General features: G+C 62.7%; 85 protein-coding genes. 30 read left to right on the top strand and 55 right to left on the bottom strand.

Annotated elements, in window-relative coordinates; all coding sequences use genetic code 11:
• Window positions 1-276: 276 nt before the first annotated feature.
• The gene (locus QMK17_RS22165; protein ID WP_283511463.1) at window positions 277-606 is read left to right on the top strand and encodes a hypothetical protein; all 330 of its coding nucleotides are present in this window, start codon (window positions 277-279) and stop codon (window positions 604-606) included.
• A gap of 61 nt (window positions 607-667) precedes the next feature.
• Here QMK17_RS22165 and QMK17_RS22160 read toward each other — a convergent pair whose 3' ends face one another.
• From QMK17_RS22160 to QMK17_RS22090, 15 genes are all read right to left on the bottom strand, one after another.
• Complete coding sequence (locus QMK17_RS22160) at window positions 668-1,357, bottom strand: response regulator transcription factor (RefSeq protein ID WP_283511462.1); 690 nt, start codon at window positions 1,355-1,357, stop codon at window positions 668-670.
• Window positions 1,358-1,370: 13 nt separating this feature from the next.
• Window positions 1,371-2,546 (bottom strand): sensor histidine kinase, encoded by a 1,176-nt coding sequence (locus QMK17_RS22155; RefSeq protein ID WP_283511461.1) that lies wholly within the window; start codon window positions 2,544-2,546, stop codon window positions 1,371-1,373.
• A gap of 119 nt (window positions 2,547-2,665) precedes the next feature.
• Window positions 2,666-3,421 carry a phosphoglyceromutase gene (locus QMK17_RS22150; protein WP_283511460.1) on the bottom strand — a complete coding sequence of 252 codons (756 nt, stop codon included), beginning with the start codon at window positions 3,419-3,421 and terminating at the stop codon, window positions 2,666-2,668.
• Window positions 3,422-3,466: 45 nt separating this feature from the next.
• Complete coding sequence (locus tag QMK17_RS22145) at window positions 3,467-4,591, bottom strand: low temperature requirement protein A (RefSeq protein WP_283511466.1); 1,125 nt, start codon at window positions 4,589-4,591, stop codon at window positions 3,467-3,469.
• A gap of 210 nt (window positions 4,592-4,801) precedes the next feature.
• Window positions 4,802-6,277: a carboxylesterase/lipase family protein gene (locus QMK17_RS22140; RefSeq protein ID WP_283511459.1), complete on the bottom strand. Its 1,476-nt coding sequence runs from the start codon at window positions 6,275-6,277 to the stop codon at window positions 4,802-4,804.
• Window positions 6,278-6,316: 39 nt separating this feature from the next.
• A complete protein-coding gene (locus QMK17_RS22135) occupies window positions 6,317-6,796 on the bottom strand; it encodes a hypothetical protein (protein WP_283511458.1) in 480 nt (159 codons plus the stop codon).
• A 264-nt stretch (window positions 6,797-7,060) separates the two neighbouring features.
• The gene (locus QMK17_RS22130; protein ID WP_283511457.1) at window positions 7,061-8,650 is read right to left on the bottom strand and encodes an AMP-binding protein; all 1,590 of its coding nucleotides are present in this window, start codon (window positions 8,648-8,650) and stop codon (window positions 7,061-7,063) included.
• 148 nt (window positions 8,651-8,798) lie between these two features.
• Window positions 8,799-10,061 carry an ABC transporter permease gene (locus QMK17_RS22125; RefSeq protein ID WP_283511456.1) on the bottom strand — a complete coding sequence of 421 codons (1,263 nt, stop codon included), beginning with the start codon at window positions 10,059-10,061 and terminating at the stop codon, window positions 8,799-8,801.
• Window positions 10,058-11,293, bottom strand: a complete 1,236-nt coding sequence (locus QMK17_RS22120) for an ABC transporter permease (RefSeq protein ID WP_283511455.1) — start codon at window positions 11,291-11,293, stop codon at window positions 10,058-10,060. The genes QMK17_RS22125 and QMK17_RS22120 overlap by 4 nt, the downstream gene beginning before the upstream one ends.
• Complete coding sequence (locus QMK17_RS22115; protein ID WP_283511454.1) at window positions 11,286-12,785, bottom strand: ABC transporter ATP-binding protein; 1,500 nt, start codon at window positions 12,783-12,785, stop codon at window positions 11,286-11,288. The genes QMK17_RS22120 and QMK17_RS22115 overlap by 8 nt, the downstream gene beginning before the upstream one ends.
• 39 nt (window positions 12,786-12,824) lie before the next feature.
• Entirely contained in the window at window positions 12,825-13,922 is a 1,098-nt protein-coding gene (locus tag QMK17_RS22110; protein WP_283511453.1) for a BMP family lipoprotein, read from the bottom strand.
• A 230-nt stretch (window positions 13,923-14,152) separates the two neighbouring features.
• Entirely contained in the window at window positions 14,153-14,635 is a 483-nt protein-coding gene (locus QMK17_RS22105) for a YbjN domain-containing protein (protein ID WP_283511452.1), read from the bottom strand.
• Window positions 14,632-15,960: a D-inositol-3-phosphate glycosyltransferase gene (gene mshA / locus QMK17_RS22100; RefSeq protein ID WP_283511451.1), complete on the bottom strand. Its 1,329-nt coding sequence runs from the start codon at window positions 15,958-15,960 to the stop codon at window positions 14,632-14,634. Before mshA ends, QMK17_RS22105 begins: the two co-directional genes overlap by 4 nt.
• Window positions 15,961-16,006: 46 nt before the next feature.
• Window positions 16,007-16,834, bottom strand: a complete 828-nt coding sequence (locus QMK17_RS22095) for an alpha/beta fold hydrolase (protein ID WP_283511465.1) — start codon at window positions 16,832-16,834, stop codon at window positions 16,007-16,009.
• 40 nt (window positions 16,835-16,874) lie between these two features.
• Window positions 16,875-18,200 carry an ROK family protein gene (locus QMK17_RS22090; RefSeq protein WP_442972814.1) on the bottom strand — a complete coding sequence of 442 codons (1,326 nt, stop codon included), beginning with the start codon at window positions 18,198-18,200 and terminating at the stop codon, window positions 16,875-16,877.
• A 266-nt stretch (window positions 18,201-18,466) separates the two neighbouring features.
• On the opposite strand from QMK17_RS22090, the gene QMK17_RS22085 reads away from it, so the two are divergent.
• Complete coding sequence (locus QMK17_RS22085) at window positions 18,467-19,222, top strand: SDR family NAD(P)-dependent oxidoreductase (RefSeq protein ID WP_283511449.1); 756 nt, start codon at window positions 18,467-18,469, stop codon at window positions 19,220-19,222.
• Between the two features lie 80 nt (window positions 19,223-19,302).
• Here the strand turns inward: QMK17_RS22085 and QMK17_RS22080 are convergent, their stop codons facing one another.
• From QMK17_RS22080 to QMK17_RS22070, 3 genes are all read right to left on the bottom strand, one after another.
• Window positions 19,303-20,589 carry a L,D-transpeptidase gene (locus QMK17_RS22080; protein ID WP_283511448.1) on the bottom strand — a complete coding sequence of 429 codons (1,287 nt, stop codon included), beginning with the start codon at window positions 20,587-20,589 and terminating at the stop codon, window positions 19,303-19,305.
• Window positions 20,590-20,710: 121 nt separating this feature from the next.
• Complete coding sequence (locus QMK17_RS22075; protein WP_283511447.1) at window positions 20,711-22,267, bottom strand: MBL fold metallo-hydrolase; 1,557 nt, start codon at window positions 22,265-22,267, stop codon at window positions 20,711-20,713.
• A gap of 58 nt (window positions 22,268-22,325) precedes the next feature.
• Window positions 22,326-23,342, bottom strand: a complete 1,017-nt coding sequence (locus QMK17_RS22070; protein WP_283511446.1) for a UDP-N-acetylmuramate dehydrogenase — start codon at window positions 23,340-23,342, stop codon at window positions 22,326-22,328.
• Window positions 23,343-23,414: 72 nt separating this feature from the next.
• Here QMK17_RS22070 and QMK17_RS22065 point away from each other — a divergent pair, with 72 nt between their 5' ends.
• The 3 genes from QMK17_RS22065 to QMK17_RS22055 all read left to right on the top strand — a co-directional run bounded on the left by QMK17_RS22065 (window position 23,415) and on the right by QMK17_RS22055 (window position 25,269).
• Window positions 23,415-23,918, top strand: a complete 504-nt coding sequence (locus QMK17_RS22065; protein ID WP_283511445.1) for a DUF2505 domain-containing protein — start codon at window positions 23,415-23,417, stop codon at window positions 23,916-23,918.
• Window positions 23,919-23,990: 72 nt separating this feature from the next.
• A complete protein-coding gene (locus QMK17_RS22060) occupies window positions 23,991-24,494 on the top strand; it encodes a DUF2505 domain-containing protein (protein WP_283511444.1) in 504 nt (167 codons plus the stop codon).
• On the top strand, window positions 24,478-25,269 hold the full coding sequence (locus QMK17_RS22055; protein ID WP_283511443.1) for a class I SAM-dependent methyltransferase: 792 nt from the start codon (window positions 24,478-24,480) through the stop codon (window positions 25,267-25,269). Before QMK17_RS22060 ends, QMK17_RS22055 begins: the two co-directional genes overlap by 17 nt.
• Here QMK17_RS22055 and QMK17_RS22050 read toward each other — a convergent pair.
• Window positions 25,216-26,106: an SDR family NAD(P)-dependent oxidoreductase gene (locus QMK17_RS22050; RefSeq protein ID WP_283511442.1), complete on the bottom strand. Its 891-nt coding sequence runs from the start codon at window positions 26,104-26,106 to the stop codon at window positions 25,216-25,218. The genes QMK17_RS22055 and QMK17_RS22050 overlap by 54 nt on opposite strands.
• A 127-nt stretch (window positions 26,107-26,233) precedes the next feature.
• Here QMK17_RS22050 and QMK17_RS22045 point away from each other — a divergent pair, with 127 nt between their 5' ends.
• Window positions 26,234-27,067 (top strand): helix-turn-helix transcriptional regulator, encoded by an 834-nt coding sequence (locus tag QMK17_RS22045; RefSeq protein WP_283511441.1) that lies wholly within the window; start codon window positions 26,234-26,236, stop codon window positions 27,065-27,067.
• Here QMK17_RS22045 and QMK17_RS22040 read toward each other — a convergent pair whose 3' ends face one another.
• Complete coding sequence (locus QMK17_RS22040; protein WP_283511440.1) at window positions 27,068-27,655, bottom strand: type IV toxin-antitoxin system AbiEi family antitoxin domain-containing protein; 588 nt, start codon at window positions 27,653-27,655, stop codon at window positions 27,068-27,070. It lies immediately after the preceding gene.
• A 111-nt stretch (window positions 27,656-27,766) separates the two neighbouring features.
• On the opposite strand from QMK17_RS22040, the gene QMK17_RS22035 reads away from it, so the two are divergent.
• Entirely contained in the window at window positions 27,767-28,501 is a 735-nt protein-coding gene (locus QMK17_RS22035; RefSeq protein ID WP_283511439.1) for an LmeA family phospholipid-binding protein, read from the top strand.
• Window positions 28,502-28,546: 45 nt separating this feature from the next.
• Here the strand turns inward: QMK17_RS22035 and deoC are convergent, their stop codons facing one another.
• Window positions 28,547-29,197, bottom strand: coding sequence for a deoxyribose-phosphate aldolase (gene deoC / locus QMK17_RS22030; RefSeq protein ID WP_283511438.1), 651 nt, complete (start codon window positions 29,195-29,197; stop codon window positions 28,547-28,549).
• Window positions 29,198-29,241: 44 nt separating this feature from the next.
• Here deoC and QMK17_RS22025 point away from each other — a divergent pair, with 44 nt between their 5' ends.
• Both QMK17_RS22025 and purU read left to right on the top strand, forming a co-directional pair.
• Window positions 29,242-30,081 carry a class I SAM-dependent methyltransferase gene (locus QMK17_RS22025; RefSeq protein ID WP_283511437.1) on the top strand — a complete coding sequence of 280 codons (840 nt, stop codon included), beginning with the start codon at window positions 29,242-29,244 and terminating at the stop codon, window positions 30,079-30,081.
• A gap of 12 nt (window positions 30,082-30,093) precedes the next feature.
• Window positions 30,094-30,981: a formyltetrahydrofolate deformylase gene (purU, locus tag QMK17_RS22020; RefSeq protein ID WP_283511436.1), complete on the top strand. Its 888-nt coding sequence runs from the start codon at window positions 30,094-30,096 to the stop codon at window positions 30,979-30,981.
• 93 nt (window positions 30,982-31,074) lie between these two features.
• Here purU and QMK17_RS22015 read toward each other — a convergent pair whose 3' ends face one another.
• From QMK17_RS22015 to QMK17_RS21990, 6 genes are all read right to left on the bottom strand, one after another.
• Entirely contained in the window at window positions 31,075-32,097 is a 1,023-nt protein-coding gene (locus QMK17_RS22015) for an alpha/beta fold hydrolase (protein ID WP_283511435.1), read from the bottom strand.
• Between the two features lie 20 nt (window positions 32,098-32,117).
• The gene (locus tag QMK17_RS22010; protein WP_283511434.1) at window positions 32,118-32,876 is read right to left on the bottom strand and encodes a MerR family transcriptional regulator; all 759 of its coding nucleotides are present in this window, start codon (window positions 32,874-32,876) and stop codon (window positions 32,118-32,120) included.
• A 48-nt stretch (window positions 32,877-32,924) separates the two neighbouring features.
• Window positions 32,925-33,227 carry a DUF2516 family protein gene (locus QMK17_RS22005; RefSeq protein WP_283511433.1) on the bottom strand — a complete coding sequence of 101 codons (303 nt, stop codon included), beginning with the start codon at window positions 33,225-33,227 and terminating at the stop codon, window positions 32,925-32,927.
• Between the two features lie 55 nt (window positions 33,228-33,282).
• The gene (locus QMK17_RS22000; protein WP_283511432.1) at window positions 33,283-34,071 is read right to left on the bottom strand and encodes a heparin-binding hemagglutinin; all 789 of its coding nucleotides are present in this window, start codon (window positions 34,069-34,071) and stop codon (window positions 33,283-33,285) included.
• Window positions 34,068-34,619: a helix-turn-helix domain-containing protein gene (locus QMK17_RS21995; protein ID WP_442972813.1), complete on the bottom strand. Its 552-nt coding sequence runs from the start codon at window positions 34,617-34,619 to the stop codon at window positions 34,068-34,070. The genes QMK17_RS22000 and QMK17_RS21995 overlap by 4 nt, the downstream gene beginning before the upstream one ends.
• A 156-nt stretch (window positions 34,620-34,775) precedes the next feature.
• Window positions 34,776-36,026, bottom strand: coding sequence for a DUF445 domain-containing protein (locus tag QMK17_RS21990; protein WP_283511430.1), 1,251 nt, complete (start codon window positions 36,024-36,026; stop codon window positions 34,776-34,778).
• A 184-nt stretch (window positions 36,027-36,210) separates the two neighbouring features.
• Between QMK17_RS21990 and QMK17_RS21985 the strand changes: the two genes are divergently transcribed.
• Window positions 36,211-36,930: a TetR/AcrR family transcriptional regulator gene (locus QMK17_RS21985; RefSeq protein ID WP_283511464.1), complete on the top strand. Its 720-nt coding sequence runs from the start codon at window positions 36,211-36,213 to the stop codon at window positions 36,928-36,930.
• Here QMK17_RS21985 and QMK17_RS21980 read toward each other — a convergent pair.
• On the bottom strand, window positions 36,927-37,100 hold the full coding sequence (locus QMK17_RS21980) for a hypothetical protein (RefSeq protein ID WP_283511429.1): 174 nt from the start codon (window positions 37,098-37,100) through the stop codon (window positions 36,927-36,929). The genes QMK17_RS21985 and QMK17_RS21980 overlap by 4 nt on opposite strands.
• 82 nt (window positions 37,101-37,182) lie before the next feature.
• Between QMK17_RS21980 and QMK17_RS21975 the strand changes: the two genes are divergently transcribed.
• From QMK17_RS21975 to QMK17_RS21965, 3 genes are all read left to right on the top strand, one after another.
• On the top strand, window positions 37,183-37,728 hold the full coding sequence (locus QMK17_RS21975) for a type 1 glutamine amidotransferase domain-containing protein (RefSeq protein ID WP_283511428.1): 546 nt from the start codon (window positions 37,183-37,185) through the stop codon (window positions 37,726-37,728).
• Window positions 37,729-37,752: 24 nt separating this feature from the next.
• A complete protein-coding gene (locus QMK17_RS21970; protein ID WP_283511427.1) occupies window positions 37,753-38,733 on the top strand; it encodes an iron-siderophore ABC transporter substrate-binding protein in 981 nt (326 codons plus the stop codon).
• A 183-nt stretch (window positions 38,734-38,916) separates the two neighbouring features.
• A complete protein-coding gene (locus tag QMK17_RS21965; RefSeq protein ID WP_283511426.1) occupies window positions 38,917-40,074 on the top strand; it encodes a lipase family protein in 1,158 nt (385 codons plus the stop codon).
• 73 nt (window positions 40,075-40,147) lie between these two features.
• Here QMK17_RS21965 and QMK17_RS21960 read toward each other — a convergent pair whose 3' ends face one another.
• Window positions 40,148-40,609 carry a PPOX class F420-dependent oxidoreductase gene (locus tag QMK17_RS21960; RefSeq protein ID WP_283511425.1) on the bottom strand — a complete coding sequence of 154 codons (462 nt, stop codon included), beginning with the start codon at window positions 40,607-40,609 and terminating at the stop codon, window positions 40,148-40,150.
• A gap of 48 nt (window positions 40,610-40,657) precedes the next feature.
• Between QMK17_RS21960 and QMK17_RS21955 the strand changes: the two genes are divergently transcribed.
• Window positions 40,658-41,527: a polyphosphate kinase 2 family protein gene (locus QMK17_RS21955; protein ID WP_283511424.1), complete on the top strand. Its 870-nt coding sequence runs from the start codon at window positions 40,658-40,660 to the stop codon at window positions 41,525-41,527.
• Between the two features lie 2 nt (window positions 41,528-41,529).
• Here QMK17_RS21955 and QMK17_RS21950 read toward each other — a convergent pair whose 3' ends face one another.
• The 7 genes from QMK17_RS21950 to QMK17_RS21920 all read right to left on the bottom strand — a co-directional run bounded on the left by QMK17_RS21950 (window position 41,530) and on the right by QMK17_RS21920 (window position 48,729).
• Entirely contained in the window at window positions 41,530-41,751 is a 222-nt protein-coding gene (locus QMK17_RS21950) for a hypothetical protein (protein WP_283511423.1), read from the bottom strand.
• 89 nt (window positions 41,752-41,840) lie between these two features.
• Complete coding sequence (locus QMK17_RS21945) at window positions 41,841-42,881, bottom strand: NAD(P)-dependent alcohol dehydrogenase (RefSeq protein ID WP_283511422.1); 1,041 nt, start codon at window positions 42,879-42,881, stop codon at window positions 41,841-41,843.
• Window positions 42,882-42,977: 96 nt separating this feature from the next.
• Window positions 42,978-43,253: a hypothetical protein gene (locus QMK17_RS21940; RefSeq protein WP_283511421.1), complete on the bottom strand. Its 276-nt coding sequence runs from the start codon at window positions 43,251-43,253 to the stop codon at window positions 42,978-42,980.
• Window positions 43,250-45,619: a 5-methyltetrahydropteroyltriglutamate--homocysteine S-methyltransferase gene (gene metE, locus QMK17_RS21935; protein ID WP_442972812.1), complete on the bottom strand. Its 2,370-nt coding sequence runs from the start codon at window positions 45,617-45,619 to the stop codon at window positions 43,250-43,252. The genes QMK17_RS21940 and metE overlap by 4 nt, the downstream gene beginning before the upstream one ends.
• A complete protein-coding gene (locus QMK17_RS21930; protein ID WP_283511419.1) occupies window positions 45,600-46,484 on the bottom strand; it encodes a 3-hydroxybutyryl-CoA dehydrogenase in 885 nt (294 codons plus the stop codon). The genes metE and QMK17_RS21930 overlap by 20 nt, the downstream gene beginning before the upstream one ends.
• Window positions 46,485-46,517: 33 nt before the next feature.
• On the bottom strand, window positions 46,518-47,807 hold the full coding sequence (gene aceA, locus QMK17_RS21925) for an isocitrate lyase (protein ID WP_283511418.1): 1,290 nt from the start codon (window positions 47,805-47,807) through the stop codon (window positions 46,518-46,520).
• Between the two features lie 487 nt (window positions 47,808-48,294).
• Complete coding sequence (locus QMK17_RS21920) at window positions 48,295-48,729, bottom strand: SPW repeat domain-containing protein (protein WP_283511417.1); 435 nt, start codon at window positions 48,727-48,729, stop codon at window positions 48,295-48,297.
• A gap of 194 nt (window positions 48,730-48,923) precedes the next feature.
• Between QMK17_RS21920 and ramB the strand changes: the two genes are divergently transcribed.
• The gene (ramB, locus tag QMK17_RS21915) at window positions 48,924-50,336 is read left to right on the top strand and encodes an acetate metabolism transcriptional regulator RamB (protein WP_283511416.1); all 1,413 of its coding nucleotides are present in this window, start codon (window positions 48,924-48,926) and stop codon (window positions 50,334-50,336) included.
• A 21-nt stretch (window positions 50,337-50,357) separates the two neighbouring features.
• Here ramB and QMK17_RS21910 read toward each other — a convergent pair whose 3' ends face one another.
• Window positions 50,358-51,347, bottom strand: coding sequence for an MBL fold metallo-hydrolase (locus QMK17_RS21910; protein WP_283511415.1), 990 nt, complete (start codon window positions 51,345-51,347; stop codon window positions 50,358-50,360).
• Between the two features lie 134 nt (window positions 51,348-51,481).
• Between QMK17_RS21910 and QMK17_RS21905 the strand changes: the two genes are divergently transcribed.
• From QMK17_RS21905 to QMK17_RS21890, 4 genes are read left to right on the top strand one after another with little or no spacing between them, the layout of a single operon-like run.
• Window positions 51,482-52,918, top strand: coding sequence for a gamma-aminobutyraldehyde dehydrogenase (locus QMK17_RS21905; protein ID WP_283511414.1), 1,437 nt, complete (start codon window positions 51,482-51,484; stop codon window positions 52,916-52,918).
• Between the two features lies 1 nt (window position 52,919).
• The gene (locus tag QMK17_RS21900; protein WP_283511413.1) at window positions 52,920-54,854 is read left to right on the top strand and encodes a primary-amine oxidase; all 1,935 of its coding nucleotides are present in this window, start codon (window positions 52,920-52,922) and stop codon (window positions 54,852-54,854) included.
• 12 nt (window positions 54,855-54,866) lie between these two features.
• Window positions 54,867-55,748, top strand: a complete 882-nt coding sequence (locus tag QMK17_RS21895) for a universal stress protein (protein WP_283511412.1) — start codon at window positions 54,867-54,869, stop codon at window positions 55,746-55,748.
• Window positions 55,745-57,262 (top strand): APC family permease, encoded by a 1,518-nt coding sequence (locus QMK17_RS21890; protein WP_283511411.1) that lies wholly within the window; start codon window positions 55,745-55,747, stop codon window positions 57,260-57,262. The genes QMK17_RS21895 and QMK17_RS21890 overlap by 4 nt, the downstream gene beginning before the upstream one ends.
• On the opposite strand, the gene QMK17_RS21885 is transcribed toward QMK17_RS21890, so the two are convergent.
• Window positions 57,249-57,845 (bottom strand): TetR/AcrR family transcriptional regulator C-terminal domain-containing protein, encoded by a 597-nt coding sequence (locus tag QMK17_RS21885; protein ID WP_283511410.1) that lies wholly within the window; start codon window positions 57,843-57,845, stop codon window positions 57,249-57,251. The two genes, QMK17_RS21890 and QMK17_RS21885, sit on opposite strands and share 14 nt — an antisense overlap.
• 99 nt (window positions 57,846-57,944) lie before the next feature.
• Here QMK17_RS21885 and QMK17_RS21880 point away from each other — a divergent pair, with 99 nt between their 5' ends.
• Together QMK17_RS21880 and QMK17_RS21875 are read left to right on the top strand one after the other, a co-directional pair.
• Window positions 57,945-58,958: a nitrilase-related carbon-nitrogen hydrolase gene (locus QMK17_RS21880; protein WP_283511409.1), complete on the top strand. Its 1,014-nt coding sequence runs from the start codon at window positions 57,945-57,947 to the stop codon at window positions 58,956-58,958.
• Window positions 58,955-59,977 carry an agmatine deiminase family protein gene (locus QMK17_RS21875; RefSeq protein WP_283511408.1) on the top strand — a complete coding sequence of 341 codons (1,023 nt, stop codon included), beginning with the start codon at window positions 58,955-58,957 and terminating at the stop codon, window positions 59,975-59,977. The genes QMK17_RS21880 and QMK17_RS21875 overlap by 4 nt, the downstream gene beginning before the upstream one ends.
• A gap of 33 nt (window positions 59,978-60,010) precedes the next feature.
• Here the strand turns inward: QMK17_RS21875 and QMK17_RS21870 are convergent, their stop codons facing one another.
• Genes QMK17_RS21870 through QMK17_RS21860 form a run of 3 tightly spaced genes read right to left on the bottom strand, consistent with a single transcriptional unit; the run spans window position 60,011 to window position 61,232 of the window.
• The gene (locus QMK17_RS21870; RefSeq protein ID WP_283511407.1) at window positions 60,011-60,493 is read right to left on the bottom strand and encodes a DUF2029 domain-containing protein; all 483 of its coding nucleotides are present in this window, start codon (window positions 60,491-60,493) and stop codon (window positions 60,011-60,013) included.
• Window positions 60,494-60,498: 5 nt separating this feature from the next.
• Window positions 60,499-61,017: a hypothetical protein gene (locus QMK17_RS21865; protein ID WP_283511406.1), complete on the bottom strand. Its 519-nt coding sequence runs from the start codon at window positions 61,015-61,017 to the stop codon at window positions 60,499-60,501.
• A 2-nt stretch (window positions 61,018-61,019) separates the two neighbouring features.
• A complete protein-coding gene (locus QMK17_RS21860; RefSeq protein WP_283511405.1) occupies window positions 61,020-61,232 on the bottom strand; it encodes a helix-turn-helix transcriptional regulator in 213 nt (70 codons plus the stop codon).
• 28 nt (window positions 61,233-61,260) lie between these two features.
• On the opposite strand from QMK17_RS21860, the gene QMK17_RS21855 reads away from it, so the two are divergent.
• Genes QMK17_RS21855 through QMK17_RS21845 form a run of 3 tightly spaced genes read left to right on the top strand, consistent with a single transcriptional unit; the run spans window position 61,261 to window position 62,957 of the window.
• The gene (locus tag QMK17_RS21855; RefSeq protein WP_283511404.1) at window positions 61,261-61,419 is read left to right on the top strand and encodes a hypothetical protein; all 159 of its coding nucleotides are present in this window, start codon (window positions 61,261-61,263) and stop codon (window positions 61,417-61,419) included.
• A 21-nt stretch (window positions 61,420-61,440) separates the two neighbouring features.
• The gene (locus QMK17_RS21850; RefSeq protein WP_283511403.1) at window positions 61,441-62,364 is read left to right on the top strand and encodes a serine/threonine dehydratase; all 924 of its coding nucleotides are present in this window, start codon (window positions 61,441-61,443) and stop codon (window positions 62,362-62,364) included.
• Between the two features lie 59 nt (window positions 62,365-62,423).
• Entirely contained in the window at window positions 62,424-62,957 is a 534-nt protein-coding gene (locus QMK17_RS21845; protein ID WP_283511402.1) for a carboxymuconolactone decarboxylase family protein, read from the top strand.
• A gap of 93 nt (window positions 62,958-63,050) precedes the next feature.
• On the opposite strand, the gene lpdA is transcribed toward QMK17_RS21845, so the two are convergent.
• Both lpdA and QMK17_RS21835 read right to left on the bottom strand, forming a co-directional pair.
• A complete protein-coding gene (gene lpdA / locus QMK17_RS21840; RefSeq protein ID WP_283511401.1) occupies window positions 63,051-64,454 on the bottom strand; it encodes a dihydrolipoyl dehydrogenase in 1,404 nt (467 codons plus the stop codon).
• A gap of 90 nt (window positions 64,455-64,544) precedes the next feature.
• The gene (locus QMK17_RS21835) at window positions 64,545-65,474 is read right to left on the bottom strand and encodes a dipeptidase (protein WP_283511400.1); all 930 of its coding nucleotides are present in this window, start codon (window positions 65,472-65,474) and stop codon (window positions 64,545-64,547) included.
• Between the two features lie 145 nt (window positions 65,475-65,619).
• Here QMK17_RS21835 and QMK17_RS21830 point away from each other — a divergent pair, with 145 nt between their 5' ends.
• Window positions 65,620-67,650: a prolyl oligopeptidase family serine peptidase gene (locus QMK17_RS21830; RefSeq protein ID WP_283511399.1), complete on the top strand. Its 2,031-nt coding sequence runs from the start codon at window positions 65,620-65,622 to the stop codon at window positions 67,648-67,650.
• Here the strand turns inward: QMK17_RS21830 and QMK17_RS21825 are convergent.
• Entirely contained in the window at window positions 67,640-68,476 is an 837-nt protein-coding gene (locus tag QMK17_RS21825) for an alpha/beta hydrolase family protein (protein WP_283511398.1), read from the bottom strand. The genes QMK17_RS21830 and QMK17_RS21825 overlap by 11 nt on opposite strands.
• Before the next feature lie 647 nt (window positions 68,477-69,123).
• Entirely contained in the window at window positions 69,124-70,035 is a 912-nt protein-coding gene (gene ppk2 / locus QMK17_RS21820) for a polyphosphate kinase 2 (protein WP_283511397.1), read from the bottom strand.
• A 157-nt stretch (window positions 70,036-70,192) separates the two neighbouring features.
• Here ppk2 and QMK17_RS21815 point away from each other — a divergent pair, with 157 nt between their 5' ends.
• A complete protein-coding gene (locus QMK17_RS21815) occupies window positions 70,193-70,393 on the top strand; it encodes a PspC domain-containing protein (RefSeq protein WP_283511396.1) in 201 nt (66 codons plus the stop codon).
• 118 nt (window positions 70,394-70,511) lie between these two features.
• Here QMK17_RS21815 and QMK17_RS21810 read toward each other — a convergent pair whose 3' ends face one another.
• On the bottom strand, window positions 70,512-71,906 hold the full coding sequence (locus QMK17_RS21810; protein WP_283511395.1) for a glucose-6-phosphate dehydrogenase: 1,395 nt from the start codon (window positions 71,904-71,906) through the stop codon (window positions 70,512-70,514).
• A gap of 49 nt (window positions 71,907-71,955) precedes the next feature.
• On the opposite strand from QMK17_RS21810, the gene QMK17_RS21805 reads away from it, so the two are divergent.
• The gene (locus QMK17_RS21805) at window positions 71,956-72,555 is read left to right on the top strand and encodes a hypothetical protein (protein ID WP_283511394.1); all 600 of its coding nucleotides are present in this window, start codon (window positions 71,956-71,958) and stop codon (window positions 72,553-72,555) included.
• Here QMK17_RS21805 and QMK17_RS21800 read toward each other — a convergent pair.
• On the bottom strand, window positions 72,552-73,124 hold the full coding sequence (locus QMK17_RS21800; RefSeq protein WP_283511393.1) for an isochorismatase family protein: 573 nt from the start codon (window positions 73,122-73,124) through the stop codon (window positions 72,552-72,554). The genes QMK17_RS21805 and QMK17_RS21800 overlap by 4 nt on opposite strands.
• On the opposite strand from QMK17_RS21800, the gene QMK17_RS21795 reads away from it, so the two are divergent.
• On the top strand, window positions 73,123-73,959 hold the full coding sequence (locus tag QMK17_RS21795; RefSeq protein WP_283511392.1) for an MOSC domain-containing protein: 837 nt from the start codon (window positions 73,123-73,125) through the stop codon (window positions 73,957-73,959). The two genes, QMK17_RS21800 and QMK17_RS21795, sit on opposite strands and share 2 nt — an antisense overlap.
• Before the next feature lie 10 nt (window positions 73,960-73,969).
• On the opposite strand, the gene QMK17_RS21790 is transcribed toward QMK17_RS21795, so the two are convergent.
• From QMK17_RS21790 to QMK17_RS21770, 5 genes are read right to left on the bottom strand one after another with little or no spacing between them, the layout of a single operon-like run.
• The gene (locus QMK17_RS21790) at window positions 73,970-74,575 is read right to left on the bottom strand and encodes a cytochrome b/b6 domain-containing protein (RefSeq protein ID WP_283511391.1); all 606 of its coding nucleotides are present in this window, start codon (window positions 74,573-74,575) and stop codon (window positions 73,970-73,972) included.
• Window positions 74,559-75,284, bottom strand: coding sequence for a molybdopterin-dependent oxidoreductase (locus QMK17_RS21785; RefSeq protein WP_283511390.1), 726 nt, complete (start codon window positions 75,282-75,284; stop codon window positions 74,559-74,561). The genes QMK17_RS21790 and QMK17_RS21785 overlap by 17 nt, the downstream gene beginning before the upstream one ends.
• A gap of 18 nt (window positions 75,285-75,302) precedes the next feature.
• Window positions 75,303-76,169 (bottom strand): asparaginase, encoded by an 867-nt coding sequence (locus QMK17_RS21780; protein WP_283511389.1) that lies wholly within the window; start codon window positions 76,167-76,169, stop codon window positions 75,303-75,305.
• A gap of 4 nt (window positions 76,170-76,173) precedes the next feature.
• Window positions 76,174-77,601, bottom strand: coding sequence for an amino acid permease (locus tag QMK17_RS21775; RefSeq protein WP_283511388.1), 1,428 nt, complete (start codon window positions 77,599-77,601; stop codon window positions 76,174-76,176).
• A 5-nt stretch (window positions 77,602-77,606) separates the two neighbouring features.
• On the bottom strand, window positions 77,607-79,046 hold the full coding sequence (locus tag QMK17_RS21770) for an aspartate ammonia-lyase (RefSeq protein ID WP_283511387.1): 1,440 nt from the start codon (window positions 79,044-79,046) through the stop codon (window positions 77,607-77,609).
• A gap of 132 nt (window positions 79,047-79,178) precedes the next feature.
• Here QMK17_RS21770 and QMK17_RS21765 point away from each other — a divergent pair, with 132 nt between their 5' ends.
• On the top strand, window positions 79,179-79,874 hold the full coding sequence (locus QMK17_RS21765) for a FadR/GntR family transcriptional regulator (RefSeq protein ID WP_283511386.1): 696 nt from the start codon (window positions 79,179-79,181) through the stop codon (window positions 79,872-79,874).
• Between the two features lie 75 nt (window positions 79,875-79,949).
• Here the strand turns inward: QMK17_RS21765 and ligD are convergent, their stop codons facing one another.
• Both ligD and groL read right to left on the bottom strand, forming a co-directional pair.
• Entirely contained in the window at window positions 79,950-80,897 is a 948-nt protein-coding gene (gene ligD / locus QMK17_RS21760; protein WP_283511385.1) for a non-homologous end-joining DNA ligase, read from the bottom strand.
• A gap of 134 nt (window positions 80,898-81,031) precedes the next feature.
• On the bottom strand, window positions 81,032-82,657 hold the full coding sequence (groL, locus tag QMK17_RS21755) for a chaperonin GroEL (RefSeq protein ID WP_283511384.1): 1,626 nt from the start codon (window positions 82,655-82,657) through the stop codon (window positions 81,032-81,034).
• A gap of 495 nt (window positions 82,658-83,152) precedes the next feature.
• On the opposite strand from groL, the gene QMK17_RS21750 reads away from it, so the two are divergent.
• On the top strand, window positions 83,153-84,643 hold the full coding sequence (locus QMK17_RS21750; protein ID WP_283511383.1) for an amino acid permease: 1,491 nt from the start codon (window positions 83,153-83,155) through the stop codon (window positions 84,641-84,643).
• 330 nt (window positions 84,644-84,973) lie between these two features.
• On the opposite strand, the gene QMK17_RS21745 is transcribed toward QMK17_RS21750, so the two are convergent.
• A partial coding sequence (locus QMK17_RS21745) for a serine/threonine-protein kinase (RefSeq protein WP_283511382.1) occupies window positions 84,974-85,689 on the bottom strand: 716 nt, incomplete at its 5' end.

Here is an 85,689-nt window from a genome sequence, read left to right as displayed (position 1 = left end):
TGATCGGCACGGGCCCTGCGGGCCCCCGGGCACCCGATGACAGGAAATACACCCCCCATCGGGCACCGAAACACCGCAGCCCTGCCGCAGGATCCATCACCGACAAAATAATTCAGCAACAGGCTCCAGGCGACGTATTTCCACTCACAACGGAATCAGGGCACCATCGCCGTCTGATCCTTTCCGGGTGAATTTCACCCGAAAAGCTCTTCTCCGGTTCACTTCGTTCCGACAATGTGATTGTCGGGAACTATCGAACCGAGAGGCTACTCAACAATGATGAAGAAGATGCTCGCAGCAACCGCCATTGCCTTGGGCGCGGCCGCGATGCTGGCGCCCACCGCGTCGGCCGACGAAATCGACAACAACTGGTACGACGCGACCGGGCAGTTCGTCGGCGTGCTCGAGCCAGGCGGAATTGATTCGGGCAGTGCGGCTCAGAGTGCGCTTCGATCGATCGTCGTCAGTCCGTGGGGAACGAGCAGGCTGATCGAGTGCCGCGGCGACGGCCACTACGTCGTGAAACAGTGCAGGCAGGAAGGTCATTGGCTCGTCGACGTTGCGAGCTCACCGTTCCGCGACACCTGGGTCTACAACCCGTTCTAATGACATGTGAGTGGAAATACGTCCCCTGCAACGTATTTCCACTCACGTGCGACGAAGTCGCCTAACCTTCGAGTTTGTATCCCAATCCGCGGACGGTCACGAGATGCTCCGGCTTGGCTGGATCGCTCTCGATCTTCGACCGCAACCGCTTCACGTGTACATCAAGGGTTTTCGTGTCGCCGACGTAGTCCGCGCCCCACACTCGATCGATCAACTGACCGCGCGTGAGCACTCGTCCCGAGTTGCGCAACAGGTATTCGAGTAGATCGAATTCCTTGAGCGGCAACGTGATCTGCTCGGCGTTGACCATCACGACGTGACGTTCGACGTCCATCCGCACCGGGCCCGCTTCCAGCACACCGGTATCGGCTGCGCCGTCGAGCTCGGCGTCGCTCCCCCGTCGCAGCACCGCGCGAATGCGCGCAATGAGCTCGCGTGCCGAGTACGGCTTGGTGACATAGTCGTCGGCGCCGAGTTCGAGCCCGACCACCTTGTCGATCTCACTGTCCCGTGCGGTCACCATGATAACCGGAACACCCGATCGTGCACGCAATTGCTTGCACACGTCGGTTCCGCTCATCCCGGGCAGCATCAGGTCGAGGAGAACGATATCTGCTCCAGCCCTGTCGAATTCTGCGAGCGCCGAAGGGCCGTCGCCCACGACGGTGGTGTCGAAGCCTTCTTTGCGCAGAAGAAAAGCCAGAGGATCGGCCAACGATTCTTCGTCCTCGACGATCAACACGTTGGTCACTGTAGTTTCCCGCTCACTGTAGTTCTCCTTCTGTCGACCCGAGGTCGTCTTCTTCGAAATAAGCAGGAATCTGCAGAGTGAAGGTGGATCCGGTGCCGAGCTTGCTCCACAACGAGATGCTGCCGTTGTGGTTGGCTGCGACGTGTTTGGCGATGGCAAGCCCAAGGCCTGTCCCGCCGGTCGCCCGCGACCGTGCTTTGTCGACGCGGAAGAAACGTTCGAAGACCCTCTCCTGGTCTTCCTTGGCGATACCGATGCCGCGATCGGTCACCGCGAATGCGACGCAGCTGCTGCGGAGCGCGCGCGAGACCGACACCGGCGAGCCGTCCGGTGAGTAGGCGATCGCATTCTGGATGAGGTTGGCGAGCGCAGTGACCAGGAGAGCCTGATCTCCGAGCACCTCCAGGCCGCTGGGGTGATCGGTCGTGACCGTGATGCCTGCGTTCTCGGCGGCCAGTTTCGATCGATCGAGTGCTTCGTTGACGACGGTGTCGACGTCGACGACCTCGAGATCAGGCAGCTTCTCGGCACCCTGCAGACGGGAGAGGGCGATCAATTCGGTCACCATGTTGCCCAGGCGTTTGGATTCGGCGACGACTTTGCCGCCGAAATGCCGGACCGAATCGGGATCGTCGGCAGATTCGAGAAGTGCCTCGGCGAGCAGGCTCATCGCGCCCACCGGAGTCTTGAGTTCGTGACTGACGTTGGCGACGAAGTCTCGACGGGTCGCTTCCATCCGCACCTGTTCGGAGTCGTCGTCGGCGAACAGCACGACGAACCGCTGGTCTTCCCTGCTGAGCAGTCGTGCAACGCATCGCACTGCCATACGGTCGCGGCTGGTAGTGGTACGCGGATCTTTGGAACTGATGTCGACTTCGACGGGGTGGCCGTCGGCAAGGACCTTCTGGGCAGCTTCCCACGCACGATCGTCGATGAGTCGATTACGCACCAGACCGAGCTCATCGGCGCGCGGATTCGACAGCACGACGTCGTGGAACCGATCGACGACGGCGATCCCGCTCTCCGACGCGAGAATGATCAGGTCCAGGACCTGCGACATCGTCAGACCGGACGACGCCGCAGTCCTCTCCGAATGCCGCGTCGCGAGGTAGGGAATCAAAACACCACCGACGAGGTAGCCGACGAAGGCCGCGGCGATAGCCAGCAGTACGGCCGATGCAACACTCACAGCGGAATCGTACGTTCGATGGACAGCTCACATACGCAGGGTGCAGGCATTTCCCTGGTCGTCATAGTCCTCGTTGGCAGTGTTCTTCGATCGTTCACCTGCTGTTCCGAACTGGCCGGTTACTTCGCGCCCTGGTTCGCAACCGCTGCCGCCCCTGCGGCCGCCGCTTCGGGGTCCAGGTATGTTCCGCCCGGGTTCGAAGGCACGAGCTTCCCGTCGCCTGCTGCGAAGTTGTATTGCAGCGGAATGCCCGTCGGGATGTTGAGTCCGGCGATGTCCGCGTCCGAGATTTCGTCGAGGTACTTGACCAGCGCCCGGAGCGAGTTGCCATGCGCCGCGACGAGGACGTTCTTGCCCTCCTTCAGCTCGGCGACGATGGTCTCCTCGAAGTACGGGATGAGCCGGTCGACGACGTCTTTGAGGCATTCCGTCAGCGGAACGCTCGGTAGGTCGGCGTAGCGCGGATCCGCATCCTGGCTGTATTCGCTGCCGGTGTCGATCGCGGGAGGCGGGGTGTCGTAGCTTCGACGCCACAGCATGAACTGCTCGTCGCCGTACTTGTCCTTGGTCTCGGCTTTGTTGAGCCCCTGCAGCGCGCCGTAGTGGCGCTCGTTGAGCCGCCAGTCGCGGACGACGGGGATCCAGTGCCGGTCGGCGGCGTCGAGCGCGATGTTCGCGGTGCTGATCGCGCGACGCAACAGCGACGTGTAGAGCACGTCGGGCAGCACACCGGCTTCTGCCAGCAGTTCGCCTGCGCGCGTGCCTTCGGCCTCGCCCTTCTCCGTCAGGCGGACATCCACCCAACCGGTGAACTGGTTCGATGCGTTCCATTCACTCTCGCCGTGGCGGAGCAAAATCAAGGTTCCGATACTCATGAGGAAAGTTTCTCACGTATCGGGAGCTTGTCGCGTCCGTGCCCGTCACTGCGTGGAAGTGGGTCTGCGCACCACGAGCACCGCGACGACGAGGATCATCACGACCGCCGTCAGAGTGATCGGGACCGGAATGACGGGGTCGAGCAGTACCAGTACAGCGCCGAGAGGCAGTGCGATGTTGACACTTCTGTCCGCGTACTGGCGAATTGCCACGAACCACACCCCGAGAACGAAGACTGCAATCGGGACGGTGACGGTGAACGACGCCGCGACGTCGCCGAGCGCACTGTGTTCGGTCAGCACATCGATCTCCACTTCGATGCCCGCCGAGAATGCACCGGCCGCCGCGAAGATGAAGTAGTGGATATAGCCGTACTTCAGCGCAGTTCCGAGGTCACTGATCGCCCGGTGATGTGGTGGCCAGAAGTAGATCCACCACAGGCTCGCAGTGACGACGAGCGTCAGGACCGAGATCGAGATCAGCGGTGCAAGTGCTGCGTCCTCGTTCAGCGCCTCGATGATGGCATTCGAGGACGCAAGCAGCGACTCGCCGAGAAGGATCAGGGTGAACAGTCCATAGCGTTCGGTGATGTGGTGTGGATGCCATGGCGTCGAGCCGTTTCTTTCCGCGATGAACGGAATCGACATCTCGACAACAGCGAGCACCAAGAACCCGATGCTCTGCAACGGGCCTTGGGGCAGCAGCAACCAGAGGAGCCACAGAATCTGAGCTCCCGAGATGCCCGCCGCGTAGGTGAGTGCAGTGCGCTTGTGCAGAGGCGAACTCGATGCGCGTATCCACTGCGCCACCATCGGAACCCGCATGACGACGTACCCGAACACCAGAATGGTGAAGTTCTTGTCGGTGAAGGCCGAATCGATGCCCGCGGCGAGCACCAGTACGCCTGCCATCTGGACGACCGTCAGTACCCGGTACAGCCAATCATCCGTGTCGAACGAGGTGGCGAACCACGTGAAGTTCATCCACGCCCACCAGATCGCAAAGAACACCATTGCAAAGCTGACGAGGCCGTCGGCGACGTGGTCCTCGGTCAACGAATGGTGCAGCTGCACGGCCGCGATGCTGACCGCGACGACGAAGACGAGGTCGAAGAACAGCTCCAGCGGACTCGCCGCGCGGTGCGGTTCCTCCGGGTCGCGCGGGCGCATCGAGAAGAGCCCGAACCTTTGAGTCGGTGAGGTCACGGTATGGACAATAACCGCGGTTCCGCCGGCCGCTCGCTGGGCAAGGCCGTAGACGTCGGTGGCGACCTATCGGGCGTGTCAAGTGCCCTATGCGCGTCTGGGGTTGAGAAAAGTGCCACTCGACGAAACGACGCAGCGATGTGCTGCTGGACGCTGCAGATCGCTGGCTCGAACTCAGCGCACCGTCGACCACAACTCCCGAGTCTCCGCACGCGGATCGTCAACGATCTCGGACTGCTCGCCGAACATTTTCACCACGCGAGTCTCACCGTACTGTCCCCATCCTGGGGAGCCTTCGGATACGAAGTCGACCCATGCCCGGTGCATCTCGTCAGCCAACTTCTGCGGGGGATTCGCCCCGGTGATCCGCGCGGACTCGGGTTTGTCGAGCACGTCGAAGACGAATGGAATCTCCAATGCGTGGCAGGCGCCGAGTCGGCCGTCGTACAAGGTCGATCTCCACGTGAATTCGTAGACGAACGCGCTCCCGTTCCGTGCCTCGACAAGCCGCACGGCGGGCAGCCGGAAGAACCAGTCGGTCATCACCGCAATCAGCACCTCGCCCGGCGAGGCGTCCGGGAGCTGCGCGGAGTACGCAACCAGAGCGGCCTCGGCATCGACGCCGAAGGCTCCCAGTACGAGCCGCACTCGATCCAGGTCGATGTAGTCGGTGACGCCTGCAGGGACGAGGAAGAACGCGAACTCTTCGCTCGTGGTGCCGATGAGAATGTCGACATCAGCGCCTGCCCCCGCCGCGATCCGCGTGTACGGCAAGTCCGGCACCACGTCGCCGTCGATGTACGGCTCGAAGGGCATCATGTTGAACGCGAGCTCGCCCCAGACGCCGGTCGGTGCCTCGACGGTGATTCGATCACCGAGGTCACGCTGGGCATCGACGAACGCACCGACCGGAACGCCGCCGAGACCGGCTACGTCGGCGCTCACTCCGAGCATCTCAGCCAGCGCTGCCGACACCTTCAAGGCCGTCGGCTCCGAAATCACATGGTGCCCAGCGCCGCTCTGAAGAATTGCCCGCTTGAACAGTCCCCGAGCCCGAGGCATCGACAACAGTGTCCCGACGCTCATGGCTCCTGCCGATTCCCCGGCAACGGTCACCTGGGCGGGGTCGCCGCCGAACGAGGCGATGTTGTCACGTACCCATTCGAGCGCCGCGACCTGATCGAGCAGCCCGCGGTTGGCCGGGGCACCGTCGATGCGCGCGAACCCGTCGGCGCCGAGGCGATAATTGACAGTGACGGAGACGACGCCGTCACGCGCGAATGCTGCACCGTCGTAGATGGGAACAGCGTTGCTGCCGTTGACGAATGCGCCGCCGTGGATCCACACGAACACCGGTAGACCTGCGCCCGCGGCGTCCGGGGTCCATACGTTGAGGTTCAAGCAATCCACGCCGGGCACCACAGGCTCGCTCAGGATGTCACTGGTCGGCGGTCGGTAGCCGATCTTGGGCGCCGTCGCACCGAGAGCGACTGCGTCTCGCACCCCCTCCCACGACGGTGGCGCTGTTGGCGGTGCGAACCTCAGCGCACCGAACGGCGCTTCCGCGTACGGAATTCCGAAAAATGAGGCGATGCCAGCGGTGCTGCGTCCACGCAACCGGCCCTGAGCAATGTCGAGCGTGATGTCCATACGTCCTTGATACCCGAATACGTGGGCATGGTGGCCCAACTACCGCCGAATCACACGGTAAGTCAGGAACCCGAAGACGACCACGGTCGCTGCGCCGCCCGCGGTCCACAGCATTCGCGAGGAGTCGATGCCGAGAAAGACAACGAACAACCCGAGTGCGATCACCACGAGTCCGGTCGAGACGAACTCGCGGTCGGCACGTCGAACCGAGTCCTCGTTGATCACCAGCTCACGCGGAATATCAAGCAACCGAACCGCTTCCGTCGACGGATCACACCTGCCGGACGCCGCCGAGTCCATGATTCCGGCCAGGACGAGTTTCCACATGTTCGGGTTCGCCGATCGCGCTTCTTTGTACGGATACGCGCGAATCCGTCGACCCGAACCGTCCTCGAAGTGGAGAACGCGACGCCTACGGCCTCGGCGCCCGACGCTGATGCGGACGAGATCATAAGTGTCCACCCAGTGACGACCCTGCTGTACCCAGCGCTCACCCGCGGACAACACGGGATGTGCCATCGAATCGCCCCAGGCGTCCAAGCACGAGCATCAATATTGTCGCCACCGCGAACAGACCCAACATCCGCAGATACGAACTGCCGGACCATTCGAGAACCTCGCTCTGACCATCCGGTGGTTCAGGCAACATCGTTTCGGTCATGGATCACCCCCCAGTGAATTTCCGGGAAATGATAGCGAAGAAGGCCACCTACTCGTTCGAGTAGGTGGCCTTCTGCAGCGTGTGTGTTACTTGGATGATTCCGTTTACTTGGAAGTTTCCGTTTACTTGGAAGATTCAGCGGCGCGCAGATCCTTGCGCAGGATCTTGCCTGCAGCGGACTTCGGGACCGTCTCGATGAATTCGACCTTGCGAACCTTCTTGTGCGGCGAGACGCGCTCGGCGACGAAGGCGATGACGCCCGCCTCGTCGAGCGTGGAATCGGCCTGCAGCACGACGAAGGCCTTCGGCACCTCTTCGCCCTCGTCGTCGATCACTCCGATGACCGCTGCGTCCGCGATCTCCGGGTGCGTCAGCAACAGAGCTTCGAGCTCCGCCGGAGGAACCTGGTAGCCCTTGTACTTGATCAGTTCCTTCAGGCGATCGACGATGTAGACGACGCCCTCGGCGTCGACGACGGCGATGTCACCGGTGTGTAGGAATCCGTCCTCGTCGAGGGTTTCGGCGGTCGCGGTTGGGTTGTTGAGGTAACCGGCCATCACGTTCGGGCCCTGGACCCACAGCTCACCCGGCTTCGACAGGCCCTCGGTCGGCAGCTCGATCTCTTCGAGGCTTTCCGGATCGACGAGCTTGTTGACGGTGTTCGCCAGCGGCAGGCCTACGGAGCTCAGCGGCATGTCGTCGCGGTCGAACGGGATTGCGTGGCTGACCGGGCTGAGCTCGCTCATGCCGTAACCCTGACGGATCCGCGTGTTGAGACGCTTCGCGACGGCCTTGCCGAGCTCCTCGTCGAGCGGAGCAGCACCGGAGAAGACGGTGTGGACGCTGGAGAGGTCGTACTGGTCGACCAGCGGGTGCTTGGCCAGCGCGACTGCCACCGGCGGTGCGATGAACAGATAGGTCAGCTTGTTGTCCGCGATGATCCGCAGGAACTCGGCCAGCTCGAACCGCGGCATCGTGACGAGCCGCGCACGCAGTTTGAGCGCAATGTTGAGGAGCACCGTCAGGCCGTAGATGTGGAAGAACGGCAGCAACGCAAGGATTGCGTCGTCGGTAGTGATACCGACGCGCGGTTCCATCTGCGCGACGTTCGCCACGAGATTTCGGTGCGTGAGGATGACGCCCTTGGGAACACCGGTGGTGCCCGACGAGAACGGCAGCACTGCGACGTGGGTGGACGGATCGAACGACACCTCGGGTGCCGGTGCGCCCTGAGTCAGCAGGTCGCGCAGGCTCGGGTGGCCCTCGGCGCCGTCAAGAACGATGACGTGATCGTCGGGGATTCCGACCTTCTCCGCAGCGGCCTTGGCCTGGGGGTACAGCGGCGAGACGGTGAAGAGGAACTTCGCGCCGGAGCCGGTGAGCTGCTTGGCGATGTCCTCGGCCGTGTAGAGCGCGTTGATCGTGGTGGCCGTGCCACCAGCGCGCAGAATGCCGTGCAGCACCGAAGCAAAGGCCGGGACGTTGGGCGAATGCACACCGACGACGTCTCCGAGCCCCAGACCACGAGCGGCGAGCGCGCCTGCGACTGCGTCGATCTGTCCGATGAGCGACTGATACGTGGTGACATCCCCGGAGGTGCCGTCTACCAGGGCGGGCTTGCCGAGGTCAGCCTCCGCGATGGACCCGAACAGATAGTCGTAGACACTCAGATTCGGAATCTCGACATCGGGAAAGGGGCTGTTGAAGCTCATGACACTCCTTCGAAAATACATCGGAAAGATGCCAAAACCTTACAGTGAAAGCCGTCACAACGGACATCAGCCCTACTGACGAGTCAGTTGGGGCACAGCCTGGCAGGCTCCCGGCTTCATGCCGGTGAAAGCTCCAGCGCCGCCGACATCACGATTTCACATACGGCTTTCCTGCTGCAGCAGGCCCACGCACGTGCCCGACCAACCCGGCGACGGCGAAGATCGTCACCACGTAGGGCAGCATCAGCATGAACTCGCTCGGCACGGGCGATCCGATGATGCCGAGGACGTTCTGCAAATTGGATGCGAAACCGAACAACAACGCTGCCATCGTCGCTTTCAGGGGATCCCACCGACCGAAGATGACGGCTGCCAACGCGATGTAACCTGCGCCTGCCGTCATTTCCTTCCCGAATGCTCCGACGGATCCGAGTGTGAAGTACGCACCTCCCAGGCCCGCGATGGCGCCGGCCAGACAGACGTTCCAGAACCGTGTGGCGGCGACATCGATGCCGACGGTGTCCGCGGCCTGCGGATGTTCGCCAACGGCTCGCAACCGCAGACCCCACTTCGTTCGGAAGAGCCCGAACCACACGAGTGCGACAACGACGTACATCAGATAGACGATGAACGTCTGGCGAAACAACACCGGCCCGACGACCGGTATCTGCGAGAGCAGCGGAATCTCGATGCGTGCGAATCGTGGCGGCGAGTTGAGTGTGTCGGTGTTCTTCGTCAGCACCACCGAGTAGAGGAAACTCGTCAGTCCGACCACCAGCACGTTCAGCACGACTCCGACGATGACCTGGTTGACGAAGTACTTGATCGAGAACATCGCCAGGAGCGATGACGTCAACGCTCCGGCGACGAGGGCCGCGAGCAACGCGATGTACGTCGACCCGGTCAGCGACGCGACGACCGCGCTGACGAACGCACCGGAGAGCAACTGCCCTTCGATCGCGATGTTGATGACGCCGACACGTTCGGAGATCACGCCTCCCATCGCACCGAAGATCAACGGCGTGCTGAGCGCGACGGCACCGATCAGCAGACCGGGAACCGGGACGGTCTCCCCCGCCGCCGCCCACGTCAGGAACCCGAGGACGAACAACACCGCGAACACAGCGAGGACCCACGCCGGAGTCCTTGCGCGGCGGAACACGTTCCATGCCGTGTAACCGGCGACAGCAGCGAGAACGACGAACACCACGATGCAGGTTCCCCGCGCAGGCACGCTGACCGCGGGAAGCTGGAAGAAGTCGTTCTCGCTCGCCAGCCCGAACGTCGTCGTGCCCACTCCTGCTCGAAAGACGAACAGCACAAGAGCAAGTAGCGTCGCGACACCAAGCACGCCCGGTATTTTCCAACTCTTGGCGGGTGTGCTGATCTCTTGCTCTTCCACGACGGTCACAGCGAGCCCACCTTCGCGGTATCGGCGCGGGCAGCGATCTCGGCATCGGGGGCCGGTAATCGAAAAACCGCTCGCACCAGCGGCGGTGCCGCGATGAACAACACGATCACCGACTGCACGACGAGCACGATGTCGATGGGCACCCCCTCCGCCGCCTGCATCGCGAAGCCGCCCGCTTTGAAGGCGCCGAACAAAATGCCCGCGAAGAACACTCCCCACGGCTTCGATCGTCCGAGCAATGCAACGGTGATGGCATCGAATCCGATGCCTGCGTCGATGTCGGCACCGAAACCAGTGGTCACTGTGCCGAGAACCTGTGCGACTCCGGCCAGTCCGACGAGCGCGCCCGAGAGAACCATCGCGTACAGGTACATCCGGTCGACGTTGATACCGGCGATCTTCGAGGCACGAGGGTTCTCACCGACGGCCCGGAATCGGAAGCCGAGCGAGGATCGCTCCAGCACCCACCACACTCCGATCGTCACGACGATCACCAGCACGAAGCCGAGATGAAGGGTGTACCGATCACCGAACAGCTTGGGGAACACCGCCGTCGATTCGATCGCCGCGGTCTTCGGGTTGTTGGACCCTGGCGCCTGCAGCGCTCCCGGTGTACGCAGCAGGTAGGCGACGAGGTAGAACGCGATGTAGTTGAGCATGATCGTGACGATCACCTCGTGTGCACCGGTTCGCGCCTTGAGCACTCCGGCGATACCGCCCCACACCGCTCCGCCGATGACACCCGCCGCGATCGCGAGGATCAGATGCAAGCCTGCCGGAAGCTGAAGGGAAAACCCGACCCAGCCTGCACACGCTGCGGCAATGAGCATTTGGCCGCGCCCACCGATGTTGAACATTCCGACCCGAAAAGCAAGCGCCACACCGAGACCGGCAACGATCAGCGGCGTCGCGAACGTCAGCGTCTCGGTGAGGGGCTTGATGCCGTTCTCGAAACCCGGTCGGCGGAAGTTGTAGACCGATCCCTGGAACAGTGACGAGTAGGCACCGGACACCGAGTTCCAGATCGCGGACAACATGTCGGTGGGCCTGGAGAAGAAATATCCGGCGCTCTCCTGGACGTCGTCGTTGGTGACGGCGATCAGTACGGCTCCGACGATCATCGCCAGCAGAACGGCGAGCACCGAAATGATCGCGCCCCCGGTGAAGATTTCTCGGAGCACCAGATGTGCCCGCGACGGCTGCTGATCCGACGCCTTGTCTGCGTCAGCCATTCTCTCCACCCATCATCAATCCGAGAACTTCGCGCGACGTATCGGCCGGAACGATGCCGACGATCGTTCCGCGGTACATGACGGCAATTCGGTCCGCGAGAGCCGCGACCTCGTCGAGCTCACTGGACACCACGATCACCGGGATGCCGGAGTCGCGGGTGGCCACGATGCGCTTGTGCACGAACTCGATCGAGCCGACGTCGATACCGCGCGTCGGTTGCGAAGCGACAAACAATCGCAGTTCGCGGCTCAATTCTCGTGCGAGAACTACTTTTTGTTGGTTACCGCCGGACAGTCTGCCGACCGCTGTGCCGATGCCGGGAGTTCGTACGTCGAATTCGGTGACCTTCTCGGCGGCGAACTCGTCGAGAAACTCTCGGCGAACAGCACCGCGCCTGACGAACGGCTCACCGCTCGAGCGGTCGAGCATCAGGTTCTCGGCAATGGTGAATTCACCGACGAGCCCGTCCACCGTCCTGTCCTCGGGAACGAACCCGACTCCGGCACCGAGCACTTCGTGGACGGGAAGACCGATCAGGGACTTACCGTTCAACGTTATCTCGCCGATGACGTGTTCCTGAACGCCGAGAAGGGCTTCAGCGAACTCCGTCTGCCCGTTGCCTTGAACGCCTGCGATCGCAAGGATCTCGCCGCCATGAACCTCGAAGCTGATGTCGTCGACCGTTTTTTGGCCGAGTCCGTCGAACACCGTCAGATTTTTGACGACGAGTGCCGCCTCCCCGGGTTTCGCGGGTTCCTTCGACACGGTCAACTGCACATCTCGGCCGACCATCAGCGCAGCGAGTTCGGTGTTCGACGCCGAGGGCTTCGCCTCACCGACGACCTTGCCGAGCCGGATCACCGTGATTCGGTCCGCGACCTCGCGCACTTCACGCAACTTGTGTGTGATGAACACAATTGTTGTTCCCGACTCCGCCAGTTCCCGCATGATCCGCATCAGGTCGTCGGTTTCCTGCGGAGTGAGAACGGCAGTCGGCTCGTCGAACACCAATACTTTGGCGTCGCGACTGAGCGCCTTGATGATCTCGACACGCTGTTGCACTCCGACGGGAAGGTCGTCGACCTTTGCGTCGGGGTCGAGGTCGAATCCGAAGCGCGCCGAAATCTCGCGCACCAGTGTGCGCGCCGCATTCAGATCGAGTCTTCCACCTGCCGAAGTGGTTTCGTTGCCGAGGATGATGTTCTCGGCAACGGTGAACACCGGAATCAGCATGAAGTGCTGGTGCACCATGCCGATTCCGGCGCTCATGGCCTCACCGGGCCCTGCGAAATTCTGGACGACATCATCGAGCAGAATCTCGCCTTCCTCGGCCCGGTAGAGCCCACTGAGAACGTTCATCAGCGTCGACTTACCCGCGCCGTTCTCACCGAGCAGAGCGTGAATCTCACCCGATTCCACGAACAGGTCGATGGAATCGTTGGCGACGAGTGATCCGAAACGCTTTGTGATGCCGCGTAGTTCAAGCTTCATGGCTCTCTTACTTCAGCGCTTTCTTACTGCAGCGCTGTTCTACTTGGGCGAGGACGGCGACTCGACGGTGATGGAGCCGCCGATGATGCCGGCCTTGATCGTGTCCAGCTCACCCTGCAGTGCCGCATCGACCTTGCCTTCGAAATCGTGGAAGGGCGCGATACCGACGCCGTCGTTGTCGAGCGTGCCGACGTACGCCGAGTTGTCGAACGCACCGTCGCCCGATGTCGCCACGACCTCGTCGACGCTGGTCTTGAGCCCCTTCGTCACCGAGGTGAGCAGCAGGTCACCGACGGAAGGATCGGACTCGAAGACATCCGCGTCGGCACCGATGAGCGCAATGGGCCGCGAGGAGTCGCGGATAGCCTGAGCCGCGCTCTGGTAGATCGGACCACCGACGGGAAACACCACGTCGGCGTTCTGATCGATGAGGCCCTGTGCGGTATTTTTGGCGACCTCGTTCGCAGCGAATCCGCCGGTGAACGAACCGTTCTGAGCGCCCACGTCCCAACCGATGACGCGGACAGCCTTGTTCTTCTGCTCGTTGAAGTAATTGACGCCGTCGGCGAATCCGTCCATGAAGATGGTCACGGTGGGCAGCTGGGAGCCGCCGAACGTGCCGACGACACCGGTCTTGGAGTAGCTCGCCGCGGCATAGCCCGCGAGGAATCCACCCTGAGCCGCGTCGTACGTGAGCGGCTTGACGTTGGGGAGGTCGATGCTGGAGTCGTCGATGATCGCGAAGTCGATGTCGGTGTTCGCCTCGGCTGCGGCCTTGGTTGCGTCGGCGAGATCGAATCCGACGGTCACGATGAGCGAGCATCCCTGGTCCACGAGGTTGGAGATGTTGGGGCTGTAGTCCGTCGGCGAGGCGGATTCGACGGTGATCGGTTCGACGCCGAGCGTGTCCGACGCTTCGGTGAGACCCTCGAATCCGAGTTGGTTGAACGACTTGTCGTCGAAGCCGCCCGAGTCGGAGACCATGCAGGGCTTGAAGTCGCCCGAGGCGCTGCCTCCAGAGCCGGAGCCGCTGTCGTCGGGCGCAGAGCCGCATCCCGCTACGAGCGCGAGCGCACCGAGCGACGCGACGCCGCCGATTGCAAGTCTCCGAGTGTGTTGACGGATAACGACGGTCAAGACTTCCTCCAATGGTTCGCCCGGACGGCTTGTCTTGTGAACACCCGTTCCGCGTGCGGCTTGTTTGTCTGAATCGGGACGCTACTCGCAGGGCGGGGTACTCGCATGATTTCAGGTCCGCGCCCACACCGACGAAATCCGCACCCCGCCCGATAATCCGCACCCGACGCTTCGGGTGTAGATCACTGAGAGAGGTGCGGATTGTCGAAGTGTTGCGGATTCGCGAAGTGCTACTGCTCCACCAGGTGCTCGAACGCCTTCAAATTCGCGAGCGATTCTCCACGCGAGACACGCCAGGCCCATTCGCGTTTGATGGACTCGGCAAAGCCGAGTTCGAGCAGCATGTTGAAGTCACCGTCGGCGGCTTCGAGCACCTGCCCGAGGATACGGTCGATCTCGTCACCCGTCACTGCGTGCAACGACAGGCCGCCGACGAGGTAGATGTCGCCGACCTTGTCGATTGTGTAGTGCACTCCGTACAGCCTGCGATTGCGCCGGAGGAGGTATCGGTAGACGCCCTCGAAGTTCTCGTCGGGCTTGCGGCACACGAACGCTTCGATTCGCACGCCGTGATTTCCCACGGTCAGCATCGTGCTGGTCTTCAGTTTTCGTTCGCCCGGCAACTCGACGACGAATGCGTTGTCACCTTTGCGCTGGTACTCGAGCTCGCGCTCGGCCAGTATCGAGTCGATGAGAGACACTGTCTCGCTCATGCTTTCACGGCTCCTGCCCGTCGTAGTTTCCACAGCCCGCGCGAGCGGCGCGGTGAAAACTCGCTCGGCGCCTCATGTCGGTCGAAGTGGAATTGCGCGGAGCGGTAGCTCTCGAGCAGCCCCTCCGCTGTGTGTTCCCAAGAAAAGTCCCCGGCATGAGTAGGTGCAGCAATTGCCATGCGCGCCAATGCTTCCCGATCGCGAATCATCGAACCGAGAGCGGTGGCCCATTCGTCGGCGCCGTGGCCCTGCACCAACACGCCCGTCTCGCCCGCTCGCACGGCAACACCGAGCCCGCCGACATCCGCTGCGATCACCGGCGTTCCGCTTGCCTGCGCCTCGATCGCCACGAGCCCGAACGACTCGTTGTAGCTCGGTACCGCAACGACGTCGGCGGCGCGATAGATCTGAACCAGCTTCGAAGACGGTTGCGGCGGAAGGAAAGTCACTCGCGCACTGATTCCGAGCTCCGACGCCAACTCGATCAGACTGTCGGGTCGATCGAGGCCGCTCCCCGACGGCCCGCCGACGACGAGCACCCTCAATGGAAGTCCAGGCTCACGGGTCAGCAATTCGGCGGCCGCACGGAGCAGCACATCGGGAGCCTTCAGTGGTTGGATACGCCCGACGAACGCGACGACGGTCTCGCGCGGGTCGATGCCGAACTCGGCGCGCGCCGCGAGCTTGTCGCCGGGACGGTACCGTCCCAGGTCTGCACCTGGGGCGACCACGTCGATGGACTCGGGTGATGCGTGGTAGATCTCGATGAGTTGTTTGGCTTCTTCGGAGGTGTTGGCGATCAGCCGGTCGGCTTCGGCGACCACTTGCTGCTCGCCGATCTGCCTGGCTGCCGGTTCGGGTGAGTCGCCAGCGGCGAGCGAGGCGTTCTTGACGGCCGCCAGCGTGTGCGCGGTGTGCACGAGAGGCACACCCCACCGATCACGCGCGAGCCAGCCGACTTGGCCGGACAGCCAGTAGTGGGAGTGGACGAGGTCGTAATAGCCCGCGTCGTGACGCGCTTCCTCGCGCAGCACGCCCGCGGCGAAGGCGCACAGTTGAGTGGGCAGATCTTGTTTGTCGAGACCCTCGAAAGGACCCGCGACGATGTTGCGTACCAGGACACCGGGCGCCGCCTCGGTCACCGGCTCGTCGGACGACGACGTCGCACGCGTGAAGATTTCTACCTGTACCCCACGTTTGGCCAGCTCCTTGGCACTGTGCAATACGTAGACGTTCATCCCGCCTGCATCGCCCATGCCGGGCTGGGCCAGAGGCGAGGTATGCAACGACAGCACTGCAACCCTGTTCAACTGGCGACCACTCACCGCTCCAGTTTGCACTCTCCCACCCTACGGAAGTTCGGGCAGGGGCTCATAGGCCCTTGGCGAAGGCCGTCACCTCCGCCGAAAACCGGTCGGGATCGGCGACGAAGGGACCATGGTCGACGCCGTCCCAGTACGACTCGGTGACGCGCGGAATCAGCGAGGCGGCGTGTCTCCCGGCCGAGACGTCGACGACGGTGTCCTCGGTTCCGTGCAGCACGAATACCGGGATGTCGAGGCCTGCGAGGAGTTCGTCGTGCGAGACGGTTCGATCGAAGAGTGCTGCGCGCACCCGGGGAGCAGTCGAGAGCGTGAGCCCGAACAGGGCCTGCGCCTGCGTCCCCTTGCCTTCCACCGGTCCGGTGAGCGCGTGGCCGAAGCTGCCGAGTGCCTTGATCGCGACGCGCGGTTCCTCGGCCATGGCACCGGGGATCGCAGCACGCATTGCAGTTCCGACGCGACCGCCTGCCTCTCCCCTGCCGATGCTGGTGATCGCGCCGACGAACACCGCTCCGGCGACGGCGCCGGTGCCGTGCGCGGCAAGGTAGTCACAGATGACAAGGCCGCCATAGGACCAGCCGAGCAGCAACGCTCCCGAGTCGATACCCTCGGCCTGCAGTACCGCGTGCAGGTCGCCCGCCCAATTCGCGGAATCGTCGTAGCCATCGACGGGGGCGTCCGAGTAGCCGTGGCCGCGCAGATCCACCGCGACCACCCGGAATCGCTCCGCCAAGTCCGCGAGCAAGGACTCACCCCAACATGCCGAGGATTGCGCCCACCCGTGCAGCAGCACGAGCGGCCTTCCCGACGGGTCGCCCGACACTCGGTAGACAATGTTCGTTGCGTCGATTCCTCGTGCTTGCCGCACCGGTCCCATGTCCGTCATTGTTCACATGATGCCTGCGCCTGGTGACCGGTCAGGCAGCAGCCCTACGCATCGACGCCAGCGGGTCCGCGTAGATCGAACTGAGCGATACTACTGCAGCAGCGAACACCTGGACCTTGTTTCCGAAGCCGGAGATGCCAATATCCTTGCGCGGCAACGTCGACGTCCGGCCAAATGCTTCCGATACGTGCGGAACTCCAGCGGGGTACGCCGTGAACGCCTGACCCCCGAGAACTACGCGGTCGGGGTTGAAGAGGTCGCGGAGCAGGCCGATGGTCCGGCCGAGCACCTGTGCGCGTTCGACGAGAATCTCTCGCGCAGTAGCAGATCCGTCGTGACCTGCTTGGTACAGCGCCGAAGTGGAACTGCCTGGCTCCAGCACCCCGCGCTCGACTGCTGCGGCGACAACCGCTCGGTCGCTCACGGTAGCTTCGAGGCATCCACGATTGCCGCATTCGCACCGAGCATTCGATCCAGTCGGTAGGTGCGCGATGGATCCGGGGCCGGTGGATGGAGTGTGGACGCGGCCGTCGATCGTCAGCGCGATTCCCGCTGTTTCTCTGGCATAGAAGTACAGACTGGTTCCCTCGGCGGAAGTTCCTGCGCGAGCAGGCGTCAGCAGCAATTCCGAACCTGCCATGGCCTCGACGTGCCCCGAGACCGATACCGGCAACCCGAGTCCGCCGCCGACGATGGGTCCTACCGCTGCGTTCTCCCAGCCGAGACGGGGGTGATCGACGATGCCCGTGGAGCCGTCGACACGGCCCCCGAGGGCAACGCCGACCCAGAGCGGCGTTCGTCGATGCCAGCGCGCTGCGAATGAACCTGCGCTGCGCGTGATCATTGCGAGTGCCTCCGGCGCAGGCCCACCCGGCGTCGGGATCTCGACGGCGCCCAGGATTCGGCCGCGAAGATCGCTCACGACAATTCCCGTGACGAGTGCACCGATGTGAATTCCGATGGTTGCGTACGGTTCGTGGTTGACTTCGAAGGGCACACGAGGACGCCCGATCGCGCCGGCGGCAGTGAGGTCGGCTCGTTCGCGAAGCAGACCTGCGCCCAGCAACGCCGAGACCTGACGGTTGACGGTGGCGATACTCAAACCCGTTGCACGAGCGGCAGTATCGCGAGAGATCGGACCTTCGACGGAGGCGACCCGCAGAACCGATGCCGCCGGAATTTCTGCGATACGGAGATCAGGGGCGACCACCTGCACACGGCTTCGCGGACTGAAACGGCCGTATGACGCGGAATGCGAACCACGAAGGTCGGTGATGGGTGAAGAAATAGGCAAAGTTGCAAGCGACACTGTGTTTGTCCTCAGCAGTAGACCCACCGATGTCGGCGGTCGATACATGGTTCGAAAAAGAGAAGATGCGTGTAAGAACGCGAGCACTCAACACCTGTCGAAAAGAAACTAGCGACAGGCTCCGAAACCGAGACAACACAGTTCACGAGGGAGCGGCAGCCGAGAACCCAGCGCAGCAGTCACATAGGTGACTCGCAATGCGGGAGTGTGGCTGGCGGACATGCACGCAAAATTAGCACTCCGGCCGGCATTCACCAATACGGGGCAGGCTCGACTGCTGTGACCTGCGGGGCCCTCGGGATAAGATTTGGCTCATGACATTGCCAGAACCAATCGACCCCGATGCCCGAATCGCCGTTGTCACCGGAGCCAGCTCGGGCATCGGTGAAGCCACCGCACGGCAGCTGGCGGAGCAGGGCTACCACGTCGTCGTCGGTGCTCGCCGAGTCGACAGACTGGAGAAGCTTGCATCCGAAATTGGCGGTACCGCACTGGAACTCGACGTCACTGACGAAGACTCTGTCGCCGCGTTCACCGCAGTGATCCCCCGCGCCCATATCCTGATCAACAACGCAGGAGGCGCCAAAGGTCTTGCTCCGGTCATCGACGCCGATCTCGACGACTGGCGCTGGATGTGGGAGACCAATGTCCTGGGAACACTGCGCGTCACCAAGGCATTGCTTCCCAAGCTGATCGAGTCCGGTGACGGGCTGGTGGTGACCATCACCTCCGTCGCGGCATTCGAGGCTTACGACAACGGGTCCGGGTACACCTCGGCAAAGCACGCGCAAGCGGTCCTGCATCGAACGCTTCGCGGCGAACTGCTCGGCCAGCCGGTGCGGCTCACCGAGGTCGCGCCAGGAGCGGTCGAGACCGAATTCTCGCTCGTACGCTTCGACGGCGACGCCTCCAAGGCCGATGCTGTCTACGAGGGCATCACACCGCTTGCGGCACAGGACATCGCCGAGGTCATCGGCTTCGTCGCCTCGAGGCCGTCCCACGTCAACCTGGACCAGATCATCATCAAGCCGCGTGACCAGGCGGGCCCTGGGCGCTTCGCCCGTTCCTGACAGCACTGCTGCACCGACAACGATGCCCGGTCGAGTGCGTAAAGCACTCGACCGGGCATCGTTGTCGATTGTGGGAGAAACTACCCTGCCGGAACCGCCGCAGGGGCCGTCGGTGCTGCAGTGGCCGTCGCTGCTGCAGGGGCCGTCGGAGCTGCAGCAGCCGCATTTGCGGGCAGCTCGGACATCGACTGCCATGTCGGCCAGTCGATCGCCCAGTCGTACAGATCTCCGTCCGCGGCGGACAAGTCGATCGACGTTCCTGTCACCTCCACCGGATCGCCGTACATCGCGATACCGAAGTACTGCTGAGCGTCTTCGGTGGAAAGGTTGATACAGCCGTTGGTGACGTTGGACGCCCCCTGCACACCCGTCGTCTGCGGGTTGGCGTGGATGAACTCACCGTTGTTGGAGATACGGACAGCCCATCGTTCGCGCACGTTCTCGTAGAACGGCGGGTTGGACATCAGGAAATCCTCGTGCTTCTCGGTCACCACGTGGATCCCCGAGCGAGTCACGTTGCGCGCTTCGTCGCCTTCGCCGTAGCTGACGGGGATGTCCATGACGGTCTGACCGTCGCGCACTACCTGCATGCGGTGACTCGTCGCCTCGGCCTTGACGATCTGGCTGCGGCCGATGGTGAAGTCGATGCTGACGTCGTCGGCGCCGTAATTGCCTTCGCCGTAGTCGATGCCATACAGGTTTGCCTGCACCGACACCGTCGTGCCCGGCACCCAGTAGTCGGTCGGACGCCAGTGCACGCGCGAACCGTTGTCGTCGGGGAACCAGGCCCATGCACCCGGAGTCGGCGGGTTGGTGGTCACCGTCAACGCCTTCTCGACCGCTGCCTTGTCCTCGATCGCCGAATCGAACTGCAGGATGATCGGCGCTGCAATACCGACCTCCTGGCCGTCGCCGATGTTGGTGCTGACCGACGTCTTGCTGTCGGGGGTGACCGTGGTGAAGTTGCCGTCGATGACGACGCTCTTACCGTCGCTGCCGACCGCGCTGCCCGCCCACGTGTAGGTCGCACCGTAGCCGAGCGGCTCGGTGACCGTGTACGACGTTTTGTCCGGCGCCAAGGCGCCCTGGACGACCTTGCCTTCCGCGTTGGTCAGCGTGACACCGTTCAGCGTTCCGTCGACCACCGACACCGAGATGGGAGCGACGGGACTGATGCCCTCGGCTCCCGGTGCCGGGTTCTGGGTCACTTCGGCGACGGGCGCGGCCTCCGTTGTCGGCGCGGCGCTGCCCGTTGCACCACCGTTGCTGCCGATGGTGCAACCCGCGACCAGCGCTGCCAGCGCCACGATCACTGTGACCAGCCACAACAATCGCGTCCGATTTGTCCGTTCTACCTGCTCATACACGTTTCCAACGTACCCGCGCCCAATCACCGAACCACTATCGGAAGCCGGGGTGCGCGCAGATTCACACCTAACACACAAGATCGGCCGAAGATTTCGCGCGCCACACGTCACACACTGCGAGCTAGGATTCCAGCTTCTTCGACCTGAGCTCGTGGCCCTTGGACGTCAGGCAGCGCCCGGTGTCGAGGTTCCAGTCCCAGCCGTGCAGGTTGCACGTGAGCTTGTTGCCCTCGACAATGCCGAACTTGGACAGGTCGGCCTTCAGGTGCGGGCAGCGACGCTGAATCTCGTAGCCGTCCTTGACGATGGTGGAGGTGTCGTCGTGCGCTTCGGCGAACCAGCCGTCGGCGTAGGTGATCCGCTCGTCGGTGAGGCACTTGAAGAAGGTGTACAAGAACTCGTTGTAGCCGCCGACTCGCCGAGCCCGGAATCGGGTGGACAGGAAGATCGAGTTGACCCAGTCCGGTTCCTGGTCGCGAACGGCCGTCCGCACGAGCTCCGGCGGGATGGTGAAGCTGTAGCGGAAACGCTCGTTCGCGATGGGCTCGCGCACGATCCGCTTCGGAAAATCGAGTACGACGATGTCCGCGCCGAGGTTCAGGGCGACTGGGTATCCGATTCCGTCACAGATCTGATCGGTCTGAATCATGATCGGCTCGAACAACTCTCGCAACGGCTCTAGCAGCGGCTCGCCCTCGGGCGATGCCCACGCCGCTTTCTCGGCCGCGATGACGCCCGCCTGGCGTTGCGCGAATTCCTCGATGTACGCGGCCTTGCCCGTCGTGAAGATCGCCTCGACCTGCTCGAGCGGCAGTGGATGCTCGTGCGAGAGCAGGTCACTGCCGTCGAACGTCGAGGTGGTGCCCGGCATCATCAGCAAGCCCTTGTCGTGGCCGTTGCGTCGCATCTGGTCGAGGAAGACCATCTGGTCGGGGAAGATGTTCGACGGATCCTCGTAAACGTCGTTGAGGAATCGAAGTTCGTCGTCGAGGAAACACGGCGGACCGGCCGACGGAATGACCCATGTCGCACCGATCTGCTCGATGTACTGGCGCGCACGGTCCATCTGGCGCTGACGCTTCTGCTCGCCGAATGCCTTCTTGGCTCGCTCGACCATGTCGTAGACCATCGGGTACCAAATGGCGCCGGAGTACTGCAACATGTGCACGTCGACGTGCCCGAACTGTTCGGTCAGCGGATCGAGGTCGACCGGCCGGGAGTCGTTCATGTTGAACGCGACGGTTTTGCCGTCCGAGACGACGAGGCCGGAGTCACCGATCGGGCCGTCGGCAGGTGCGCGCAACGCCATGATCATGATGTCGAGATCACCCTTCGGACCGGACACGCGGTGCTTGACCGAGTCCGTCGTCTCGAAGAACTTGTGAAAACCGAGCTTCTCCAGCTCGTTCTTGAGATCCGGCACCGGGTAATCCGGCAGCAGGACCGTCGTGTCCTTGTTGACGTGATCGGCGAGGTTCTTCGGATCGAAGTGATCCTTGTGCAGGTGCGATACGTAGAGGTAGTCGCAGTTGCCGAGAGTGTCCCAGTCGAGCTGGGTGTTGTCCGGGAACGGGAACCACGACGTGAAGTAGGCAGGATTGACCCACGGGTCACAGAGGATGCTGCCCGCATCGGTCTGTATGTGAAAGCCCGCATGCCCGACGCTTGTGACCTGCAACGAATTACTCCTTCTACCGAAAAAACTTAAGGTCGATGGTAGGCGCTCGCCCCGACCGCTAGCTCAGCGAGCAACCGACGAGATCGCACTCGGGAACCAACGTGATCCCGAATTCCGCTTTCACGCCATCCCTGATGTGCGAAGCCAATGCCATGACGTCGGCAGTTCTCGCCCCGCCGCGGTTGGTGATCGCGAGGACGTGCTTGGTCGACAACGACACCGTTCCGTTGCCGAACTCCGCTCCGTACCCGTGCGGGAAGCCTGCATTCTGAATCAGCCACGCAGCATGAACCTTGATGCCCGACGGATCCGGATATTGGGGAGCCCTCGACGCGCTGGCGGGAATCTCGGTCAGCACCGGATTGAGGAAGAACGATCCGACGCTCCACGTGTCGTGATCTGCGGCGTCGAGGACCATGCCTTTCTGTCCGCGCAGATCGAGCACCGCTTCCCGCACTTCGGCGGTCCGGACCGTATCGCCGATGGTGACGCCCAGTCTGTCGGCGAGGCCTGCGTAGCGCACGGGATCCGACGCGGTCGAACGGCGCAGCGACATCGTGGTGTCGAGGATGACGTAGCGCACCGAATGCTTGAATACCGACTGGCGATGCAATCCGAACCCGCATCGGTCCGGCGTCCACGTCGAGGTCTCGCCTGTCTCGCGGTCGTAGACGGTGAGCGTCTCCAGCACGTCCGAGGTGACCGTTCCGTAGGCGCCGACGTTCTGCACAGGCGTCGCGCCTGCGAGGCCGGGAATCCCCGACAGCGTCTCGAGTCCCGCGAGGCCTTCGTCGAGCGAAGCCGCAACCACCGAATCCCAGCGTTCACCTGCTGCGACCCACATCGAGTTGCCGTCGACTCGCATCCCGGCCGTCTCGACCTTCACGACCAGGCCATCGAAACCCTGGTCGCCGACGACGAGGTTGGATCCGCCGCCGACCAGCAACACGGGCGTTCCCGACGCATCGGCCCCCTGAACCAGCGAGACCAGCTCGTCTGACGTCGTCGCGACGGCGAACTCGCGGGCCGGGCCGCCGAGGCGCATGGTGGTGAGCTCGGAAATTGCGGTAGGCACGGGAGTCCAGGTTACCGGTCTTCACGAGCGGTCGGCAGCCGAGCCACAGGGACGGGCCGGTAGTCTCCCGCTATGCCTCGCCCAATCGCGCACAGCGCGCCCGTTCCCGCATCTGTCGACAAGGTGCACGCCGCGCTCGTCTCCGAGCAGTACTGGAATGACCGGATTGCCGAGATCGGCGGACCGGGCGCGGAACTGGTCAGCGTGACCGCGGTCAACGGAACCATCAGTGTGGTCATCACGCAGGCGATTCCCGAGGAAGAGCTGCCGGCGGCGGTTACCGCGTTCAAGAAGGGCGCATTGATCATCGAGCGAACCGAGTCTTGGGGCCCGCTCGGCGGAAACCGCGCTGAGGGCAAGTTCGGGGCGACGGTCGAGGGCGCTCCCGCTGTCATCTCCGGCACCACCCTGCTCGAGGGCAACGAGGCGACGGCGACGATGTCGCTCTCCGGTACAACCGAGGTGAAGATCCCCATCTTCGGCGGCAAGATCGAGGCACTGATCAGCGAGCAGGTGCTTTCGCTCATCGACAACGAGCACGATTTCACCGGCACCTGGATCCAGAAGAACCTCTGAGCCGTTTCCAGGCTTACTCACGAGTAGGGAGGGCTGGTCCGCCCTCCGGCTTTGCCGGTACCCTGGCCGACTATGGCTCGCCGCATGAACTACTCAGCCCGGTTCACCCACTCCACGGAGCAGGTCTACGCCGCGTTGTCCAACCGTGATCACTGGGAGGCTCGCATTGAGGAGATGAAGAAATACTCCGAGAACGAGCTGAAGAGCTTCGAGGTGGGTGACGCCGGGATCGACATCGTGATGCATCACATCATTCCAAGAACCGAGTTGCCCGACATCGCGCAGACGGTCATGAAGAAAGACATGGTCATCACCCGCAACGTGCACTTCGATCCTTATACCGAGACAACCACGGGCGGGTACGACGCATCGATTCCAGCAGGCCCGGGCAGCCTCAAAGGCACCACGTCGCTGTTCACGACCGAAACCGGGTCGACGCTGCGAACGTCCTCGGAGGCCAAGGTCTTCCTGCCGTTCATCGGCGGCAAACTCGAGCAACTGATGCTCGTCAACCTCATCGACCTGTGGCGCGGCGAGGGTGAAGTAACGGCAGACTGGCTTGCCGAGAACAACTGAGAACTCGCGTCCCGAGGGTGTAATCACCCGCGGCACCACCGGGATCAATCGGCTCCGGCGCAGCGATCGGTGGCTCACCCACAGCCCATTGGTACGCCGCGTCCTCACCGACGCACCCGATCCCCTCGTCGTCGACCTCGGTTATGGCGCGCGACCGGATACGACGCTGGAACTCGCCAGACGACTGCGGACCGTCCGACCGGATCTCCGCGTCACCGGCCTCGAGATCGATCCTGCGCGGGTGGTGCCCGCAACCGAGAACGTCACGTTCACACGCGGCGGTTTCGAGCTGGCAGGCCTGAAACCGAATCTCGTCCGAGCGTTCAACGTCCTGCGTCAGTACCCCGAAACCGCGGTTCCAGATGCCTGGTCCCGGATCCTGTCAGGCCTTCAACCCGGCGGTCTACTGGTCGACGGAACGTGCGACGAACTGGGCCGCCGATGCGCCTGGGTACTACTCGATCGTGCCGGCCCGATCTCCCTGACGCTGGCGTGGGATCCGTTCACTGTGGATACACCGTCGGACATCGCGGAGCGTCTGCCGAAGGCACTCATTCACCGCAACGTCGAGGGTGAGCCGATTCATGCGCTGCTGCAGGCAGCCGACCGAGCATGGTCGACGGCTGCGCCGTTTGCCCCGTTCGGACCGCGGGTGCGGTGGCGTTCTGCGCTGAAACAGTTGCGCAACAACGGAATCCCCGCGACTCTTCCGAGGCGACGTCTACGAGACAACGTCCTCACCGTACCGTGGGATCTCGTCCGCCCCAACGCCTGACACGATCCGGCTCACGGCTTCCCACAGCACCGCCGCCACATCGGTGTCCAAGCCCTTCTTCGACGGCGCCCGCACCACCGGGTTGCCCTTGATGCTGCCGAACCCGTCGGGGCCCACGTAGGCATTGCCTTCGACGTCCTGGGTTGCAGCGAACAGCGTCGGCAGAGCGCCGTGCTCGACGTCGTTGAGAAACCACGACAGCCGATTGATCATATTCGACGGCGAATGCGCCACCAACGACGTTGTCGCAATGCCGGGGTGCGCGAGCACCGAGCGCAACCCGGAGCCGTCCATACGGCGTTGGAGCTCGAGCGAAAATAGCACCATGTGCAGCTTGGAGTCTCGGTAAGCACCCAGCTTCGAGTACGTCCGCGTTTCCCAGTTGAGGTCGTCGAGCCTCACTTTTCCCATCCGGTGTAGCTGGCTCGTAACCCAGACGACGCGGTCGCGCACACGTGGAAGCAGGAGTTCGGTCAGCAGGAACGGACCGAAGGAGTTGGTCGCGGTCTGCAGATCCAAGCCGTCCCCGGTGCGCGTGAGCGGTATGTCCATGACGCCTGCGTTGTTGATCAACACATCGAGTGGGCCGGTCCAGGATTCGGCGAAAGCTCGAATGCTCGTCAGGTCGGAGACGTCCAGTTGCTTCATCGTCACGCTGCCCTCCATCTCCGACGCAGCCTTCTGCCCTGCATCGACGTTGCGTACCGCCAACACGACGTGCGCGCCTGCCCGGGCGAGTTCACGCGCGGTGATCAGGCCGATTCCTTTCGACGCGCCAGTGACGACGACCGTCTTTCCCGTCACATCCGGTACATCCCGCGCTGTCCATGTGGTCATTGGTTTCTCCTTCGTCGATGAGTCCACCGACCAGCCAACGCCGTGTCGGCAAGACGGACCAGGACACCTTCATCCACTGACCGGCGAGTCCTGGATAGCGCTCGGGCTCACGGGCAGAGTGGACGCCATGGATCGACACGACTTCGGAGACTTCGTCCGAGCCCGAAGAGAAGCGCTGCAGCCCGAGGATCTCGGACTGCGCCGAGGGTCTCGGCGGCGAACACATGGTTTGCGCCGCGAGGAAGTCGCTGATCTCGCCGATATGTCCGCCGACTACCTCGCGCGTCTCGAGCGTGGCGCTGGACCTCTAGCGTCGGAGCAGGTCGTCAAAGCCCTGGCTCGGGCACTTCGGCTGACCGTGGAGGAACGAGATCACCTGTTCGTTCTCGCCGGCCATCGAGTCCCTGCGCCGACCGAGACACCCGATCACGTCAGCCCGGGCATCATGCGGATCATCGACAGGCTGGTCGACACGCCCGCACAGGTAATGGGCGCACTCGGTGAAACTCTCGCCCAAAACCCGTGCGCTGTCGCACTTCTCGGCGACGAAACCCACTACGAGGGGCAGGACCGAAGCGCGATCTTTCGGTGGTTCACCGATCTCGAATCACGAAAGATCTACCCCGGCGAACATCACCATCACCACAGCCGTGTTCTCGTCTCTCAACTTCGAAGCGCGGCCGCACGGCAGGGAAAGGGTTCGCCGGCAGCGGGACTCGTCGAGCATCTGCACGGTGTAAGCCCCGAATTCGAGACAGTGTGGGATGCGGCCGAGATCGGCGTGCGCTTCACCGAGGAGAAACTGATTCTCCACCCCGAGGTGGGCGAAATGTCACTGTTCTGCCAGATGGTGGTCGATCCCGATCAGATGCAGACGCTTCTGGTGTTCACCGCGACACCCGGATCGGAAAGCGCCGAGAAGCTCCGTCTACTGACCGTCGTCGGAGTCTTCGAGATCTAGCTAGGTACAGGCCGAGAGCGCCAGTTCCACGCGTTCGGCGACCCGGTCCGGTCCGCTCGATGCCTCCGCGTACAACGCACCGGCCTCGACCCGCCCGATCGCGACGGCGTCGCCGACCACCTCGTCCAGGGTGATCTGGGAGATCCCGCCTGCCGCGAGGTCGAGGACGGTACGCACCGGAGTAGTTATCCGGAAGGTCCCCGTCGATTCGTAATCATGGGCCGAGAGCTGCAACCGATGGACTGCCAACCGAGTGTCGGTCAGCCGCAGGTTCGTGTACGCCGAGACGTGAACGAACTGCGGATGGAGATGCCCGAACCCATGGAGCTCGGCCGCGCTTTGGTGAGATATCACTGCATCTCCGCCGAACCACGCGCACCACATGGCGAATTGTTCGAGGTCACTGTGCGGCCAGTCGGCGAGGCGATAGAGATTGCGCTCGACTTTGCACCAGTCCCCCACTGCGGTGTTGATCTGAACGGACGAGGGCGCGAAGCCCAGGCCCGCGGCTTGTTCGGTGGTGAAGTATCCGTCCTGACTCGCCGCCAGACGACGGAGTTCGGTGGTGCTCGGCGGTGTCGTACTCATACACATCAGAATACGACAAGATGTGTTGCACATCACAAGATTCGAGGGGACTCGCCCAAAGGTGCCCGTATTCACAGAGCTCTTTCAGAATCATCGGGAAGACTGCAGCGAATGACACGTAGCAAAGCTCCCATGATCGCAGTGCTCGTTGTGCTCGTTCTCGTGGCCGCACTGCTGGGCGGGGAACTATTTCTCCGCCAGCAGATCAAATCGTGCCTCGCCGGCCAATTGGAAACGGAAATCGGCAGCCAGGTCGAGGTCGGCCTCGGGTGGAAGCCGATCCTGATCTCACTCGTCGACAAGAAGGTCTCGTCGGTCACCATCGACAGCGACGACGCACGGTTCGGGCCCGCCGAGGGCATGACGGTTCATGCCGAGGCAAACGATGTGAACCTCGAGCAGACCTCGGACAGCAACGGAACCATCGGCAGTTCGAACGCGGATATTTCGTGGTCCACCGACGGCATCGCATCGACGCTCCAGTCCCAGGGCATCGGGGCACTCGTCTCGGGTGTGACCGCGGATCAGAGTGCAGGAACGTTGTCGTTCGCTATAGGTGGTCTCGCTCAGCTGACCGTGAAGCCGACGGTTGCAGGCAGCCGCGTCGACGTGCAGACGGTCGATGCCTCGATCCTCGGTCTCGGCATTCCGACCGATCTGGTCGACAGCATCGTCGGGGTTCTCTCCGACAGCCTGCAGCAGTACCCGCTCGACATGACACCGACATCACTGACCGTCACCGACGCGGGCATTGCGCTGAACCTGCAGGGCGGGCAGTACGCGATCCCGGCGGCTCAGCAGGGACAGACAACGCAGACGCCCGAGGGTTGCGGGATACTCGCCTGATTCTCAGCAGACCCAGTGGCTGCGCCCTGGTGGTGCTGGAGGCCCTCAGAGACCCTCCAGCACCGCCCGCGTTCCCGACAGACCCAGTCGCGTCGCACCGGCGTCGACCATTGCGAGCGCAGCTTCTGTCGTCCGGATGCCGCCGCTGGCCTTGACCCCCAACCTGGCGCCGACGGTATCGGCCATCAACCGCACTGCCTCGACACTTGCGCCGCCCGACGGGTGGAAGCCGGTGGATGTCTTGACGAAATCAGCTCCGGCCTTCTCGGCCACCAGACACGTTTCGACGATCGCCTCGTCGGTCAGCGCTGCCGACTCGATGATCACCTTCAGCACTGCCGTCGGCCCGATTGCCTCGCGCACGGTGAGAATGTCGGACAGCACTGCGTTGTAGTCTCCTGCGACTGCGGCGCCGACGTCGATCACCATGTCTACCTCGTTCGCGCCTTGATCCACCGCGAGCCGGGCTTCGGCCCCTTTGACGAGTGAATGATGCTTGCCCGACGGGAATCCCGCGACAGCAGCGACGACGAGTCCCTCAGCCCTGACGGGGAGCATCGAGGGCGACACGCACACTGCGAGCACACCGAGAGCACGGCCTTCTTCGATGAGCGCGTTCACGTCGGCGGGGGTCGCTTCGGGCTTGAGCAACGTGTGATCGACCATTCGGGCCAGCGCGGCACGTGTGAGTGACATGAGTCCACCCAACCACAGCGCCGAGAAGCCTAAACTTTGTGGTTATGTCTGATTCACGCCTCGCGTCGACGTTCAACTCCACCAGCGAGTACTTCGATTTCGTGACTCCGCTCGTGTGGGGTCCTGCCGGTCAGTCGCTCGCTTTCGCGCTCGAACTCGCCGCAGGGGAATCGGTGCTCGACGTCTGCGCGGGGACCGGGGCGTCGGCGTTGCCCGCGGCCGCGGCCGTCGGGCCGTACGGTGTCGTCCATGCGATCGATCTGGCCGACGACCTGCTCGAGGTCGGACGGCTGAAGGCGACCGAGTCAGCGTTGCGGAACGTCGAATTCGTGTGCGCCGACGCCACCGAGTGGGAGTCGCCGAGCAGTGTCTCCGGTGGATACGACGCACTGTCCTGCTCGTACGGAATCTTCTTCCTCCCCGACATGGAGGTGTCGTTCTCCAGGCTCGTCGGACTGGTGCGCCCGGGCGGACGTGTAGGCGTGACGGTGTGGCGGAAGGGTGCGGTTGAAGCGTTCGGCGGCGCTTTCTTCGACGTCGTCGAGCGGCACGCTCCCGGCGATGCTCACACTGGGCTGCTGTCGCGGAAGAACTACGACTCCAATCCCATTCGACGCGTCGAGACGGAGGAGACTCTGCGCGCCTGGCTTGCCGACCAAGGGTTGAAGAACATCCAGGTGCGTGTGCTGTCCAATCAAGTCCCCGCCACGGAGGACTTCATCTGGAACTTCGTCCTCGGCAGCGGCTTTCGCGGAGCTCTGCAGAGCTTCGACGACAACACCTGCGCCGAGATTCGGCGCGAGTTCAGCGAACTGCTGACCAGTCGCGGCATCGATTCCGTCGACGCGACGACACTGGTGGCAACCGGCGTTCGGCCGTCCTGAGAGAATCACGGTATGAGTTCTGCTGGTGTCGCCGACGACCGTCGTTACGTTCTTTCCCTCGGATGCCCCGACCGCACGGGCATCGTCGCCAAGATCTCGACGTTCCTCGCCGACGTCGGTGGCTGGATAGTCGAAGCCGCGTATCACGCCGATCCCGACACCGGATGGTTCTTCACCCGCCAGGCCGTTCGTGCCTCGTCCGTGGGCATGAGCATCGAGGAACTACGGAGCCGGTTCGAGGCGATCGCCGCCGAGATCGGTCCGGAAACCGAATGGGCACTGCATGATTCGGGCGAGCGTAAGCGCGTCGTCGTACTCGTCAGCAAGGAAGCGCACTGCCTCCACGATCTGCTGGGGCGGGCAGCGGGCGGCGAGCTGCCTGCCGAGATCTCGGCGGTCATCGGCAATCACCGGTCACTCGAACCCATCGCCGCAGCCCACGGAATCAAATTTCATCACGTCGAATTCGCGAAGGATCCAGCCGAGCGTAAACCGGCATTCGACGAGGTGCGCTCGCTCGTCGATTCCTACGATCCGCACGCCGTCGTCCTAGCGCGCTTCATGCAGGTACTTCCGCAAGATCTCTGCGAGCACTGGGCCGGGCGTGCACTCAACATCCACCACAGCTTCCTGCCGTCGTTCGTGGGCGCGCGGCCGTACCACCAGGCCTTCGCCCGCGGCGTGAAGCTCATCGGCGCGACCTGCCACTACGTCACCGCCGAACTCGACGCCGGGCCGATCGTCGAGCAGGACGTCATCCGCGTCGATCATTCCGACGAGGTCACCGACATGGTTCGTCAGGGGCGCGACATCGAGAAGCTGGTACTTTCCCGCGGTCTGCGCTGGCACCTGGAGGATCGGGTGCTTGTACACGGCAAGAAGACCGTTGTGTTCAGCTGACCGCCGGGCCCCACGCCCCTCGCCCCGGCCCCGGCCCCGGCATGAATGGCGCATTCAAGCCGCCTAGCCTTTGCCATGGTCCATTCATGCCGATCAGAGCGACCGAAGCCGCACGACCTCTGCATTGAAATCGTCGATGGACTCGACCGAACTCATGTGCCCGATTCCGGGGAGTTCGATCAGCTTGCTCAGATGATCGTGAGCCTCCAGCGCGCGTGCCAGCTTGCGGGCGTGAACGGGAGGCGTCAGTCGATCGGCGGTCCCGACGAGCACGCTGGTGGGGACGCGCATGTTCTCCAAGGCCTCGTGGATGTCGAGGCTGGAGAGCGCCGCGCCCCAGATCCCACGGGTCCGAGGCTTGCATTCGAGGACGATCTTTTCGCAGAACGCGACCTCGGCCTGTGTCGATCCGGGAGCCATCGAGATGTACTTGATCGCGTGACGAGTCACCGTCGACGGCCGTAGCGGAACCGCCGAACCGAGTACCCGACGCCCGAGCGGGACCGGCAGTCGAGGGAAGTTCTGCGGCAGCGGAATCACGGTGGTCTCACGGACGAGCGAATCCGTCGCTGTACTCGCCAGCAGAACCGCGCTGACGAGCTTGTCGACCTGCTCGGGGTAACGGCCGGCCCACGCCATGATCGACATACCACCCATGCTGTGTCCGACGAGCACGGTCTTGTTGTCTTCGCTGACTGTGGCCGCGAGGATGTCGGCGAGGTCGTCGGCGAGCACGTCGGGACCCAGTGGCCGCGTTCCGACGTCGCTGCGGCCGTGGCCGCGCTGGTCGTAAACGATGACCTGATAGTTCTCCGCGAACGCGTTGATCTGCGGGATCCAGTAGTCCGCCGAACACGTCCAGCCGTGGCTGAAAACCATGGGTGGGGCGTCGGGGTCGCCGTAGACACGAACGTGCAGCTCCGCACCATCGTCGGTGACCACGGGAACAATTCTGTAATCGAATGGCGGCGCACCCAGGAGTGCATCGGGCCGGGCGTCCGTGGTCTTGGTGAACGAGCGAAGGCGACGCCGCCGAAGCACAGTTCCGATACCGGCAGCTGCTGCCAGCCCTCCGATACCGAGGATTGCGCCTTCGATTGTTCTCCGTGTGACCACGAATCTGTTCTCCTTCTGGTCTAGCTGGCCTGGTCGTTTGCCGATCCAGGGTGATGCCCGTATTGCGCGAGAATCTCTTCCATGGTCGACGTGATTCGCCTGTCCATTGCTTCCACCAGCAGTGCACTGACTGCTCGGTGAACCAGTGGTCGCAATCCGTTGACCAGTTCCGCGATCTCACCGACCGTCCGCGCATCGGTGTCGAATGGATCTTGGCCGTCGACGATGAATCTGTCTGTGACCAACGCAACAAATCGACGTGCCACATCGTCCAGATCTTGGCGAACACCCTCGGTCTGTTCGAGAATCTGGCTGAGCGAAATCCCCGCTGCTGACAGTAATCGTGCTGCGTCGAGGAGCACCGGGTTGTCGACTCGGTAGTCATCGCCGACCTTCGTCGTCACGCCGAGGTCTACACCACGTTGCAGGTCGGCTTCCGACAGATCGGCACCGAACATCGCTTCGAGTTCACTGCGATCGATCTGCTCGGACGTGCTCAGCTGCTGCGCGGCACCGTTGATGTCATCGGAGGTGAGCACGTCCTCGATGCGTAACCCGGACTGCGCTGCTGTGAGTAGTTCACTGATGGTGGCGAAGGTGTATCCCCGATCGAGCATCCGGGTTATCAACCCGAGCCGCGCGAGGTGTGCTTCGTTGTACCACCCAGTGCGTCCCTCCTTGCGCGGAGGAGGCAGTAGGCCTCGGTCCTGATAAACCCGGACGTTGCGCACACTGACACCTGCTCGGCGCGCCAAATCGTCCACGCGGAATTCGATCATCCCTGAACGATAAGCGGTTACGGCCCGAACATGCGGGCCGTAACGTTGTTACCAGCGAGGTCCGCGCTGGATTCCGTCGACCTTCGGACGGACATCGACGAGATACACACACACTCCGACTACACCGATGATCCACAGCATCATGATCTGTGGTCCGATCAACAGGGTCAGGGTCGCAACGCCGAGAATGCCGAGCCACCCGGGCTTGGTCAACTTTCCTGCTGCCGGGAACGCGTCCGAGCGTTGGCGAAGCGCGTGAAAGAGTGCGATTGCGGCCCCGACGAGCGAGATCAGCTGCAGGATCAGCAGTGCCATGGACTGGGCTGCGTATACGGACGACACGCCGCTCATACTACGCAAAACGCCCCCGCACCGCTCGGTGCGGGGGCGTTCCTTACATCAGATTTCAGCTGGTGGCCTTCTTGGCCGGAGCCTTCTTTGCCGGCGCAGCGGTCTTCGTTGCTGCCGTGGCAGGCGTAGCAGGCGTGGCCTTCTTGGCCGGTGCAGGCTTCTTGAGCGGCGAGTCGTTGTTGCTGCGGGTCTTGGCCTCGACCTTGCCCGCAACTCCGCTGACCTTCTGCGACGCGTCGACGGCCGCGCCCTTGGCGTCGTCGCCTGCTTCGTCGATCTCGTCGGCGAGGTCCTCGGCCGAGTCGCGGACCTTGTCGGAGGCGATACCTGCCAGAGCAGCGGCGCGTTCGCCGACCGCACGGGTCTGCGAGGCGACCGTGCCGAGAGCCGACTCGGTCAGGTCGACGACGTCGTTGGCTGCCGAGTTGGCGCGCTCCAGGCCTTCCTCGACTGCGGGGGTACGGCGGATGCGCTCGACGGTCTCTTCGCCACGCTCGGCGAGTGAGGTGTACAGATCCGATGCAACCTTGAGGTAAGCCTCGGCGACCTTGCGCAGCTCATCGGGAGTGAAACGCTCACGGAGATCGGCGATTTCGTCGGGCAGTTCCGCGGGGAGGCTGGACAACCGCTCGCGCAGCGATTCGACACCCTCGGTGACGTCCTCGGAGATATCGGCGATGCGGGCGCGGGCACCCTCGACGCGTTCGGTGACCTCACTGCCACGCGTCTCGGCGCGCGACCGAACCTGTGACACGACGTCGGCGACTGCCTGTACGACTGCGTCGCCTGCACCGACGGCTGCGTAGAGAGGTGTCTGGAGATCGAAGTTCTTGGGATCTGTCATTGGGAAGACTCCTGTATGGGTGGTTCCGGTGTTTGGGCAAGTCTCTGGTCGGTAGGTAGATCTGGTTCGGTCCGAGCGACTCCTGCGGATCCGCCGGCCTTCTGCGGTTGCTCGTTCTCGCGACGGAACGAGTCGTAGATCTCGATCAGCACATGCTTCTGCCGTTCGGTGATCTCGGTGTCGCCGAGCAACGCGTCTCGAACTGGACCGTGTGGACGTTCTTCCAAGAACCCGGCCCGTACGTACAAAGCTTCCGATGACACGCGCAGACCCTTGGCGATCTGTGCGAGCACGTCGGCGGATGGTTTGCGGAGTCCGCGCTCGATCTGACTGAGATACGGATTGCTCACCCCCGCCCTCGACGCGAGTTGCCGCATGGAAACCTGCGCGGCCTCGCGTTGACTGCGGATGTAACTGCCGATGTCCGACGCCGCGGTGGTCACGACGCTTGCGACGAGATCACTCGCCTCAGCGACTACCTCCGTCGCCTCGGACACCTTGGCGACTATCCCCTGACTGTCGAGATGTTCGTCGTTGTTGGGGGTCATACTCACCACTCGATTCGCTTATCGAAACTTGTGGTTCCGTTGCGTACCCGACCGAGGTTACCCAAGGGTGCTAACTATTGCAAGCACTCAGCTAACCCCCGTGAGCGCTTCGAAACACAGGAGGGTCGCAAAGCACGCACGGGCAGCGCAGCCGTCCTAGAAAAGCAGATTCGACAGCGCGTAGATCGCGAGCCCGGCCAGCGATCCGACCACCGTGCCGTTGATGCGAATGAACTGCAGATCCCGTCCCACCTGGAGCTCGATTTTGCTGCTCGCCTCTTCGGCGTCCCAGCGTGCGACGGTGTCGGTGATGATCGCGGTGATCTCATCCGCGTAATTGGACGCAATGTACCGGGCGCCGCCGAGCAGCCAGCCGTCGACTTTGCCGCGCAAATCGTCGTCGTCGCGAATTCGTGCGCCCCACATCGCAACGTTCTCGCTGACCTTGCGACGCAGGGTGCTCGTCGGATCGTCGACGGATTCGGTGATGAGCCGCTTGGCTACCTTCCAGGTGGCGGCTGCAAGTCCGGTGATCTCCTCGCGCCCCATGATCTGAGCCTTGAGAGACTCGGCCTTTTCGACGGTGGCCGGGTCGTGCTGAAGATCGTGCGCATAGTCGACGAGGAACTTGTTGGCGGCAAGACGCAGTTCGTGTTGCGGATTCGACCGAATCTTCCAGGTGAACTCGACGAGTTCCTTGTAGATCTTCTCCCCGAGAAGCGCGTCGACGAATTTCGGCGACCACGTCGGTGAGTCACGCGAGACGACGCGCTCCACCGTCTCCGCACTGCCGAGTGCCCATTGATGAGCGCGTTCGGCGAGCATGTCGATCAACGGAAGTTGGCGGTTCTCCTTGATCAGCTCATCGAGCACGCGGCCAATGGGCGGACCCCACTGTGGATCCGCTAGTCGACGCACGATCGTGTTGTCGATGACCTGCGTGATGTCCTCGTCGTTGAGCACCTCGACGACTCCGTGCAGCACCGTCGCCAACTCGGCCGCGACACGTTCGGCGTTGTCCGGCTGGGCAAGCCACGTCCCGAGCCGCAGCGGAATCTGCGCCGACTGCACCTTCTCGGACACCACATCGGGTGCAAGAAAATTGTTCCCGACGAAGGAGCCGAGCGAAGACCCGAGCTGATCTTTCTTCTTCTTGATGATCGCCGTGTGCGGGATCGGAATGCCGAGCGGATGCTTGAACAACGCGGTCACCGCGAACCAGTCTGCCAGCGCGCCGACCATGCCCGCCTCGGATGCGGCTCGGACGTAGCCGACCCACTCCCCCGCACCCTTCGATTCCTGCCAGCGGCAGATCAGGTAGACCACCGTCGCGAAGGCGAGAAAGCCGGTAGCCACAAACTTCATCTTGCGAAGGTCTCGCCGCTTCGTGGCGTCGTCGAAATTCATCAGTTGCACAATCGCCATTGTGCCCGTCATACAGAGTTGCAAACCTCGACCAACCGCAGCTTAGGCGTTGGAACGACCCGACGCCTAAGCTGTGCGGCATAGAGAAGGCATAAAGAAGTCGATGGGATACGGCGGGAAACACGTGGCGAGAAATGCGACATCAAGCAGTGCAACAGCAGGGGAAATACCCGAGACGGATTCGAAAGCAGACACGGCTGACAAGGCCGAGAAGCCCGACGGACGCAAGCGTCGGTGGCGCGAGCACAAGATCGCGCGACGCGAAGAACTGGTCGACGGCACACTGGCAGCGATCCGGGCGCGTGGACGTGAGATCGGGATGGACGAGATCGCGTCGGAGATCGGAATTTCGAAAACCGTTCTGTACCGGTATTTCACCGACAAGAACGATCTGACAAACGCGACGATGACGCGATACGTCGAGACCACACTCGCGCCGCGCATCTATTTCGCGATTTCGGGCGACCTCGACGAGTACCACCTCACCCAAGCCGTCATCCGGGCCTACGTCGAGACCGTCGCCACCGACCCCGAGGTCTACCTCTACGTCATGGCGAACAACGCCGGCAGCAATCGCGATGTGGTGGCCGAGTCCGAGCGGATGATCGCCGAATTGCTCGCCACTGTCCTCGGCGAGCGTCTACGGGTGCGCGAAATGGACTCCGGTGGTTCGGTGCCCTGGGCGTTCGCGATCGTGGGAGCCATTCAGTTGGCGACGCACTGGTGGATCTCGAACAAGTCGATGTCCGCGGAAGATCTGATCGACTACCTCGTCATGATGACGTGGGGTGGCATTCATGGCGTCGCCTCGGCCAACGGCTCACCGTCGAAATTCAAGTCGCTGCCGCACCCACTGGTCGACGAATTGCCCGCGCAGGACAGTTAGCGCTCGTCCCTGTCGTCGTCGTCGAGCGGGACTTCCATGTTCTGCGCCAGGACGTCGGCGGAGTCCGCTTCGATGGGGATTGACGTCGGCGTCGGCGACGGGCGCGCAGCCTCCTCCACTCGGTCTTCCGCGGGTACTTCGGGACTGGATTCGGTGAAATCGGTTGCCATGAATCGAGACTACCCATGACATCCGGTTCGAAAAGTCGTGCGGCTCGGTTTGAGAGTTTCGGCAGACGGTCACCCTCACATCATGAGTAATTCACCGTTGAGCGGACGTCGTGTCGCCATTCTTGCGACCGACGGCGTCGAAGAAGTCGAGCTGGTACAACCGCGCAGCGCCGTCGAGTCCGCGGGCGCAACAACAACTCTCGTGGCGCTGACGCACGGCGACATCCAAGCGATGAACAACGACGTGGAGGCAGGCAGCACCTTCGCCGTCGACCGCGTTGTCGCGGACGTCTCCGTCGACGACTTCGATGCCCTGATCCTCCCCGGCGGCACAACCAACCCGGACGCATTGCGCACCGACAGCGATGCAGTCGAGTTCGTACGGCAATTCGTCACGGCGGGCAAACCGGTAGGCGTCATCTGCCATGGTCCGTGGATTCTCGTCGAGGCTGACGTGGTTCGCGGTCGAACATTGACGTCGTACCCCAGCATTCGCACCGATATCCGCAACGCAGGCGGAATCGTCGTCGACGAAGAAGTTGTTGTGGACAACGGGTTGATCTCGAGCCGCAACCCTGGCGACCTGCCTGCCTTCTGCGCCGCCTTGGTGGACCAGTTCTCCGCATAGCCTTCGCATAGGTTAGCGTTACCTATGCGCAAATCTCGCCTCGTTCTCCTCGTCTCTGCGGTGGTCGTCGCCGCCCTGACGATGTCCGCATGCAGCTCCGACTCGGGCGCCGCTGCCGACGGTGCAACTGTGTCCACCATTTTCGGCGACGTCACCGTGCCGTCCAACCCGCAGCGTGTGGTTGCGCTCGGATGGTCCGATGCCGAAACTGCCCTTGCCCTCGGCGTCGAGCCCGTCGGCGCCAGCGACTGGCTCGCTGTCGGCGGAGACGGCCTTGGCCCATGGGTCGACGAGTCCTACACCACGCCGCCCACCATGCTCGGCACGTACGACGTGAACATCGAATCGGTCGCCGCGCTCGATCCCGATCTGATCCTGTGGACGCGCAGCACCAACGATCAGGCCACCTACGACAAGCTCTCCGCACTGGCACCCACCGTCGGAGCGCCGGTCGGCACCGATATCGCCTACAGCACAACGTGGGACGGGCAGACCGAACTCGTCGCGCAAGCACTGGGCAAGGAAGCGCAGGGCCACACGCTCGTCAGTGAGACCACGACGGATTTCGACGCGGCGGTCGCCGACAACCCCGAGTTCGACGGCAAGTCCGTCGCCGTCGGGACCCTCTACAGCGGCCAACTCGGCGCCTACGTCGACGGCGACACCCGCGTCGAGTTCATGAAGAAGCTCGGGTTCACCAACTCCCCCACGATCGCCTCGCAAGCGCAGCCGGGCAAGTTCGCGATCGATCTTTCCGCCGAGAACGTTGCGCAGCTCGATTCCGATCTGACTGTCATGTTCCCGATCTTCAGCGGTGCCGACGCGATTACGAACGATCCTTCCATCCAGGGACTCCCGTCCGCCCGCGACGGACGCATGGTTGTACTCGGCGACCCGGACCTCAACAACGCATTCTCCAGTGCATCCGCAGCGGGGACTCGGTATGCAATCGAGAACGCTGTTCCTCTGTTCGCAGCTTCGCTGAAGGCTGATATGCCTGCGTAGCCTTGGAAACGAACGGCACCACCACCAGACACACTCACAGTCTCAGGCATCGCCGGCCCGAAACGGGAAGTCGTTGGTCACAGGCGGACCAATCGTGCTTTGATTCATTCCGTGCACGACTCAGCGACACGACAATTCCGAACGGCGACAACCGTAGTCGTGCGTTCCGCAACAGTGGCCTGCGTGGCACTGGTTGTCGCGTGTAGCTCGCCGGTAACCAGCGTTGATGCCTACTCGACGGCGTTGCCCACCGTCACCGCCGAAACAGCGGCCGCGCGAGGGACCATCGTGTCGAGCACGACGAACACCGTTTTCGACCCGGCCGCGTTTCCGGCGGGCGCCACGGCAACCACATTCGTCTACCACTCGGTGTCGGGCGTAACGGGCGAGCAGACCGAAGTGAGCGGCGCTCTGTTCGTACCGCGCGGTGCGCCGCCCGCGGGCGGTCGTCCCGTCGTCGCGTACGCGCACGGCACCGTCGGGATCGCCAACGGGTGCGCCCCGACCGAGACACCGCAGCTCGCCGGAGACGCCGGCGCCGTATCCTTTCTGCTACAACATGGATATGCCGTTGCCTACACCGATTATCAAGGTCTCTCGAGCATCGTCGACGGGCCTGGGCACCCCTATCTGGAACCACGAACCGCAGGATTCGACGTCACCGACTCCGTCCGCGCCGCGCGCAATCTCGATCCATCACTCTCGACACGGTGGCTCGCCGCCGGCACCTCACAAGGCGGCCAAGCAGCCTGGGCTGCAGGAGAATTCGACGATATCTACGGAGAAGGTCTCGATCTCGTCGGCACGGCCGTTCTCGCACCAGCACTGGATATCTCGCCAGTGGTCGCGCAAGCTCAGACCTCCACCCTGTCCGGGGGACAACAATCGCTCTATCCGATGATCGTCGAAGGTGCAGCCGTCGTCGACCCGACGATCGACCCCTCGAACCATCTGCACGGCGTGCTCGAACAAAAAGCCGATGCCCTGATCTCGTGCGGGCCCGAGAGCGCCCCGGCCAGGGTCGCTGCCGCAGCACAGTTGCAGATCGGCGACACCACGGCGTCGAGCCCCACCGCCGCCGACCGACTCACCTCTCGGCTCCAGGACTACTCGCTCCCCAAAGCCGCATCGGCAGCACCGATCCTCGCCGTATACGGCAGCGCCGACGATATCGTGCGGCCTGCCTGGACCGAGACCGCGCTCGGACGGGCCTGCGGGTACGGGGACACAGTCCTGCGCGTCCGCATGGAAGGACAGGGCCACTCCGTGGACCCGGGGCCTCTCCTCGAGACCTGGATCGCCGACCGCTTCGCCGGCCTTCCGGCACCGAGCAACTGCTGAGAGCTGGTCTCACCTCGCCGGGGGCTTGTCGCATCCTCCCTGGAGGGCTTGTTACATCCTTCCCGGGGGCTTGTTACATCCTTCCCGGAGGAAATCCTCCTTCGGCGACGGGACCCCAGGACTCGATCGTGATGCGTATCAACGACTTTCCCTGTTTCTGCATTGCCTCGCGGTACTCGTCCCAGTCCGAATGCTCCCCCGCGATGCTGCGAAAATATTCGACGAGCGGTTCGACAGCGTCGGGCACGTCGAGGATCTCTGCGGTGCCGTCGATCTGAACGTAGGCGTCGTTCCACTCATCGGAATGCACGCACACCGTGACCGCGGAGTTCCGCCGGATGTTCGCGACCTTGGCGCGCTCGGGGTAGGAGGCGATCACGATGCGCCCCTCGGAATCGAGCCCGGACGTGACCGGTGAGACCTGAAGTCCGCCGTCGCGCTTGTGCGTTATCAGTGTCGAGCGATGACGAACCTCGACGAATTCGAGCAACCGCTTGCGCTCGACGGATTCTGCTGATGCCAGTTTCGGAGCCATGCTCTCAAGGTTAACTGCACGAAGGCGCGATGCGACTAGGGTCGGCAAATGGCCAAGCATTCGAAGAAGAGCAAGAACTTTTGGTCGACGCCTGCAGCCGAGATCCTCAGGGCGACGGACGATACCCGCGTCGACGATATCGATTTCGCGCTGACCCCAGGATTCGACGGTGAGAAGGTCGACGGTCAAGCACTGCTGGCGGAGCGCGGTGAATTCCTTTCCGCACTGCAGGAAAAGCTGTTCGCCAACGGCCGCACCGGGGATCTTCGATCGATTCTGCTGGTTCTACAGGGCATGGACACTGCCGGAAAAGGTGGGATGGTTCGCCACGTCATCGGAATGGTCGATCCGCAAGGCATCGACCTGGCGTCGTTCGGTGTTCCGACCAAAGAAGAACGCCAGCACCATTACTTGTGGCGTATCCGCAATGCGCTGCCGCGAGGCGGACGGATCGGTGTCTTCGATCGCTCGCACTACGAGGATGTTCTGGTGGTCGCCGTGCACGACCTCGTTCCCCGCGAAGTGTGGGAGCCGCGCTTCGACGAGATCAACGCGTTCGAGAAGGAACTGTCCGAAGAGGGAACCGTCATCGTGAAGGTCGCACTGTTCGTTTCACCGGAAGAGCAGCGCACTCGCCTCCAGGAGCGCCTCGACCGACCGGACAAGCACTGGAAGTACAACCCGGGCGACGTCACCGAGCGCGGTTTCCTTCCGCAGTACCGAACTGCTTATCAACGCGTCATCGATCGCACCAACACCGATCATGCGCCGTGGTTTGTCATTCCGGCCGACAAGAAGTGGTATGCCAGGCTGGCTGTGACCGAGCTGTTGATCGACGCGCTGGAAAAATTCGAACTCGACTGGCCACCTGCCGATTTCGACATCGAGGTGGAAAAGAAGCGCCTGGCCGACAGTTAGACCTAGAGCAGCCGCGGAGTCTGGCGGTGGAGTGTGTGATCATGTTTGATCACTCCACCGACCAGACCCATTGCGCAAGCGATTGCGACCACGCAAATACAGCCAGCAGCGATCGCGAGAGTTCCGTACCCATAGCCAGCGGCGGCCAGGAAAACTCCCAGTGACGCGATAGCGAGCACGAACAACCCGTAGCCCGCCCAACCAGCGAACGTATTGAGTTTCATGTCGAGTCCCTCTCCATATGAAGAGATAGTCGTCCGACCTGAATTCTTACGTTACGCCCGCACGGTTGGGCCCGCGGTAACTATTTCGCTCAGAAAGTCTTCGCGTCGATCACGAAACGGTAGCGAACATCGCTCTTCAACACGCGCTCGTAGGCCTCATTGATCTTGTCGGCCGGGATGGTCTCGATTTCGGCGCCAATCTGGTGCTCGGCGCAGAAGTCGAGCATTTCCTGCGTCTGCGCGATGCCACCGACCATCGATCCAGCGAGGCTACGACGGTTGGCCGCGAGGGTGAATCCGCGAACCTTGATCGGCTCCGAAGGTAGCCCGAGGATCACAAGCGAGCCGTTGATGGCCAGCAGGGACATGTGCTTGTCCATGTCGATCTCGGCCGACACGGTGTTGATGATCAGGTCGAACTCACCGCGCAGCTTCTTGAACGTCTCTTTGTCAGAGGTGGCGTAGTAGTGATCGGCGCCGAAACGCTTGCCGTCTTCCTCTTTGCTGAGGGACTGGCTCAGTACAGTGACCTCGGCTCCCAGCGCGTGAGCAATCTTGACGCCGACGTGGCCGAGTCCGCCCATGCCGATGATGGCGACCTTCTTGCCAGGACCTGCACCCCAGTGCTTGAGCGGCGAGTACAGGGTGATGCCCGCGCACAGCAGCGGCGCTGCGACATCGAGCTCGATGCCCTCAGGAATGGAAAGTACGAAGCCCTCGGTGACGACGATGTGTGTGGAGTAACCGCCCTGGCTGATGGAGCCGTCGGGCAGCTTGGAGTTGTAGGTCGCGGTGACGCCTTTGGTGCAGTACTGCTCTTCACCTGCAAGACAGGCGTCGCACTTGCCGCAGGAGTCGACGAAGCAGCCGACGCCGACGCGGTCGCCGACCTTGTGCTTGGACACGCCGGAGCCGACCTCGGAGACAATTCCCGCGATCTCGTGGCCGGGTACGACGGGGTAGGTGGTGCCGCCCCATTCGTTACGCGCCGTGTGAATGTCGGAGTGGCAGATGCCGGCGAACTTGACCTCGATGAGGACATCGTTCGGACCGAGTTCACGCCGCTCGATGGTGACCTTCTCGAGTGGGGCGTCGGCGGACGTCGCTGAATAAGCGGTAGCTGAAGTCATATGTACATTGCTACCTACGCATTGGTAATGATGCAACACGGACACTCCCACGAGCAGGGCATTCCCGACTCGAGGGAGTGATGTGCAACAGCGTGGCTAGCTGTTGCGTGCGATGTTGTAGCCCAGCCAGCCGACATATGCGCCGAGACCGGCCAGGCCGAGCTTACGAGTCTTCGGGTATGCGATGGCTGCGCCGACCGCGAGTTCCGTGGCACCGTTGCGGGTGATCCAGTCCGAGGTGTCCTTCGGGAACGGACGTTTGGTGATGCCGATGAACGCCTCGGGGACTACGAAGTGGGCAGCACCTGTGGCAGCCAATCCGATCCCGAACGCCTTGGGGAGAAACCCACCCGACTTCTTCGACTTGCTCACTTCAAATTCCCCTGTTCTGCGCGTCGGCGCACCCGTCGCGCCGCTGCCACCAAGTTACGCAGTGATGGTTCGAGTTGCCAATAGTGTCGCGTTTTGAGACCGCCGTCCGGGTTGGCCCACAGCCGATCGATATCGATGGTCTTCGAGGCTTGGGTGAGTAGCTCGTCGAGCTCGTCGATGTCCGGGATTCGCGCCGAACGGCTCTCGTAGATGCCGGGTCCGACGCCGTGACTGAGCACGTTCTCGGCCAGCGCGCCGAGTACCCACGTGATCGATCTGGTCGCGACGACAGCTGTGACATCGCAGTCGAGCTTTTCGATGGCGTCGACCACCGACGCCCTGGTCGAGTATGCAAGATGCGTATGGATCTGAGTCTCGGGCCGCGCACCGGCCGTTGCCAATCGGAACGCCGCGACCGACCATCGCAGGTACTCCTCACGCCCTTTCTCGCGCAACGGAAGCAGCTCACGCAGGGCCGGCTCGTCGACTTGTACGATGCAAATTCCTGCCTTTTCCAGGTCCGCAATTTCGTCGCGGATTACGAGTGCAACCTGGTCGGCAGTCTCGTAGAGCGGCTGGTCCTGACGGACGAACGAACGAGCCAACATCGTTACGGGTCCAGTGAGAATCGCCTTGACCGGCTTGTCCGTCAACGACTGGGCGAACGCCGTCCACTCGACGCTCATCGGCTTTTCTCGTGCGACATCGCCGTACAGGATCGGTGGCCGGACGCATCGTGAACCGTAGGCCTGCACCCAGCCGTTGGTGGTGACGGCGAACCCCTCGAGCGCTTCGGCGAAAAACTGCACCATGTCGTTGCGCTCGACCTCGCCGTTGACGAGAACGTCGAGACCGATGTCCTCCTGCAATCGGATGACTTCCTCGATCTCGCTTTCGACTTGCTTGCGGTAGTCCTCTTCGGTGATACGGCCCTGTCCCAGTTCGTATCTCGCCTGGCGCATCGAGGTGGATTGAGGGAAGGAACCGAGCGTCGTCGACGGAACGAGCGGTAGGTCGAGCTTCGTGCCCTGTGCGATCTTGCGCTCGGAATACGGCGCACGGACTCGCATGTCGTCGGTGATGTTGTAGATGCGATGACGAACTGCGTGCTTCTGGTTGAAGTGCACCTCGGTCGGTCTCTTGCGCCATTTGTCCGACGGTCCATCGGCGAGTGCTGTGGCAAGTGCGACGACTTCGCCGACCTTCTGCTTCGCGAAGGCGAGGCGGTCGGCGACGTTGCCGTCGACGTCGTATTCGGACAATACGTCGTAAGGGACGTGAAGAAGTGTCGACGACGTGGAGACCACGAGGTCGGGACACACCTTTCTGAGCCGCTCCAGGTAGTCCAGCACGACGAGCCGATCGGCTCGCCACACGTTGCGTCCGTTGATGACTCCGGCATAGAGGCGCTTGCCCGTCATACCGGGGATCGCGGCAAGCTCCTCGGGCCCGAGCCGTCCGGCAACGAGATCGAGACCGATGGCCTCGATCTCGGTCGCGGCGAGGATCGGCAGCGCAGGACCGAGCGATCCGTACTGGCCCGTCACGAGGAGGCGAGGGCGCACGGCCGTCGTCGACAATGCGGTGTACGCACTTTTGAGCGCTGCAAGTTCGGATTCGGTTCGTTCGCCGGTGAACGCGGGCTCGTCGAGCTGAATACACGTGGCGCCACGTTTGGCGAGCAACTCGAACAGGGCGCAATACTGAGTCAGCAGGTCATCCAGTCGATCGAGCGGCGAGAATCCCTCTGCTGCACCGGGTGCCGCTTTGGAGATCAGCAGAAGCGAGAGAGGACCGAGGACGACGGGGCGCAGCTCGATACCGCGAGCCAAGGCTCGATCGAACTCGTCGACGAGTGATTGTGCGTGCAGCGAGAATTCCGTCGTCTCGTCGATTTCCGGTTGACGATAGAAGTAGTTGGTATCGAAGTACCTCACCAGCTCCAGCGGCGGAAGATCCGGATTGCCGCGAGCAAGGGTGAAGTAGAAATCCAGCGGATGCTGCTGATTCTGAAGGGATTTGAAGCGCGTTGGAACGGCACCGAACAGGAGGGCATCGTCGAGCACGTGATCGTAGAACGAGAAGGTATTACCGGGGACCTGAGTCAACCCGGTTGCATGCAGCTCGCTCCAGGTGTCCTCCTGGATGGAGCGGCCGACAGCTTCCAGAGCAGCCCTGCTCGTGCCCGCCGACGTGCTTTGGCCGTGCCAATAGTCCTCGAGGGCGCGCTTCAGCTCGCGTCGCGGCCCGATCCTCGGGTAGCCGAGGATGCTCGAAGGCGGCTGCGCCGCACGTGAGTGGGAATACACATCAGGGTGTGTATTAGCACTCACATGCGGGGAGCGCCTATTTTGCGACGCGGCCATTTTCGTACTGATAGAAACCGGATCCGGTCTTCTTGCCGACCAGGCCTGCCTCGACCATCCGCAGCAGGAGCGGCGGCGCCGAGAACAACGGCTCCTTGAACTCCGAGTACATCGAATCGGCAATGGATTTCACGGTGTCGAGCCCGACGAGGTCTGCAAGAGCCAACGGACCCATCGGGTGCGCGAGCCCGAGCACAGTCGCCTTGTCGACGTCTTCCTTGGTAGCGAACCCGGACTCGACCATGCGAATGGCCGAGAGCAGGTAAGGCACCAACAGCGCGTTGACAACGAAGCCTGCGCGATCGGATGACCGAACGACCTGCTTGCCGAGAACATCGCTTGCGAACCTCTCGGCTCGCTCGGCGACGGCCTGGCTTGTCTTGAGCGTGGTGACGAGCTCCACGAGTGGGAGCACAGGCACCGGGTTGAAGAAGTGCATTCCGACAACGCGATCGGGCGCCTTGGTCGCAATGCCCAACTTCATGATCGGGATGGATGAGGTGTTGGACGCGAGAACCGCGTTCGGGTCCGTCACCACAGCGTCGAGCTCGGCGAAGATGTCGGCCTTGACCTTCTCGTCTTCCAATACTGCTTCGACGACCAGCTGACGGTCGGCGAAATCACTGAGATCGGACGTGAACCGCAACCGCCAGGCCGCCTGCTCGCGCTCGCGCTCGGTGATCTTGCCGCTGCTGACACCGCGGTCCAACGACCGCAGGATGCGTGCGCGTCCTGCGGCCGTCAGCTCACGAGTCTGTTCGTAGACCAGCACATCGACGTGGGCACGTGCGCAAACCTCTGCGATGCCGGCGCCCATCTGTCCGGCGCCGATGATGCCTACACGTTGAATATTTTCGCTGGTCACGTCAGCTCCCCGGTTCTCGTTAGGCAGAGCGGATCAGTGAAACTGGCCCTCTTCGGTGGAGCCCTTGAGAGCTGCCGTCGAGGTGTTGGGGTCGACCGTGGTGGCGATGCGGTCGAAGTAGCCTGCGCCGACCTCACGCTGGTGCTTGATAGCGGTGAAGCCGCGCTCTTCTGCAGCCTTGAACTCGCGCTCCTGCAGGTCGACGAACGCGGTCATGCCTTCGCGGGCGTAGCCGTGTGCCAGGTCGAACATGCCGTAGTTGAGCGAGTGGAAGCCTGCGAGCGTGATGAACTGGAACTTGAAGCCCATCGCGCCGAGCTCCTTCTGGAACTTCGCGATGGTCGCGTCGTCCAGGTGCGCCTTCCAGTTGAACGAAGGCGAGCAGTTGTACGCGAGGAGCTGGTCCGGGAATTCGCTGCGCACGGACTCGGAGAACTTCTTTGCGACCTCGAGATCCGGAACACCGGTCTCCATCCAGATGAGGTCCGCGTACGGCGCGTATGCCTTCGCACGAGCGATGCACGGCTCGATGCCGTTCTTCACGCCGAAGAAGCCCTCGGCGGTGCGAGTGCCGTCCAGGAACTGCTGGTCGCGCTCGTCCACATCGGACGTGATGAGGGTTGCAGCCTCGGCGTCGGTGCGGGCGATGATGACCGACGGGACGTCGGCGACGTCGGACGCGAGGCGTGCCGAGGTCAGGGTGCGGATGTGCTGCTGGGTCGGGATGAGGACCTTGCCACCGAGGTGGCCGCACTTCTTCTCCGAAGCGAGCTGATCCTCCCAGTGGACACCAGCGGCACCGGCCGCGATCATGGCCTTCTGCAGCTCGTATGCGTTCAGTGCGCCACCGAAGCCGGCTTCGGCGTCTGCGACGACCGGTGCGAGCCAGTTGCTGACGGACGAGTCACCCTCGACCTTGGCGATCTCGTCGGCGCGCAGCAGTGCATTGTTGATGCGGCGAACGACGGACGGCACCGAGTTGGCCGGGTAGAGGCTCTGGTCCGGGTAGGTGTGGCCGGAGAGGTTGGCATCACCGGCGACCTGCCAGCCGGACAGGTAGATGGCCTTGAGTCCTGCGCGGACCTGCTGAACGGCCTGGTTGCCGGTCAGTGCGCCCAGCGAGTTGATGTAGTCCTCGTTGTTGACGAGATCCCAGAGGATCTCCGAGCCACGACGAGCGAGAGTTGCCTCTTCGATGACGGTGCCCTGCAGCAGGGAAACCTGCTCGGCGGTGAAGTTACGTGTCACGCCGTTCCAGCGAGGGTTGGTGTCCCAATCCTTCTGGATCTCTTCGGTGGTCTTCGGGGTGCCGGTGGTCGACATCGTCAGCTCCAGTCTCTAATTTCTGATTCTGTATCGGCCGGCTCGAGCGAAATTCTTCACACCGTTGCCAGGCCCTGCGGGTATTCCTTAAAACAATGGCACACGCAAAAAGGCCCGTCTACCTGTTGCTAGTGCCAACCTCGGCTACGTTTTCACAGATGCTTGCTAACGTTGCAAAGATTTGCGTTGCGCAAACCTCGCCGATCGGACGGTGCCGGTTACTCGCCAGTAGTGCGAAACCGCAGTTCATGAACGCAATTAACTCAAACCCACCCTGTCGGATAACCTGCACCGACCATATGGTTTGTTTAACGTTTGAATCGAGCCAGAAGAGCAGGTAGGTGTGACTGCAATCACCTCACCTCACCTCGCCTCTCCTCAATGGCAGCTTCGACCCGTCTCCACAAACAAACGCACGTGCATCTGCGGGAGACGGGGTCTATCGACACCCGATCCCGCACATGCACGTGCGTTGTGCAGAAAAGACTTACTGCTGTGCGGGCATCCGAACCCTGGCCGACGAACCCGAGACAGACGAACCCGAGACAGATGAGGCGACGAGAGTGCTCTCCCCTGCCACCCGACGCTGGCTGGACAGGACGCCGAGTACACCGACGGCTGCGATGATCACACCACCGACGAGCGCGAACATATCGGCTGTCATCAATCCCGCGGGGAAGGCCAGCAGTACAGGCGAGAGTGCGAGCATCAGCCCGAGCGCGACGTGCGCCCAGTGGCTCGACCTCGATGCGCTCGACATTGCCCACAGAGCTGTTCCGGCGGAAATCATTCCAAGGATGAGAATGGCTCCGGAGACTCCGGTGTCTCCACCGACCGGCAGCCAGATGGTCGACGCCACCAGCACGACGCCGGTGACCAACACGAGTGCATCGCGTGCAATTTCACGAAGATTGTCTGACATGAGCGTCTCCCTCTTAATTACCTGTGCGAACAAGCACGTATACCGGTATACGCCCATCTCCAACGTTCTGTTCCCCTGGACTGCCGAATTGTGACGCGGAAGCCGAATCGTGACGCGGACCCGCCCAAGCCAACGTTGCTAAGCAGCGTCTTCGCAGGCGTAGCCTGCGTCTTCGCAGGCGTAGCCTGGTGCCCATGTCCAAGACTTTCGTCGGCGCACGGCTGCGACAGCTGCGTACCGAACGGAAGATGAGCCAGGTAGCTCTTGCCGGTCAGCTCGAGATCTCGGCCAGTTACTTGAACCAGATCGAACACGACGTCCGTCCACTGACTGTGCCTGTGCTGCTGCGTATCTCCGAGGTGTTCGGCGTCGACACGTCGTTCTTTTCGTCCGAGGACGACACCCGCCTCGTCGCGGAACTACGCGAGGTCGCGCTGGATCAGGACATGGGCATCGTCGCCGACGCACACGAGATCGCCCAGATGGTGTCCTCGCACCCGCAGCTCGCCCGCGCGATGGTGAACATGCACCGCCGCTACCGCAATACGACGGCTCAACTCGCCGCAGCTACCGAGGAGCGTTTCGCCGACGGGAGCGGGAGCGGTTCGATCAGCAAACCGCACGAGGAAGTGCGCGATTACTTCTATCAGCGTCAGAACTATCTACACGAGCTGGACACTGCCGCCGAGGAACTGACCTCGCGGATCCGGTTCCATCGCGCGGATGTAGGTGGTGAGATCGCGAAACGTCTGCAGTCGGTCCACGAGGTTCAGATAGTCAATCGCATCGATCTCGGTGAGAACGTCCTGCACCGTTTCGACCCCGTCACGCGTCTGCTCGAGATCTCGCCACATCTGTCGGGCGGGCAGAAGGTGTTCAAGTTCGCGGCCGAGTTGGCATACCTCGAATGCGCGGATCTGCTCGACAAGATGGTCGACGAGGGCGGCTTCACGAGCGATGAATCGCGCAAGCTCGCCAAGCTCGGGTTCGCGAACTACTTCGCTGCGGCAACGGTGTTGCCCTATCACCAGTTCCATGACGTGGCCGAGGATTTCCGGTACGACATCGAGCGGCTGTCGGCGTTCTTCTCGGTCAGTTTCGAAACGATCTGCCATCGACTCTCCACCTTGCAGCGACCGAAGCTTCGCGGAGTTCCGTTTTCGTTCGTGCGGGTGGATCGGGCAGGCAACATGTCGAAGCGGCAGTCTGCCACCGGGTTTCACTTCTCGTCGAGCGGCGGCACCTGCCCGTTGTGGAACGTGTACGAGACGTTCGCCTATCCCGGCAAGATCATGACGCAAATTGCCGAGATGCCCGACGGCCGAAGCTACCTGTGGATCGCGCGGACCGTCGAGCGTCGGGCGGCGCGTTACGGCCAGCCGGGCAAGACGTTCGCGATTGGACTCGGTTGCGAGATCCGCCACGCGGCTCGACTGGTGTACGCCGACGGCCTCGATGTGCTGGGCTCGGCTGTAGCAACCCCCATCGGCGCAGGATGCCGGGTCTGCGAACGCTCGAATTGTCCGCAGCGAGCATTTCCTCCTCTTGGCAAGGAACTCGACATCGACGAGCACCGCAGTTCGGTGTCCCCATACCTCGTGCGCTGATCTTCACTCCGTAAATCAGCGCTATTCTTTCACCAGCGCTCCCGCGTCGGCGAAGGCTCGGGCTCGGCGGGCGAGAGTGGGCGGGGCGGCAGGCTCGCCCTTCCACAGGCGGTACAGAGTCGACAGGCTGAGCACCAGACGCTCCGGTGAATCCCACGAGGCAAACTGTTCGAACTCTGCCGAGTGCATCATATTTCGCGCGGCATGCGCCGATTCGACACCGGCATCGAAATGTTCGCGCCCCGCCGCCTCGACCCACATCCAGTACTCGCGCAGCGCCCGGATCTCCACGCCGGAACAGAGTGGACCATGCCCCGGCACGTAGGTCGCAGCGTCGAGCGAGAGCAGATGATCGATCGCGTCGATCCAGTTGCCGAGCGGACCGTGCCACAGGATCGGCGTCGACCCGACGAAGAGAAGGTCACCGGTGAACACGACCCCGGCGCCGGGCACATGAGCGATGAGATCGCCGACGGTGTGCGCAGGCCCCAGATACCGCAAACGGACCTCCTGAGCTCCGACCTGGATCTCCTCGGTCACATCGAACGAATGGTCCGGCAGCCGCGGGCGTTTCTTCGGGAACGCTGCATCGCCCCGAATGAGGTTCATGTAGCTGCCCATCGCGCCGAGTGGGCCTGGCACCCAGCCCACGAGCGATCCGAGCGAAGCGAAGGCTTGTACGCCCGATGGCGGCGTTTCCTCCTTCATCGCATGCAGGGACGCGGTACTCGTCGTGATGCGCGCGCCGGCGGGCACGCTGTCGTTACCCCACCAGTGATCACCGTCGGAATGGGTGTTGACCACCTCGGTGACCGGCGCGTTCCGGACGAGTATTGCTGTCTCCTCGGTGATCTGCCGGGCGCGAACGGTGTCCCAGACCGTGTCGATCACCATCGACGCGCTTCCGGGATCCACCAGCAGACCGGTATTGGCCTGGCCCCAACTCCCCGGCATCCACAGGAAGGCCCACACGTTGTCCGCGATCTGCGTTGGTCCGATCTCGGTGCTCATGAGAAACGACGGTACCGTGACCCCCGCCACTTTGTCCCGCAACGTTGCAGTCGAATCGACATCTTGTCGGGTAGCGAAGACCGCGGACCGGGTGCAGGCTTTGCAGAACTGAAACACGTGAAGGGATGAACACAATGGCTGTGCAGGTCCTGCAGAATTACATCGACGGCGAGTTCGTGACGCCCTCGGGCACCGAGCTGCTCGATGTGGTGAATCCGGTCGACGAGCAGGTGGTCGCCCACTCCCCCATCTCCGACGCCTCCGATGTCGACGCCGCGATGTCCGCGGCAAAGAATGCATTCAAGACCTGGGGCCGCACGACGCCTGGCGCGCGTCAAAAGGTTCTGCTGAAGCTGGCCGACGCCATCGAAGCCGCCAGCGACGAGCTCGTCGATGCGCAGAGCCGCAACACCGGTCAGCCGAAGGCCACGATCGCTGCCGAGGAGATCACTGTCGGCGCCGATCAGATTCGCTTCTTCGCAGGTGCTGCCCGCTTGCTGGAGGGCAAGTCGGCTGGTGAGTACATGGAGGGTTTCACGTCGTACGTCAGGCGCGAACCGCTCGGCGTCGTCGGGCAGGTCACCCCATGGAACTACCCGTTCATGATGGCCATCTGGAAGATCGGCCCTGCCCTCGCCGCAGGCAACACGATCGTCCTCAAACCCAGTGACACGACCCCGGAAAGCACTCTCGTACTGGCGAAGATCTCCAAGGGCATCATTCCCGACGGTGTCTTCAACGTGGTTCTGGGCAACGGCGGCACCGGAGCTGCGATTGTCGAACACAAGACTCCGGCACTGGTGTCGATCACCGGTTCGGTGCGCGCGGGAATCGCCGTTGCGGTCGGTGCTGCCAAGCAGCTCAAGCGCGCGCATCTCGAACTCGGCGGCAAGGCACCAGCGGTGGTGTTCGATGATGTCGATCTCACGAAGACCGCCGACGGTATCGCCGAGGCAGCATTCTTCAATGCGGGCCAGGACTGCACGGCTGTAACCCGCGTTCTGGTCCACGAATCCGTTCACGACGAACTCGTCGAAGCCCTTGTCGCCAAGGCCAAGACCCTGAAGGTCGGGCTCCCCGACGACCCCGATACATTTCTCGGCCCGCTGAACAATGTCAATCACTTCGGCCAGGTCGTCGCCAAGGTGGAGGGCATCGGACCACACGCCACCATCGTCACCGGCGGAAAACGTATCGGCGACACCGGGTTCTTCTTCGAGCCGACCATCATCACCGGCGTGCACCAGTCCGACCCAATTGTCCAGGAGGAGACCTTCGGTCCGGTCCTGACAGTCCAGAAGTTCTCCGACGAGGACGAGGCCATCGAGCTCGCCAACGATGTCGAGTTCGGCCTCGCCTCCAGCGTCTGGACATCCGATCACGGACGCACACTGAGGTTGTCCGCTGCCCTCGACTTCGGAGCTGTGTGGGTCAACTGCCACATCCCGCTCGTCGCGGAAATGCCGCACGGCGGATTCAAGTATTCCGGCTACGGAAAGGACCTGTCGGCTTACGGTGTGGAGGACTACACCCGCCTCAAGCACGTGATGAGCTCGACGGAGTCCAACTGACATGACTTTCCACCCGCTCGACCCCCTCGACAGTGAAGAATTCATCTCGGTCGCAGCCACTCTTGCTCGCGACCACGGCGTCGGCGACGGTTGGCGGTATGCATCGATCGAGATGATCGAACCTCTCAAGGCCGAGATCGCAGCATTCGACTCGGGCGGCGCTCGGCCTACTCGTCGGGCAATGTCGGTCGTCTTGAACTCCGCCGACAACACCACCTTCAAAGCCGTCGTCTCACTCGACGACCTCGTCACCGAATCGTGGACGCACATCCCGGATGTGCAGCCGAACTTTACCGTCGACGAGTGGGAAGAGGCCGACGCCGCGCTACGTGCCAACCCCGATGTCATTGCTGCACTGGCAGATCGAGGCATCACCGATCTCGATCTGGTGTTCATGGATACGTGGACCTACGGGGAAGCGGTGACGCCGGAGAAGTACAAGGGCAGGCGCCTCGGCTGGTCCGACACATGGGTCAAAGCTGCCGAGGGCGCGAACCCGTACGCCGGTCCGGTCGGCGGATTTCACTGCGTCATCGACGTCAACACGATGGAACTGCTCGAGATCGAGGATACCTATCGCGTCGAGCGTCCCGAGATCATGGGCGAGTATGTGCCACGGCACATACCGGAGCGCATCAGGAACGCCAGCACCCGGCCGGCGCTGAAGCCGCTCGAGATCACTCAGCCGGAGGGTCCGTCGTTCGAACTCGATGGCAACCTGCTCACCTGGCAGAACTGGTCACTGCGAGTCGGCTTCAACTACCGGGAGGGCATGACGCTGCATGCGGTGACGTACAACGACAACGGCAACGTCCGGTCGGTGGCGAACCGAATGTCCTTCGCGGAGATGGTTGTTCCATACCGCGATCACAGCGAGGATCACTACCGACGCACGGCGTTCGACATCGGCGAGTGGGGTCTCGGGTTCATGACCACCTCCCTCGAACTGGGCTGCGACTGCCTCGGCGAGATCCGCTACCTCGACGCCGTGCTGCACAACAGCAAGGGTGAGCCCTACACGATCACCAACGCCATCTGCATCCACGAAGAAGACAACGCCGTTCTGTGGAAGCACATCGATCACGACGCCGGTGCCGAAGTCAGGCGCATGCGCCGCCTGACGATCAGCTTCCACGCCACCGTCGCTAACTACGAATACCTCGTCTATTGGCGCTTCTACCAGGACGGCAGCATCGAGTGCGAAGTCCGGGCGACGGGCATCATGGTCGTCACTCACTTCGCCGAGGGTGGCAGCCATCCCTCCGGAACGTTGGTCGACAACCGCACCTACGCGCCCTACCACCAGCACTTCCTCGTCGCCCGCCTCGATCTCGACATCGACGGAACCCACAACACCGTCTATTCCAGTCAGACCCAGCAGGTCCCGATGGGACCGGACAATCCGTACGGTCTTGCGCTCACCCAAGTCAACACGCCGCTGACGACCGAGGCCGAGGGCAAACAGGATTTCGACTGGAACACGCAGAAAGCGTGGAAAGTCGTCAACGACAACGTCACCAACGGTCTCGGAACGCATCCCGCGTACAAACTGGTTCCGGGCGCGGCGATTCCGTCGATGTTCAACCCCGAGTCACCGGTGTTTCAGCGCGCACAGGTCATCGGCCACACCGTGTGGGTGACGCCCAACTCTCCCGACGAGCGTTGGCCCAGTGGCGAATTTGTCAACCAGAGCGGAATCGATCACGGCCTGCCCGAGTGGACGGCGGCGGATCGGCCGATCGAGAACACCGACGTCGTTCTCTGGTACACCTTCGGAATCCACCACATCACCAGGCCGGAGGACTGGCCCGTGATGCCCGCCGACACAGTCTCGTTCTGGCTCAAACCGTTCGGCTTCTTCGATCGCAACCCATCCCTCGATGTGCAGCCTTCTCCCCCCAAGGCGTGTCACACCGATTCCGATTCCTGTCACTAGAAGGGCACCCCCATGCGCCTGATCGTCGGCTATCAAGCAACACCGAGCGGTGAGGACGGGATAGCACTCGCCGCCGTCCTGGCGCGCACCCTGCAGGCCGAGCTGGACATCTGCATTGTGCTGCCGTGCGATCGGCCGGTGCCGTCGAAGGCACCGGTCGAAGTCGCCTACGAGAACATCCTCGTCGATCAGGCCACCGAGTGGCTTTCCGACGCCATGAAGCTCGTCCCCACCGACATCTCCGCCGAGGGCCATCTCCTGTTCGACGAGTCCTTCGCGCAGGGCCTCATCGACATCGCCACCGAGCGCGAGGCCTACATGATCGTGGTCGGCGCGGCGAGCGACGGACTACTCGGACGCCATGCGATCGGCAGCGTCACCAGCGAGCTGCTGCACGTCGCGCACGTGCCGCTGGCTCTTGCGCCACGCGGAACACGCCACAACTCGGCGGGCCGAATCCGCGAGATCACCTGCGCCGTCGGAAATCGTCCCGGCGCCGAGGCGTTGACAGATGCTGCGTACTACCTGAGCACCACGGCATCGGTACCGCTACGTCTGTTGTCGTTGGTATCGATCGACAGCCGCACCGCAGGCGAGGATACAACGACGAAGGCGGCGCGCGAGCGTGACCTCGCGAAGGCAACGGAGAACCTCCAACGGGCGCAGTCGGCTTTGCCGGAGGGCGCCGAAGTTGTCTCGATTCTCGCCGAGGGCAGCGGCATCGAGAAAGCCGTCACCTCGCTCGACTGGCACGACGGTGATCTGTTGATGGTCGGCTCGAGCAGACTCGGACAACCTCGTCGACTCTTCCTTGGTTCCACCGCAGCGAAGATCCTTCGTGTGCTTCCCGTCCCGATGATCGTCGTCCCGCGCGGCGGCGGAGATCGATCATGAAGGCGTCCCAGTCGATTCAGGTCGAGTCCAAAGGCTTGTCCGCCGGCCAGCTCGGCCTGATGGCCAGCGTTGTACTCGGCATCTCCACCATCGCGCCGGCGTATGCACTGACGGCCTCGCTCGGCCCGACGGTGTCCGAGGTGGGCGTCCACCTACCGGCTATCTTCATCGTCGGCTTCATCCCGATGCTGTTGGTGGCGTTGGGCTATCGCGAGTTGAATGCGGCGGAGCCGGACAGCGGCACGTCGTTCACATGGGCATCGAAGGCATTCGGTCCCTACATAGGTTGGATGGGCGGCTGGGGTCTGATTGCCGCGACCATCATTGTGCTCTCGAACCTTGCGGGCGTCGCCGTCGATTTCTTCTATCTGTTTCTGGCGCAGGTGACCAGCAACGACTCATTGGCCGACCTGTCCGGTAACAAGCCTGTCAACATCGCGACGTGCCTCATCTTCATGGCATTGTCCGCGTGGCTCTGCTACCGCGGGATGCAGGAAACCAAGATCGTGCAGTACACCATGCTGACGTTCCAGCTCGTGGTCATGGCGTGGTTCATCGTCGCCGCGTTCGTCAAGATCGGCCAGGGTGACGGCGCCGATGACATCAGCTTCAGCCTCAGCTGGTTCGACCCCTTCGGAATCGAGAGTTTCTCGGCGTTCACCGCTGGTCTGTCGCTGTCGATCTTCATGTACTGGGGCTGGGATGTGTGTCTGACGGTCAACGAGGAGACCGCGGGCAGCGCGAAGATCCCGGGGCGTGCAGCACTCGTCACCGTCTTCTTCATCATCGTCCTGTACCTGTTGACGGCTGTCGCGACGTTGTTGTTCGCCGGTACGGGCGACACCGGCAACGGGCTGCAGAACCCCGACACCACCGACAATGTGTTCGCCGCGCTGGCGAGTCCTGTGATGGGGCCGTTCGCGGTGCTGCTCTCGCTTGCAGTTCTCAGCAGCTCCGCCTCGTCCCTGCAGGCGACGTTCATCTCCCCCGCGCGCACGTTGCTCGCCATGGGCCACTACAGGGCGATTCCGGAGAGGTTCGCTTCCATCACACCGCGTTTCAGCACCCCCGGGTTTGCGACGATCGTGTCCGGCGTGGCATCGGCAGGCTTCTACGCCGTGATGCGCGTGGTCAGCGACAACGTTCTGACCGATACGATTGCCGCGCTCGGCCTGATGATCTGCTTTTACTACGGCATAACAGCATTCGCCTGTGTGTGGTATTTCCGCGAGGAACTGTTCACCTCCGTGCGGAACTTCTTCTTCAAGTTCCTCGCACCGCTGCTCGGCGGCGTCGGCATGGTGGTGGTGTTCCTGCAGACCTCGGTCGACGCGTGGGACCCCGAATTCGGCAGTGGTTCTGCGGTGTTCGGAATCGGAATGGTGTTCGTGATCGGCGTCGGCATCATCGCGCTGGGCATCGTGCTCATGTTCGTCATCGCCGTCAGGATGCCCGAATTCTTTCAGGGTCAGATCCTGAAGAAGGAGACGCCGGCGCTCGTTATCGAGGACTGAGACCGGAAAGCAATGCGTGAAGCCCGAATTCGAAGGCATCTTCGGATCGGGCTTCACGCGTTCCAGCAGTATCCAGAGCGGCTCGAAATTCCTGACCGACCTCGGCACTGTTCTCCCACGGCGCGTCGGGAGCTGCCAGGTCCAATGCGGAACCGAGGACAAAACTGTCGAGGACGGTGATGGCGCGCAGCACATCTGCAGCGCTGAATCCTGCGTCCGTGAGAACTTTCGCGAGCGTATTGTACATCCCGAACGCGGCACTGTTGTTCACTGCCTGCGCCGTGAGCAGCGGTATCAGCCGCGGGTATCGGCCGTAGCTCCCGCGATAACCGCGAGCGATCTGTGCGACGGCATCGCGCCACGGCGTCTTGGCCTCGGGCATCTCGACGTCGGACATCGCGCGGCCCCGTAGGAGTTCGACGATATCGTCGCGCCCCGACACATGGTTGTACAGCGAGGACGGGCTCACCTTCAGCTTCTTGGCCAGCTGCGGCATCGTGAAACCGCCGGATTCCTCGACCAGGTCGAGCGCCGCCGACGTGATTCGGTCGAGGTCGAGTAGGGGTTTCGGCGGTCGTCCCACAGCTTTTCTCCTACTTTTCAGCAATTCTGCACAGCTGTTGCGCTTGGGCCAAACGTCCACCATACTTAACGAATCACATTCGTTTTACTAGGAGTCCCGATGCTGACCCTCACCAATCTCACCGCCCCCGAGGCGCTGACTCGCACAAGCCCGAGCGACCGCACGCCTCTGCGCGTCGGGCTGGTGCAACACCGCTGGAATCCCGACGCCGATGCCCTACGCCAGGAATTGATGGGCGCCATCAAGGAGGCTGCGGACCTCGGCGCGAAGGTCGTGTTCCTGCCGGAGATCGCTCTCCTTCGCTACCCCGCGGATACCCGGGCGTCGGCCAACCCCGGCAAGGACGCCGAGAATCTGCTGACCGGCCCGACGTTCGCCCTGGCCGCGGAGGCCGCCCGCGAGAACAACATCGTCGTCCATGCGTCACTGTACGAAAAGGCCGAAGAGGCCGACGGGCTTGGCTTCAATACCGCCATCATGGTCGGCCCGACGGGCGAGCTACTGGCTCGCACGCGGAAGCTCCACATCCCCATCTCGGCGGGATATTACGAGGACACCTACTTTCGACCCGGCCCCGGCCCCGCAACGAGCCCCGAAACAGGCACCGACGAGCCCTACCCCGTTTACACGCCGGAAGGCTTGGACGGCGCCCGAGTGGGCCTCCCGACCTGTTGGGACGAGTGGTTCCCCGAGGTCGCCCGTAGCTACTCCCTCGGCGGGGCCGAAATCCTGGCCTACCCCACTGCTATCGGCTCGGAGCCGTCGTTCCCGAAGTTCGATACCCAGCCGTTGTGGCAGCAGGTCATCGTCGCCAACGGCATCGCGAGCGGTCTGTTCATGGTGGTACCGAACCGGTGCGGCGACGAAGGCGAGATCACGTTCTACGGGTCCTCGTTCATCTCCGATCCGTACGGACGCGTACTCGTCCAGGCGCCCCGCGACGAACCAGCGGTTCTCGTGGCGGATCTCGACCTCGACCAGCGCCGGGAATGGCTCGAGCTCTTTCCCTTCCTGCTCACCCGCAGGCCGGACACCTACGGCCGGTTGACCGAACCCGTCGACACGGAACTGCCCTACGGCGACGGACACGCAGCGACGGCGGTCGTCAAATGACCTTCCTGATGCCGGCGGAGACCGCGCCGCAAGAGAAGGTATGGATGGCGTTTCCCTGCGAGGGTTACTCCCTCGGCGCCGACGAGGCCGCGAAGGACGAGGCCCGATCGACGTGGGCAGCCGTCGCGCATGCAGTTCGGGAGTTCGAGCCGGTGACCGTAGTGGTCGATCCTGCCGAGACTGCCATTGCTCGTAAGTACCTGTCCGCGGACATCGAGATTACCGAAACCCCGTTGAACGACGCGTGGATGCGCGATATCGGCCCAACGTTCGTGCATGCCGAGGACGGCTCCGTAGCAGCCGTCGACTGGGTGTTCAACGGATGGGGCGCGCAGGATTGGGCGCAGTGGGACAAGGACTCCTCTGTCGGCGAGTTCGTCGCTTCCCGGTCGGGCGTTCCGCGGATCGCTTCGCCGATGGTGAACGAGGGCGGCGGAATCCAGGTCGACGGCACCGGCACCGTGTTGGTCACCGAGACAGTGCAATTGGATCCCGGTCGCAACCCTGATCTCACCAAAGCCGATGTCGAGGCGGAACTGGCACGGACCATCGGCGCGAAGCACGTCATCTGGCTACCCCGCGGATTGACGCGGGACTCGCAGCGCTTCGGTACCCGCGGGCACGTCGATATCGTCGCGGCTATCCCGACGCCGGGAACCGTGATGGTTCATGTGCAGCGCGATCCGGCCCATCCCGATTTCGACGTGAGCAAGCTCGTGCTCGAGACGTTGCGCAATTCGCACGACGGGCACGGCAACGAGTGGACGATCGTGGAAGTGCCCGCTCCGTCGGTATTGAAAGATGCCGAGGGATTTGTCGATTACAGCTACATCAATCACCTCGTCGTCAACGGTGGCGTCATTGCATGCAGTTACGACGACCCGAACGACGCCGAAGCGACATCAATTCTGCAACAACAGTATCCGGGTAGAAAAGTGGTGACGGTCGATGCGCGGCCCATCTTCGAGCGGGGCGGCGGCATCCACTGCATCACGCAGCAACAGCCGGCAGCGAGGTAGCCCGTCACCTTCTGTCGCCACAACCGAGCGGGCTCAGATCTCCTCGTTCTCGAATTTCGCGTTGCGCCTGCGCAGGTACCAGATACCGGCCGCCACTGCTCCGCCACCGAGGAGACCACCGACCAACCCACCCGCCCATGAACTCACGTCGGTCGACAGCCCGGGATGCAGTTTCACCCAGACGCCGAAGTAGCCGATCAGGATGATGAGCGCGCTAACAAATCCTCGCATGCGCCCGATCTTCGACGCTGTGTACAGATTGACCCCTCGCGCCCACGAATAGCCGGTAGTCAACGTTGTTATTGCTGACAGGGCGATCAAAAGACCGAGCGCAACAAAGGCGCCGGTTCTCCCGCCGACCCACGGAAGCACTGCCGCGGCGATCAGCGCAGTCCACAAGAACAGCTGAAACCCGATGGCGGAGGCTTCGTTCCACACATCACGTTGACGTTCGTCGTCGTAGAATTCGTCGTCGAGATCCCCGACGAAACGCAGGGTCTTCATAAAGGCGTTCATGTGTCTCAGCCTTCTTTCTGGAGTTCGGCGAGCTCGGCTTGTTCGGCATGAGCTTTGGCCTTGTGTTCGAGACGTTGCTTACGTGAAACCCCGACCACCGCGCCTGCGAGTCCGAGAACGCCTCCGGCCAGCATCGACACTGCGAAGTACGGTCGATTTCCGATCTGCCCGACTACCAGAGTCCCGATCGCCCCACATGCGCCGATCAAGTACAAGCCTGCCGCCGCGTAGATTCGTGGTCGTCCGAGTTTCTGCGTGGTGTACATGTCGACGCCTCGAGATCGTGCGTAGGCCATCACCGAGAATGCCCCCGTCAAGTACACCACCAGCAAGCCGACGGTCATCCAGCTCCCGGTCCGCCCGGCCACCCACGGCAGAACTGCTCCCGCGATCAGCGACGCCCAGACGAAGATCTGAAACCCGATGGCCGACGCCTCGTTCCACACGTCGCGCTGACGTTCGTCGTCGTAGAACTCGTCGTCCAGATCGCCGACGTATCGCATTGCGTTCGTGAACGTACTCATCGTCATCGCTCCTCTTCAACGAACAGTGCTTCGACAGTGGTGTGCAGCGCTTTCGCGAGTTCGAGCGCAAGGTAGACACTCGGTGCGTAGTCGCCGCCCTCGACGGACACGATGCTCTGCCTGCTGACTCCGCAGGTTTTACCGAGCTCGGCTTGGGTGAGCCGCGCGGCCTTCCGAAACTCCCGCACCGCGTTGGTTCTCAGCGCGTTGGCCATGACGAAAGTCAACTACACTTGTCATTCAATGTCAAGCTTGCTTGTCATCTTCGGGCGGCCACTACAACTCGCCGGTGAGCTCGGTACTGCGCTCTCCGTGTTGCTGCGCCACATCGACTCCTCCCGAGACCGGGTGGTCGCACGAGCCGAACAGGCTGCATCGTTGGCCGGTGCAGTGCGCCCCTAGCCGCCGGTCCAGAATGGTTCAGTGGACAACGCACTGACCTACCGGGACGTACTGAACGCACGCGCGCGCATCTCCGGCATGGTCAGGCCGGTGGCGATGATCAGGGGTGACGGTGTTTCGTTCGCTGCGGAGTTCATGCAGCACACGGGCACGTTCAAGGCGAGGGGCGCCGCGAACTTCGTTGCATATCATCGCGAGTCGAACACGATGCCCGACGCCGGCGTGGTCATCGCATCGGGCGGAAACGCGGGTCTCGCGTGCGCGTGGGCAGCCGCAGCGCACGATGTACCCGCGACGGTGTTCGTACCGGCCACCGTTCCGGTATTCAAGAAAGCCCGCCTCGAAGCCCTCGGCGCCGATGTTCGTGCTGTCGGTTCGGAGTATGCCGAAGCTCTGGACGCGTCTGTGGCCTTCGCCTCGGAGTCCGGTGCATTGTCCTCGCACGCCTACGACCATCCCCTGATCGCCGCGGGTGCAGGCACACTTGCGCTGGAGATCGTGGAGGCGGGCGCTGTCGATACCGTTGTCGTGTCTGTCGGTGGAGGTGGACTGTTCGCCGGAATCGCCACTGTCGCAGCCCATCACGGAATCCGAGTGGTTGCCGTGGAGCCTGCACACTGCCGGGCCTTCGCGGCCGGTCTCGAAGCCGGCACTCCGGTGAATGTAACGGTGGCATCGATCGCAGCGGATTCGCTCGGCGCTCGCCGGGTCACAGCCCTAGCTCTCGAGGCGGCAGCTGCTGCCGACACCGTCTCGGTTCTGGTGGACGACGACGCAATCATCGAGGCCAGGAAACACCTGTGGGATTCCCGGCGCCTCGTCGTCGAGCATGCCGCGTCGACCGCGCTCGCCGCTCTCCGCACCGGTGCGTACCGGCCGGGGCCAGGCGAACGCGTCGCCGTCGTACTCTGTGGAGCGAATTCGGATCCGAGCGATGTGGTCTAGACAGTCAGTTCTTCTGCTCTTCATGGTGCGAGGTACGCCCCGCAGGTAGCGTCGACGGCGTGACTACACCCCGAATTCCGACCGGCTCGTTCAAGAACCTCGGCCCAGTGAACTGGGTGCTCTGGCGGATTCTGTCGAAGGCGGCGGGCGCGCCTGACGCGCACCTGTTCAGCACCCTCGGCCGCACCAAGGGACTGTTCCGCGGGTGGCTGTTCTACAGCGGAAAGCTGATGCCGGGAGGCCGAATCTCCCGCAAGGAAACCGAACTGGTGATCAACCGTGTGGCGTTCCTCCGCGACTGCGGCTACGAAATGGATCACCACAGCCGCATCGGCAGGCGCTTCGGAGTGACGAAAGAGCTTCTGGCACAGGTGCACGAGGGTCCAGCCGCGGCGGGCCTGAGCCCCCGCTACCGTACGATCCTCGGGGCAACCGACGAACTGCTCGAGACCAAGAACCTGTCCGACGAGACGTGGGCGGGCTTAGCCGGCGAGTTCGACCAACGTCAACTCATCGAATTCTTGCTGCTGGTAAGCCAATACGACGGCTTGGCCACCACCATCGGTACGCTGCGGATCGAACGCGACTTCTAGTTCCCACAACGCTACCGCCCGTTCACAACCGATACTTCGGTTGTGAACGAGTGGGAACGTTGTAAGCAGCCGCCGCCGTCGTAGAAACCGAAATCAGAAGTTGATCATGTGCCCGGCGAGACCGTGGATGGCCTCCTGGAGCGCCTCGGACAGCGTCGGGTGGGTGTGGACGTTCCGAGCGAGCTCGTTCACCGTCAGGTCCCATTTCTGCGCGAGCGTCAGTTCAGGGAGCAGCTCGGAAACGTCGGGTCCGATGAGGTGCCCACCGATCAGCTCGCCGTATTTGGTGTCGGCGATGAGCTTGACGAAGCCCGTCGCGTCGCCGAGGCCGTGAGCCTTGCCGTTTGCGGCGAACGGGAAGTTCGCAACCTTGATGTCGCGGCCTTCGTCCTTGGCCTGCTGCTCGGTGAGTCCGAAGCTGGCGACCTGCGGCTGGCAGAACGTCGCGCGCGGCATCATCCGGTAGTCGTCGATCGGCAGCGTCTCGGCTCCGGCGATGGTCTCCGAGGCAACGACGGCCTGGGCCTCGGCCACGTGCGCGAGCTGCAGCTTCGCGGTGACGTCGCCGATGGCGTAGATATGCGGAACGTTGGTCTGCATCGTGCTGGTGATGCCGATGGCGCCGCGGTCGGTGAGCTCGACACCGGTCTTCTCCAGACCGAAGCCCTCGACGCGAGGCGCGAAGCCGACGGACTGCATGACCTTGTCGACGGTGATCGTCTCGGTCTCACCCGACTTGTTGTTCTTGATCGCAACGGTGACCTTGGAGCCGTCGTCGTCGATGCTCTGCACAGCGGCGCCGGTCATGATCTTGACGCCGAGCTTCTTGTACTGCTTCTCGATTTCCTTCGAGACGTCGGCATCCTCGTTGGGGAGCGCGCGGTCGAGGAACTCGACGATGGTGACGTCGACACCGTAGTTCTTGAGGACGTAGCCGAACTCCATGCCGATGGCGCCCGCGCCGACGATGAGCATCGAACCGGGGAGCTCCCTGGTCATGATCTGCTCTTCGTAGGTGACGACGTTCTTGCTCAGTTCGGTGCCCGGCAACAACTTGGTGGTGCTACCGGTGGAGATGATGGCGTTGTCGAACGTGAGCGTCTCGGTGCCGCCCTTGCTGAGCTCGACGGAGATGGTGTTGGCGTCGGTGAAGGTGCCCTTGCCGTCGAACTCGGGGATCTTGTTCTTCTTCATCAAGAAGTGGATTCCCTTGACGCGGCCCTCGGCAACTTTGCGGCTGCGATCGAACGCTGCGCCGAAGTCGAAGGTCGCATCTCCCGAAATACCGAACAGCTTCGCATCTTTGGTGAAGAGGTGCGCCAGCTCGGCGTTACGGAGAAGCGCCTTCGAGGGGATACAGCCGACGTTAAGGCAGACACCGCCCCAGTACTTCTGCTCGATGATGGCAGTGCTGAGTCCGAGTTGTGCCGCGCGGATAGCAGCGACGTACCCACCGGGACCGGCTCCGAGGACAACGACGTCATAGTGTGAGGTCACGGTTGCCCAGGATAGTCCCGTGCCGAACCTCTGTCTCGTCACGGTCCAGTTACTCGTCGGTAATCACAGTTCACCCGCGCACGCAGCAGCTCAGAGACCTGCCACGCGGCGGAAGTTACCTCCGTAGACCGCCGCAACGGCATCCTCGGAGAACCCACGCCGGGCAAGCAGCGAGGGCAGCGTGACGGTGTCCTCCGGCGGCACCCACTGGAGTGGCCCATAGCGGGTGTACTCCTCCGAGAACGCCTCCGGATGTGCCGCCAGTTCGACGTTGAAGTCCTCGTGATCGAAGGAGTAGTCCGAGCCGATCCCGATGTGCTCGATTCCGAGGAGTTCGACGCCGTACTCGATGTGGTCGGCCATGGCCTCGACGCGACGCTCGCCCTCGTCCGGGCCGTTCGGACCGAGGAAGATCCCCACGCCGTTGATTCCGACGACTCCCCCGGTACGTGCACATTCGAGCGCCTGCTGATCGGTGATATTGCGCGGATGTTCCCACAGCGCAGCGAAGTTCGAGTGACTGTAGATCATCGGACGGGTGGTTGTCGATGACAGATCCAGACCTGTCCGGACCGAGCAGTGGGAACCGTCGACGAGCATCCCGACGCGGTTCATCTCACGGACCAGATCGCGGCCGTAGGCGGTGAGGCCGGTGTCCTCGGTGTCGAGGCATCCACAGCCTGCGGCGTTGGCCCAGTTGTACGACGGCAGCATCGATCGGACGCCCAGGTCGTAGAAGTACTCGACGTTGGACAGGTCGCCCTCGATGGGTCCGGAATCCTCCAGGTCGAATGCGAGCGTGATGAGGCCCTCCGGTTCACCGTCTTCGACCATTCGGAAGCGCCCGTCATCCAGAGCTTTCCGACGAAAATCGACGCAGTGGGCGGTGGACACGGCCTTGGAATGCGGCGAAAACCCCACGTTTACCGAGACATAGCTACCCAACGGATACCGCGTCAACTCGGCGATGTCCGCCGCCGCGACCAACGGCAGGCAGGTGTGTTGCTCCCACAACTTCATTCGGACATTTCCCCCCTGATAATAAGCACCACGATTGTTGTACCGCTGCGGCTTTCGCCCACAAAGGCGGCGAGTGTGACGGGACCGCGCTCGGCGCACGGCCGGTCATTCTCCGGGACAGTACCCGCGAGGGTAGAAATAGTGGATGAGCAACACCGCTGACCCGTACCTGTGGCTCGAAGAGGTCACCTCCGACAAAGCCCTCGACTGGGTTCGCGCCCGGAACGAGACCACGACCGCAGCATTGGCGAGCGAGACGTTCGACAGGATCGAATTTCGCATTCGCGAAGTTCTCGACACCGATGCGCGCATCCCGTACGCGCGGCGGCGCGGCGAGTACCTCTACAACTTCTGGCGCGACGCCGCCCATAAGCGCGGTCTGTGGCGTCGGACGACGATGGACGAATACCGCGAGGAGCGCCCCGACTGGGACGTCCTGCTCGACTTGGACGCTGTCGCCGAGTCCGAGGGCGAGAACTGGGTGTGGAGCGGCGCCCAAGTGCTGCGCCCCGATCAGAAAATCGCACTGGTAACCCTGTCCCGTGGCGGGGCAGACGCCGCCGTCGTGCGCGAGTTCGATATGGAGACAAGGACTTTCCGCGACCCGGAATCGAACGGCTACTTAGTCGCGGAAGCCAAGACCGATATCGGCTACATCGACTCGGACTCGGTGTACATCGGCACGGACTTCGGCGAAGGGTCGCTCACCGACTCCGGCTATCCACGCATTGCCAAGCGGTGGCAGCGCGGCACCCCGCTGGCAGACGCGGCCGTCGTCTACGAGGGGCAGCCGTCGGACATCTCGATTTCGGCGTGGCACGACAGAACGCCCGGCTTCGAGCGGGACTTCGTCCAACGCGCCACCGACTTCTACAACTCGGAGCTGTATCTCGTGGACGGCACCGATCACACGCTCGTCGACACCCCCACCGATGCGACGACATCGATCCACAAGCAGTGGTTGCTCATCCGCACGATGACCGACTGGACCGTCGACGAGACAACCTATCCCGCGGGCGCGCTGCTCGCCACGAATTTCGACGCCTTCCTCCGCGGCGATCGAGAGCTGGACGTGCTGTTTCGCCCAGACGAGCACCGATCACTGCACCAATTCGCCTGGACCGAGAATCATCTCCTCGTCGTCACGCTCGTCGACGTGAAAACTGAACTCCGAGTTCTCACCCCCGGCGTCGACGGCTGGGCCGATACGCCGCTCACCGGTCTACCGGAGCTGACCTCGATCGAAATCGTCGGGACCGATTCCGAGGAGAACGGCGACGAATTCTTCCTGTCGTCGAGCGGATACCTGAGTCCGGCCACACTGCTGTTCGGCACCGTCAGCGGCGGAGTCGAGGCACTCAAGCAAGCGCCGTCGTTCTTCGATGTCGACGGCCTGACCGTCGCGCAGCACTTCGCGACGTCCCTGGACGGCACCGCCGTTCCCTACTTCGTCGTCAGAAAAGACACTGCAGCTGCTGGTCCGACCTTGTTGTACGGCTACGGCGGCTTCGAGATCTCGATGACGCCGTCCTACAGCGGCGGTATGGGACTCGCGTGGCTGGAGCGCGGTGGCACCTACGTCGTCGCCAATATTCGCGGAGGCGGTGAGTACGGTCCGAGCTGGCACACACAGGTTCTGCGCGCCGGACGCCACAAGGTGCACGAGGATTTCGCGGCCGTGGCGCGCGACCTCGTCGATCGTGGCATCACCACCGCGCAGCAACTCGGAGCTCAAGGCGGCAGCAACGGCGGCCTGCTGATGGGAATCATGGCGACCAAGTACCCGGAGTTGTTCGGCGCATTGGTATGCCAGGTCCCGCTGCTGGATATGAAGCGCTATCACCTACTGCTCGCAGGCGCGTCCTGGGTCGCGGAGTACGGCAACCCCGACGATCCCGACGAGTGGGCCTTCATCTCGGAGTACTCGCCCTATCAGAATGTCAGCGGGCCGGACGAGAAGCGGTACCCGCCGATCCTGATCGCGACGTCCACCCGCGACGATCGTGTGCATCCCGGGCATGCGCGCAAGATGGCGGCGAGGCTGGAGGAGGTCGGCCAGAACGTCAGTTACTTCGAGAACATCGAGGGCGGGCACGGTGGAGCCGCCGACAACGCTCAGCTGGCGTTCAAAACGGCATTGGCGTACCAGTTCCTGTGGACCGCGCTCAGCGCATGAACCACGCCTCGATCTCGTCGACGACGGTGGACGGTTGCCTGATCCACCCGTTGTGACCACGTGGCGCCGTCAGATGTCTCTTGGTGACGGACGCGCGCGGAAACTTGCGTAGGAGATTGTCCATCGACGCCCGCGGCGCCATGTCGTCTCCGTCGAAGGTGACTGCCAGGATCGGCAGGGTCAACCTGCCGATCCGCTCCTCGTAGTCGATGTCGGCGCCAGCCGGCTCGATCTTCCCGGTTCGAGCGAAGCGGGACCAGTCCTCGATCAGGACTTTGGATTGACGACCGAATCCACCGATGTCGATGCGGTCGCCCGGCCAGAATCCTGCAATATTGCTCGTCAGAGACATTGCAGCCGCGCCGAGAAAGAGCGAAGCGCCCCGCGCAGCGCCGAAACCGCGGTGATAAGGCGAACCGGACGCGACGAGGATCAGGCCTCCGAGCCGTCCTCTGATGCGTGAGGCGTACAGCGACGCCAGTTGACCACCCATACTGTGGCCGAGAGCGTAGGGCGTGGCCTCGGGAAAGCGTTCGCGTACGACCTCGAATATCGCAGGGAAGTCCACCGAGACCAGCTCCTGGTACCCATATGTGCTGGCACCGGTGGGTTTCGGCCTGCTGTCACCCTGACCGCGAAGATCTGCGGTGGCAACGTGAAATCCGCGGCGAGCGAGATCTTGAGCGAACAATTCGTAATAACCGCCGGCAATCCCGAGCCCTGGGACCACGACGATCACCGGCGTCCCTGAACGGGGCGTGTCGGCCTCGAACAGCTGAACCGGCACGACGGTGCCGTCGGGCATCTGAATGGGAACGGTCTGCACGTGGACAGGGTAGGCCCAGAGACGATGGCAGCCGAAAGCCCCGTGGGCTTTCGGCTGCCAATGTCGACCTAGGCGGGCACCCCGGCATTATCTGAACTACCGGTACCGAGTGCACCGAGAATCAGTGCAAGAATCGCGGTGAAATCGAGATCGCTGGACATGCAATGCCCCTTCAGATTCGACGTCGCTTACCTGGCGTGACGATAACGAAACAATCACTGCCAGGTACGTTCCTATCAAATCAAAAGTGAACCTGGCCAGCGTTCAGGCGATAAAAGGCCTGAGTAACGGAAAACACCACCTACACGTGAATCACGCTTCACAGCCAGCTGCCCGGTTCACCGCGGCCCCCGACGCCGCGAGTGAATTACCAGGTCAGGCTGCGCTGCCCGACGTCAGAGCGCTGACGATCTGCGCGGTGATCGCGTCGACGATGTCCGAGTAGACGCCGGTGGCGATGTCAGTGATGAACGTTGCTGCTGAACCCATGAGTTACTCCTCGAATTGGAAACAAGCCGATAATTACGGCTCTCTTATATCTCTACCGTATCAACCGGCCCGGGGGACAACGTCCCCGTTAAATCCAGCAAAAAACTTGTCGACAACATGATCCAATAACAAGATTTTCGCTTGCCTTCAGCGCTGCGTCATTCGCCGATCACATCTTTTGCGCGCCCAACCAGCAACGGGTCTGTTTCTCCGACTATTTCGGAATCCTTGTTCGCGTAGTCGAATTTGTTCAGCACGAAACGCATCGCGTTCAGTCGAGCCCGCTTCTTGTCGTTGCTCTTCACGACCGTCCACGGGGCGATATCGGTGTCGGTGGCCCGGAAGCTCTCTTCCTTCGCGGCCGTGTACGCATCCCACTTGTCGAGCGACGCCAAATCCATCGGCGACAGTTTCCACTGTCGCACGGGATCTACCTGGCGGATCGCGAACCGGGTCCGCTGCTCCAACTGCGAGACCGAGAACCAGAACTTGGTGAGCGAGATGCCGTCGTCGACTAGCATCTGCTCGAACAACGGCGCCTGACGCACGAACCGAGCGTGCTGATCCTCGGTGCAGAATCCCATGACCCGTTCGACACCGGCACGGTTGTACCAGGATCGGTCGAACATCACGATCTCGCCCGCTGCGGGCAGATGCTGGATGTACCGCTGGAAGTACCACTCGGAGGATTCACGGGCCGACGGCTTCTCCAGTGCAACGACGCTGGCGCCGCGAGGGTTCATGTGCTCCATGAACCGTTTGATGGTGCCACCCTTACCGGCGGCGTCGCGGCCCTCGAAAACGATGACGTGGCGACGGCCGGTCTCCTTGGTCCACATCTGCAGCTTGAGGAGCTCGATCTGCAGTAGACGCTTCTCCATGTCGTATTCCTCGCGCGAGAGGCGCTCCTCGTACGGGTAGCCCTCACGCCACGTGTCGACGATGCGTCCGTCCGGAACCGTCAGCAGGATGGGATCGTCGTCGTCGCTGTCGTCGACGACGAATCCGGAGGTGTCGGTCAGGTCGACGGCCGCGGCAATGTCACCGGCGGCGCTGAAATCTTGGGTCATGGTCGAGAAAATTAGTCTTCGGTGGCAACGCTTCGATGACGATTCGGTGAATTGCAGGCATCGGAGAAAGTCGAGCTGGAACCCGAGAAAAGATCAGGGTCGGGATGGGTGAAGTTCCCGATGTGCCGGACGCCAGCCGAGCGCGAGACTTCTCACCATGACAATCACCAACACCCCCAAAGAGTTCGTCCGCTCCGATTCCCAGAAAATGGTCGCCGGAGTCTGCGGCGGTATCGCAGAATACTTCGAGATCGACGCGAACCTCGTTCGAGTACTCGCCGTCGTTGGAGCCTTCGTCACCGGCGGCACCCTCGCGCTCGTCTACCTCGCCGCGTGGATGTTGATGCCCCAGCGCTGATGCGGCTTCGCCGCCCGTGCGCGCTTTGCGACACTCACGGGTCATCGAACACTCACCGCTCCCGAGCAGCACGTGCGCGCATGGTGACGCCCCCATGTCATCAAGCGCGCACGGGGCGTCAGCCCACCAACCAACCGCAGGGCGCGGCCAGCTCGTCGGCTTCCTTCGGCCCCATCGATCCGCCGGCGTATGACTTGATCGGGGGCGGGTTGTCCAGCAACGGCGCTGCAACCTCCCAGACGTGCGCTAGCCCATCGGGCCGTGTGAACAATGACCGATCGCCGTTCAACACGTCCAGAATCAGCCGGGAGTACGGCGAGAGCGGCTCCGCGTCCGGCACCGAACGCAACGGAAGCGTCAGATGCCCGACAGACAGATCGAAGTCAGGACCCGGTTCCTTCACCGTCATTGCCATGTCGATGGCACCGTTGCCGGACAGGTCGAACGTGAGCGTTGCGCCGTCGTAGGGCAGATCCGTCAGCGGGCTGTTCGCAGGCTTCTTGAACACCAGCGACACTCGTTGTGCACTGACGCCCAACATCTTTCCGGTGCGGAGCAGGAACGGAACACCGCGCCACCGATCGGTGTCGACCCACAGTTTTGCGGCGACGAAGGTGTCCACCACCGAATCCTCGGCGACGCCGTCGACGTCCCGGTAGCCGTCGTACTGACCGAGAACCACCTCGGTGGTGTCGATCGGGCGGAAGCAAGCGATGACCGATTCCCGCGCCGACTGCAGATCCTCGGCCTGGAGCGAGGCGGGCGGTTCCATCGCAATCTCGGCTGCTACCTGGAAGAGGTGAGTCACGAGCATGTCGAGCACGGCCCCGGTCGCATCGTAGAACTCGGCGCGATCGTCGATATTCAGCTTCTCCGGCACATCGATCTGCACATGGTCGACGTGTTCGGCGTTCCAGATACCGTCGATCATGCCATTCGCGAACCGCAGAACGTGCAGATTCTGGGTGGCTTCCTTGCCGAGAAAGTGGTCGATCCGATAGATCTGTTTCTCGTGGAGTACCTCGTGAACAGCCTTGTCGAGCTGCTCGAACGCCTTCTGCGATGTCCCGAACGGCTTCTCGTAGACGACCCTGGCACCCTCGGCGAGACCATGCGCTCCGAGTGCCTTGGTGTAATCCTCGAAGGCACTCGGCGGGAGCGCTATGTAGTGGACCAGTTGCGCGTCGCCGATTTCTCCGCGACCAGCCTCGACGACCTCGGGAAGTTGCCCGGCATCCTCGACGGTGAATCCATTTCCGGCGAAGCGAATTCCCGCCGCGAAGTCGTCCCACGCGTCACTGGCGAGGTCCGAACCGAACTCTTCCAGAGCCCCGCGGACATGCTCACGGAACTCGTCGTCGGAGGTGTCGTGCCGGCCGTTGCCCACCAGAAGCCACTTCTCCGGTAGGAGCCCTTCGACATGAAGTTGATAGAACGCCGGCAGGACCATTCGCTTCGCGAGGTCACCGGTCGCACCGAACAGAACGAAAATCGTGGGTTGTGAAGACGCCATGAGAACCATCATGCACCGACCTCCCGCGTCCGTGGCTACAGTCGGTGTGATGGGACGATCACGGTTTCACGGCGACATATTCGGAGTCGGCACATCCTCCGGGGTTCGGATCGTCGTCGGGCACTGGACGGACTCCCCGCTGGGTGAGTTCACCGACGTCATGATTCAGTTCGCCGGCGGGCACCGACTGTTGCTGGCGCCGTCGGAATCGGTGCGCGAGTTTGTTGCGGCCACTTATACATTCGACGAGACCATCATCACGCCGGTCGAGTTCTCGGGATCGAATGAGCACGTGTCCCTCTCGTCCGACGATCTGCGAATGACCATCACCGTTGGCGGACCCACCGTTCTCGGCAGAGCCTTGCATCTGATTCCCGACGAAATCTCGACTGCTCCCTGGTTCTGCTCCATCTCCGACCCCATCGCCCGCGTCGTGCTGCGGGGCGTTCGCACCAGAGGCAGCGCCGGGGGTGGCCGCCTCGAGTACTACGGGGCGCGCCACCAGCACCGACTCACAGCTGTCCGGGCGTCCTGGCGCGGCGAGGACCTCGGCGAGCTGACGGCGGTCACGCCCCCGGTAACCTTCGGATTCGGGAGCACACCTGCCGCGCCGTCGGTCACGCAGATCACGACGACGATCGACAGCTAGTCCAGATCAGCGCCCGCATCGGCAAGTTCCAACAATGCCTTTTCCGAGGACTCCAGCGCGACGCCTGCAACGAATCCCGCCAGGACCCGCACCTTCAGTCCAGCCTTCAATGCGTCAAGCGCAGATGCCTTCACGCAGTAGTCCGTGGCGATACCAACGACATCGATGTCGGTTACTTCGTTGCGCTGCAACACTTCTGCAAGCGTGAGTCCGCCCTCGGTCGATCCCTCGAATGCCGAGTACGACGGCTTGCCCTGCCCCTTGAACACGTGAACATCCACCGAGTGGGAAGCGAAATCCGGATGGTATTCGGCGCCGAGCGTTCCGGCGACGCAGTGGACCGGCCAAGTGGTGACGAAATTCGGCGGCTCGTCGGTTGCAAAGTGGCCACCGTTGTCCGAGTCGGTGTCGTGCCAGTCACGGGAGGCCACGATGACGTCGTAGGAATCGCCTTCCTTCGCCAGCAGACCGCTCACCGTGCGCGCCACCTCGGCTCCGCCGACTACACCGAGTGCACCGCCTTCGGTGAAATCGTTCTGAACATCGACTACCAACAGAGCACGCGTCATGGCTCCCAGTATCCTCGCCGGTGTGAGCGCGACGGTATCCGAGTTGATCAGCTACCCGGTAAAGGGATGTGCGGGGATCTCCCTGTCCGCTGCTCAGGTGACGGCTCGTGGGCTCGACCACGATCGCGAGTTCATGATCGTCGACGAGGACCGGTCCTTCCGAAGCCAGCGCAGCGATCCGATACTGGCGGTGATCCGGCCGTCGATCCGCCAGGGCGTACTCACGCTGGAACACTCCGATTTCGGCTCGATTACATGCGAGATCGACCGCGAGTCCCCTGCCACCGACGTCACGATGTTCAGGCTTCCGTTCCGAGGCATCGATCAGGGCGATGACGTCGCAGCATGGTTGACCGAGGTGATCGGCGAGACGTCACGCCTGGTCGCAGTCCCTCCTGACGTCCATCGGGTCACCGACGGAATAGTTCCCGGTACAGCAGGTTTCGCCGACAGCGGCGCAGTCCACCTGTTGTCCGATTCCACCCTCGATGGTTTGAACTCACTGCTCGAATCACCTGTGCCGATGGATCGGTTCCGTCCGAACATCGTGGTCACCGGCTGGGATGGCGCGCACACCGAGGACACCGTTCGAGAATTTCGCGTCGGCGATGCCGTGCTCACCTACACCAAACTCGCCATCCGCTGCGCTGTCACCACCGTCGATCAGTCCAGGGGCGAACGCGACGGTCGTGAACCATTGCAGACTCTCGCGACTTATCGAAAGGCCAGGGCCAAGGGTGTGGCGTTCGGGGTCAAGCTGACCGTTCTCGAGAAGGGGGCCGTATCGGTCGGAGATATCCTCGACGTCCGGACCTGGGGCGCGTCGGACCTCTGAGCGGTCCATTTCACGGCCTCTCCTCGCTCGCCCACTCCGGATGCTCGTTCTCTGCCCACGCACGCAGCACCGACCCGTGGCGCATGCCTCGCATCGCCTCGGAATCCTTGAGCGCGTACACGATGTGCCCCACCATGAGCAGACCGAAGGCGAGCGCGAACCAGTCGTGCACGAACGTCGCCCCTGTCCGCCAGTTCAGCGGACTCCACGAGGGAAAGAACATCACCGTCCCCGTCAGCAGAAAAACGAAGAGCGAACCTGCGCTCAGTGCGCCGTTGAGCTTCTGACCCGCATTGAATTTCCCGACGCCCACCGCTCGCACTCGACGAGCTTTGGATCGCAACCACTTCCAATCGCTGGAGGTGAAACGGTTCAGGCGCCGCAAATCCAGGCGGTAAGCGCGCGAGAGAAGACCGAGGACCAGCGGTATCGGTAGGGCAAACCCGGACCACACGTGCACTGTCTCGACGATGTGCCGATTCCCGACGAGCACCGCGAGCGAACCGTTGTACAGAATCGCTGCCGTCGCGATGCACACGAGTGTGAGTATGCCGACAGACCAGTGCACCCACCGTTCGATGCGTCCGAAGCGCTGCAGTTCAACTGGTGGCGTCATCGTCACGTCCGTTCGACTCGCCGACCCAGGCGTCGATCGAATATCCGCGAGGCTCCCAATAACCGGGAACCACCTCGGAGGTCAACTCGATCCCGCCGAGCCATTTCAGAGACTTGTAGCCGTACATCGGTGCCACGTACAGGCGAACAGGTCCGCCGTGATCGTGCTTGACCGGACCGTCCAGCATCGTGAGCGCAACGATGACGTCGTCACGACGTGCCTGCTCCATCGTCAGAGATTCGGTGTAGGTGCCGTCGAAGGAGGTAAATCGCACAGCCGTCGCCTCGGCCGTGGGCGAGACCGAATCGAGGACGTCCGACAGTCGAACTCCACTCCACGGGACCTCGGGAACACGCCAGCCGGTGACGCATTGGAAGTCGCGCACCAGGGATGTCTGCGGCATGGCTCGCAGATCCTGAAGCCGAAGAGTACGCGGGGTGTCCACCAGGCCACCCACGGTCAACTCGTAGCTGTTCTCGTCCTTGCGGGGCGCGCCGGTGGTCACCGAGTAGAAGCGAAAGTTGTTCCCCAGTGGAATCAGACCGATCAATCCAGTGGGATCGTGGTTGCCGATGGGGCCCATCACGGCCGATAGCCCCTTCTGGATCGCACCCCCGCCCAGAATCCCCGCGGCGCCCGCCACCACCAATCCCAGGAAGATGCGTCGTCCCACAGGTGCCCCTGAGATGTCGGGCTCTTCGTGGCGCATGACTCCACTGTCCACGAATTACCTGCTCGCGGCTATTTCCACCGCCAGCAGCACCCGTGCCTGTCCGGCCCTCAACACAGGAGCGAACACAGCACCGGCATCGACGAGATCCGCACCTCCTCCGCCTCCGCCGTAGGTGGGCGCGATCGATCCGTCAGGCACCCGCGTCGTCACCCACACCGGAATGCCCTCGGCCGTACAGGTTTTCACTGCAGCGACCACGGATGCATTGGTATTTCCCGAGCCCAAGGCCTGCAAGACGATCCCGTTCGTTCCCGCAGCTCGGTACGCGTCGATCGCTACCGCATCGGCGCCGGGGTACAGCGCGACGATGTCAACGCGGATTCCCTCGATGTGCACACGGGGCACCACCCGGCGCGGTTCGGTCGAGCTGATGAACGCGTCCAGTGCCGAGGTGTGCCACTTCGAAAGACCACGCGCATTCAGCGTCCGGCCGCCGAAGACGACGAGCACTCCGCGGCTACTGTTCGCTGGGTCCAGCACGGCCTCCACGGCGGCTGCGACGTTCACCGGCCCGTCCGGATCTTCGTGATCGGATGTTCGCTGAGCACCGGTGAACACGACAGGCCGAGGGTCGTCGTGGAACAAGTCGACGAGAAGCGCGGTTTCTTCCATCGTGTCCGTGCCGTGAAGCACGATCACACCGGCGCACGCGGGATCTTCGAAACACCGTGCCACCTCGTCGGCGACGGCATCCATGTCGGAGAAGTCGAACGTCGAGCTGTCCTTGGACATCAGGTCGCGGAACTTCACCTCAGCTGCGAATTCGATACCGAGTTCGCTCGCGCCCGGACGGCTTATGCCGTCCTCGTCACGACTGCTGGCGATGGTTCCCCCTGTTCTCACCAGGGCTATATGGGACAAGCCGTCATTCCTCTCGTTCTGCGGCGAGCGCGCGGATTCTGTTGCGGCACAGATACCACCCGCCCACCAGCATCGGTGCGATGATCAGAATGGACGCAACGGTCCAGGTCCCCACCGGTGTGTCGAATGCCATCAGGACCAGCACAGCGATCAGAAATCCGAGAGTCGCGATGCCGGTGTACGGCGCTCCGAACATCCGAAACTTCGGCCTCTCCAATGTTCCTTGGCGGGACCGCGACCACAGCTTCAGCTGGCACAGCACGATTACGGCCCATGCGCTGATGATACCGAGGGCTGCGATGTTCAGGACGATCTCGAAGGCCTGCGCGGGCATCGCGGCGTTGAGGCCGACGCCTGCGAGGGCGACGAGTGCCGTCAGCGCAATTCCGCCGTAGGGCACGCCCGCCTTGTTCATTCGTGCCGCGAACTTCGGAGCCGAGCCGGCGACCGCCATCGAATGCAGAATGCGTCCCGTCGAATAGAGGCCCGCATTGAGGCTGGACAGTGCTGCCGTCAGTACCACGAGGTTCATGATCGCATCGGCGCCCTGAACGTCGATCGCACCGAAGAACGTGACGAAGGGGCTCTCACCTGCGTGATACGCGGTGTAGGGCAACAGAAGCGACAGCAGCAGAACAGATCCTACGTAGAACACGAGGATTCTGACGATCACGGTGTTGATCGCCTTGGGGATGACCTTCTCCGGGTTCGCAGTTTCTCCGGCAGCCGTCCCGACCAGTTCGATCGACGCATAGGCGAACACGACGCCCTGGATCACGACGATGGCAGGGAGCAGGCCGTTGGGAATGAGGCCGCCGTTGTCGGTGATGACACCGAGCCCGGGCGCTTGCCCGTCGATCGGCGTCCCGAACAGCACGTAGTACACGCCGACGGCCAGAAAGGTCACGAGTGCGATCACTTTGATGAGCGCGAACCAGAACTCCAACTCACCGAACACCTTCACCGACACCAGGTTCAGGCCGAGCACCACGATCAGACCGATCAGCGCGAACACCCACTGATCGACATCACCGAGCGGCGCCCAATACTTCTTGAAGAAGTTCATGTACAGCGCCACTGCCGTGACGTCGACGACGGCTGTCATCGCCCAGTTCATCCAGTACAGCCAACCCGCTGCGAATGCCATCTTCTCGCCGAAGAATTCGCGCGAGTAGGAGACGAACGAGCCCGATGTGGGGCGATGCATCACCAGTTCGCCGAGTGCTCGGAGAATGAGAAATGCAAAGAATCCACACAGCGCGTACACGAGAACGAGCGCCGGACCGGACTCGTTGAGTCTGCCACCTGCGCCCATGAACAGGCCGGTCCCGATGGCACCGCCGATGGCGATCATCTGAATTTGCCGCGGCTTCAGCGACTTTCGAAATCCAAGATCTTCAGTAAAGGATCTGGGCGTGCTGTCGACGGTCATAGTGCCTACCTTGTCGAAGTATCGGGGGCGTCGGCGTGCTCGACCGGAGCAACGCGGAGGTTCGCCAGATGTTGGGGACTGAGCAGTCGTTCGAGTTCGTCAGGGGCAAGTAGTTTCTTCTCGAGCACGAGGTCGACGACGTTGCGCCCGGTGAGCAGGGCTTCCTGCGCTATCGCCGTGGATTCGACGTAGCCGAGGTACGGGCTCAGCGCGGTGACCAAGCCGATGGAGTTCTCGACGCGCGCACGGAGCAGGTCGACGTTGGCGGTGATGCCGTCGACGCAGCGGCTCGCGACGACGCGGCACGCGGCACCGAGATGCGCCATACCGTCGGAGAGGGATTTGACGATGATCGGCTCGAATGCGTTGAGCTGCAACTGTCCGGCCTCGGCGGCCATCGTGATGGTGACGTCGTGGCCGATGACCTCGTACGCTACTTGATTGAGCACCTCAGGGATGACGGGGTTGACCTTGCCGGGCATGATCGACGACCCGGCCTGCATCGGAGGCAAATTGATCTCGTTGAGGCCGGCGCGCGGTCCCGACGACAGCAGCCGAAGGTCGTTGCAAATCTTGGACAGCTTCACCGCGATGCGCTTGAGCACACCGGAGAGGTGCACGAACTGGCCGACGTCCTGAGTTGCCTCGATCAGATCCGTCGCCGTGACAAGTGGGAGACCGGTCTTGCGACGCAGATGTTCGCACGCGGACGCAGTGTATCCGACCGGGGCATTGAGTCCGGTACCGATAGCCGTTGCGCCCAAGTTGATTTCGTGGACCAGTAGCGCAGCTTCTTCGAGCCGGGAACAGTCCTCGTCGATCATGATGGCGTACGTGCCGAATTCCTGGCCGAGCGTCATCGGCACCGCGTCCTGCAGCTGCGTACGACCCATCTTCACGACGGTGGCGAACTCGGTTGCTTTGCGGCGGAACGCGTCGCGCAGAAATTTCATCGAGTCGATGAGTTCGTGAGCAGCGAAGATGGTGGCTATATTGACAGCCGTCGGGTAGACATCGTTCGTCGACTGGCTGGCGTTGACGTGCTCGTTGGGATGCACGTGGCTGTACTCACCGTGTCCGTAACCGAGGATTTCGAGCGCGCGGTTGGCGATGACTTCGTTGGCGTTCATGTTGGTCGACGTGCCCGCTCCGCCCTGGATGACGTCGACGACGAACTCTTCGTGCCACTGGCCGTCGAGGATTTCCTGGCATGCCCGACGAATCGTCTCGCCGCGGGTGGCGTCGAGAATTCCGAGTTCTTCGTTGGCCGCCGCTGCTGCCCATTTCACCGCAGCAAGTCCGCGAATCAGGTGGGCATTGTTCGAGATCGGGCGCCCGGTGATGGGGAAGTTCTCCAGCGCACGCAGGGTGTGGATCCCCCAGTACGCATCTGCGGGTATCTCGCGTTCACCGAGAAGGTCCTTCTCGACACGGGTGACGACCACTGCATGCTCCTTAATGATGTCCGGCTGTCCGGCTGTCCGACAGGTTAAAGTGTGAAGCAAGACACGTCGTGCGTCAACCGCTGATTTCGGCAGGCGTTTGACGCACGACCATGTGAAGGGGACGATCCAGACATGAACCTGTCGGACAGCTGGGCGGTCAGTCAGCCGACCACAACGAGAATGAGCGCGGCCGAAGCCGTGTTCGCCGATCTACGCGATGCGATCGTGTCCGGCCAGATATCGATCGGCGACAAACTTCCCGCCGAATCCGCCCTCGCCACCCGTCACGGCGTTAGCCGCTCGGTCGTCCGCGAGGCGCTGAGGTCGTGCACCGCACTCGGCTTGACCGAAACCAAAACGGGTCGCGGCACTTTCGTCGTTCGCAATCGCGTCACAGGCGACCTCGACATCGGCAACTACGACGCCCGCGAACTGATGGAGGCTCGCCCCCACGTCGAGATTCCGTCCGCTGGGTGGGCAGCAGAACGTCGTACCGCCGACGACCTACAAGTACTCGAAGGTCTCACCGACGAGATGCGCAGCGAGGACGACCAACAGGCCTGGGTATTGCTCGACGGCCAATTCCACACCGCTATCGCCCGGGCCAGCAAGAACCGAGTGTTCGAAGCCATCATCGTCGACATCCGCGGCGCGCTGACCCGCCAATCGGAGACGTTGAACCTCGTCGCGCGGCGCCAGCAGAAGTCAAACGAGGAGCACGACCTCATCGTCGCCGGCATCCGGTCGGGAAACTACAACGACGCCGCGGACGCGATGGCTGCCCACCTCGATGCCGTCCGGGGCGCGGTGGAGTCGCTCCGCCGGTAGCTCCGCTCCCGCCGAGATCGAGGTTGTGCACAGTTTCGACGATTATCGACGCCACATCTTCGATCTCGGCGACGGCTATTCTTCGGGCTCTTTCAGCCCTTCCCGCTCGTCACGCTCGGCCCATTCGAGCAGAGCATCCAGCGAGAACGGTGCGTCGTCGATCCCGGCATGCAGATCCCCGAGTTCGGCGAACCGCTTCGGAACTGTGAAGATCGTGAACTCCCGAGGTTCGACGGCAGCCACCTCGTCCCACGAAATCGGCGTCGACACAGTCGCTTCCTGATTTCCCCGGACAGAATAGGCACTCGCGATGGTGTGATCGCGTGCGTTCTGGTTGTAGTCGACGAACAGTTTGGCCGGATCGCGATCCTTGCGCCACCACGTGGTCGTCACGTCATCGGGCGCGCGACGCTCGACCTCACGCGCAAATGCCAGCGCAGCCCGTCGGACATCCTTGAAACCGTGGTCCGGCCGGATGCGCACGTAGATGTGAAGACCATGCCCACCAGAGGTTTTCGGCCACCCGGTTGCTCCCAAATCATCCAGCACCTCGTGCACGACGCCCGCAACGCGTCGAACCCGATCGAACGGGCAGTCGGGCATAGGGTCGAGGTCGATACGCCACTCGTCGGGACTTTCGACGTCAGCCCGTCGCGAATTCCACGGATGGAACTCGACCGTCGACATCTGGACAGCCCATGCGACGTGCGCCAATTCGGTGACGCAGAGTTCGTCGGCGGTGCGGTTGTAACGCGGAAAACTCACGCGCACCGTCTCGAGCCATGGCGGTGCCCCGTTGGGCACTCGCTTCTGGTGCACCTTCTCACCCGACAGACCGCTCGGAAACCGGTGCAGCATGCACGGGCGCTCGCGGAGCGCGCGGACGATGCCGTCGCCGACGCTGAGGTAGTAGTTCACCAGGTCGAGCTTGGTGGCGCCGCTTTCGGGGAAGTACACCCGATCCGGGTTCGAAATGCGCACCGTGCGCTCGCCCACCTCGAGCTCGATCGACGGAGATGCCATGCGGACGAGCTTAGGTGGCCTCGGAGCCCGGCGCTCGTGATCCAATTGCGCACCCTTTAGCCAACCTCGCACAAAAAACCCGGCCCCACCAAAAGGTGGGGCCGGGCTTCAGCGGTGAAGCTGGGGGAACGGACTCAGAAGTCCATGCCGCCCATGCCACCGGTCGGATCGCCAGCGGGCGCTCCGGCCTTCTCGGGCTTGTCGGCGACGACGGCCTCGGTGGTGAGGAACAGAGCCGCGATGGACGCTGCGTTCTGCAGCGCCGAGCGGGTGACCTTGACCGGGTCGTTGATGCCTGCAGCGAGCAGGTCCTCGTACTCGTTGGTCGCGGCGTTGAGGCCGTGACCTGCGGGCAGGTTGCGGACCTTCTCGGCGACGACGCCAGGCTCTAGGCCTGCGTTGAACGCGATCTGCTTCAGCGGTGCTTCGAGGGCGACGCGAACGATGTTCACGCCGGTTGCCTCGTCACCGTCGAGCTTGAGGTTGTCGAGTGCGGGCGCAGCCTGCAGCAGCGCGACGCCACCACCGGCAACGATGCCCTCTTCGACGGCAGCCTTGGCGTTACGCACTGCATCTTCGATGCGGTGCTTGCGCTCCTTGAGCTCGACCTCGGTTGCAGCTCCGGCCTTGATGACTGCAACGCCACCGGCCAGCTTGGCCAGGCGCTCCTGCAGCTTCTCGCGGTCGTAGTCGGAATCGGAGTTCTCGATCTCGGCGCGGATCTGGCTGACGCGTCCGGCGATGGCGTCGGAGTCGCCCGAGCCCTCGACGATGGTGGTCTCGTCCTTGGTGATGACGACCTTGCGTGCCTGACCGAGAAGCTCGAGTCCGGCGGTCTCCAGGGAGAGGCCAACCTCTTCGCTGATGACCTCTCCACCGGTGAGGATGGCGATGTCGGCGAGCTGAGCCTTGCGACGGTCACCGAATCCGGGAGCCTTGACGGCGACGGACTTGAAGGTGCCACGGATCTTGTTCACGACGAGGGTGGAGAGAGCTTCGCCCTCGACGTCCTCGGCGATGATCAGGAGCGGCTTGCCGGACTGGATGACCTTCTCCAGCAGCGGCAGCAGGTCCTTGACGGTGCTGATCTTCGAGCTGACGAGCAGGATGTACGCGTCTTCGAGGACGGCTTCCTGACGCTCTGCATCGGTGGCGAAGTACGCCGAGATGTAGCCCTTGTCGAAGCGCATGCCCTCGGTGAGCTCGAGCTGCAGGCCGAAGGTGTTGGACTCCTCGACCGTGATGACGCCTTCCTTGCCGACCTTGTCCATTGCCTCGGCGATGAGCTCGCCGATGGACGGGTCGCCTGCGGAGATGCCAGCGGTAGCAGCGATCTGCTCCTTGGTGTCGATCTCCTTGGCAGAAGCGAGCAGCGACTCGGTGACGGCTGCAACAGCCTTCTCGATGCCGCGCTTGAGGCCGAGCGGGTTTGCGCCGGCTGCGACGTTACGCAGGCCTTCACGAACCAGAGCCTGGGCGAGAACGGTAGCGGTGGTGGTGCCGTCGCCTGCGACGTCGTCCGTCTTCTTGGCGACCTCCTTGACGAGCTCGGCACCGATCTTCTCGTAGGGATCTTCGAGCTCGATCTCCTTGGCGATGGAGACACCATCGTTGGTGATCGTGGGAGCTCCCCACTTCTTTTCGAGCACAACGTTGCGACCCTTGGGTCCCAACGTCACCTTTACAGCGTCGGCGAGGGCGTTGAGGCCTCGCTCGAGGCCACGGCGTGCCTCTTCGTCGAACGCGATGATCTTGGCCATTGCGAAGTGATCCTCCGGATTGGGGGTGACACGCAGAACGAAACGTGTGTCGTCTCGCTCATCTGCACTTGCTCGGCCGAGTTCGGTGCCCGCGACGGACGACCAGGGGTGTCGATGATTCCTAGTCTCACCGTCCCGACCTGGCACTCACAAGGCGCGAGTGCCAACTGCATTTCTAGCACTCGACCATGGCGAGTGCAAGGTCGCGGGCTCCGGTTCCGCGGCTTGGCGGGTCATTCCGCAGGCTCAACTCCTGCCGTTCGCTCAGGGCGCACCCGCCCGGACCGATCTACTCCCCCGTCAAACAGAGATCTACGAGCAGATGCTCACCCCGAACGTCCGGCTTCACGCACTGTTTACACCCGAACGCTTTATTTACATCCAGTGCCTTTCGCATCGATGCACGAGGGAAATAGCGTTCGGAAGAGCAGCATCGAAAGATCATGAATTCGGACGAATCACGCTCGAAACGTTCTAGACAGCAAGGAATCAGACATGTCCGATTCGGTCGAGACCACCTACGACAACTCCGCGATGGACCATGAGGAAGAGGGCTACCACAAAGGCCTGAAGCCGCGGCAGCTCCAGATGATCGCCATCGGCGGCGCGATCGGTACCGGCTTGTTCCTCGGAGCAGGCGCCAGGCTCGAAAGCGCAGGACCCGGCCTGTTCCTCGCGTACGCGCTGTGCGGCATCTTCGTCTTCTTCATCCTTCGCGCCCTCGGCGAACTGGTACTCCATCGCCCTTCGTCGGGATCGTTCGTCTCCTACGCGCGCGAGTTCTTCGGCGAGAAGGCCGCCTTCGTCGCAGGCTGGATGTACTTCCTGAACTGGGCGATGACTGCAATCGTCGACGTCACCGCCATCGCGACCTACATGCACTACTGGGGATCGTTCGAAGTCATCCCCCAGTGGGCGATCGCGTTGATCGCACTGGTGATCGTGATGTCGATCAACCTGATCTCGGTCAAGTGGTTCGGCGAGATGGAGTTCTGGGCCGCGATGATCAAGGTCATCGCACTGGTGACGTTCCTCATCGTCGGCATCGTTTTTCTCGCCGCTCGCATCCCTGTCGGCACCGAAATGCCGGGGATCAGCCTCATCACCGACAACGGCGGACTGTTCCCGTCCGGCGCCTGGCCGCTGGTCATCGTCATCTCCGGTGTCGTCTTCGCGTACGCCGCGGTCGAGCTGGTCGGTACCGCTGCAGGCGAGACCGAAAATCCCGAGAAGATCATGCCGCGTGCCATCAACTCCGTCATTGCGCGTATCGCACTGTTCTATGTCGGCTCGCTCGTATTGCTTGCCCTTCTTCTCCCCTACACCGCGTACACGGCAGGAACGTCGCCGTTCGTGACGTTCTTCTCGAGCATCGGCCTCGGCGGCGCCGGCACCGTCATGAACATCGTCGTGCTCACCGCAGCGCTGTCGAGCCTCAACGCGGGGCTGTATTCGACGGGCCGCATCTTGCGTTCGATGGCCATGAACGGCAGCGCGCCCGAGTTCACCAAAAAGATGACGAAGGGCGGAGTTCCGTTCGGCGGCATCCTGCTGACGTGCTTCATCACACTCTTCGGCGTCGCACTCAATGCCATCGCACCCGGCGAAGCATTCGAGATCGTGCTGAACATGTCGGCGCTCGGCATCATCGCATCGTGGGCGACGATCGTGCTGTGCCAGATCCAGCTGTTCCGCTGGTCCCAGAAAGGCATCGTCAAGCGCCCGGCATTTCGTCTCTTCGGTGCCCCGTACACCAGCTATGCGACGTTGGTATTCCTGTTCGGCGTCCTCGTCCTGATGGCGTTCGATGCGCCCATCGGAACGTGGACCATCGCAACCTTGGTCGTCATCATCCCCGCGCTCATCGGCGGCTGGTACCTCGTTCGCGCCAAGGTTCTCACGGTCGCCGAAGAACGAATGGGGTACACCGGCAACTACCCCGTGGTAGCCAACAGGCCTCTCGACGACGACGAGTTCAACGCCTGACGCCGGACAAGTCGACCGCCCTCACCACGGAGCCCGTGTGGGGCATTGTCCTACTGTGGTCGAATTGCCGACAAGCAGAACCAATTCGCGCGGGTTGCCGACAGTGCGAATGAGCCGCTGGTACTCCTGTCCCTGCAAGTTCGATCACGAGGGTGTTCACCTTGCCAGTGATGTTGCACACCGGTTGCCTGCACGAGGTCATCGAAAGAGATGGGCTTCGCACCCACCGGCTCGAAACCGCTCGGCGGCAAGCTACAACCACGGGCACTTCGGCGAAGCTTCTCGTCCTCCCCAAGAGAAAAGCAAGGCAATTGATGACCGATCGGTCATTCAATATCGAGTGCGCCACCCCACCCAGAACGGCGACTTTCGGGGAGGGGGCTCTGGCGCCGGGGCAGCAAGCGCACCGGCCACGGCGTCGCACAACTCACGACAGGTCGCGAATCGATCTGCCGGATCCTTCGCCAACGCCGTTGCTACCACTGCATTGAGACCCCTCCTGAGCGAGCTGCGGCGCTCGGTCACGATCGGCGGCGGCGCATTGAGCTGGGCATTCAAGACCGCGAGCGGAGTCGCCAACGGGTACGGAGGCTTCCCTGTGAGCAGTTCGACGAGTGTCGCACCGAGCGCATAAATATCCGTGCGAGGCGACAACTGCTCTCCCCGTAGCACTTCCGGGGCAGCATAATGGATGGACGCCAGGACGGTCCCACCTCGCGCTAACGACGTCGCGTCCTCTCGCAGACGTGCAATTCCCCAGTCCGACAACATCACCTGCTCGTACTCGCCCGTATCGCTCTCGGTACTGATCAAGATGTTCGACGGCTTGACGTCGCGGTGCAGAATGCCCCGAGAGTGGGCGTAATCGAGGCCCTTGGCTACTTCGCTGACGATTCGAGCAGCGCGACCGACCTCTAAGCCTGAATGCACCGATGAGCTGATGTGCCAGCTGCGAGTTTCGTTGTGACGCTGCGATGCGGGTATGGGCGTGGGTGATCGTCCGACCTCGGTGTCGGGTTGTTCCACTGGGTTTTTCATCTCGTGGT

Source organism: Rhodococcus sp. G-MC3 (assembly GCF_030063335.1).
GTDB lineage: Bacteria > Actinomycetota > Actinomycetes > Mycobacteriales > Mycobacteriaceae > Rhodococcoides.
The sequence above is the reverse complement of the archived record's forward strand: the minus strand, read 5'-3'. Positions and strand labels throughout refer to the sequence as shown.

What these genes read in the sequence shown, in the direction of transcription:
- QMK17_RS21870 (WP_283511407.1), bottom strand. Translation starts at nt 60,493, where the DNA reads ATGAACGCCTTTATGAAGACCCTGCGTTTCGTCGGGGATCTCGACGAC.
- QMK17_RS21945 (WP_283511422.1), bottom strand. Translation starts at nt 42,881, where the DNA reads ATGACTTCAGCTACCGCTTATTCAGCGACGTCCGCCGACGCCCCACTC.
- QMK17_RS22085 (WP_283511449.1), top strand. Translation starts at nt 18,467, where the DNA reads ATGACATTGCCAGAACCAATCGACCCCGATGCCCGAATCGCCGTTGTC.
- QMK17_RS22040 (WP_283511440.1), bottom strand. Translation starts at nt 27,655, where the DNA reads ATGAGTACGACACCGCCGAGCACCACCGAACTCCGTCGTCTGGCGGCG.
- QMK17_RS21795 (WP_283511392.1), top strand. Translation starts at nt 73,123, where the DNA reads ATGGCTCCCAGTATCCTCGCCGGTGTGAGCGCGACGGTATCCGAGTTG.
- QMK17_RS21970 (WP_283511427.1), top strand. Translation starts at nt 37,753, where the DNA reads ATGCGCAAATCTCGCCTCGTTCTCCTCGTCTCTGCGGTGGTCGTCGCC.
- QMK17_RS22005 (WP_283511433.1), bottom strand. Translation starts at nt 33,227, where the DNA reads ATGAGCGGCGTGTCGTCCGTATACGCAGCCCAGTCCATGGCACTGCTG.
- QMK17_RS21955 (WP_283511424.1), top strand. Translation starts at nt 40,658, where the DNA reads ATGGCCAAGCATTCGAAGAAGAGCAAGAACTTTTGGTCGACGCCTGCA.
- QMK17_RS21890 (WP_283511411.1), top strand. Translation starts at nt 55,745, where the DNA reads ATGAAGGCGTCCCAGTCGATTCAGGTCGAGTCCAAAGGCTTGTCCGCC.
- QMK17_RS21960 (WP_283511425.1), bottom strand. Translation starts at nt 40,609, where the DNA reads ATGGCTCCGAAACTGGCATCAGCAGAATCCGTCGAGCGCAAGCGGTTG.
- QMK17_RS21785 (WP_283511390.1), bottom strand. Translation starts at nt 75,284, where the DNA reads ATGCGCCACGAAGAGCCCGACATCTCAGGGGCACCTGTGGGACGACGC.
- QMK17_RS21905 (WP_283511414.1), top strand. Translation starts at nt 51,482, where the DNA reads ATGGCTGTGCAGGTCCTGCAGAATTACATCGACGGCGAGTTCGTGACG.
- QMK17_RS21920 (WP_283511417.1), bottom strand. Translation starts at nt 48,729, where the DNA reads ATGTCAGACAATCTTCGTGAAATTGCACGCGATGCACTCGTGTTGGTC.
- purU (WP_283511436.1), top strand. Translation starts at nt 30,094, where the DNA reads ATGAGTTCTGCTGGTGTCGCCGACGACCGTCGTTACGTTCTTTCCCTC.
- groL (WP_283511384.1), bottom strand. Translation starts at nt 82,657, where the DNA reads ATGGCCAAGATCATCGCGTTCGACGAAGAGGCACGCCGTGGCCTCGAG.
- QMK17_RS21775 (WP_283511388.1), bottom strand. Translation starts at nt 77,601, where the DNA reads ATGACCGTCGACAGCACGCCCAGATCCTTTACTGAAGATCTTGGATTT.
- QMK17_RS22150 (WP_283511460.1), bottom strand. Translation starts at nt 3,421, where the DNA reads ATGAGTATCGGAACCTTGATTTTGCTCCGCCACGGCGAGAGTGAATGG.
- QMK17_RS21815 (WP_283511396.1), top strand. Translation starts at nt 70,193, where the DNA reads ATGACAATCACCAACACCCCCAAAGAGTTCGTCCGCTCCGATTCCCAG.
- QMK17_RS22035 (WP_283511439.1), top strand. Translation starts at nt 27,767, where the DNA reads ATGACACGTAGCAAAGCTCCCATGATCGCAGTGCTCGTTGTGCTCGTT.
- QMK17_RS22145 (WP_283511466.1), bottom strand. Translation starts at nt 4,591, where the DNA reads ATGCGCCCGCGCGACCCGGAGGAACCGCACCGCGCGGCGAGTCCGCTG.
- deoC (WP_283511438.1), bottom strand. Translation starts at nt 29,197, where the DNA reads ATGTCACTCACACGTGCCGCGCTGGCCCGAATGGTCGATCACACGTTG.
- QMK17_RS22010 (WP_283511434.1), bottom strand. Translation starts at nt 32,876, where the DNA reads ATGATCGAATTCCGCGTGGACGATTTGGCGCGCCGAGCAGGTGTCAGT.
- QMK17_RS22060 (WP_283511444.1), top strand. Translation starts at nt 23,991, where the DNA reads ATGGCTCGCCGCATGAACTACTCAGCCCGGTTCACCCACTCCACGGAG.
- QMK17_RS21810 (WP_283511395.1), bottom strand. Translation starts at nt 71,906, where the DNA reads ATGGCGTCTTCACAACCCACGATTTTCGTTCTGTTCGGTGCGACCGGT.
- QMK17_RS22135 (WP_283511458.1), bottom strand. Translation starts at nt 6,796, where the DNA reads ATGGCACATCCCGTGTTGTCCGCGGGTGAGCGCTGGGTACAGCAGGGT.
- metE (WP_442972812.1), bottom strand. Translation starts at nt 45,619, where the DNA reads ATGGCCGCGTCGCAAAATAGGCGCTCCCCGCATGTGAGTGCTAATACA.
- QMK17_RS22130 (WP_283511457.1), bottom strand. Translation starts at nt 8,650, where the DNA reads ATGAGCTTCAACAGCCCCTTTCCCGATGTCGAGATTCCGAATCTGAGT.
- QMK17_RS21995 (WP_442972813.1), bottom strand. Translation starts at nt 34,619, where the DNA reads ATGACCCCCAACAACGACGAACATCTCGACAGTCAGGGGATAGTCGCC.
- QMK17_RS21990 (WP_283511430.1), bottom strand. Translation starts at nt 36,026, where the DNA reads ATGAATTTCGACGACGCCACGAAGCGGCGAGACCTTCGCAAGATGAAG.
- QMK17_RS22090 (WP_442972814.1), bottom strand. Translation starts at nt 18,200, where the DNA reads ATGTATCGACCGCCGACATCGGTGGGTCTACTGCTGAGGACAAACACA.
- QMK17_RS22140 (WP_283511459.1), bottom strand. Translation starts at nt 6,277, where the DNA reads ATGGACATCACGCTCGACATTGCTCAGGGCCGGTTGCGTGGACGCAGC.
- QMK17_RS21950 (WP_283511423.1), bottom strand. Translation starts at nt 41,751, where the DNA reads ATGAAACTCAATACGTTCGCTGGTTGGGCGGGCTACGGGTTGTTCGTG.
- ligD (WP_283511385.1), bottom strand. Translation starts at nt 80,897, where the DNA reads ATGGCATCTCCGTCGATCGAGCTCGAGGTGGGCGAGCGCACGGTGCGC.
- QMK17_RS21865 (WP_283511406.1), bottom strand. Translation starts at nt 61,017, where the DNA reads ATGAGTACGTTCACGAACGCAATGCGATACGTCGGCGATCTGGACGAC.
- QMK17_RS21880 (WP_283511409.1), top strand. Translation starts at nt 57,945, where the DNA reads ATGCTGACCCTCACCAATCTCACCGCCCCCGAGGCGCTGACTCGCACA.
- QMK17_RS22120 (WP_283511455.1), bottom strand. Translation starts at nt 11,293, where the DNA reads ATGGCTGACGCAGACAAGGCGTCGGATCAGCAGCCGTCGCGGGCACAT.
- QMK17_RS21875 (WP_283511408.1), top strand. Translation starts at nt 58,955, where the DNA reads ATGACCTTCCTGATGCCGGCGGAGACCGCGCCGCAAGAGAAGGTATGG.
- QMK17_RS21860 (WP_283511405.1), bottom strand. Translation starts at nt 61,232, where the DNA reads ATGGCCAACGCGCTGAGAACCAACGCGGTGCGGGAGTTTCGGAAGGCC.
- QMK17_RS21805 (WP_283511394.1), top strand. Translation starts at nt 71,956, where the DNA reads ATGGGACGATCACGGTTTCACGGCGACATATTCGGAGTCGGCACATCC.
- QMK17_RS22000 (WP_283511432.1), bottom strand. Translation starts at nt 34,071, where the DNA reads ATGACAGATCCCAAGAACTTCGATCTCCAGACACCTCTCTACGCAGCC.
- ppk2 (WP_283511397.1), bottom strand. Translation starts at nt 70,035, where the DNA reads ATGACCCAAGATTTCAGCGCCGCCGGTGACATTGCCGCGGCCGTCGAC.
- aceA (WP_283511418.1), bottom strand. Translation starts at nt 47,807, where the DNA reads ATGTCGACCACCGGCACCCCGAAGACCACCGAAGAGATCCAGAAGGAT.
- QMK17_RS21910 (WP_283511415.1), bottom strand. Translation starts at nt 51,347, where the DNA reads ATGAGCACCGAGATCGGACCAACGCAGATCGCGGACAACGTGTGGGCC.
- QMK17_RS22095 (WP_283511465.1), bottom strand. Translation starts at nt 16,834, where the DNA reads ATGGGACCGGTGCGGCAAGCACGAGGAATCGACGCAACGAACATTGTC.
- QMK17_RS21750 (WP_283511383.1), top strand. Translation starts at nt 83,153, where the DNA reads ATGTCCGATTCGGTCGAGACCACCTACGACAACTCCGCGATGGACCAT.
- QMK17_RS22105 (WP_283511452.1), bottom strand. Translation starts at nt 14,635, where the DNA reads ATGAGCGAGACAGTGTCTCTCATCGACTCGATACTGGCCGAGCGCGAG.
- ramB (WP_283511416.1), top strand. Translation starts at nt 48,924, where the DNA reads ATGTCCAAGACTTTCGTCGGCGCACGGCTGCGACAGCTGCGTACCGAA.
- QMK17_RS21895 (WP_283511412.1), top strand. Translation starts at nt 54,867, where the DNA reads ATGCGCCTGATCGTCGGCTATCAAGCAACACCGAGCGGTGAGGACGGG.
- QMK17_RS22050 (WP_283511442.1), bottom strand. Translation starts at nt 26,106, where the DNA reads ATGACCACATGGACAGCGCGGGATGTACCGGATGTGACGGGAAAGACG.
- QMK17_RS22165 (WP_283511463.1), top strand. Translation starts at nt 277, where the DNA reads ATGATGAAGAAGATGCTCGCAGCAACCGCCATTGCCTTGGGCGCGGCC.
- QMK17_RS21800 (WP_283511393.1), bottom strand. Translation starts at nt 73,124, where the DNA reads ATGACGCGTGCTCTGTTGGTAGTCGATGTTCAGAACGATTTCACCGAA.
- QMK17_RS22115 (WP_283511454.1), bottom strand. Translation starts at nt 12,785, where the DNA reads ATGAAGCTTGAACTACGCGGCATCACAAAGCGTTTCGGATCACTCGTC.
- QMK17_RS21835 (WP_283511400.1), bottom strand. Translation starts at nt 65,474, where the DNA reads ATGAAGTTGTGGGAGCAACACACCTGCCTGCCGTTGGTCGCGGCGGCG.
- QMK17_RS21830 (WP_283511399.1), top strand. Translation starts at nt 65,620, where the DNA reads ATGAGCAACACCGCTGACCCGTACCTGTGGCTCGAAGAGGTCACCTCC.
- QMK17_RS21855 (WP_283511404.1), top strand. Translation starts at nt 61,261, where the DNA reads ATGTCAAGCTTGCTTGTCATCTTCGGGCGGCCACTACAACTCGCCGGT.
- QMK17_RS21980 (WP_283511429.1), bottom strand. Translation starts at nt 37,100, where the DNA reads ATGGCAACCGATTTCACCGAATCCAGTCCCGAAGTACCCGCGGAAGAC.
- QMK17_RS21765 (WP_283511386.1), top strand. Translation starts at nt 79,179, where the DNA reads ATGAACCTGTCGGACAGCTGGGCGGTCAGTCAGCCGACCACAACGAGA.
- QMK17_RS22065 (WP_283511445.1), top strand. Translation starts at nt 23,415, where the DNA reads ATGCCTCGCCCAATCGCGCACAGCGCGCCCGTTCCCGCATCTGTCGAC.
- QMK17_RS21975 (WP_283511428.1), top strand. Translation starts at nt 37,183, where the DNA reads ATGAGTAATTCACCGTTGAGCGGACGTCGTGTCGCCATTCTTGCGACC.
- QMK17_RS22025 (WP_283511437.1), top strand. Translation starts at nt 29,242, where the DNA reads ATGTCTGATTCACGCCTCGCGTCGACGTTCAACTCCACCAGCGAGTAC.
- QMK17_RS22045 (WP_283511441.1), top strand. Translation starts at nt 26,234, where the DNA reads ATGGATCGACACGACTTCGGAGACTTCGTCCGAGCCCGAAGAGAAGCG.
- QMK17_RS21790 (WP_283511391.1), bottom strand. Translation starts at nt 74,575, where the DNA reads ATGACGCCACCAGTTGAACTGCAGCGCTTCGGACGCATCGAACGGTGG.
- QMK17_RS21900 (WP_283511413.1), top strand. Translation starts at nt 52,920, where the DNA reads ATGACTTTCCACCCGCTCGACCCCCTCGACAGTGAAGAATTCATCTCG.